The organism is Candidatus Thalassolituus haligoni, assembly GCF_041222825.1.
Taxonomy (GTDB): domain Bacteria; phylum Pseudomonadota; class Gammaproteobacteria; order Pseudomonadales; family Oceanobacteraceae; genus Oceanobacter; species Oceanobacter antarcticus.
In genome coordinates this window covers 2,404,191-2,519,533 of record NZ_CP139482.1, presented here as the reverse complement: position 1 = coordinate 2,519,533, position 115,343 = coordinate 2,404,191, and the positions used below count along the sequence as shown (strand labels likewise).

General features: G+C 54.3%; 90 protein-coding genes, 1 pseudogene and 1 CRISPR repeat array (1 of these 92 only partly in view). Of the genes and pseudogenes, 66 read left to right on the top strand and 25 right to left on the bottom strand.

All coding sequences use genetic code 11. The annotated features are described in order from the left end of the window. The first annotated feature begins 160 nt into the window (after nucleotides 1-160). Nucleotides 161-778, top strand: a complete 618-nt coding sequence (gene thrH, locus SOJ49_RS11220) for a bifunctional phosphoserine phosphatase/homoserine phosphotransferase ThrH (RefSeq protein WP_369854596.1) — start codon at nucleotides 161-163, stop codon at nucleotides 776-778. 797 nt (nucleotides 779-1,575) lie between these two features. Next, nucleotides 1,576-3,069, top strand: a complete 1,494-nt coding sequence (locus tag SOJ49_RS11215) for a hypothetical protein (RefSeq protein ID WP_369854595.1) — start codon at nucleotides 1,576-1,578, stop codon at nucleotides 3,067-3,069. Between the two features lie 67 nt (nucleotides 3,070-3,136). Here SOJ49_RS11215 and SOJ49_RS11210 read toward each other — a convergent pair whose 3' ends face one another. Next, a complete protein-coding gene (locus tag SOJ49_RS11210; protein ID WP_369854594.1) occupies nucleotides 3,137-4,522 on the bottom strand; it encodes an anthranilate synthase component I family protein in 1,386 nt (461 codons plus the stop codon). 202 nt (nucleotides 4,523-4,724) lie between these two features. Between SOJ49_RS11210 and SOJ49_RS11205 the strand changes: the two genes are divergently transcribed. Beyond that, nucleotides 4,725-5,558 (top strand): alpha/beta fold hydrolase, encoded by an 834-nt coding sequence (locus tag SOJ49_RS11205; protein WP_369854593.1) that lies wholly within the window; start codon nucleotides 4,725-4,727, stop codon nucleotides 5,556-5,558. 40 nt (nucleotides 5,559-5,598) lie between these two features. Here the strand turns inward: SOJ49_RS11205 and SOJ49_RS11200 are convergent, their stop codons facing one another. Beyond that, nucleotides 5,599-6,417, bottom strand: coding sequence for a pyruvate, water dikinase regulatory protein (locus SOJ49_RS11200; protein WP_369854592.1), 819 nt, complete (start codon nucleotides 6,415-6,417; stop codon nucleotides 5,599-5,601). Nucleotides 6,418-6,706: 289 nt separating this feature from the next. Between SOJ49_RS11200 and ppsA the strand changes: the two genes are divergently transcribed. The 8 genes from ppsA to prpF all read left to right on the top strand — a co-directional run bounded on the left by ppsA (nucleotide 6,707) and on the right by prpF (nucleotide 18,388). Further along, nucleotides 6,707-9,079: a phosphoenolpyruvate synthase gene (gene ppsA, locus SOJ49_RS11195; protein WP_369854591.1), complete on the top strand. Its 2,373-nt coding sequence runs from the start codon at nucleotides 6,707-6,709 to the stop codon at nucleotides 9,077-9,079. Nucleotides 9,080-9,155: 76 nt separating this feature from the next. Beyond that, on the top strand, nucleotides 9,156-10,190 hold the full coding sequence (locus tag SOJ49_RS11190) for an alpha/beta fold hydrolase (RefSeq protein WP_369854590.1): 1,035 nt from the start codon (nucleotides 9,156-9,158) through the stop codon (nucleotides 10,188-10,190). Between the two features lie 97 nt (nucleotides 10,191-10,287). After that, complete coding sequence (gene rraA / locus SOJ49_RS11185) at nucleotides 10,288-10,782, top strand: ribonuclease E activity regulator RraA (protein WP_369854589.1); 495 nt, start codon at nucleotides 10,288-10,290, stop codon at nucleotides 10,780-10,782. Nucleotides 10,783-11,424: 642 nt separating this feature from the next. Continuing rightward, nucleotides 11,425-12,093, top strand: a complete 669-nt coding sequence (locus tag SOJ49_RS11180) for a GntR family transcriptional regulator (RefSeq protein ID WP_369854588.1) — start codon at nucleotides 11,425-11,427, stop codon at nucleotides 12,091-12,093. Continuing rightward, on the top strand, nucleotides 12,090-12,971 hold the full coding sequence (gene prpB / locus SOJ49_RS11175; RefSeq protein WP_369854587.1) for a methylisocitrate lyase: 882 nt from the start codon (nucleotides 12,090-12,092) through the stop codon (nucleotides 12,969-12,971). Before SOJ49_RS11180 ends, prpB begins: the two co-directional genes overlap by 4 nt. A 137-nt stretch (nucleotides 12,972-13,108) precedes the next feature. Further along, complete coding sequence (prpC, locus tag SOJ49_RS11170) at nucleotides 13,109-14,242, top strand: 2-methylcitrate synthase (RefSeq protein WP_369854586.1); 1,134 nt, start codon at nucleotides 13,109-13,111, stop codon at nucleotides 14,240-14,242. Nucleotides 14,243-14,474: 232 nt separating this feature from the next. After that, a complete protein-coding gene (acnD, locus tag SOJ49_RS11165; protein ID WP_369854585.1) occupies nucleotides 14,475-17,093 on the top strand; it encodes a Fe/S-dependent 2-methylisocitrate dehydratase AcnD in 2,619 nt (872 codons plus the stop codon). Nucleotides 17,094-17,209: 116 nt separating this feature from the next. Beyond that, nucleotides 17,210-18,388 (top strand): 2-methylaconitate cis-trans isomerase PrpF, encoded by a 1,179-nt coding sequence (prpF, locus tag SOJ49_RS11160; RefSeq protein WP_369854584.1) that lies wholly within the window; start codon nucleotides 17,210-17,212, stop codon nucleotides 18,386-18,388. A 181-nt stretch (nucleotides 18,389-18,569) separates the two neighbouring features. On the opposite strand, the gene SOJ49_RS11155 is transcribed toward prpF, so the two are convergent. From SOJ49_RS11155 to rne, 3 genes are all read right to left on the bottom strand, one after another. Further along, nucleotides 18,570-21,995, bottom strand: a complete 3,426-nt coding sequence (locus tag SOJ49_RS11155; RefSeq protein ID WP_369854583.1) for a transporter substrate-binding domain-containing protein — start codon at nucleotides 21,993-21,995, stop codon at nucleotides 18,570-18,572. Between the two features lie 52 nt (nucleotides 21,996-22,047). Continuing rightward, nucleotides 22,048-23,094: an HD domain-containing phosphohydrolase gene (locus SOJ49_RS11150; protein WP_369854582.1), complete on the bottom strand. Its 1,047-nt coding sequence runs from the start codon at nucleotides 23,092-23,094 to the stop codon at nucleotides 22,048-22,050. A 306-nt stretch (nucleotides 23,095-23,400) separates the two neighbouring features. After that, a complete protein-coding gene (gene rne, locus SOJ49_RS11145) occupies nucleotides 23,401-26,949 on the bottom strand; it encodes a ribonuclease E (protein ID WP_369854581.1) in 3,549 nt (1,182 codons plus the stop codon). 251 nt (nucleotides 26,950-27,200) lie between these two features. On the opposite strand from rne, the gene SOJ49_RS11140 reads away from it, so the two are divergent. The 28 genes from SOJ49_RS11140 (at nucleotide 27,201) to cas2e (ending at nucleotide 53,484) form a co-directional block, all read left to right on the top strand. Further along, a complete protein-coding gene (locus SOJ49_RS11140; protein ID WP_369854580.1) occupies nucleotides 27,201-27,587 on the top strand; it encodes a hypothetical protein in 387 nt (128 codons plus the stop codon). A gap of 122 nt (nucleotides 27,588-27,709) precedes the next feature. Next, nucleotides 27,710-28,678 carry an RluA family pseudouridine synthase gene (locus SOJ49_RS11135; RefSeq protein ID WP_369854579.1) on the top strand — a complete coding sequence of 323 codons (969 nt, stop codon included), beginning with the start codon at nucleotides 27,710-27,712 and terminating at the stop codon, nucleotides 28,676-28,678. Next, complete coding sequence (locus SOJ49_RS11130) at nucleotides 28,668-29,321, top strand: HAD-IA family hydrolase (RefSeq protein ID WP_369854578.1); 654 nt, start codon at nucleotides 28,668-28,670, stop codon at nucleotides 29,319-29,321. Before SOJ49_RS11135 ends, SOJ49_RS11130 begins: the two co-directional genes overlap by 11 nt. Before the next feature lie 173 nt (nucleotides 29,322-29,494). Further along, a complete protein-coding gene (locus SOJ49_RS11125; RefSeq protein ID WP_369854577.1) occupies nucleotides 29,495-30,448 on the top strand; it encodes a S49 family peptidase in 954 nt (317 codons plus the stop codon). A 25-nt stretch (nucleotides 30,449-30,473) separates the two neighbouring features. Beyond that, the gene (locus SOJ49_RS11120; protein ID WP_369854576.1) at nucleotides 30,474-31,028 is read left to right on the top strand and encodes a YceD family protein; all 555 of its coding nucleotides are present in this window, start codon (nucleotides 30,474-30,476) and stop codon (nucleotides 31,026-31,028) included. A gap of 14 nt (nucleotides 31,029-31,042) precedes the next feature. Further along, on the top strand, nucleotides 31,043-31,228 hold the full coding sequence (gene rpmF, locus SOJ49_RS11115; protein WP_369854575.1) for a 50S ribosomal protein L32: 186 nt from the start codon (nucleotides 31,043-31,045) through the stop codon (nucleotides 31,226-31,228). A 1-nt stretch (nucleotide 31,229) separates the two neighbouring features. After that, entirely contained in the window at nucleotides 31,230-32,240 is a 1,011-nt protein-coding gene (plsX, locus tag SOJ49_RS11110) for a phosphate acyltransferase PlsX (RefSeq protein WP_369854574.1), read from the top strand. Between the two features lie 197 nt (nucleotides 32,241-32,437). Then, on the top strand, nucleotides 32,438-33,382 hold the full coding sequence (gene fabD, locus SOJ49_RS11105) for an ACP S-malonyltransferase (RefSeq protein WP_369854573.1): 945 nt from the start codon (nucleotides 32,438-32,440) through the stop codon (nucleotides 33,380-33,382). Next, the gene (gene fabG / locus SOJ49_RS11100) at nucleotides 33,379-34,119 is read left to right on the top strand and encodes a 3-oxoacyl-ACP reductase FabG (protein WP_369854572.1); all 741 of its coding nucleotides are present in this window, start codon (nucleotides 33,379-33,381) and stop codon (nucleotides 34,117-34,119) included. The genes fabD and fabG overlap by 4 nt, the downstream gene beginning before the upstream one ends. Before the next feature lie 42 nt (nucleotides 34,120-34,161). Continuing rightward, complete coding sequence (gene acpP, locus SOJ49_RS11095; RefSeq protein ID WP_369854571.1) at nucleotides 34,162-34,395, top strand: acyl carrier protein; 234 nt, start codon at nucleotides 34,162-34,164, stop codon at nucleotides 34,393-34,395. Between the two features lie 74 nt (nucleotides 34,396-34,469). After that, nucleotides 34,470-35,711, top strand: a complete 1,242-nt coding sequence (fabF, locus tag SOJ49_RS11090) for a beta-ketoacyl-ACP synthase II (protein WP_369854570.1) — start codon at nucleotides 34,470-34,472, stop codon at nucleotides 35,709-35,711. A 5-nt stretch (nucleotides 35,712-35,716) separates the two neighbouring features. Beyond that, nucleotides 35,717-36,547, top strand: a complete 831-nt coding sequence (gene pabC / locus SOJ49_RS11085; protein WP_369854569.1) for an aminodeoxychorismate lyase — start codon at nucleotides 35,717-35,719, stop codon at nucleotides 36,545-36,547. Further along, entirely contained in the window at nucleotides 36,544-37,599 is a 1,056-nt protein-coding gene (gene mltG, locus SOJ49_RS11080) for an endolytic transglycosylase MltG (protein WP_369854568.1), read from the top strand. Before pabC ends, mltG begins: the two co-directional genes overlap by 4 nt. Further along, nucleotides 37,596-38,246, top strand: a complete 651-nt coding sequence (gene tmk / locus SOJ49_RS11075; RefSeq protein ID WP_369854567.1) for a dTMP kinase — start codon at nucleotides 37,596-37,598, stop codon at nucleotides 38,244-38,246. Before mltG ends, tmk begins: the two co-directional genes overlap by 4 nt. Next, on the top strand, nucleotides 38,243-39,262 hold the full coding sequence (holB, locus tag SOJ49_RS11070) for a DNA polymerase III subunit delta' (RefSeq protein WP_369854566.1): 1,020 nt from the start codon (nucleotides 38,243-38,245) through the stop codon (nucleotides 39,260-39,262). Before tmk ends, holB begins: the two co-directional genes overlap by 4 nt. After that, entirely contained in the window at nucleotides 39,262-39,606 is a 345-nt protein-coding gene (locus SOJ49_RS11065) for a PilZ domain-containing protein (RefSeq protein WP_369854565.1), read from the top strand. The genes holB and SOJ49_RS11065 overlap by 1 nt, the downstream gene beginning before the upstream one ends. Before the next feature lie 189 nt (nucleotides 39,607-39,795). Further along, nucleotides 39,796-42,693 carry an insulinase family protein gene (locus SOJ49_RS11060; RefSeq protein WP_369854564.1) on the top strand — a complete coding sequence of 966 codons (2,898 nt, stop codon included), beginning with the start codon at nucleotides 39,796-39,798 and terminating at the stop codon, nucleotides 42,691-42,693. A gap of 76 nt (nucleotides 42,694-42,769) precedes the next feature. After that, nucleotides 42,770-43,156, top strand: coding sequence for a VanZ family protein (locus SOJ49_RS11055; RefSeq protein ID WP_369854563.1), 387 nt, complete (start codon nucleotides 42,770-42,772; stop codon nucleotides 43,154-43,156). Nucleotides 43,157-43,234: 78 nt separating this feature from the next. Next, nucleotides 43,235-45,985: a CRISPR-associated helicase Cas3' gene (gene cas3, locus SOJ49_RS11050; protein ID WP_369854562.1), complete on the top strand. Its 2,751-nt coding sequence runs from the start codon at nucleotides 43,235-43,237 to the stop codon at nucleotides 45,983-45,985. Nucleotides 45,986-46,050: 65 nt separating this feature from the next. Then, on the top strand, nucleotides 46,051-46,314 hold the full coding sequence (locus SOJ49_RS11045) for a DUF1778 domain-containing protein (RefSeq protein WP_369854561.1): 264 nt from the start codon (nucleotides 46,051-46,053) through the stop codon (nucleotides 46,312-46,314). Between the two features lie 194 nt (nucleotides 46,315-46,508). Next, on the top strand, nucleotides 46,509-47,009 hold the full coding sequence (locus SOJ49_RS11040; RefSeq protein ID WP_369854560.1) for a GNAT family N-acetyltransferase: 501 nt from the start codon (nucleotides 46,509-46,511) through the stop codon (nucleotides 47,007-47,009). Nucleotides 47,010-47,079: 70 nt separating this feature from the next. Beyond that, nucleotides 47,080-48,723, top strand: coding sequence for a type I-E CRISPR-associated protein Cse1/CasA (gene casA, locus SOJ49_RS11035; protein WP_369854559.1), 1,644 nt, complete (start codon nucleotides 47,080-47,082; stop codon nucleotides 48,721-48,723). After that, the gene (casB, locus tag SOJ49_RS11030; protein ID WP_369854558.1) at nucleotides 48,720-49,481 is read left to right on the top strand and encodes a type I-E CRISPR-associated protein Cse2/CasB; all 762 of its coding nucleotides are present in this window, start codon (nucleotides 48,720-48,722) and stop codon (nucleotides 49,479-49,481) included. The genes casA and casB overlap by 4 nt, the downstream gene beginning before the upstream one ends. Before the next feature lie 23 nt (nucleotides 49,482-49,504). Then, a complete protein-coding gene (gene cas7e / locus SOJ49_RS11025; RefSeq protein ID WP_369854557.1) occupies nucleotides 49,505-50,569 on the top strand; it encodes a type I-E CRISPR-associated protein Cas7/Cse4/CasC in 1,065 nt (354 codons plus the stop codon). Between the two features lie 5 nt (nucleotides 50,570-50,574). Beyond that, entirely contained in the window at nucleotides 50,575-51,354 is a 780-nt protein-coding gene (gene cas5e / locus SOJ49_RS11020; protein WP_369854556.1) for a type I-E CRISPR-associated protein Cas5/CasD, read from the top strand. Next, nucleotides 51,354-52,094, top strand: a complete 741-nt coding sequence (cas6e, locus tag SOJ49_RS11015; RefSeq protein ID WP_369854555.1) for a type I-E CRISPR-associated protein Cas6/Cse3/CasE — start codon at nucleotides 51,354-51,356, stop codon at nucleotides 52,092-52,094. The genes cas5e and cas6e overlap by 1 nt, the downstream gene beginning before the upstream one ends. Before the next feature lie 161 nt (nucleotides 52,095-52,255). Continuing rightward, complete coding sequence (gene cas1e / locus SOJ49_RS11010) at nucleotides 52,256-53,176, top strand: type I-E CRISPR-associated endonuclease Cas1e (RefSeq protein ID WP_369854554.1); 921 nt, start codon at nucleotides 52,256-52,258, stop codon at nucleotides 53,174-53,176. A gap of 2 nt (nucleotides 53,177-53,178) precedes the next feature. Further along, the gene (cas2e, locus tag SOJ49_RS11005; RefSeq protein ID WP_369854553.1) at nucleotides 53,179-53,484 is read left to right on the top strand and encodes a type I-E CRISPR-associated endoribonuclease Cas2e; all 306 of its coding nucleotides are present in this window, start codon (nucleotides 53,179-53,181) and stop codon (nucleotides 53,482-53,484) included. Nucleotides 53,485-53,577: 93 nt separating this feature from the next. Continuing rightward, nucleotides 53,578-60,931: a CRISPR direct-repeat array (repeat unit 23 nt; unit sequence GCGTTCCCCGCGTAGCCGGGGAT). 235 nt (nucleotides 60,932-61,166) lie between these two features. On the opposite strand, the gene SOJ49_RS11000 is transcribed toward cas2e, so the two are convergent. From SOJ49_RS11000 to selD, 3 genes are read right to left on the bottom strand one after another with little or no spacing between them, the layout of a single operon-like run. Beyond that, on the bottom strand, nucleotides 61,167-62,372 hold the full coding sequence (locus tag SOJ49_RS11000; RefSeq protein WP_369854552.1) for an MFS transporter: 1,206 nt from the start codon (nucleotides 62,370-62,372) through the stop codon (nucleotides 61,167-61,169). Nucleotides 62,373-62,376: 4 nt separating this feature from the next. Then, on the bottom strand, nucleotides 62,377-63,558 hold the full coding sequence (gene mnmH / locus SOJ49_RS10995; protein WP_369854551.1) for a tRNA 2-selenouridine(34) synthase MnmH: 1,182 nt from the start codon (nucleotides 63,556-63,558) through the stop codon (nucleotides 62,377-62,379). Further along, nucleotides 63,555-64,634, bottom strand: coding sequence for a selenide, water dikinase SelD (gene selD / locus SOJ49_RS10990; protein WP_369854550.1), 1,080 nt, complete (start codon nucleotides 64,632-64,634; stop codon nucleotides 63,555-63,557). Before selD ends, mnmH begins: the two co-directional genes overlap by 4 nt. A 228-nt stretch (nucleotides 64,635-64,862) precedes the next feature. On the opposite strand from selD, the gene SOJ49_RS10985 reads away from it, so the two are divergent. From SOJ49_RS10985 to SOJ49_RS10935, 11 genes are all read left to right on the top strand, one after another. Then, nucleotides 64,863-65,240 (top strand): metalloregulator ArsR/SmtB family transcription factor, encoded by a 378-nt coding sequence (locus tag SOJ49_RS10985; RefSeq protein ID WP_369858061.1) that lies wholly within the window; start codon nucleotides 64,863-64,865, stop codon nucleotides 65,238-65,240. A 26-nt stretch (nucleotides 65,241-65,266) separates the two neighbouring features. Beyond that, nucleotides 65,267-65,734, top strand: coding sequence for an arsenate reductase ArsC (locus tag SOJ49_RS10980; RefSeq protein WP_369854549.1), 468 nt, complete (start codon nucleotides 65,267-65,269; stop codon nucleotides 65,732-65,734). An 8-nt stretch (nucleotides 65,735-65,742) separates the two neighbouring features. Next, nucleotides 65,743-66,762: an ACR3 family arsenite efflux transporter gene (gene arsB / locus SOJ49_RS10975; RefSeq protein WP_369854548.1), complete on the top strand. Its 1,020-nt coding sequence runs from the start codon at nucleotides 65,743-65,745 to the stop codon at nucleotides 66,760-66,762. 34 nt (nucleotides 66,763-66,796) lie between these two features. After that, complete coding sequence (gene arsH / locus SOJ49_RS10970) at nucleotides 66,797-67,507, top strand: arsenical resistance protein ArsH (RefSeq protein ID WP_369854547.1); 711 nt, start codon at nucleotides 66,797-66,799, stop codon at nucleotides 67,505-67,507. 242 nt (nucleotides 67,508-67,749) lie between these two features. Continuing rightward, nucleotides 67,750-68,505 (top strand): DUF599 domain-containing protein, encoded by a 756-nt coding sequence (locus tag SOJ49_RS10965; protein WP_369854546.1) that lies wholly within the window; start codon nucleotides 67,750-67,752, stop codon nucleotides 68,503-68,505. A gap of 55 nt (nucleotides 68,506-68,560) precedes the next feature. Continuing rightward, nucleotides 68,561-69,037 carry an FKBP-type peptidyl-prolyl cis-trans isomerase gene (locus SOJ49_RS10960; protein WP_369854545.1) on the top strand — a complete coding sequence of 159 codons (477 nt, stop codon included), beginning with the start codon at nucleotides 68,561-68,563 and terminating at the stop codon, nucleotides 69,035-69,037. A 136-nt stretch (nucleotides 69,038-69,173) separates the two neighbouring features. Beyond that, entirely contained in the window at nucleotides 69,174-70,274 is a 1,101-nt protein-coding gene (zapE, locus tag SOJ49_RS10955; protein WP_369854544.1) for a cell division protein ZapE, read from the top strand. Between the two features lie 145 nt (nucleotides 70,275-70,419). Beyond that, nucleotides 70,420-71,505 carry an AraC family transcriptional regulator gene (locus SOJ49_RS10950; RefSeq protein WP_369854543.1) on the top strand — a complete coding sequence of 362 codons (1,086 nt, stop codon included), beginning with the start codon at nucleotides 70,420-70,422 and terminating at the stop codon, nucleotides 71,503-71,505. 136 nt (nucleotides 71,506-71,641) lie between these two features. Then, nucleotides 71,642-73,024: a type III glutamate--ammonia ligase gene (gene glnT, locus SOJ49_RS10945; protein ID WP_369854542.1), complete on the top strand. Its 1,383-nt coding sequence runs from the start codon at nucleotides 71,642-71,644 to the stop codon at nucleotides 73,022-73,024. Between the two features lie 107 nt (nucleotides 73,025-73,131). After that, a complete protein-coding gene (locus tag SOJ49_RS10940; protein WP_369854541.1) occupies nucleotides 73,132-73,983 on the top strand; it encodes a phytanoyl-CoA dioxygenase family protein in 852 nt (283 codons plus the stop codon). 189 nt (nucleotides 73,984-74,172) lie between these two features. Further along, the gene (locus tag SOJ49_RS10935; RefSeq protein ID WP_369854540.1) at nucleotides 74,173-74,901 is read left to right on the top strand and encodes a type 1 glutamine amidotransferase; all 729 of its coding nucleotides are present in this window, start codon (nucleotides 74,173-74,175) and stop codon (nucleotides 74,899-74,901) included. 58 nt (nucleotides 74,902-74,959) lie between these two features. Here the strand turns inward: SOJ49_RS10935 and SOJ49_RS10930 are convergent, their stop codons facing one another. Continuing rightward, nucleotides 74,960-75,589 carry a VUT family protein gene (locus tag SOJ49_RS10930; protein ID WP_369854539.1) on the bottom strand — a complete coding sequence of 210 codons (630 nt, stop codon included), beginning with the start codon at nucleotides 75,587-75,589 and terminating at the stop codon, nucleotides 74,960-74,962. Between the two features lie 145 nt (nucleotides 75,590-75,734). Next, nucleotides 75,735-76,241 (bottom strand): M48 family metallopeptidase, encoded by a 507-nt coding sequence (locus tag SOJ49_RS10925; RefSeq protein WP_369854538.1) that lies wholly within the window; start codon nucleotides 76,239-76,241, stop codon nucleotides 75,735-75,737. Between the two features lie 124 nt (nucleotides 76,242-76,365). Here SOJ49_RS10925 and gcvA point away from each other — a divergent pair, with 124 nt between their 5' ends. From gcvA to SOJ49_RS10905, 4 genes are all read left to right on the top strand, one after another. Next, nucleotides 76,366-77,271, top strand: coding sequence for a transcriptional regulator GcvA (gene gcvA / locus SOJ49_RS10920; protein WP_369854537.1), 906 nt, complete (start codon nucleotides 76,366-76,368; stop codon nucleotides 77,269-77,271). A 169-nt stretch (nucleotides 77,272-77,440) separates the two neighbouring features. Then, nucleotides 77,441-78,580, top strand: a complete 1,140-nt coding sequence (locus SOJ49_RS10915; protein ID WP_369854536.1) for a hypothetical protein — start codon at nucleotides 77,441-77,443, stop codon at nucleotides 78,578-78,580. A 380-nt stretch (nucleotides 78,581-78,960) separates the two neighbouring features. Continuing rightward, nucleotides 78,961-80,112 carry an alpha/beta hydrolase family protein gene (locus tag SOJ49_RS10910; RefSeq protein WP_369854535.1) on the top strand — a complete coding sequence of 384 codons (1,152 nt, stop codon included), beginning with the start codon at nucleotides 78,961-78,963 and terminating at the stop codon, nucleotides 80,110-80,112. A 145-nt stretch (nucleotides 80,113-80,257) separates the two neighbouring features. Beyond that, entirely contained in the window at nucleotides 80,258-80,989 is a 732-nt protein-coding gene (locus tag SOJ49_RS10905; RefSeq protein WP_369854534.1) for a hypothetical protein, read from the top strand. Between the two features lie 211 nt (nucleotides 80,990-81,200). Here SOJ49_RS10905 and SOJ49_RS10900 read toward each other — a convergent pair whose 3' ends face one another. The 6 genes from SOJ49_RS10900 to SOJ49_RS10875 all read right to left on the bottom strand — a co-directional run bounded on the left by SOJ49_RS10900 (nucleotide 81,201) and on the right by SOJ49_RS10875 (nucleotide 90,140). Next, a complete protein-coding gene (locus SOJ49_RS10900; protein WP_369854533.1) occupies nucleotides 81,201-84,611 on the bottom strand; it encodes a glycoside hydrolase family 9 protein in 3,411 nt (1,136 codons plus the stop codon). A 365-nt stretch (nucleotides 84,612-84,976) separates the two neighbouring features. Beyond that, nucleotides 84,977-85,654 carry a response regulator gene (locus SOJ49_RS10895; protein WP_369854532.1) on the bottom strand — a complete coding sequence of 226 codons (678 nt, stop codon included), beginning with the start codon at nucleotides 85,652-85,654 and terminating at the stop codon, nucleotides 84,977-84,979. Next, a complete protein-coding gene (locus tag SOJ49_RS10890; protein ID WP_369854531.1) occupies nucleotides 85,651-87,045 on the bottom strand; it encodes a cache domain-containing protein in 1,395 nt (464 codons plus the stop codon). Before SOJ49_RS10890 ends, SOJ49_RS10895 begins: the two co-directional genes overlap by 4 nt. 68 nt (nucleotides 87,046-87,113) lie before the next feature. Next, a complete protein-coding gene (locus SOJ49_RS10885; RefSeq protein ID WP_369854530.1) occupies nucleotides 87,114-88,406 on the bottom strand; it encodes a TRAP transporter large permease subunit in 1,293 nt (430 codons plus the stop codon). Beyond that, complete coding sequence (locus SOJ49_RS10880; protein ID WP_369854529.1) at nucleotides 88,403-88,933, bottom strand: TRAP transporter small permease subunit; 531 nt, start codon at nucleotides 88,931-88,933, stop codon at nucleotides 88,403-88,405. Before SOJ49_RS10880 ends, SOJ49_RS10885 begins: the two co-directional genes overlap by 4 nt. Before the next feature lie 124 nt (nucleotides 88,934-89,057). Continuing rightward, nucleotides 89,058-90,140: a TRAP transporter substrate-binding protein gene (locus tag SOJ49_RS10875; protein ID WP_369854528.1), complete on the bottom strand. Its 1,083-nt coding sequence runs from the start codon at nucleotides 90,138-90,140 to the stop codon at nucleotides 89,058-89,060. Nucleotides 90,141-90,632: 492 nt separating this feature from the next. Between SOJ49_RS10875 and putA the strand changes: the two genes are divergently transcribed. Next, nucleotides 90,633-94,337 (top strand): bifunctional proline dehydrogenase/L-glutamate gamma-semialdehyde dehydrogenase PutA, encoded by a 3,705-nt coding sequence (putA, locus tag SOJ49_RS10870; RefSeq protein WP_369854527.1) that lies wholly within the window; start codon nucleotides 90,633-90,635, stop codon nucleotides 94,335-94,337. Nucleotides 94,338-94,350: 13 nt separating this feature from the next. Here the strand turns inward: putA and SOJ49_RS10865 are convergent, their stop codons facing one another. Together SOJ49_RS10865 and SOJ49_RS10860 are read right to left on the bottom strand one after the other, a co-directional pair. Next, nucleotides 94,351-96,609, bottom strand: coding sequence for a DUF6351 family protein (locus tag SOJ49_RS10865; RefSeq protein WP_369854526.1), 2,259 nt, complete (start codon nucleotides 96,607-96,609; stop codon nucleotides 94,351-94,353). A 204-nt stretch (nucleotides 96,610-96,813) separates the two neighbouring features. Then, nucleotides 96,814-99,036 (bottom strand): DUF6351 family protein, encoded by a 2,223-nt coding sequence (locus tag SOJ49_RS10860; RefSeq protein ID WP_369854525.1) that lies wholly within the window; start codon nucleotides 99,034-99,036, stop codon nucleotides 96,814-96,816. Between the two features lie 405 nt (nucleotides 99,037-99,441). On the opposite strand from SOJ49_RS10860, the gene SOJ49_RS10855 reads away from it, so the two are divergent. The 4 genes from SOJ49_RS10855 (at nucleotide 99,442) to SOJ49_RS10840 (ending at nucleotide 102,802) form a co-directional block, all read left to right on the top strand. Continuing rightward, on the top strand, nucleotides 99,442-100,143 hold the full coding sequence (locus SOJ49_RS10855; RefSeq protein WP_369854524.1) for a CoA transferase subunit A: 702 nt from the start codon (nucleotides 99,442-99,444) through the stop codon (nucleotides 100,141-100,143). Between the two features lie 35 nt (nucleotides 100,144-100,178). Next, a complete protein-coding gene (locus SOJ49_RS10850; RefSeq protein WP_369854523.1) occupies nucleotides 100,179-100,835 on the top strand; it encodes a CoA transferase subunit B in 657 nt (218 codons plus the stop codon). A gap of 344 nt (nucleotides 100,836-101,179) precedes the next feature. Beyond that, nucleotides 101,180-101,638, top strand: coding sequence for a hypothetical protein (locus SOJ49_RS10845; protein ID WP_369854522.1), 459 nt, complete (start codon nucleotides 101,180-101,182; stop codon nucleotides 101,636-101,638). 147 nt (nucleotides 101,639-101,785) lie between these two features. After that, a complete protein-coding gene (locus tag SOJ49_RS10840; protein WP_369854521.1) occupies nucleotides 101,786-102,802 on the top strand; it encodes an adenosine deaminase in 1,017 nt (338 codons plus the stop codon). A gap of 85 nt (nucleotides 102,803-102,887) precedes the next feature. On the opposite strand, the gene SOJ49_RS10835 is transcribed toward SOJ49_RS10840, so the two are convergent. The 4 genes from SOJ49_RS10835 to rimO all read right to left on the bottom strand — a co-directional run bounded on the left by SOJ49_RS10835 (nucleotide 102,888) and on the right by rimO (nucleotide 106,341). Beyond that, nucleotides 102,888-103,367, bottom strand: coding sequence for a NifB/NifX family molybdenum-iron cluster-binding protein (locus tag SOJ49_RS10835; protein WP_369854520.1), 480 nt, complete (start codon nucleotides 103,365-103,367; stop codon nucleotides 102,888-102,890). 219 nt (nucleotides 103,368-103,586) lie between these two features. After that, the gene (locus SOJ49_RS10830) at nucleotides 103,587-103,805 is read right to left on the bottom strand and encodes a hypothetical protein (RefSeq protein WP_369854519.1); all 219 of its coding nucleotides are present in this window, start codon (nucleotides 103,803-103,805) and stop codon (nucleotides 103,587-103,589) included. A gap of 245 nt (nucleotides 103,806-104,050) precedes the next feature. Next, a complete protein-coding gene (locus SOJ49_RS10825) occupies nucleotides 104,051-104,614 on the bottom strand; it encodes a flavodoxin (protein WP_369854518.1) in 564 nt (187 codons plus the stop codon). A 308-nt stretch (nucleotides 104,615-104,922) separates the two neighbouring features. Further along, a complete protein-coding gene (gene rimO, locus SOJ49_RS10820; RefSeq protein WP_369854517.1) occupies nucleotides 104,923-106,341 on the bottom strand; it encodes a 30S ribosomal protein S12 methylthiotransferase RimO in 1,419 nt (472 codons plus the stop codon). A 157-nt stretch (nucleotides 106,342-106,498) separates the two neighbouring features. On the opposite strand from rimO, the gene SOJ49_RS10815 reads away from it, so the two are divergent. Both SOJ49_RS10815 and SOJ49_RS10810 read left to right on the top strand, forming a co-directional pair. Then, nucleotides 106,499-107,071, top strand: coding sequence for a DUF4124 domain-containing protein (locus SOJ49_RS10815; RefSeq protein WP_369854515.1), 573 nt, complete (start codon nucleotides 106,499-106,501; stop codon nucleotides 107,069-107,071). Between the two features lie 42 nt (nucleotides 107,072-107,113). Then, nucleotides 107,114-108,343, top strand: coding sequence for a DUF3524 domain-containing protein (locus SOJ49_RS10810; protein ID WP_369854514.1), 1,230 nt, complete (start codon nucleotides 107,114-107,116; stop codon nucleotides 108,341-108,343). A 7-nt stretch (nucleotides 108,344-108,350) separates the two neighbouring features. Here SOJ49_RS10810 and SOJ49_RS10805 read toward each other — a convergent pair whose 3' ends face one another. From SOJ49_RS10805 to SOJ49_RS10795, 3 genes are all read right to left on the bottom strand, one after another. After that, a complete protein-coding gene (locus SOJ49_RS10805; RefSeq protein ID WP_369854513.1) occupies nucleotides 108,351-108,938 on the bottom strand; it encodes a DUF2057 family protein in 588 nt (195 codons plus the stop codon). A 296-nt stretch (nucleotides 108,939-109,234) separates the two neighbouring features. Next, nucleotides 109,235-110,152 (bottom strand): porin, encoded by a 918-nt coding sequence (locus tag SOJ49_RS10800; protein WP_369854512.1) that lies wholly within the window; start codon nucleotides 110,150-110,152, stop codon nucleotides 109,235-109,237. A gap of 123 nt (nucleotides 110,153-110,275) precedes the next feature. After that, nucleotides 110,276-111,262 carry a TRAP transporter substrate-binding protein gene (locus tag SOJ49_RS10795; RefSeq protein WP_369854511.1) on the bottom strand — a complete coding sequence of 329 codons (987 nt, stop codon included), beginning with the start codon at nucleotides 111,260-111,262 and terminating at the stop codon, nucleotides 110,276-110,278. 389 nt (nucleotides 111,263-111,651) lie between these two features. On the opposite strand from SOJ49_RS10795, the gene SOJ49_RS10790 reads away from it, so the two are divergent. The 5 genes and pseudogenes from SOJ49_RS10790 to SOJ49_RS10770 form a co-directional block, all read left to right on the top strand. Next, nucleotides 111,652-113,514: an ATP-binding protein gene (locus SOJ49_RS10790; RefSeq protein ID WP_369854510.1), complete on the top strand. Its 1,863-nt coding sequence runs from the start codon at nucleotides 111,652-111,654 to the stop codon at nucleotides 113,512-113,514. Beyond that, nucleotides 113,511-114,377, top strand: a pseudogene (locus tag SOJ49_RS10785) (sigma-54-dependent transcriptional regulator); the annotation flags it as partial. The gene SOJ49_RS10790 and the pseudogene SOJ49_RS10785, both read left to right, overlap by 4 nt. Then, a complete protein-coding gene (locus SOJ49_RS10780; RefSeq protein WP_369858060.1) occupies nucleotides 114,378-114,866 on the top strand; it encodes a helix-turn-helix domain-containing protein in 489 nt (162 codons plus the stop codon). A gap of 199 nt (nucleotides 114,867-115,065) precedes the next feature. Continuing rightward, nucleotides 115,066-115,236, top strand: a complete 171-nt coding sequence (locus tag SOJ49_RS10775; RefSeq protein WP_369854509.1) for a hypothetical protein — start codon at nucleotides 115,066-115,068, stop codon at nucleotides 115,234-115,236. A gap of 11 nt (nucleotides 115,237-115,247) precedes the next feature. Next, nucleotides 115,248-115,343, top strand: partial view of a TRAP transporter small permease gene (locus SOJ49_RS10770; RefSeq protein ID WP_369854508.1) — the start only. 438 nt of this gene lie beyond the right edge of the window; the window shows 96 of its 534 coding nt (coding positions 1-96); its start codon is at nucleotides 115,248-115,250; its stop codon lies beyond the right edge, outside the window.

Below are 115,343 nucleotides of genomic sequence, written 5' to 3'. Positions count from 1 at the left end.
TGGGTTGTCTTGGGTTGGTTGATGCTGTGTCCAGTATGCGCGGGAAGCGCTACCGGCGTCGAGGTTCTCAGGCTCCGGCGGGTTGTGTTGTGATGACCAACTGGCTAGAGTACGGCGCCTTAAAATACCCTGAAAAACTTCCTAGAATCGCGGAGATATCATGGAAATCGCATGTTTGGACCTTGAAGGTGTTCTGGTTCCTGAAATCTGGATTGAATTTGCCAATAAAACCGGGATTGAAGAGTTGAAGGCCACAACTCGCGATATTCCTGATTACGACGTGTTAATGAAGCAGCGGCTTGGTTTGCTGAAACAACATGGTCTGAAAATCCAGGATATTCAGGCCGTGATTGCGACACTGTCGCCACTGGAAGGCGCTGCTGAGTTTGTTGACTGGCTGCGTGAGCGTTTTCAGGTAATTATCCTGTCGGACACTTTTTACGAATTTTCTCAGCCACTGATGCGCCAGCTCGGTTTTCCGACGCTGTTCTGCCACCGACTGATAACCGACGCCGTTGGTAACGTAGTGGATTACAAACTGCGCCAGGCTGATCCCAAGCGCCAATCCATTCGTGCCTTGCAAACGATCTACTACCGCACGATTGCAGCGGGTGATTCCTACAACGATACCACCATGCTGGCTGAAGCCGATGCGGGTATCCTGTTTCATGCGCCACAGAATGTGATCGATGAATTTCCACAATTCCCTGCAGTTCACACCTTCGAAGAGTTGAAAAAAGAGTTTATCAAAGCCAGTAATCGCGAACTGAGCCTCTGATTTGTCATTTTAGAGGGGGCGGAATTTGATGGTGGATATTCCGTTTCCCCTTTTGTTGCAATTGGTGAATATACCGTTTCGTATCTGGCGGTAGTGCCCGATCAATATCGGCAGTTATCAATAACATGACCGGTGCATCAGTCATTCTGGAAAAGCCTATTTTGTCGTGGCTTGATCTGCTGGATCGTTTTTCGGCACTGCCAATATTCTATTCGAATTTTATATATCCCTATACGGATCTCCATATGTCAATCGATGTCGGGAGATGATTGTCTGAAGCGGAGGGGTGTTTGCCTGGCATTCAGCAGTCCCGCCCATGACTGCATGGCTAAGAAGGTAGAGCGAAGCAGGCGGCCAGAGCCTGGAGCTGTACAGGATTAAGCAGGATTAAATAGATACAAATGGTGTTGCCTGATGAATTTGTCGCTAATGGGCAGTGTGGTCGTATTGATTCGTGAATATCATTTTTTGATAATTGAAAAGTGGGTGGTTTGGTAGCACAATCATCTAACACGTAACAGTCTGGCGCAAACTTGATGAATTCTGGATTGTGTCTATGCTGGGTATTTGTAGCGATGATCTCATTGTGTGAAAGCATTATAATTGCGATAAACTCTGGCGAGTACCGGTGATTTCCATTATGAGCAAGGTGTCGATTACATTTTTTGTAAATATTTGTTCTTCTTTTGCTGATGAGTGAGAAGCGGGTTTTGAATATGTATCGGCAGTGGCTGATTTTAAATAGGAATACAGAGCGATTGTCAGCGGATGTGACAAGGAAGGCGGCTGGATTTTTATTGTTGTTGGTCTGTTGTTCTCTGGCGTCGACGGTGCTGGCTGAAGTGGTGACGGTCTCCAAAAGCCAGACGCATCTGGAAGACTATCAGACCTATGATCAGCCCAATACCTACGTCGTGGATGAAAATCCAATGGCTCGCCATAAATTCAAGGCTGATCGTCTTGAAGGTAAACGTGGCCAGGAAGCGGTTCTGGTGATTCAGACAGAGAAAACGGCCAGTCCTCGGCCAACGGTTGCGCCGGTTGTGCGCAGTACACCCGTCAAGGTATCTGCGACCTCTACACCTGTTACAAGTACTGCAAAAAAAACGGTTGCAGCCAAAAAAGCGGATCCCTCGCCTGCGCCGACGGCGCTGCCGGTTATCAAACGCAAAAGCAGTTTTGAGTTACCGGTTCCTCCTCCAGAGTTATCCGGGGTCGCCACCGGAAGCGACGCGACGATGGATTCGACTCCTGCAGATGTGCCTGTCAATAGTTATGCGGCAAACGCGCCTGGTATTCAGGATTCTGCTGTTGATAGCACCGGGGTTGAGCCGCGTGTTTTCGCTGAACAATCCCCGGGGGCTGTGTCTGACGGTGCTGACAGTACCGCTGATATGATTAAGCCGCATGGTTCGGAAAATCCGGTAACGGGTGATGAATTGATGGAAATTCTCGCTGGTAGTGTGTATCAGCCGGCAGTCAGTCCGATTGCCAGCGAAACCCGTCATGAAACCAGCCAGGTTATCAAGCTGTTGCCACCCGAACAGATGAAGCAGCTACAGTCCCGGCAGTCGCTTCAGCGTCAGGAAGTGGTGGAGTTACAGGGCAGTCAATCCCTCGGGATGGTTGATGGCCAGGACATCGGTCATCAGCAAGCAGCAAAGATTTCTTATTTACCCCCCGAAGCACTGGAATCTGATCGCCAGTTTTCGGCGGTGAAAACGACCTCGGTATCAGCCAATACGCCGCGAGGTTATGCCAGCTCGGAGATCGTGGAGGTAGCACCTACCCCTTCCGGAGAGCTGGTGACAAGGGCCGGTTCCCGGACTGATAGCGGTATGAGCCGATTGCCAGTCTCTACCGTGACCAGCAGAGGAATAATTCCGACTCCGGCAAGCAGTTTGACGTTCAGCCGCAAGACGCCGGTGACGGAAACATTAACAAAGGATACGGCAACGGCAGCGAAGGTTGTGCCCTCAGTGGCGGCTCCGCCGAAGGAGGTTCCCGTTGATTTACCTCGCTGGAATCCTAATCGTGACCTGAATAATCCGGGTGCGTCTGCTGTCAAGTCACGGGATTCAGGGGTTGCCAGCAAGGCTGAGCCGGTACAAAAAACGGTGCCAGACAAGCAAGCCGTCAGTCAACCTGCACCGGTAAAGCCAGTGAAAGCTGATCCTGGTGCTTCCCGGGGCGCCGCGTTATCAAGTACAGCGATCAGTAAGCAGGATTCTGTGATGCAGATTATGACGCGAGAAGGTAGCGGCCAGGTTGTCTACCGCTCCGGTCAGTAATCTGCCAAAACCTCCCTGTTAATCTGCGCTCCATACGGACTTCGGCTGTTTAACCATCTTCACCCGTTTAACTTATGGTATCCAGAAGCTGTTGTACCTTGCTGAACAGCTCGTCGTACTCTCCGGCGGCAGTCGAGTCCTTGACCACGCCGCCGCCTGCCCAGCACTCCGCCCCTGAGGGTGTGGCTACAACAGAACGAATCAGAATGTTGAAATCGGCCACCCCCTGATCGCTGAAGTAGCCGAAAGACCCGCAATACAGCCCTCGTGAATCGGGTTCCAGCTCGCGGATAATTTCCATGGCGCGCTTTTTTGGTGCTCCGGTGATCGAGCCACCAGGAAAGGCGTTTAGCACGGCTTCCAGAGGCGAGATTTCCGGTTTTATCTCTGCTCTGATAGTGCTGACCATATGGTGCACGTTGGCGTGGGATTCGATATCAAACATCTTCTCAACCTGAACGCTGCCGGTTACCGCAGAACGTCCCAGGTCATTACGCAACAGATCTACAATCATCAGGTTCTCGGCCTGATTTTTTTTGCTGTCGGCCAGCCATTGGCGGTTGGCCAGATCCTCGCTGGCTGTCTTGCCTCGGGGTGAGGTGCCTTTTATCGGGCTGGTGACCATGTGTTGCTGGTGGATTTTGACAAACCGCTCAGGGCTGACGCTGAACAGAGTCAGGGACTGACCACGAAAGTAGCAGGAGAAAGGCGCGTCGAACTGTTCCAGTAATTTGGCGGGTGATATCGCGGTCAGGTTGTCATGACAGCGGAAGGGCATGGTCAGATTCACCTGGTAGACATCGCCCGAGACAATATAATTCTGCACCTGATTGAATGCCTGCTGGTATTCACTGGCATCCCATTGCGGTTGCCACTGATATGTGTCCGTAGTGTCGGTCGTATTGCTGTTGGTAATACAGCGCGCGCGCGCCTGGTTGAGCTGTTCGAGAATGGCGCCGCACTCTGTTTCGGTGCACGGCCTGGGACTGCGGAGCATGACGGTATCTTCGGCAAAGTCGAGTAACAGGCTATGAGGGTAATAGTGGAATTCGGCCAGCGGATGTGGCGGCTGAGATTGTGTCGACCGGTTGTCGGATGGATGGATTCCTGCGACTGTCCAGCAGCCAGCAGCGTAGGAGAAATAGCCCATCCAGCCGCTGATAAACCCTTCGTTGTCTGGCGTAGCCGGATTGGCTGACGCTGCCTTGATCTGGTCGGCTTCGAGTGCTTGTTTCAGTTGCCGCCATTGGTGGTCGTTGCTGGCGGAGAGCACTCGTGTGGGGGCATAAGCCAGCACCGCCCAGCAGGGTCGGGCAGCCTGTTGTTGACCACTGGTGCCGCTGTAGATCAGAGCGGAGCCGGGCAGCTGCTGGCAACAATGCAACAGCTCGCGGGCGGAAAATGGCAACAGGTAGGTTGTATACGACGCTGTGGCGCTGGGAGGGCTGGACATTGGCGCGAAAGTTTCCCGATCAGTCAGTGTGTAGGGGAGTAGCGGTCATTATCCGGCGCATTCCCCCTGGTTCACAACCCTGGCATTGCTCAGAAACGCTCGTTAGACTGGCGCTGTCCTTCACATGCACTGTGCTCGTTAGTCGATGTGTTGCCGGAATTATTGTTGTGTCAGTTATCAGTTATCAGTTATCAGGTCAATTGTGGAAAAGCACCCCGTTAATATTCGTACTGCCAGTGTCAATCAACATGCGTTGTTGTTGCAATGCGCGAACAATCCCGGTGGACGGCGGCTTGTTTTGCTACACGGTGCCGGTATTGCGGGTGAATTAACCTGGACTTACGTGGCCAATTATCTTGCTGGCTGGAGTGAAATCCTGATCCCGGATTTTGCCGGTATGGGCAAGTCATCCTTTCTTCACTGCGTTAAGCCGACGGTGGATGACTATGCTGGTCAGATCGACGAGCTGCTCACGGCGCTGGATTGGTGGGATGCCGATATTGCCGGTTACTCGTTTGGCGGTATGGTCACCACTGAGCTGGTGAAACAGCATGCCTTTGGTTTGTTGTACCTGCTTGAACCGGCGTTGCTGTCTGGCAACGATGCCGCCGGTTTGCTGGCTCGGGAAGCCCGTTATGCCGGGCTGGAACAACGTTTTCTGGATGGAGACGAAGGCGCCTATCTGGATTTTCTCGACGCGGTATCTCCCAATCGTCGGCGTAATCCGACGGCGGATCGTGTCGCGGTCAAACGTTTGCAGGTCAACCAGCAGGGTTTGTGTCAGGCGCTGGGGGCGGTCAGTGAATCATTGGGTCGCCAACGTGAGTATTATCTGGACTGGACTTCGCCGTTGCCGGGTATGAGTCTGGTCGGAGAGTTAAGCTCGCCGGATATGCAGCAACGACAGCAGCGGCTGGAGCAGCAAAGCCCGGACTGGATCGCCCAGGGGATTGCCGGGGCCGATCACAGTCTGGTGTTTACCCATCCGAAGCAGGTGGCCCGGCTGATGAATGATCGTCTGGCGATGCTGATATAGCCTTGCTGTTGTAGCGCTTGGTATTTTGCCACCTCTGGAATCAGGATCGTAATCGACGCTGCAGGCCGGTCTCGGCGAGAATACGGGTGGAAATTTCCTCAATCGACTTGTCGGTGGTACTGATAAACGGGATTTGTTCACGCTGATACAGGGTTTCCACTTCGTCGACCTCGTGATAACACTGTTTCAACGAGGAATAACGGCTGTTTGCCCGGCGCTCATTACGAATTACCGACAGCCGATCCGGGTCGATGGTCAGCCCGAACAGCTTGCTGCGATAGGGTTCAAGACTTTTGGGTAAGCGTAAATCGGCCATGTCCTCTTCAGTCAGCGGGTAGTTGGCCGCCTTGATACCGTATTGCATGGCCAGATAAAGACAGGTCGGGGTTTTGCCGCAACGGGATACGCCGACCAGAATGACATCAGCGGTTTTGTAATGGCGAGTACGAGCGCCGTCGTCGTTATCCAGGGCAAAGTTCACGGCGTCGATGCGTGACAGATAGCTGGTGTTTTTGGCCGAGTGGGACATGCCGACGCTGTAAGAAGACTCTACTTCAAGTGCCTGCTCCAGCGGTTTCAGAAAAGCATCAAAGATGTCGATCTTCAGTCCTTCGGCAGTGTCGATGACCTGCCGAATGGTCTTGTCGATGACGGTATCGAAAATAATTGCTGGCTGGCCGCTCTTGCGCGAGTCGGCGTTGATCAGGGCGACAGCCTGCTCTGCTTTTGTCACGCTATCAATATAGGGCAGCGTTACACGCTCGAATTCAATCTTCTCAAATTGGGCCAGCAGACTGTTGCCCAGCATTTCGGCAGTAATGCCGGTGCCATCAGAAATAAAGTAGGCGTATCGCTTCATATGGAAATTTGTTTTACCTGCACTTAGTATTACGCGCGCTTGCCCCGGCCCTGGTCCAGGTTGAGTCGCTGATTACTTAAATAACACCAGACGATGATCTGCATCAGTAGACTGCAAGGGTTTCGGCAACACCGATAACCTCGATTGCCCGGAAGCAGCATAAAAGGGTTTATCTGAACCCGTTAGGCACCGCAACCCCAAAGTGGTGTTTTTACCGTCGAAGGCACCACAAGTGTGTTCGGCGGGTTCAGCAGGCTCATAAAGCACGCGATGGTACAGGAGAACAACATTGACTGACTATGTACTTTGGTTTGATCAGGTAGGTATGGGTGACGTGGAACGCGTTGGCGGAAAAAACGCGTCGCTCGGAGAAATGATCAGCCACCTCGCCAGTTCAGGCGTTACCGTTCCGGGTGGCTTTGCTACCAGTGCCGATGCCTATCGGGAATTTCTTTCCTATCAGGGATTGGCGGATCGTATCAATGCCGCGCTGTCTGATCTGGACGTTGATGATGTCCGTGCGCTGGCGGAAACCGGTGCCGCTATTCGCAGCTGGATTCTGGAAGCACCGTTGCCACCACCGCTGGAAGCCGCCATTCGTGAATCTTACATCACCCTGCAAGCAGGCAACGAGCAGATGGCCGCCGCAGTGCGCTCATCGGCCACGGCAGAAGATCTGCCAGATGCGTCTTTTGCCGGTCAGCAGGAAACTCATCTGAATATCGTTGGCATCGGCAATGTGCTGCATGCGGTGCGGGATGTGTTTGCCTCGCTGTTTAATGACCGGGCGATTTCTTACCGGGTGCATCAGGGCTTTGACCACAGCAAAATCGCGTTGTCTGCCGGTATTCAACGTATGGTGCGCAGCGAGACCGCCTCCAGCGGTGTGATGTTCTCGATTGATACGGAATCCGGTTTCGACCAGGTAGTGTTTATTACGTCATCTTATGGTCTCGGTGAAACCGTGGTGCAGGGCGCGGTTAACCCGGATGAGTTTTATGTTCACAAGCTGAATTTACGCGAGGGGCGGCCCTCGATCCTGCGTCGTAACCTGGGTGCCAAGGCCATCAAGATGGTTTACAACGCCTTCGCCAGTGTGGGGCAGTCGGTCGAAACCTTGCGGGTAGACCGGGAGTTGCGCCAGCAATTTTCAGTGACCGATGCCGAAGTGGAAGAACTGGCGCGGATGGCACTGACCATTGAAGAGCACTATGGTCGTCCGATGGACATCGAATGGGCCAAAGACGGCGATGACGGCAAATTGTACGTGGTGCAGGCACGTCCGGAAACGGTCAAAAGCCGCACCAGTAAAACCGTGATGGAGCGTTATTTACTGAAAGAAACCGGCATCGTGCTGGCTGAAGGACGCAGTATTGGCCACCGGATTGGTTCTGGTCGGGTGCGTATTCTGAACGACATCGATGAAATGGATCAGGTTCAGGAAGGCGACGTACTGGTTGCCGACATGACAGACCCGGATTGGGAGCCGATTATGAAGCGCTCTGCGGCGATCGTCACCAATCGTGGTGGTCGCACCTGTCATGCCGCCATCATTGCTCGCGAGCTGGGCATTCCAGCCGTGGTTGGCTGCGAAGATGCCACGGAACGTCTGAAAGATGGTCAGGAAGTGACGGTGTCCTGCGCCGAGGGCGATACCGGTTACGTGTATGACGGCGCACTGGATTTTGATATTCGCACCAACAGTGTCGATTCAATGCCGGAGCTGCCGTTCAAGATCATGATGAACGTGGGTAACCCGGATCGGGCCTTCGATTTTCAGGGGCTACCGAATGCCGGTGTTGGCCTGGCGCGGCTGGAGTTTATTATCAACCGCATGATCGGAGTGCACCCAAAGGCGCTGTTGAACTTCGATAACCTGCCAGAAGATCTCAAACCTACGGTTCGGCGACGTTTTGCCGGATATCCCGGCCCGGTCGATTTTTACGTTGAGAAGCTGGTGGAGGGTATTTCTACCCTGGCCGCTGCTTTCTGGCCCAAGCGGGTGATTACCCGCTTGTCGGATTTCAAATCGAACGAATATGCCAATCTGATTGGTGGCCGCCTGTACGAGCCGGAAGAAGAAAACCCGATGCTGGGCTTCCGTGGTGCTTCCCGTTATATCTCGAAAAACTTCCGCGACTGTTTCGAGCTGGAATGCCGGGCGATGCGCAAGGTTCGTGACGAAATGGGCTTTACCAACGTCGAGATCATGGTGCCGTTTGTGCGCACACCGGGCGAAGCAGAACAGGTGGTTGGCCTGCTGAAAGACAATGGTCTGGAACGCGGCAAAAACGGTCTCAAGCTGATCATGATGTGTGAGCTGCCAGCGAACGCCATCCTGGCGGATGAATTCCTGCAGTACTTTGACGGCTTTTCTATTGGCTCCAACGATTTGACCCAGCTGACACTCGGACTGGATCGTGATTCCGGTATCATTGCCCATTTATTTGATGAACGTAATCCGGCCATCAAGGTGTTGCTGGAAAATGCCATTCAGGCCTGTAAGCGGCAGGGAAAATACGTCGGGATTTGCGGTCAAGGGCCATCCGATCACCCGGACTTTGCGCGCTGGTTGATGGAACATGGCATTGACAGCGTGTCGTTGAACCCGGATTCGGTCATGGATACCTGGTTTTTCCTCGCCGACAAGTCACAACCGTAGCGCCAGACTGACGGTTATCCTTACCGCAATATGTACCCCCGGTCGCTGGTGATCGGGGTTTTGGAGATTCCCCCGCATGAAAAGCAGCAGTGAGCTGTTTCCGGTGACGCTGGCTCGGGCTGATAACCTGGCCGGTTTTACCGATGATGTCTATCTGGTCAAACACAACCTCGACAAGGATCGCAGCGTTGAGGTAGCGGTGACGCATTTGTCGCCAGGCAGTTATGAAACATCTCCCGCCCGTGATGGCCGTCGCCCTCCCGTGGTTTTATTACACGGTTCATTTACTAACCGCAGTTTCTGGCTGACAGTGGATGGTGAGGGGCTGGCTGCCTGGCTGGTGCGGCAGGGGTTTGATGTCTGGCTGATGGAGCAGCGTGGCCACGGTTTGTCGCCGCGTAATAACGACTACACCGGTAACACCTCTCAGCAGTACGCCTGTTGCGATGTACCTGCGGTAAATGATTTTGTCTGCGAAAAAACCGGTGAATATCCCGCCTGGATCGGACATTCCCTGGGGGGCGTGGTGCTGGCAACCGCCATTGCAGCGGGTAAGTTACGCCCCGACAACTGCGCCGGGGTGATGTCCTTCGGTGCTCAGATACTGAAACGCCCATGGTATTTATGGATGCCGTTAGGGTCACTGAGTTTACGTACCCTGATGTCAATCAAGGGTGAGCTGGATGGCCGCAAGATCGGTATTGGCCCTGAAAATGAACCGGCCGGTATTGTTAACGAATACCTTGCCCGCCAGGCTATTTTTGGCAAATGGCAGCTGGAAAATATAAAGCAGCCGTTATTGCCTGCCTGGCGTCAGGCCAACGTACCGCTACGGATGTTTGCCGGGGCGGGCGATCGCATCGACCCAGCCAGCTGTTGCCGTCGATTCTATGAACACTATGGTTCAGACGCCGGTATCGAAGTGGCCAAGTCTATGACGTTACTGGGTGTCGAAAACGGCTTCAGCGAAGACTATGATCATCTCGGGATGGTTATCAGCCCGGCGGCTCGGGACGAAGTCTGGCCGTTGGTAGCAAGCTGGCTAGGAGACCTGGTAGCGCTACCAGGTGCTCCGGTGGCGACCAGTGAGCCAGAGCCCGCTGAATACTGAGCCAGCAATCAAGGCACTGATCTCCACCCAAAGTGGTCTGGACGACGGTGCCTTTCATGGTGTTTGATAACCTCCACACTTAACAGGAGACCACCGCATGACTCACTATCTGACCCCCGACCTGTGCGATGCCTACCCGGAACTGATTGAAGTGGTTGAACCCATGTTCAATAACTACGGCGGCCGCGACAGCTTTGGTGGTGAAATCGTTACTATCAAGGCCTTCGAAGATAACTCCAGGGTACGTGAGCTGGTTGCCACCGATGGCAAAGGCAAAGTACTGGTGGTGGATGGCGGCGGCTCGCTGCGTCATGCCATGCTGGGCGATATGCTGGCAGAAAAAGCCGCCAGTAACGGCTGGGAAGGCATCATCATTAATGGCTGCATCCGCGATGTGGATGTGATTATGGAAACCGACCTGGGCGTACAGGCGCTGGCCACCAACCCGTTGAAAACCGACAAGCGTGGCCTGGGCGATGTGAATGTCGAGGTTAAATTTGGCGGTGTTGTCTTCAAGCCCGGCTGCTTTGTCTATGCCGACAATAATGGCGTGATCGTTTCGCCACAGCCTCTGTCAATGCCTAATGACTGATTATTAAGCGGCCTTCGATGCATGGCCCGGTTTTACCGGGACATGCCGATCATGTTATCCCTGAATGTTTTGGAAAATAATATTGTACTCACCGTACCGCTGAATTTCGCGGCTGGAGGCAATATCCATCGAGTACACAAACTTTCCTCCTGACAGGCCGTGTCAAATAATTGAGAACGCCCCCAGGTAACAGCAACACTCGTATCAAAATGCACCTCGCAGGGTGTTTTCCAACTCGGGCACTTCTTCGAAATACATTGATCTTCATTTCCAACTGCCGGATTTTCTCATTCGTCACATCATCAAAATTCGTTTTCTTCGGGTCGGTACGCGTATCTGCTGGTAGCGGTAGATTGTTGCGTAGCTGCTGTACTTCTGGTTTTTCAGTTTCATCCGTTCGCTGATCATCTTAGGTGAATAACCAAACGACAATCCTGCTTCCATCCTGGTCAGGCTTTACGGGAGCGTTTTCTGGCCAATGATCCTTGGTTGATTGCATACGAAACCCTTTTATTTTGATGTTTTTTGGTCTTTTTTGAGCCAGAAATTATATTTTTGTATACAATATTCGCCTAAAGTCTATTGTTAATCCTCGTCCGGGGCATTATTGTGAGCACATCCAAGCAGATCGTAGACAATTTGATGGCAGACCCTCAAACACTCGCCGACAAGGTTTTTGCAGAACTCACCACTGCCATTGTGCGGGGAGAGCTGAAGCCGGGGGCGCGGGTGTCGGAGCAGATGCTGGTGGAAAAATACGGTGGCAGCCGTGCGCCGATGCGCGAGGCGATCCAGAAACTGGAGGCTAGGCGTCTGGTGGTGCGGATTCCCCATGCCGGAGCCAGGGTTGTGTCGTTGTCATTGTCAGAACTGCGCGATATCTACGAAGTCCGGGTAGAACTCGAAAGCATGGCCTGTCGTCTTGCCGCCGAGCGGATGACGGATGACGAAATTGCCGAGTTACAAACCTTGCTGGATGAACACGCTGCCTCGATCGAAGCCGAGCAAGGGCAGAGTTATTACCAGAAAGCCGGTGATCTCGATCTGCATTATCGCCTGATTCGCGGTAGCAAGAATGAGCGCCTGCACCAGATGTTGTGCGGCGAGCTGTACCATCTGGTGCGTATGTACCGCTATCAGACCAGTACCAGTACCAAGCGCCCATTGCAGGCGCTGCAGGAACACCAACGTATCGTTGAAGCCATCGCCGCGCGTGACGCCGAGCTGGCTGAACTGCTGATGCGACGTCATATCCAGACGTCGCTTCTTAATCTTGAACGACTTATGGCAGAAGAGGAGGGTCAAGCATGACTCCAGGTCAGAAATTCCGTCAGGCACTGGCGGACACCAAACCATTACAAATTGTGGGCACCATCAACGCCTATGCCGCCATGATGGCTGAACGTATCGGTCACAAGGCGATTTACCTGTCCGGTGGCGGTGTAGCGAATGCCTCTTATGGTCTGCCCGACCTGGGTATGACCTCGCTGAACGACGTCGTTGAAGACGTTCGCCGTATTACTTCGGCTTCCAGCGTGCCATTGCTGGTGGATATTGATACTGGCTGGGGCGGTGCCTTTAATATTGCCCGCACCATTCAGCAAATGGAAAAAGCCGGTGCTGCGGCGGTTCATCTGGAAGACCAGGTGGCCCAGAAGCGTTGCGGCCATCGCCCGAACAAGGAAATCGTTTCCATTGAGGAAATGACCGATCGCATTAAAGCGGCTGTTGATGCTCGCACCGATCCGGATTTTTTTATCATGGCGCGTACCGATGCCTTTGCCCAGGAAGGTCTGGAAGCTGCGCTTGAGCGTGCCAAGGCTTATGTTGCGGCGGGTGCTGACGGTATTTTTGCTGAAGCCATCAAGACCGAAGAACATTACCGCGCTTTCTCGGCCGCCCTGGGCGACGTGCCGGTGCTGGCCAACATCACTGAATTTGGTCAGACCGAATTGTGGAACCGTGAGCAGCTGGGCGAGTGGGGTGCGGCTATGGTCTTGTACCCACTGAGCGCTTTCCGTGCCATGAATAAAGCAGCCGAGACGGTATACACCAGCATTCTTGAAAATGGCGATCAGCGCACGGTGGTCGATATGATGCAAACTCGTATGGATCTGTATTCTTATCTGAACTACCACGACTTCGAGCAAAAGCTGGATCAGCTGTTTTCGGAAGGTAAAAACAAGTAAGCCTCGGCTGACTCAATAACAACACCAGATCTGCATCTGAAACGATTGCGTTGCTGTTGCCGTGACTCAGGTAGCCAACGCTATACCGTGTCAGATGCGTGATGTGGCAACTGACCAGTTTCGATGGAGCATAAAGTATGGCTGAAGCAAAAAAACTGAGTGGCGCAGGTTTGCGCGGACAATCTGCCGGTGAAACCGCGCTGTGTACGGTTGGTCAAACCGGCGCCGGTTTGACTTACCGGGGTTACGATATCAAGGAACTGGCCGACAAGGCTCAGTTTGAAGAAGTGGCGTATTTGCTGTTGTACGGCAAGCTGCCCAACCAGGCCGAGCTGGATGGCTACAAAGCCAAACTGAAGAGCCAACGCGCCTTGCCGCAAGCACTCAAAACCGTGCTGGAACAGATTCCGGTCGACGCCCATCCAATGGATGTGATGCGCACCGGTTGTTCCATGCTGGGTAACCTGGAAACCGAGGCAGACTTTGCCGAGCAATACGATAAAGTCGATCGTATGCTGGCGGTCTTCCCCGGCATGATCAACTACTGGTACAACTTCACCCACAACGACGGCCTGCGTATCGAGGTAGAAACTGACGCTGACAGCATCGGCGAACAGTTTCTCTGGACTCTGCACAACAAAAAGCCAGAACCATTACACGTTGATGTGATGCACGCTTCGCTGATTCTGTACGCCGAACACGAATTCAACGCCTCGACCTTTACCGCCCGTGTCTGTGCTTCCACATTGAGCGACATTCACAGCTGCGTGACCGCTGCGATTGGCTCGCTGCGTGGCCCGTTACATGGTGGCGCTAACGAAGCGGCCATGGCGATGATTGAACACTGGCGCTCGGCGGAAGAAGCCGAAGATGCGGTGATGGGCATGCTGGCGCGCAAGGACAAGATCATGGGTTTTGGCCATGCCATCTACCGTGAGTCGGATCCGCGTAACGCCATCATCAAGGAATGGTCGAAAAAGCTGTCTGAGCAAGCCGGTGACGAGTACCTGTACGCAGTATCCGAGCGGGTTGAGGCGGTCATGTGGCGCGAGAAAAAGCTGTTTTGTAACGCCGATTTCTTCCACGCTTCGGCGTACAGCTTTATGGGGATTCCGACCAAGTTGTTTACCCCGATATTTGTCTGCTCGCGGGCTTCTGGCTGGTGTGCTCACGTGATTGAGCAGCGCGCCAACAACCGGATTATTCGCCCATCGGCGGATTACACCGGCCCTGAAAGTGCTGCTTGGGTCGCGATTGAAGATCGGGTTTGATCCCCGGTTATCTCGGCGGCAAGTCACTTCCTGCGGTATGAACTGGCTTGCCCCGCAGCGGTTTGGATTCCCACGCAGGCATGTGGGAATCGGGCCATCCGCTTTTTCAGACTATAGATCGGCGTATCGGGTAGCGTGTGTGTATCCGTAGGATGTATTAGCGGAACGCGTAATACATCAAACCAGAATTTCAAAAAAACGGCCGTCGCTAACGACCGGAAGAGAGAACATCATGAACACTGAATTCCGTAAAAACCTGCCAGGTACCGACCTCGATTACTACGACACCCGTGCGGCGGTCGATGCCATTCAGCCCGGTGCCTATGCCAAACTGCCGTACACCTCGCGGGTGCTGGCGGAACAGCTGGTACGTCGTTGTGAACCCGCCGAATTGACGGATTCCCTGAAGCAGTTGATTGAACGCAAGCGCGATCTCGACTTTCCATGGTATCCGGCCCGTGTTGTATGTCACGACATTCTGGGGCAAACCGCATTGGTGGATCTGGCTGGCTTACGGGATGCCATTGCCGACCAGGGCGGTGACCCGGCCAAAGTGAATCCAGTGGTACCGACCCAGCTGATTGTTGACCATTCGCTGGCGGTGGAAGCCGCAGGTTTTGATCCAGACGCATTTGAGAAAAACCGGGCGATTGAAGACCGTCGTAATGCCGACCGTTTCCATTTTATTGAGTGGACCAAAACCGCATTCGAGAACGTCGATGTTATTCCGGCCGGTAACGGCATCATGCACCAGATCAACCTGGAAAAAATGTCGCCGGTAGTTCAGGTACAAACTGACGAAAGCGGTAAACAGGTGGCTTTCCCGGACACCTGTGTTGGCACCGATTCCCATACGCCACACGTGGATGCACTGGGTGTTATCGCCATTGGTGTGGGTGGTCTGGAAGCTGAAACCGTGATGCTGGGCCTGCCATCGATGATGCGCCTGCCAGACATTATTGGCGTCAGACTGATTGGCAAGCGTCAGCCCGGCATTACTGCCACCGATATCGTACTGGCGCTGACCGAGTTTTTGCGACAGCAGCGGGTAGTAGGGGGATACGTTGAATTCTTTGGGGAAGGGGCGTCCAGCCTGACCATTGGTGACCGCGCTACTATTTCCAATATGACCCCAGAATTTGGTGCTACGGCAGCGATGTTTTATATCGATTCGCAGACCATCGATTACCTGAAGTTAACCGGTCGTGAGCCGGAGCAAGTGGCGCTGGTTGAACTGTACGCCAAAGAAACAGGTTTGTGGGCAGATGCCCTGGTGGCTGCGGACTACGAACGGGTACTGCAATTCGACCTCTCGACCGTGGTGCGTAATATGGCCGGGCCGTCTAACCCGCACCGTCGTTTGCCGACCTCGGATCTGACTGAACGTGGTATTGCCGATGAAGGTAAGTTGGCGTCTGGCAAGCAAGAAGAGGCCGATGGCCTGATGCCGGATGGTGCCGTAATCATTGCTGCCATCACCTCCTGTACCAACACCTCGAATCCGCGCAACGTAGTAGCTGCCGCCTTGTTGGCGAAAAAAGCCAACGCACTGGGCCTGACCCGCAAGCCCTGGGTCAAGAGTTCATTTGCACCGGGTTCCAAGGTCGCCAAACTGTACCTGGAAGAAGCCGGTCTGCTGACGGAACTGGAAAAGCTTGGTTTTGGCATCGTCGCCTACGCCTGTACCACCTGTAACGGCATGTCAGGCGCGCTGGATCCTGTGATCCAGCAAGAAATCATCGACCGTGATCTGTACGCCACGGCAGTCCTGTCCGGTAACCGCAACTTCGATGGCCGTATTCACCCGTATGCCAAGCAGGCGTTCCTGGCCTCACCACCGCTGGTGGTTGCCTACGCGATTGCCGGTACGGTGCGTTTTGATATTGAAAAAGACGTACTGGCGGTGGTGGACGGTAAAGAGATTACGCTGAAAGACCTGTGGCCATCCGATGAAGAAATCGACGCCATTGTCGCATCGGCGGTCAAGCCCGAGCAGTTTCGGCAGATTTATATCCCGATGTTTGATCTCGGTGAAATCGAACAAGCCAAGAGTCCACTGTACGACTGGCGTCCAATGTCGACCTATATCCGCCGTCCTCCCTATTGGGAAGGTGCATTGGCCGGTGAACGCAGCATGAAGGACATGCGTCCACTGGCGGTGTTGGGAGACAACATCACGACCGATCACCTGTCGCCTTCCAATGCTATTCAGGCCAACAGCGCAGCGGGTGAATACTGCGCCAAAATGGGCCTGCCGGAAGAAGACTTCAACTCCTACGCGACACACCGGGGTGATCACCTCACCGCCCAGCGAGCCACGTTCGCCAACCCGAAACTGCTGAACGAAATGTGCCGCGATGAGAACGGCGAAGTCATTCAGGGTTCTCTGGCGCGAGTTGAGCCTGAAGGCGAACAGATGCGCATGTGGGAAGCCATTGAAACCTACATGAATCGCAAACAGCCACTGATTATTGTGGCCGGTGCCGATTATGGCCAGGGATCCTCCCGCGACTGGGCTGCCAAGGGCGTACGTCTGGCCGGTGTCGAAGTCATTGTGGCGGAAGGTTTCGAGCGCATTCACCGCACCAATCTGGTGGGGATGGGCGTATTACCGGTGGAATTCAAACCGGGTACCACGCGCCTGACGCTGAATCTGGACGGCACGGAAACCTACACCGTCAAGGGCTCCATCTCGCCAGGTTGCGAGCTGAGCATTGAAATCACTCGCCGTAATGGAGAGCTACTGGAAGTGCCCGTGACCTGTCGTCTGGATACCGCCACGGAAGTGCGTGTGTATAACGCCGGTGGGGTATTGCAGATGTTTGCCAAGGATTTTCTGCAAAGCGCCTGAGGTTTGCCGGTCACGCCAGAATCTGGGGTCGGGTGTATTCGCCGAAGGCGTTATGCCCTGCTCTGAATGTCAAAATGTTTAGCGTGCGCGGTGCGCACCCGCCCTAGGAGTCGAGCATGTCTCACGTGCCTCAAATAAAAATCCCCGCCACTTATATACGTGGCGGTACGTCAAAAGGCGTGTTTTTCCGGCGTTTGGATTTGCCCGCCGTTGCCCGGGAACCGGGTGACGCTCGGGATAAGATTCTGTTGCGGGTCATCGGCAGCCCGGATCCCTATGGCCAGCAGATCGACGGCATGGGGGGCGCAACTTCCAGCACCTCCAAGACCGTGATTGTGGATAAAAGCACTCAGCCGGGTCACGACGTTGATTATCTGTTTGGTCAGGTCGCTATCAACAAGGCGTTTGTTGACTGGTCGGGTAATTGCGGCAATCTGACCGCAGCCGTCGGTGCCTTCGCCATTATGTCCGGTTTTGTCGATGCCGAACGGGTACCGGAAAACGGTATCTGCACGGTGCGCATCTGGCAAAAGAACATCAGCAAAACCATCATCGCACATGTACCTGTCAGCCATGGTGAAGTGCAGGAAACCGGTGATTTTGAGCTGGACGGCGTGACTTTTCCGGCGGCGGAAGTGGCCATTGAATTTATGGACCCCGCCGATGGCGAAGGATCGATGTTTCCGACCGGTAATCTGGTGGATGATCTCGAAGTCCCTGGCATTGGCACCTTCAGGGCGACCATGATCAATGCCGGTATTCCGACGATTTTTGTGAACGCGGCAGATATCGGTTACGCCGGCACCGAGCTGCAAAAAGACATCAATTCCGATGCCGAAGCGCTGGCACGTTTTGAAACCATGCGGGCCTGGGGTGCGGTGAAAATGGGGCTGATTGCCGATATATCCGAAGCCGCTGCACGTCAGCACACGCCTAAAATTGCGTTTGTGGCTCCGGCAACAGCGTATGTCTCATCCAGCGGCAAGCAGATCTCTGCCGGTGACATCGACGTGTGTGTCCGTGCCTTGTCGATGGGCAAACTACACCACGCCATGATGGGAACGGCTTCTGTGGCGATTGCCACTGCAGCAGCGGTGCCAGGCACTCTGGTGAATCTGGCTGCGGGTGGGGTTGAGCGTGATTCGGTTACCTTCGGTCATCCCTCCGGTACGTTGCGGGTGGGGGCAGCGGCGGAGATCGTAAAGGGTGAATGGCGGGCTAAGAAAGCCGTTATGAGCCGTTCTGCACGGGTGTTGATGGAAGGTTTTGTACGTATTCCAGGTGATGCGTTTTAGCCGTCTGACAGGCGCTTCGGTCTTGGGCTGACGTCGATGTTGGCTGACTTAGGCGTTGGCTGACTTAGGCATTGGCTGACTTAGGCATTGGCTGACAATGAGTCCCTGTGACCTGCGTTCACGATGCTCCTCGCGGAACGCAGTTTTTTCGCCTCCGGTTTTTATTAACCGGGGGCGTTTTTTATGGCAGTTCAGTACTGGTCAGCAGGGTGTGGTATTTGCTCATCAGATTTTCGATCAGAACGATATCAAAGGTATCGATGGCGGCGAGCAGGTTGCTGGCCATTTCGGCGAGCGGATTAATCCTTTTTTTAGTTGATAGTTGTTGTAATGCGACGGCGAACTGGCCGATGTCTTTCAGGCTATGGGTTTGTCGCGCCTGTTCGTACAGCGGCATCAGCTGATCCTTGACGCTTTCCAGTACAGCCGTGTCCAGCTGATAGGGGGATGTGTTCGTTTCCGGCGCTGGACTGGCAGCGGCCGGTTCTCGCATGACCAGAAATTGTTTCAGTGTATTAATCAGCTCACGTCGCAAGACCGGTTTGTGCAGGTGGGCATCAAAAAGCTGCAAGTCTGGAGTTGATTCTCCGCCCCGGATGACTGAGGCCGTCAGTGCAATAATGCGCAGATCCGGGTAGCGTTTTTGTAAAATCCGCGTCGCTTCATACCCATCCATCACCGGCATGCGGATATCCATCAGCACCAGATCCGGCTGGATCTGTTCCACTACTTCCAGTGCTTCCTGGCCATTGGCTGCCTGTAGAATTCTGACACGGGAGTTGTCAAAAATGCGGGCGATCAGCTCGCGATTGTTGTCAATATCGTCGACGACCAGAATATTACAGGGTTCGAAGTCGTTGACGCTGAGATGATTGGCGAGCTGTCGGGAGTGCATCTGCTCTGCCGTACCGGCTGTGACCGAGGCGATATCCATTCCGATCAGTTTGATGGTAAATGTGGAGCCTTGTCCGAAAGCGCTGACAACAGAAATGCTGCCTCCCATCATTTCGATCAGTCGCCGAGAGATAGCCAGCCCCAGCCCGGTACCACCGGCATGTCTGCCGTCGGGTGATGACAGCTGTTCAAATTCGGTGAAAATGGCGTCCATATGACCGGATTCAATTCCTATGCCGGTGTCGCTGATGGATATTTCAAGGTCGACCTTGCTGAGGTGACCGTTATTTTGCAACGTGCGGGAGGTCAGGGTAACGGCACCCTGGTCGGTGAATTTGACGGCATTACCGACTAAATTGATCAGGATCTGTCGTAACCGGACATCATCCAGTAGCAGAAACAATGGCAGTTTGACGTCAGTGTTGACGATCAGGTTGAGACCCTTGGCGGTCACCGCGAGGGAAAAAAACTGGGCGATTTCGTCAATCAGGGCATTGACGTTGGTTGGCACTCTGGCCATGTCCATTTTGCCAGATTCTATTTTTGACAGATCCAGCACATCGTTGATCAGCTGCAGTAACGAACCGCTGGCCTTGTGTACCGTGTCGACGTAAGAACGCAAGCGGGGCTGATCCAGCTGTTCACTTAACAGCTCGGTAAAACCGATAATCGCATTCATAGGGGTGCGGATTTCGTGGCTCATATTGGCGAGGAATTCTGATTTTGCCCGACTGGCGACTTCGGCCTTGTCTCGGGCACGGGCAAGCTCTGCCGTCAGTCGTTTTTGCTCGGATATATCTTTCAGAACGGCGTAAATAGCCGGTTGGCCTTCATAGTTGATGCGGGTCAGGGACATGTCGAGCCAGCGTTGGGTGCCATCGACACGACGAACCACCAGTTCCAGATGAAAGGCACCGTTATTGAGGCAGGTCGAAAATGCTCGGGTAATCACTTCCTCTGATTCACGGCCATCGGGTTGGGTTGGAGGGGTTGTGTCTGCGAGTTTCATACCGGCGAGGTTGCGGCCATCGCGGTAACCCAGCAGTTGTTCCGTGGCGTGATTGTGCGCAATACACTCGCCAAACTGAAAAATCAGGTTGCCTTCGGTTGCTTCCTTGAATAGTGCTTTGAAATTGTCGCGTTCGGTTTGTAATGCCAGTTCGGTCTGCTTGCGCTGGTCGACTTCTTTACTCAGTCGTCGGTTCCAGTAAATGCTGATAATGATATAGAGAATAAAAACGCCGATCACGCGGGCGATCAATCCATAGTCGATACGTTCGGCAAACTGTACGTCCGACCATTTATTCAGAATGGCGAGTCGATCCGCATCACTGAGTTTGACGCCGGTGGCGAGAATGGCCGAGGTTAGCTCCGGTGTTTGACGGCTGACCATAATGGCTGGCTGAACGACCACGTTGGTTTTGCCGACTACCTTGATATTACGGTAATTTTCCAGCCGCAACAGATGATTGGCCTGTGTCAGGGGCATGGTGATCGCGTCGAGCTGACCAGCTTCCAGCATGTCCAGCATCTGGTTAACCGAGGCGATACGGATCAGCGACAAGCCGGGAATTTTTTCAGACAAAGTCTGGCTAAAACTGGCAGAAGCAAGGACGCCAACCCGTTGGTTATAAAGCTGCTGTTCATCGTCAATAAAGCTTTTATCTGCGGTCATCAGCACGACAATGGGCGTTGCCAGTAAGGTCACAACCGGTTGGTAGTGCGGACTGAATTCGGGGTTGTTGAGATCGCCGATAATAATGTCGGCGTTGCCACCGCTTTTGGCTGGAACAAAACGGACGCCCAGTTCCTTGCCGACGCGGTTAAAGTATTCGCCCGCGATGCCTTCGATTTGATCGCCATTGATTACGATCAGTGGTGGCAGGGAGCGGGCATCGACCTCGATTTGTGGATGCTGGTGCAGCCATTCGATTTCGTCCCGTGACAACAGCAGCTGGTTTTCGATCACCGGGTGATCGGGTAACCATTCCTGCGACAGGGTATTGATATCCGCAGCAGAGATTTCCAGCAGTGCCTTGTTGAGGATGCCTTGCAATATGGGCTGTGACTGGGGTACGGCCATATGCAGATCCATCGCACCATAGGGAATCAGCGGCTTGATGTTGATAATGCCTTGTTGGCCGAGTTTGTAATGCAGGACAGCATAGATACCAATCAACAGGTCAGCCCGGTCTTCCAGTACCATACGAATGGCTTCGTCCTGGTTAGGAACATTAATAATATTAATACCCGGATAGTGGTCGCGTACGGTTTCGTCAATGGCATAGCCACTGGGGATCACGATACGTTGCTTTAGCAGGATATCCTTGCTGGTGCCAACGAAGTCGCTGTGACCAAAAAAATACTCGTTGAGGCGGGTGTACGGTTGGGTAAAACGCAGGTATTCCGAGCGTAATGGGGTTTGGGCCAATGACGGCAGGATCATGATGTCGCCGGATCTGGCAGCACGCAGCAAGTTGGGCCAGTCATCGATACGGTAATCCGGTTTGATGCCCAGTGATGCCAGAATATTACTGATCAGGCGTTGGGAGATGCCAGCTGGGTTACCGTTATAGTCAACAAAGTCAAAAGGCGCCCATTCGCGTTCGACACCCACCGTGACGGTTGGATGGGAATCGACCCAGGCTTGTTCTTCCAGCGTGAGTGTCAGTCCGGCCGCCAACGATGAATACAGAACGGTCGCCGTCGCCACTGCGATAGTTCGGCAGTGTGTGAGGATCGTCCGGTACGTCAGCCTGAGCGGGTTAAACTTCCGCAAGGTTAATAAACTGATCAAGGTTGTCACGAAAGAGTTCAACCAGGTAGGGGTCAAAGTGGGTTCCACTATTGTTAACGATGTAGGCGACGGTGTCTTCCACTGTCCATGCCGGTTTGTAAACCCGCTTATGGGTCAATGCATCAAAGACGTCGGCAACGGCAACAATACGTCCATAGATATGGATATCATGGCCCTTCAGGCCACGAGGGTAGCCACTGCCATCCCAGTGCTCATGATGTTGCCAGGCAATGATATCAGCAGCCTTGAGAATTCTGCGCGGCGAGTTTTTAAGGAAGTCATGTGCCCTGGTGGTGTGGGTTTTCATGACATCATATTCTTCTACCGTCAATTTGCCGGGCTTGTGCAAAATAGCCTCAGGAACAAACACCTTGCCAATGTCGTGCATGGGGGAGGCATGGAATATGACGATGGCATCTTCTTCTGTCAGGCTGTTGTGTAACTGCGCCAGCAGCTGTGAATATTCGGCTACCCGTTTGATATGACGCCCGGTTTCGTCGGAGGTGAATTCCATCAGCTCGGTCAGAATGTGGATCATTTCCAGCTGGGTTTGCTCCAGCTCCGAGAGCAGGCGTCTTTCGGTCAGCTCGACTTTCTGGCGCAGGCTGATGTTGTGCTTTTGCAGTAGCGCCTTGGCGGTATGTAATTCCAGATGGGTGCGAACTCTGGCAAGCAACTCTGCCGCATGAAACGGTTTGACGATGTAGTCGACTCCGCCCAGTTCAAAACCGCGCACAACCGAATCGACATCGGCTCGGGCAGTAAGGAAAATAACCGGAACGTCGCGGTGTTTGAGATCCATGCGGATACGCTTGCACACTTCAAACCCATCGATGTCTGGCATCATGACGTCGAGTAAGATCAGGTCAAAAGACTGGGTGCGCATCAGTGCCAGGGCATCGTTACCAGACATGGCGTAGGACAGTTCATAGTTGTCTTCACGCAGAATATTCATTGCGACCTGGATGTTGTTGGCAACGTCGTCGACTACCAGAATACGCGAGAGTTGATCCACTTGTTCTTCCACCCTGTCCTTATATTGGTATGGCTTAAAATTAACACGTAGACCGGTCGGGGAGAATGTTGCTGGTGGAAATGTTTTACTCTGTTTGAATCTTTCAGCGGGATTGGCTCAATAATGGGCCAACTTTAGTGCATTGATCTGTCTGCCAACAGGTGGGTAGTGCGATGAAGCAAAAGAGGAACTGAACGATGAACCCAAAAAAAGCCTGCGCGTGGCAGGCTTTTTAGCAGACAGGCTTTCAGTCGCTTGTCTGGGAAGGGTGTCAGACTCCGGGGGAGCCTGACATGCCGCAGGGCATCAGGATGGCGTTTTCTGGTCTGCGGTTGTTTCCTTGTCAGCTTCTTCAGGGCCAGAGGTGCCTGAGTCGGCCTGGTTGTGGCTGGTTGCAGTTGCCTCTGGTGTTACTTCGTTATCGGCTTCATGCACCGCTACTTCCGTATCAGCCTGTACGGTTTCTGCAGTGGCCGGTGCTTTAACCTTGGTTGCATCACTGGTTGTATCATCCGCCGGAGTGGGGGTTTCAGCCGTCGCCTGTTCCGCTTCCATTGGTACGGCTGTGTCCAGCGCCAGGGATTGTTGTTCCGTTACTGCTTGCGGTTCAGCATTAGCGTGGTTGCGAGGGTCGTTTGGTGCCCGGTAATTTGGACGACGATTACGGCGACGGCGATTGGATGCTGTTTGCTCTTCCGTTGCTGCAGCTGCTGTTTCGGTTTCAACTGCATCGGTAGCGGTTGTTGGCTCCGTGGCTTCAGTCACTGTGACCGTTTCAACGTTTGCTACAATTTCAGTCGTCTCAATGACTTCTGCTGCTGATGTTGCTGCCACTGCTGCCGTGATGACTTCCGTTGGCACAACGACCGTTTCTGCGACAGTTTCTGCTATTGTTTCTGCGACAGTGGTAGATGCATCTGTTGCTGCCGTCGTTTCGTCAGGAGTTTCGACTGCCAGAGTGTCAGTTGCAGGCGAGCTGTCTTCTGCCGTTGCCTTATTCGCAACTTCTACCGCAACTTCTACCTCAGCCTCCGCGTTTACCCCAACGTTGGCTTCGGTGTCAGGCGTTTCTTGCGTGACCGTTGCTTCCGGAGCGGCGGATTCGGTCTGCTCGTCACGATTGGAGCGACTGCGTCCACGACGACGACGACGGGGGCGATTTTCTTCAGTCGCCTCTGCTTCTTCCGGTGCTTGGGCTGTTTCCGCTTTTGCTACGGTTTCGTCGGCAACGGCAACTGTCACTGATTCCTCAGTGGTTTCAGGCGTGTTGCTGTCGTCGATTTTTGTTTCCGCTACAACCGTCTCGGTGCTGCTCTCTGGAGTGGTGTTGTCACTAGCGGTTACTGTTTCAGTAGCCGTCGTTTCAGTCGCTTCAGCTGTAGCGACTTCTTCAGCCACGATTTCAGTTGCGGTTTCAGCAACAACTTCCGTAGCCGTGTCTGCCACTGGACGGTCTTCGTTGCGGCTGCGACGACGACGACGTGAACGACGCGGTGATTTGTCTTCACTGCTGGTCTCGCTGGCAGAATTGTCGGTTGTCGTGCTCGCTGTATCGGCATTTCGTCTGGTTGCTGCGACAGGCTGGTTTTCACCTTCTTCGGCACCGGGTTTCGGGGTTTCGCGGCGGAACTCGCTGTTGCCACCACGGCTACGATCACGACGTGGACGACGACGGTTGTTTGACGAGGAGTTGTCCGTCGTATTGTCAGAAACTTCCTGGTTGTCGCTGGTGGTTTCGGTGCTCACCTTGTCGGCGCTAACCGTATCATCCGCCACATCTTCAGGGCGCTCACGGCGACGATTACGACTGCGACTGCGGTTCACTTCCCGGTTTTGCTGTTCGCCGTCGGTGTTATCGGTAGTGTCGGTCTGACGCTCTTCACGGCGAGGGCGGCTGTTGCGCTCATCGTTACGGTTGCTGCGTGGCTTGTCCGTATCTGTCCGGGAGTCGCCGCTGTTGGTGTTGCCAGCTGTATTGTTGCGACGGCGGCGACCATTGTTATCGGAACGCTCGTCGTTACGGGACGATTCTGTGCGACGACGAGTGTTGCTACTGCTACTGCCACTGGCTGTTGGCGTCGTGGTGACGACCGGCTTGGCGGTTGGGGTCTCGGTGCTGGTGTCGCCGCCAAACAGGCCGGAGAGAAATGAAGCTACTTTTTCTATCATGCCAGGGTTGCTTGCGGTGGCAGTCGCTGTCGCTACTGGAGCTGCTACTGCTGTTACCGGTTCTGGTGCTTCTGTGGCTTCGACCGGCTTGGCATGGCTGACGCCCTTGACGGCTGCCTGCTGGGTTTTGGCGGTTTCTTTGATGTTGGTATCGATGCCGTACTCTGGCTCTACTTCGTCAAAGCGGTGCTCGTAGGAGACTTCACCCACCAGGGTGTCGTCTGGACGCAAGCGCAGCACTTCGAAGTGAGGGGTGTCCATGTTCGGATTTGGCAATACCACTACGCGGTTGCCGTGACGGCTTTCGATGGCGTCAATCAGCTTGCGTTTTTCGTTCAGCAGGAAGCTGGCGACGGATACGGGAACAATGGCGCGTACCTGACCGGTGTTTTCCTTGGCGGCTTCTTCTTCAATCAGGCGCAGAATCGACAGTCCGGTGGACTGGATATCACGGATGACACCCGTGCCATTACAGCGCGGGCAAACGTGACCACTGGTTTCTTCCAGTGAGGGCCGCAGGCGCTGACGAGACATTTCCATCAGTCCAAAACGGGAAATGCGGCCAACTTGTACGCGGGCGCGATCCATTTCAAGGGCTTTTTTCAGGCGGGTTTCGACTTCACGCTGATGCTTGTTGGAAAGCATGTCAATAAAGTCGATAACGACCAGGCCGCCCATGTCACGCAGGCGCAGCTGACGGGCGATTTCATCGGCCGCTTCCAGGTTGGTATTGAAGGCAGTGTCTTCAATGTCGGTGCCTTTGGTGGCACGTGAGGAGTTGATGTCGATCGACACCAGCGCTTCGGTCGGATCGATCACAATCGAACCGCCAGCCGGCAGTTTGACTTCGCGCTGGAAGGCACTTTCGATCTGGGTTTCGATTTGGTAACGATTGAACAGGGGCACGCTGTCGTTGTAGCGCTTGAACTTGTTCTGGTAGTGCGGCATTACCTGCTGCACAAAACCCAGGGCTTCGTCGTAGGCGGCATCGGTGTCGATCAGTACTTCACCGACGTCCTGGCGCAGGTAGTCGCGAATTGCCCGGATAATGACGTTACTTTCCTGCAGCAGCAGGGCCGGCGCCTTGACGTCGCCATAGGCGCGTTGAATGGCATCCCACAGTTGCACCAGGTAGTCGAGATCCCATTGCAGTTCCTGGCCACTGCGGCCAATACCTGCCGTACGGACGATAACGCCCATTTTGTCGGGAACGGTGACGTCTTTCATGGCTTCGCGCAGCTCGGTGCGTTCGTCACCTTCGATACGACGAGAAATGCCACCGGCACGGGGGTTGTTGGGCATCAGCACCAGATAGCGCCCTGCCAGGCTGACCTGGGTGGTCAGAGCTGCGCCTTTGTTGCCGCGTTCTTCCTTGTCGACCTGGACAATGATTTCCTGACCTTCACGCAGCACATCCTTGATGTTGATGCGGCCAGGGCCAGGATCGCGGGCAAAGTATTCCCTGGAAATTTCTTTCAGCGGCAGAAAGCCATGGCGCTCGGCACCAAAATCTACAAACGCCGCTTCAAGACTGGGCTCGATACGGGTAATCCTGCCTTTGTAGATGTTTGACTTCTTCTGTTCGCGGGCACCGGATTCAATATCCAGGTCGTAGAGTTTTTGGCCGTCTACCAGGGCTACGCGCAACTCTTCAGGTTGAGTCGCGTTAATCAGCATTCTTTTCATGCAGTACAAATTGCTCAGTAGGGCAACGTACTCTGGTGGCAATTCCAACCGTTAATCCGATTGGCCAGTACCAAAATGTTTATGGGTGCTTTGCCTCAGCCTGCCAGCGCCGTACATAGGAATGCACGGACGGTTTCAGGTTGTATGCATAGGTGCCTTTGTTCAGGCTCCGACACGTCAGGTTGCTGTCTGTTATTCACTCTGGACGCTTGGCACACTGCGGCAGAGGTATTAGCGCTGCGGGAGGTGGCTTGCTTCAGAGTGTTGCCCAGACCGGTTTCTGGTCTGGTATCGGCAACACGATCCATAATTTGATAATGCGAGATTGCCAGCAGGTCGCTGCGTGGTTTATCTCACCGGGCGGCGCCAACATGGTTGATCATGCAAAGCAAGGTTTGGCGGACGTTTTGTGTGTCCGGGGACTCTTGTGGCCGGGGCTGAAGCAAATTGCCTTCCGCTATCTCACTGACCCGTCAAGTCCGACTCTCGTTTGTACGACCTGTTATGCTGGCAAGCCTGCCGTGTTAAATCTTGCGAAGAGTTTTGTTGCTGACTCTTCTTCTTCTATACTCGCCGCTTTTGATGTTGGCGATACTTGCATCGGTCAAAATGTTTGTGTAAGACCCGAATGCCGCTGAAATATAGCAACAAAGTTTGACGTCAGCAAAGTATTAGATTTCTTACAGCTGCAATGCAGCTCCCAATTCTCTTCAAATCCGACGGCTGTAGCAGCAAAAGCGTCGGTGGTTATCCTGAATATATGGCAAAGTTTGAAATAGATACCACCAAGGTGTCGTTACTGGAAGTGACGGCTGATAACGACGGCCAGCGTGTCGATAACTTTTTGTTGTCGGTATTAGGGAGGGTGCCCAAAGCGATGGTGTATCGCATTATTCGCAAAGGCGAAGTGCGGATAAACAAAGGGCGAGTAAAGGCCGATTCGCGTGTCTCTACCGGTGACCTGGTGCGTATCCCGCCAGTGCGATTGCCACAGGAGCAGGCGGTAGGACACGCTTCGGCAGAGTTGCTGGCAGGTCTTAAAAAGGCGATTGTTTATGAAGACGATGCCTTGATTGCCATTAATAAACCTCACGGGCTGGCTGTTCATGGCGGCAGTGGTGTTAATTTGGGTTTAATCGAAGCGCTGCGACAATTGTATCCTGATCACAGCTTTCTTGAACTGGTGCACCGGCTCGACCGAGACACCTCTGGCATTATTCTGGTCGCGCGCAAACGCTCAGCGCTGGTGGCGTTGCAAAAAATGCTGGTTAATAAAGTTGGCATACGCAAACGTTATCTTGCTTTGGTGCATGGCCATTGGCCGCAGGCGGTGACTGAGGTCAAGGCACCACTGAAGAAGTCCGAACGACAGTCGGGTGAGCGTATTATGCTGGTCGATGCCGAGGGCAAGACCTGTCATACCCGCTATCGGCTATTGTCGAGCGGCCCGCACTATTCATTGTTGGAAGCGGAGCCAGTGACCGGTCGAACCCACCAGATTCGGGTGCATTGCCAGTTTCAAGGCTACGCCATTGCCGGCGACGAGAAATATCGAGACAGGGCGCAAGTGGCGATAGACCAGCAGCATGGTATACGTCGGCTGTTTTTGCACGCCTTGCGGTTGGAGTTTCGTCACCCATTGAGCGGGGAGTCCTTGTCTTTGACGGCCCCTCCGAATGCAGACTTTGAGCGGCTACTTATAAAGGAAGGCTGCAACTATGGGTTTTGACCTTATTATTTTTGACTGGGACGGCACCCTGGCGGATTCTACCGGTCGGATTGTCGACAGTATGCAGCGGGCGGGCAGGATTGTTGGCTTGCCGCTGGTAACGGATGCCCAGGTACAAAATATTATCGGCCTTGGCTTGCCTGAGGCGGTGGAAACGCTCTGGCCAGCGATCGATGAAGAACAAATGGCGGCGATGAAAGAAGGTTACGCCCGCCATTTTGTTTCCGACAGCCCGGTACCGATGGGGTTGTTTGCCGGGGCAGAAGCGATGCTGGCCCGGTTGCAGGAGCGGGGGGTGCTACTTGCTGTCGCGACGGGCAAGAGTCGTCGGGGACTGGATCGGATTCTCGATGATCTCACCCTGCGGCACCGGTTTGCCGCGACACGCTGTGCTGATGAATCCCGTTCCAAGCCAGATCCGTTGATGCTGCAAGAGTTGCTGACGCAATTAAGAATTCCAGCATCGCGGGCGTTGATGGTGGGTGACACCACGTATGATCTGGATATGGCCAATGCGGCGGGCGTGGCGGGCGTGGCAATGAGTCACGGAGCTCATGATGAGCTGGCCTTGCTGGGTTGTCGGCCACTGGCGATGTGTCATAGCATTGCTGAACTCGATGTCTGGATAGCGCAGGCCCTGTAGGGCACATCTATAAATGACTACGCTCGATATGACGGCGTTAAAAATCGACTAAAAATGCTCATTTATTATTCATGAATTGCGCTTTTTCGTCGATTATTGCCTTGTCCTTTCATTGCTTGTTACATTTTAGATGCACCCTGTAAGTTATTACTGGATAAACTGGAACCAAAGGCATGAATCGTCCCGAAGACAGCAGTAAAGAATGGAAGTTGATTGAAAAGCTGGTGATGGATCTGCAGAAAGAGCAGCGTCGCTCGCGTCGTTGGGGCATATTTTTCCGGGTGCTGACCTTCAGTTACCTGTTTCTGTTGCTGTGGATGTTCCGCATGCCGTTAGAGGATGCGGCGGGGTCTGCGGATGGTGGCCAGTTTGCTGCCGTCGTTGAGGTGACGGGTGCTATTGCTGCCGACAAGGAAGCGAATGCCGATGCCTTGATTACCGCTATCCGTAATGCGTTTGATGACCCTGATGCGCTTGGGCTGATCTTGCGGATCAACTCGCCGGGTGGCAGTCCGGTGCAGGCCGGTTATGTCTACGATGAAATCAAACGACTCAAAGCGACTCGTGCTGATTTTCCGGTGTATGCCGTGATTGTTGATCTCGGGGCTTCCGGTGCTTATTACATTGCAGCAGCGGCTGATGAAATTTATGCCGACAAGGCCAGTCTGGTCGGATCGATCGGAGTGGTTGGGTCTGGTTTCGGTTTTGTCGGAGTAATGGATAAATTCGGTGTTGAGCGCAGAAGCTATACGTCAGGAGAGCACAAGGGATTTCTTGATCCGTTCCTGCCCGAGCGTGAAGATGAACGTGAGTTTTGGGAAAGTGTTCTGGCGGTGACCCATAAGCAATTTATTGAACAGGTTCGGAATGGGCGAGGTGATCGGCTGAAAGAAACACCGGATATGTTCAGTGGGTTGATCTGGTCTGGTGAACAGGCACTGGATATGGGGCTGATTGATGGTCTGTCTTCTACCAGCCAGTTGGCGCGGGACAAGCTGGATACCGAAACACTGGTGAATTTCACCCTGCGTCCCAACCGGTTTGAAGAATTGGTCGGGCGCCTGGGTGCCAGTATGGGTCACGGTATATCCAGTGTTTTTCTGGATCAGGGCATTACGCTGCGTTGATCCAAGCGTTGGCGGTTAAATAATTTTGACAACAGGAGGCGAGATACCTATTATCTCGCGCACTATGGCAGAGGCACAAATACCCCACCGGGTTGATGCGACCAAACTTGTTGAACATAATCAGCAACTTAGGGCGGCAATCAACAGTTCCGATCTTCCTCGTCTGAACGAAGCCGTAGATCAGTGCCTGGCACCGGTCGACTGCATTGTTTCTTTCGAAAAAGATGCTGAACGTTTTCGTATGATTGTGGGTAGTTGTTCTACTCGTGTCGCCATGACTTGCCAGCGTTGCTTGGGAAGTGTGGAGATAGCGGTTGGTAGCCAGTTTTCACTGGGTTTGGTTTTTAATGACGAGCAGGCCAGAAATTTGCCGAAACGTCTGGAGCCAGTGGAGATGGACGAAAATGGTGTGATCGACTTATGGTCGGTGTTGGAGGACGAAGTGCTGTTAGCGCTGCCTGCGTTCCCGACCCATCCTGAGTCTGAATGCCAGATTCAGCAGCCCGAGCCTGAAGACATAATCAGTAACGAAAAGCGGCCCAACCCGTTTGACGTTTTGGCACAGCTCAAACAGAAATAGTGTAGGAGCCAATCATGGCTGTTCAGCAAAACAAAGTAACTCGATCCAAGCGTGGAATGCGTCGTTCACACGATGCCCTGGATACTGCTTCAGTAGCACTGTCCACTGATCCAACTACCGGTGAAATTCACCGTCGTCACCATGTGACTGCAGACGGTTTCTACCGTGGCAAAAAAGTCGTGGAGACTGGCAACAGCTAAGATGTTGACCATTGCGGTAGATGCCATGGGCGGGGACTTAGGTCCCCGCGCTGCGTTCTGTGGCTGCAAAAATCTGCTTGGCAAGCATCGACAGGTTGCAGTATTGCTCTTCGTTGAGCAAGGCTGGGTTGAAGAAGCAAGCCGCAATACAGCAGATTTTTCTGACCGTGTCAGAATTGTAGGCTGCGGTACCAGTATCGCCGCCGATGAAAAACCCTCTGTAGTACTCAAGAAACGCCAGTCTTCATCCATGGTGATGGCCTTGTGCGCCTATCGTGACGGTGAAGCGCAGGGTGTTCTGTCGGTCGGAAGTACCGGCGCATTGATGATTCTTTCTCGCCGATTACTCGGTGTCCTGCCTGGAATCGACCGTCCCGCGCTGGCCACTCAGATACCCACCCGTGGCAAACCGCTGCTATTGCTGGATCTTGGGGCTTCTCTTGGTGCAACGTCGGCGCAACTGGTGCAGTTTGCTGTACTGGGTGTTGCCTGGTGTCACTCAATGAATATCACCAAGCCTGGAGTCGGGCTGCTCAATGTGGGTCATGAATCTGGTAAAGGGACTGAAGATATTCGTGCTGCTGACGCCATACTCAGCTGTTTGTTGCCCGATAATTACGCCGGTTTTTATGAAGGGGATGACCTCTACCGTGGTGATTTGGATGTGATGGTCTGTGATGGATTCACTGGCAATATTGCGTTGAAAACCAGTGAAGGTCTGACGGAATGGTTAACCCAGATGGTGACAGAAGAATTGAAGCAGCATTGGGTTTTACGCTTGGTATCGCCTTTGTTGCGGCAGGCATTCAAGCGTATTCACAAACGGATTGCTCCGGCCCGTCATGGTGGAGCCATGTTGCTGGGTATTGACGGTGTGGTGGTGAAAACTCATGGCAAATCGGATGTATCGACTTATGAATTCGCCATGGGATATTTGGTTGAACAGGCAAGAAATCATGACCGAGAAGCACTGATTCGGCAGATTTTACCCATGCAAAAGGCGATTGCCTGAAACAAATTCATTAAAATTGTGCCGATTGGGTGTTTACTGGAGCGAGTGACAATCCTACTATGGCGCCGCTTTCGGGTTGCGGGCACGGTGTCGAGTTTTTATCCTGTGCTCTGGTTCAAGTCCGAATGCAGTTTCCAACTGGTATAAACAGACATTCGTTACCGCAACAACAGCCAACCGACTTGGTGATTGAACAGATGACAGAAGTAATCGCAATTTTCCCTGGTCAGGGTGCTCAGCAAGTGGGCATGCTGGCCGATCTGGCCGCAGAGTACAGTCTGATTGGCGAAACTTTTGCGCAAGCGTCAGAAGCCGTTGGTATGGATCTTTGGGCTTTGATCCAGGATGGCCCGGCAGAAACACTGAATCTTACCTACAACGCCCAGCCTGTTTTACTCACCTCAAGTGTTGCAATATTACGTCTGATCCAGGCCCATTGTCCGGCGTTGCAGATTGTTGCCGCAGCGGGTCATTCACTGGGTGAGTATTCAGCTCTGGTGGCTGCGGATAGCATTGATTTTGTTGATGCTGTACGCCTGGTGCGCCAGCGTGGGCAACTGATGGAGCAGGCGGTGCCTGCTGGTCAGGGCGGCATGGCTGCGATTCTCGGACTTGACGAAGCGACGATGCGCCAGGTCTGCGACGATGCCAGTGCTGCAGGTGTTGTCGAACCGGCCAACTTTAATGCGCCAGGTCAAATTGTTATCGCCGGTGCGATGGCGGGTATTGAAAAAGCCATCGAACTGGCCAAGGCTGCAGGTGCCAAGCGTGCTTTACCGCTGGCAGTGAGCGGGCCGTTTCATTCCAGTTTGATGCGTGCTGCAGCGGAAGAATTCAAGGATGCTCTGGCTGCTGTTCAATGGCGGGCTGCTGAGTTTCCGGTATACCACAATGTGGATAACGCGCCAGCCCCCTTGGCTGAAGTCCAGGAAAAACTGCTGGGCCAGCTGTACAGTCCGGTTAACTGGACCGGGGCGGTTGCGGCCGTTCGCAGTAAGGCCGATGTGGCCATCGAATTTGGCCCAGGCAAGGTATTGGCGGGTCTGAATAAACGTATTGATAAAACCTTGGCTACCTATGGCACCGGCGATCTTGCCAGCGCCCAGGCGGTCATGGCCATGATTCAAGGACAACAAGCATGACAGATAAAGCACTGGCACTGGTCACTGGCGCTTCCCGAGGTATTGGGCGAGCGGTGGCAGAAAGCCTGGCAGACAAGGGATACAAGGTAATTGGTACGGCGACCAGCGAATCGGGTGCGGTTGCGATTCGTGAGGCGCTGCAGGCTATTGATGAGGATAATGACGCGATTGTGCTGAATATCTCTGATGCCGAGCAAACCAGTACCGCCTTGAAGGCACTGGTGGCAGAGCATGGTACACCGGCAGTATTGGTTAATAACGCCGGTATTACCCGTGATAATCTGTTCTTGCGCATGAGCGACGACGAGTGGAATGCAGTGATCAACACCAACCTGACCGGCGTGTTCCGTGTTTGCAAGGCGCTGGTCAAACCGATGATCAAGGTGAAAGCCGGTGCGATTATCAATGTAAGCTCCATTATCGGTACTACCGGTAATGCGGGTCAGGCTAACTACGCAGCGGCCAAGGCCGGTCTGGAAGGCTTTACCCGTTCACTGGCACAGGAAGTGGCCAGCCGCAACATTACGGTTAACTGTGTTGCACCGGGCTTTATCAAAACAGACATGACGGACGTCTTGCCTGAAGCCCAAAAAGAAGCCATCCTGTCGTCCATTCCGAGCAAGCGCTTGGGGCGGCCAGACGAGATTGCCAGTGCTGTTGCCTTTTTGGCCAGTGACGAAGCGAAATACATTACAGGCCAGACCATTCATGTGAATGGCGGTATGAATATGGGTTAAGGTCGCACTGACCTTCGAAACACTGAAACGGTAGGAAAAACCATGAGCAATATCGAAGAACGCGTAAAAAAAATCGTCTGCGAACAGCTGGGCGTTAAAGAAGACGAAGTGAAAGCGGCTTCTTCTTTCGTAGATGATCTGGGTGCAGACTCTCTGGACACTGTTGAGCTGGTAATGGCTCTGGAAGAAGAATTCGAAACAGAAATTCCAGACGAAGATGCCGAGAAGCTGACTACCGTTCAGGAAGCAATCGACTACATCGTTGCGAATCTGTAATAATCGCGACGTCTGAAAGCCGCCTCTTCGGACGCGGCTTTTTTTGTGTCTGAGACGGGGAAACCAATACAGTGATGACGAAACGACGCGTAGTGGTAACGGGCCTGGGAACTGTTAACCCAATGGGTCTGGACGTGGCGACAACCTGGCAGGCAGTGTGTCAGGGCAAATCCGGCATCGGGCCGGTAACGCATTTTGATGCCAGCAGCTATTCGACCCGAATTGTTGGAGCAGTGAAAAATTTCGACATAACCAGTGTTATGTCGGCCAAAGAAGCACGCAAGCTCGATCCATTTTTGCAATACGCCATGGTTGCAGCAGAGCAGGCAATGCAGGATGCCGGATTCCCTGATGATATTGACTTCAACCGCTTCGGAGTTGCCGTAGGCTCAGGTATCGGTGGTCTGAATACCATTGAACAGAATTATCAGCAGCTGGTTAAGAGTGGCCCTCGCCGGGTATCCCCTTTTCTGGTGCCGGCAGCCGTGATCAATATGGCGTCGGGCAATATTGCCATTCGGCATGGCCTGAAAGGCCCCAACTTCGCCATTACCACTGCCTGCACTACGGGTACTCACAATATCGGTTATGCGGCTCGTACCATTGCGTATGGTGACGCTGATCTGATGCTGGCAGGGGGGACGGAAGGTTCATCTTCACCGCTGGGAATGGCCGGTTTTGCTGCGGCAAGAGCCATGAGCACCCGTAATGATGAGCCAGAAAAAGCCAGTCGCCCATGGGACAAGGATCGTGATGGTTTTGTCCTGAGCGATGGTGCCGCTATTCTGGTGCTGGAATCGCTGGAACATGCCCAGGCTCGCGGCGCGCGTATCTATGCCGAACTGATCGGTTTGGGGATGAGTGATGACGCCTATCACGTTACCAGCCCTCCCGCAGATGGTTCCGGCGCTTGTGCGGCCATGACCAATGCGCTGAAAGATGGAGGTGTGACGCCGGAGCAGGTGGATTACATCAATGCTCACGGTACTTCTACACAAGTGGGCGATATTGCCGAAACCAACGCCATCAAGAAACTGTTTGGTGACCATGCCTACAAGCTGGCGGTGTCTTCGACCAAATCCATGACCGGCCACTTACTGGGCGCAGCCGGAGCAATCGAAGCCATGTTCACCGTGCTGGCGATTCAGGATGGCATCATTCCGCCGACGATCAACCTCGACCACCCGGATGACGGCTGTGATCTGGATTACGTGCCGCACATTGCTCGCAAGGCGGATGTGTCGATTGCACTGTCCAATTCCTTCGGCTTTGGTGGCACCAACGGTAGCTTGCTGTTCTCACGTTTTAACGGCTGAGACGGGTGACCGTACTTTGTCGAGTGGCCGGTCAGTGGCAGGACTATTTACCTGCCACTGACCGTGGCCTGCAGTATGGCGATGGCCTGTTTGAAACCATGCGCCTGTCTGGCGGACGTGTACCGTTATGGTCGTTGCATCAGGCTCGGCTGCAGAGCGGTATCAGCGCCCTGTGTTTCCCGCCGACAACCATGGCCGATGTCTTGCTGGCGCTTGATGACGTGCCTCTCTCTGCGTCACTGGATCAGTATTCCGCCGCCAAATTGCTCGTTACCCGTGGGGCTGGGCCGCGAGGCTATCAATCTCCTGATCCGGTTCAGATCAGCATTCAGCTACACTTGTTTGATGCGCCCCGCTGGCGCTGGTCAGCGTTGCCAATGGGATGTTCCGGTTTAACCGTTGGCGTAAACGAGGTTCGCCTGGGCAGACAGCCACGGCTCGCCGGATTAAAACACCTGAACCGGCTTGAGCAGGTACTGGCAAGGGCCGAGTTTCAACCAGGTTGGGATGAAAGCCTGATGCTGGACGAACAGGGGGATGTCATCGAAGGCTGTTACTCCAACCTGTTGGTCTGCAAGGCGGGGCAGTGGCTGACGCCGATGCTGGATGCTGCGGGCGTCAATGGCGTGATTCGTCAATGGCTGCGCCAACAGCTGGTCGTAACAGAAGCCCGCTTGTCGCTGGACGATATCAAACAGGCTGACGCGTTGGTTCTGAGTAACAGCCTGATGGGCATCGTGCCGATTGTCCGTCTGGATAATGTAGAATATTCCCCGAACCATGAAACACTGGATGCCATGAAGGCGTTGCAGTCCAGGCTGGAGAGTCTTTTTTGAAAAAATTATTGGCGTTGATCGCCACCTTGCCCGTTTTGCTGCTGGCATTGGGGTTGGCGATCTGGACGTTACCGGCCAGCAATGACAGTGCTGTACGTATTCAGATCAATCCTGGCGATACCCTGACTGGCAAAGCCCGGCAATGGGAAGCGGATGGCTGGTTGCCATCGGCACTGCTGCTGCGCATACAGGCCCGCTTATTAAAAAAGCAGCACCTGCGCGCCGGGGAGTATGACGTACCGCCGCAGCTGACTGGCCCTGAATTACTCGCCTGGCTCGAAACCGCTGAGGCGGTCACCTACCGCGTTCGCCTGATTGAAGGCACACGGCTGGCAGAGGCACTAAAAAACATCGCCAGCGCACAGCAGCTGAAACAAGATATCCAACCGCTTAACCCGGAACAGGTCGGACGTTTGCTTGGCATCGACGGCAACCCGGAAGGCTGGCTGTATCCCGACACTTATGTGTATCCGAGTGGCGCTTTGGCCTCCTCTGTGATCATCCAGGCCTACCAGCGTATGCAAAGCCAGCTGCAAGACGCCTGGCGTCAGCGCGCCAAAGACCTGCCGTACAGCACGCCGTACCAAGCGCTGGTGATGGCCTCCATTGTCGAAAAGGAAACTGCCGTGGCAGCAGAGCGGCCCCAAATTGCAGGGGTATTTGTACGCCGCCTGCAGCAAGGTATGCGGCTGGAAACCGATCCGACGGTGATTTACGGCCTCGGTGACGACTTTGCCGGTAACCTGCGCAAACGCCATCTGCTCGATCGCAGCAACCCCTACAACACCTATCGCAATCGTGGCTTGCCGCCGACGCCGATCGCCCTGGCCGGACGTCAGGCGCTGGAGGCCGCGCTGCATCCAGCAGACGGGGAGAGTCTGTTTTTTGTTGCCCGTGGTGATGGCTCGCACGTATTTTCTGCCACCTTTGAACAGCACAACAAGGCGGTTCTCCAGTACCAGATACGCAACCGCAAGGCCGATTACCGGTCTACACCGGAACCTGTTCCGTCATCACCTCCGGAACTGCCAGCAGCAGGAGCACAACCATGACATCGAACCCGCGTGGCAAATTCATTACCTTTGAAGGCGGCGAGGGAGTCGGTAAATCCACCAATATTCACTGGTGCGCCGATTGGCTCACGGCACAAAACATCGACGTCATTGTGACGCGGGAGCCTGGTGGTACGCCTATCGCCGAACTGATTCGTAACAAGCTGCTGAAGGCGCATCACGCCGAACCCATGGTGCCGATGGCGGAGCTGTTACTGATGTTTGCGGCCCGTGCCCAACACCTCGAAGCGGTTATTTTACCGGCCTTGTCCCAGGGCACCTGGGTGCTGTGTGATCGTTTTACCGACTCCACCATTGCCTACCAGGGTTTTGGCCGGGGGCTGGATCTGAGCAGCATCGAAACCCTCAAAACCCTCGTCCAGGGAACACTGGAACCAGACTGCACCCTGTTGCTCGACGCCCCGATTGAAGTCGGTATGGCGCGTGCCCATGGTCGGTCGGTCGCCACGGGAGAGGCGACCGATCGTTTTGAAATCGAACAGCTGGCATTTTTTGAACGGGTGAGAGACGGATTTCAGACATTGGCGGCGACGCATTCTCGCTTTGTTACCCTGGATGCCACCCAGACACTGGATGATATTCAGGCCGAACTGGCGATTCGGCTCAACCTGCTGAGAGCCCCATGAGCGACTCTCACTGGACGCATGTTTACCCTTGGCAATCCGGACTCTGGAATGACCTGATCAAGCGCCATCAACAGCAGGGGTTGCCCCATGCGCTGATGTTTACCGGTGTCCGGGGAATTGGCAAACACGCGCTGGCGCTACAGACCGCACGCTGGTTGCTTTGCACTCGCCGGATAGAACAACAAGCCGGTGTTGCCTGCGGTGAATGCCACAGTTGTCGTTTGTGGCAAGCTGGCAACCATCCAGACTTCATGGAATGCAAACCGGAAGACGGCAGTCGGCAGATCCGTATCGATGGCGTCCGCAAGCTCAACGAGTTTCTGATGCAGACGCCACAAATCAGCGCTTGCCAGGTGGTTAATCTGCACCCGGTTGAAGTACTTAACGCCAATGCCGCCAACGCCTTGCTCAAAACCCTGGAAGAACCGCCGGGGGAGAGTTTTTTGCTACTCGAAACCGAGCGCCTCGGTTCCGTGATGCCGACCATTCGCAGCCGTTGCCAGCGTCTGGCGTTGGCGACACCACCGCATCAGCAGGCCATCGACTGGATGCTGGCCAACGGTTGTGATCCGGCAGCGGCAGCGCAGGCCTTGCGAATGAACCAGATGGCACCGATTGCAGCGCTGCAATGGGTACAGCAGCAGCGGCATGAACAACATCAAACCTGGCTACAGCAGTTGCAGCAGTGGTCAAACGGCGCACTGCCGCTCGATGCCATGGTGACGATCTGGAAAAACGACGAACTCGCCGACGTACTGGCCTGGCTTGGCCAGCTAACGGCCGATCTGATGCGTGCCCATATGGGAGCCGACACCACGCAATTGCTGGAACCTGAGGTGCTGGGCTGTTTTGACGCCGCTACTCTGCAACCGGCAAAACTGATAGCCTTGCACGACCGAATCAACAAGGCGTTAGGGCAATTACAGTCCGGAGCCAGTTTTTTTAATCGCCAGCTGTTGCTGGAATCACTGATGATCGAGTGGCAGACACTCGTGACCGAACCAGGGAGACACTGATGGCCAATATGGGGCGTAGCGGTATTCTGACGTTGACCATCAAGGACAAGGCCGTACTGTACGGTGCCTACATGCCGTTTCTCAAAGATGGCGGCCTGTTTATTCCAACCAATCGCACTTACAAGCTCGGTGACGAAGTGTTTTTGCTGTTAAAGCTGATGGATGACCCGGAAAAACTGCCGGTTGCTGGCAAAGTCGTCTGGATTACGCCTCCCGGTGCCCAGGGCAACAAAACGGCAGGCATCGGCGTGCAGTTTACCGGTGATAACACCATGGCACGGGATCGTATCGAAACTCATCTTGCCGGTGCCATGAAGTCTGACCGTCTTACCCACACCATGTGACCCTCAAGCATGTACTCAAAGATGTACTCAAAGATGTAAGAAATAGCCACACACTCCAGCGCGCTGCTTCGGTTGTTGCTGTGGAGTGACAAACCGTTTTATTCAGTAAAGAGGCCTTCCGTATCGCTATCTGCCGGAAAGTCATCAATACTGAAAACCTGCGTTGTCTGAATACTACAAGGTCCGTTTATGTCTGATTCTGCTTTTCGTCATCTGGGTGCCACTCCGGTTGAATCCCTTAATCTGGTGGTTCACCACTATGAACACAGCGGCACCGGGGCGGTTCACTACCACCTGGAGTCTGACCACGACGAAAAGGCCTTTATGGTCGCAGTTCGTACCATGCCGAAAGACTCCACCGGAGTAGCGCACATTCTTGAGCACACGGTGCTGTGCGGTTCGGAAAAATTCCCGGTACGTGATCCGTTCTTTATGATGACCCGGCGCTCGCTCAACACCTTCATGAACGCCATGACCAGCAGCGACTGGACCGCTTACCCATTTGCTTCCCAGAACGACAAGGACTTCAACAACCTGCTCGACGTTTATCTGGATGCGGTCTTTTTCTCGCGTCTGGATCCGCTCGACTTCGCCCAGGAAGGCCACCGGCTGGAACTCGAAGACCCGCAAGACCCGAACTCCAAACTGGTATTCAAAGGTGTCGTATTCAACGAAATGAAAGGGGCCATGTCATCTGCTGTGTCGCAGCTATGGCAAGGTATCAGCTCCTACCTGTTCCCGACCACCACCTATCACTTCAACAGCGGCGGCGAACCGGCAGAGATCACCCAGCTCAGCTACGACCAGCTGATGCATTTTTACAAAAGCCATTATCACCCCAGTAACGCCGTGTTCATGACGTTTGGTAACCTCAACGTTGATGAACTGCAAGCCCGGCTCGAAAGCGAAGTGCTGTCGCGCTTTGAACGCCAGACCCAGAGCTGGAGTGTTCCGGCAGAACAACGCTACGCTGCCCCCGTTGCTGTGCAGGAATATTATGGTGTTGATGGCGATGACCTCAGCGCCAAAAGTCACCATGTACTGGGCTGGTTGCTGGGCTTCTCGATCGATCTGGACGCCCAGCTGGAAGCCAACCTGCTCAGCCAGATACTGCTCGACAACAGCGCCTCGCCACTGCGTCGTGCGCTGGAACAGACCGAACTGGGTGGCTCGCCATCACCGCTGTGTGGTCTCGAAGAGTCCAATCACGAAATGAGCTTTATGTGCGGTGTGGAAGGCAGTGAACCGGAACATGCCGAAGCCGTAGAAACCCTGATCCTCGACACCCTGAAGCGGGTAGCCGAAGAGGGTGTAGAAGCCGACATCGTTGAATCCGCCTTGCATCAGCTGGAACTGCACCAGCGCGAGATCGGCGGTGACCACTATCCCTATGGCCTGCAACTGATTTTTAATGCATTACCCGCCGCAACCCATCACGGTGACCCGGTAGCAATGCTCAACCTCGACCCGGCACTGGCCCGCTTGCGTACCAACGCCAGTCAGCCAGGTTGGGTACAGGCAGCCGTCACCCGTCTGTTACTGAACAATCGCCATCGCGTACGCTACAGCCTGCTGCCGGATGCTGGCCTGAACGCCGAAGCCAAGCGACTGGAACAGCAGCGTCTGAACACTATTCGCGCCAATTTGACGACGGATCAGTTGCAAGCCATTCGCGACCAGGCGGAAGCTCTGCAACAACGTCAGGCAGCAGAAGACGATCCTGGTTTGTTGCCACAAGTGACCCTCGAAGACGTCAAGCCCGAGCTTCACCACGTCGCCCCCGACAACCGCTATACCGAAGCGCTGACGACGACCGAATACATTGCAGGCACCAACGGCATTCTGTACCAGCAACTGATTGCCGACCTGCCCGAACTGAGCGCCGAACAACTCAGCTGGCTGCCATTGTTTACCAACGCCTGGAGTGAAGTAGGTGCCGGAGGCAACGACTACCTGACCCAGCAAGTCAAACAGACCGCATTGGTGGGCAGCCTGTCGAGCTACGCTTCCATTCGTGGTGACGTCGAAGACAACCAACAGCTGCACGGCTACCTGGTGATGGGTGGAAAGGCACTGGGCACCAAAGTCAGTGAATTCAGCGCGCTGATGAAAGAGACCTGGCAAACCCCGACCTTCGATGAAAATACCCGCCTGCTCGACCTGCTGACCCAGATGAAAGCCCGCCGTGAACAGGGCGTGACCGGCAGCGGTCACAGCCTGGCGATGTCTACCGCCGCCGCCTCACTGAATCCGGTTGCCAACATCACCAACGTCATGAGCGGCATGCCCCAGCTGGTTGAACTGAAACAACGGCTGAAACTGGCTCAGCAAGACGGCGGAGCCTCTTTGTCTGCCGCGCTCAACAATCTGTACCAGTGTATCGCCAACAGCCCGGATGAAGCCTTGCTGGTTCATGATGCGCCCCATCGTGATGCCCACCTCACCGCACTGCAGCAGCAATGGCCACAGCCATCCGTGGTGACACCCACCACATTGGCCTGGACACCGGTACCAACCGCCAACTACTGGATGGTCGATTCACAAGTCAACTTTTGTGCCTGGGCACTGCCCACCGTCGCCATGGTGCACGAAGATGCCGCCGTACTGTCGGTATTGGCTGGAGTGCTGCGGAACGCCTACCTCCACACTGCCATTCGCGAAAAAGGCGGTGCTTACGGTGCCGGAGCGACGCAAGACAACGCCAGTAGCTGCTTCAAATTCTACTCCTACCGTGACCCTCGTGTTGAAGGCACCTTTGACGATTTCGCCGCCTCCATTGGCTGGGTACTGGAGCGCGCTAATGGCGACGATCTGGTAGAACAGGCTGTACTCGGACTGATCGGCGGCATGGATCGCCCTGGTTCGCCAGCAGGCGAAGCCAAACAGGCATTTCATATGGACCGGGGTGGCCGCAGCCGCGATTTGCGTCAACAGTACCGCGAGCGCCTGCTGGCGACCCGCTGGGCTGATGTCCAACGGGTAGCCGCCACCTATCTGAAAGATCAGAGCGGAAGCAAAGCCGTGATTGCCCCGCGTGGAACGCAAGACATTGCCGCCGCGCTTGGCCTGACCGCGCAAGGCTTTTAAACTCTGCACGCAGCCAGCGGGTGTTGCTCACCTGCTGGCTGTCTCCCTTGCCAACCTTATTTTTCGAGCAACCCCGATGACCACCTTGCTCTATCTCGCCCGAATCCTGCTTGTTGCTGTACTTGTTGTTGTGGTTTGGGCATCGCTCAAACAGACCGGCAACACCATTGCTGGCTCCGATAAAATCGCCCACTTCCTGGCCTACATGTCCCTGGCTGGACTGGGGCTGGTCAGCTTCCAGCTACTGCGTAACCAATGCCTGTTTATGCTGTTTTGCCTGGCACTGGGCGGCACCATGGAACTGATCCAAGGACAACTGCCACACCGGGTTATGGGCTGGGACGACATGCTCGCCAACAGCCTGGGCGTACTGACCGCCATTTTAGTCTATTGGCCACTGAGAGGGTGGATTGACCGGCTGCTGGGGCGGGGGACGACGACGGCTGCCACCAGTGGAGAATAACGCCGTTACCCCTCACCCTCACCTGTTGAGTCAGGGTGTTGTCTGATAGCGGCATCTTGTATTCAGGGAAGAATTCTTATGGTCGAGAACAATTATTATCGCTACCTGGGCAAAGCCAACGCCGGGAAAGACAATACGGCCCGCTACCATTTATTGGCTTATCACTCGCTTGATGTGGCGGCAACGGGGTATCTGTTGTTGTCTCAGCAGGATGGATTGCTGAATGATTTGTCGGATCTGCTGGAGCTTCCTCCCGAGTCATTAAAACGTCTGCTTACCTTTCTGTTGGCATTACATGATCTTGGTAAGTTTTCGGCCGCTTTTCAGCAGTTGCCCGTTTTTTCTGCTTTTTCATCCGGATTGAAACCGCCTGCGAGAAGCTATGATGCCAGCACACACCGGCATGACCGCCTGGGAAGTTATCTGGTAGAGCAGTTATTTCGTAATGGTCAGGTTGATATCCCTGGTTGGAATAACCGTCCGGTTCATGCCCGTAAAAGTGCCTTACAGTTCGGCAAGCTAATGGATGTGGTGCTTGGCCACCATGGCAAGCCGATCAATGCCCGCACTGATGAAATGCAAGCCTTCTATTGCGAAGAAAATATTGCCGATGCGTCAGCTTTTGTGGCGGATCTGTTCAATTTGCTTGACGTTGATTTGCCCGTTGAGCAACTGGTCGATAAAGAGTGGCAGGGCCGGTTCGCATTGGCCAGCTGGGTTCTGGCCGGTTGGGCGGTTATCTCAGACTGGGTTGGTTCGGATCAGCAATATTTCCACTACCGTACTGATGCGATGCCGGTCGATGAATACTGGCCAATAGCGCAACAAAACGCCCGTAGAGCGTTGGATGCAACCGATCTGATGGCCGGAATCCGGGCCAGTAATTTTCCTGGGTTTCAATCTCTGTTTGGTTTTGAGCCAACGCCGCTGCAACACTGGGCGGAACACATTGAGTTATCCGAGCAGCCGCAACTGTTTATTCTGGAGGACATTACCGGGTCGGGTAAAACTGAAGCGGCATTGACCTTGGTGCATCGATTGATGGCGGCAAAACATGCCCAAGGTTTCTATTTTGGCTTGCCGACCATGGCGACGGCCAATGCCATGTTTCATCGCTTGGCGGATCATTATCTGAAAATGTTTGATACGAGCTCTGGCCGTAAACCATCGTTGGTATTGGCTCACTCAGCTCGAGCAATGGATGAACGCTTCCGGGAGGCCGTAGGGGTTCAGGGAGCAGACGACAGTGTCTATGACCGTGATGACGAAACCGCCAGCTTGTATTGCAACCAATGGCTGGCAGATTCCCGCAAAAAAGCCTTATTGGCCCCGGTAGGGGTTGGCACGATCGATCAGGCTTTGCTCGGGGTGTTGCCTCGTAAACATCAGAGTTTGCGGGTGCTGGGTCTACATCATAAAGTGCTGGTGTTTGATGAAGTTCACAGTGCCGATGCCTATCAGCTGCAATTGCTGGAAACCCTCTTGAAGCTTCATCTTCATCAGGGGGGGAGTGCCATTTTGCTCACCGCTACCCTGAGCTTTGATGCCCGTGAGCGGTTGTGCCGAATCTGGAATGAGGTGCCGGTGTCGTCATGGGGCAAACCGTTAACCGGGCCATGGCTGACTCAGTCCAGAAGACTGGACGACTTCCCCCTGGCGACGCGTGTTGCAAGAGGAGAAACTCCGGATGAGGCCGCGGTGGGCAGCAGAGCTGCAGTTTCTCGGCGAGTCGACGTTGATTTTCTGCATGATGTTGACGTTGTGATCCAACAGCTGTTAGCTGCCGCTAAAACAGGGCGTTGTGTTGTCTGGGTGCGTAACACCGTAGGGGATGCTCAGCAAGCCTATGACACCATTAACCAGCAACTGGCCAATGTGCCATCGGACTCTGGCTTCACTTGTGAAACCCTGTTGTTTCACAGTCGCTTTACGCTGCATGATCGCAAACGTATCGAACGCCAAGTGTTGCATTGGATTGGAAAAACGAGTCAGCCAGCGCTCCGCGCTGGCAAAATCATCATTTGTACCCAGGTGTTCCAGGAAAGTCTGGATGCCGATGCGGATTTGTTAATAACCGATTTGTGTCCAATCGACGACCTGATTCAGCGAGCAGGGCGGCTGCATCGTCATCTTCGGGAGCATCGATCGGGTGAAACCCCCAAGCTGCTGGTGTATTCACCAGAGTGGCAAGAGCAACCAGCCCTTGACTGGCTGCAACAGAACTTTCGCGCGACGCAAGCGGTATATCAAAGTCCGGCATCGCTCTGGATGGCAATGAAAGTGCTGCGAGCGCAGGGCGGATACCGTATGCCGGACGATGCCAGACGGTTGATCGAATCGGTTTATGGTGAGTTGGCTCCAGCGCTACCAGAAGCTTTTGAAGGGCTCGAACTGGAATATCGAACGGCGCAGCGCCTCAAGGCCAGTACCGGCCAGATCCGTCGTATATCCATTGAACAGGGTTATAGCTGGGGTGTTGCAGATGGCGACTGGCCAGAGGATCAATCCGATCTCAGTACCCGTTACCAAGAGGTCGATCAGGATTCACTGGTTTTGGTACGCCGAGCACATGGCCAGTTAGTACCCTGGGTGAGTGATATACAATTTGCGATAGAACTCAGTACCGTCAAACTCGCGTCGAACAAGCGTAAAAAACTGACAGCCTTGCTTGATCCTTCGGATGGCAGTAGTGGCTCGCCAGACGTACTTGATTTTCTGCGGCGTTATCGTAACGCCAAATACCAGTATCTCTGGTTGGCAGAAGAAGATGAGGTGATGCGCTATTGTCTGGAATTAGGTGTGATTGCTGGTGTAATAAACAAAAGCTAATGTCTTTTAGTCATTTCGATTGATATAGTGTGTATCAGATTAATATACGGTGAAGGGGCATTGTTATGGCTAGGACAGCGCCAATCAATATGAGAGTGGAGCCAGGTCAGCAGGCACTTTTGACTAAGGCGGCTGCGTTGGTGAACAAGGACAGGACGTCATTTATTCTGGAAGTTGCCTGTCGAGAGGCTGAGAACATACTGCTCGATCAGCGACTTTTTCAGTTGGATGATAGTGCGTTCTTGGCATTTGAAGAAGCACTTGATCGCCCAGTTCCTCCGAATGCGAAACTGAAAAATCTTTTGTCTGAGGCATCCCCCTGGGATTAAGGTGTGTCTGTAAAATCCCCGCAGAGCGGGGAACAGGATCACACTACAGCTATCGTCGGTATATCTCCAAGTTACTGGAGAACGGTATGAGTTTAACGGATATGGTTTGATTGTTTAAATAAGACGATAGCTGTTGTAAATTTTTCTCAATCATTGATATTCTGGATGCAAAGCAAGGATAGGAGTCTATATTGATGGGGTCGCTGTTACAGCCCATGGCGTTGAATCATACTCATGAGTTATTGGGTTTCGATTGTGGCAACGAGTCCTTGAATGAATGGTTAATAAAACGTGCGCTCAAAAACCAGATCAGTGGGGCCAGTCGTACGTTTGTGATCTGCTCTGGTCAGAGGGTGGTTGGTTACTATGCTCTGGCAACTGGCAGTGTCGAACGTACACTGACGAATAGTAATTTCGCTCGTAATATGCCAGAACCTATTCCGGTGATTGTACTGGGACGTTTGGCGATTGACACTCGTTGGCAGGGGAAGCGATTGGGTGCTGCTTTATTAAAAGATGCACTGACAAGAGTTGTGCAGGTGTCCAACCAGGTGGGTATTCGAGGAGTGCTGGTGCAAGCAATCTCAGATACCGCAAAAGTTTTTTATCAACAGTATGGATTCCAGCCGTCGCCTACGGATGATATGTCGTTACTGATCTCGGTTAAAACGATACGGGAACATATGGTCTCGTGACTGCATCGATAGTTTCTTTACTCTGAGCAAGCATAAAACGAAGGTTTTGATAGACGACACAGGAGGTGTGATGAATCTGCTCAACGACCCATGGCTACCGGTTATTCTGACTGACGGCCAGCAAACAGACATCCGCATGGCAGAGATTGCCAGACCGGACATCCAGAATCTTGCATTTCCTCGTACCGACTTTCAAGGCGCTGCCTATCAGCTGATTATCGGCGTGTTGCAAACAGTGTTTGCGCCGGAAGACGAAGATGAATGGCTCGATCGTTTGCAAACCCCACCATCAGAATACGATTTGCAACAGGCGCTCGAACAAATAACCCATGCCTTTAATCTGACTGGCGACGGCCCGCTGTTTATGCAGGATTTTGACTCGTTAGAGAGCGCCAAATCATCATCTGTTGCGTCGCTGTTGATCGAAGCCCCCGGCGAAAACGGCATCAAGCTTAATACCGACTTTTTTATCAAGCGGCAGTTTATGCAGCAGATGTCGTTACCCATGGCGGCCTTGGCCTTGTTTACGTTACAAATCAACGCGCCTTCTGGGGGGCAGGGGCATCGTACCGGTTTGCGTGGTGGTGGGCCGCTATCGACATTGGTGTTGTCGAATCAGACTGAAGCCACTTTGTGGTCATCACTGTGGCTGAATGTCATGTGTTTGAGCTGGTTCCAGCAAGCGATCAAAGGTGAGTGGCCGGAACCGGATTTTACCGATGGTTCGGTATTTCCCTGGTTGGCCGCGACCCGTACCAGTGAGAAAAAGGGCAGTGCGGTGCTACCGATCGATGTTCATCCACTGCAGCGCTACTGGGCCATGCCCCGGCGTATTCGCTTGGATGTTGAAATGAGAGAAGGACAGTGCGACCTGTCTGGAAGGGCATCGAAACCACTGGTCAGCCACTACCGGTCACAAAATTACGGCGCTAACTATGAAGGTGACTGGTACGTTCATCCATTTACTCCGTACCGTGGAGACCCTAAAAAACCGGAAGAAGAGCGCTTGTCGATCAAGGGCCAGCCGGGTGGTATCAGCTACAAACAATGGGATGTTTTACGGCTGGCCGCAGATAGCAGCGACGATGGCAATCAGACCCCCGCATTGGTGGTAGAACATATGCACGAAATGGCCTACCGGCTGGCTGATGAGTTGCAAGAGCAGCTGCGTTTATGGGCGTTTGCCTACGATATGGACAATATGAAACCCCGTGGTTTCTATAGTATTGAAATGCCGTTTGTTGCTTTGCCACCGACGTTAGAAAAAGCCTTTTTTAGCGAGGTTAAACGGCTGCAAGGCTTGGCGACGGAGATACTCAAACAAGTACGCTCCCAGATCAAAAAGGCCTGGTTTGAACGCTCAGAAGATGCCAAGGGTGACTTCAGCTTTATTGACCTCACCTTCTGGCAGCGAACAGAAGCACATTTTTTTGCTGCCATCAGTGAGCTTGGCAAAATCGCCAAGGCGCATCCGGATTATCTGCAATTGTCGCCAGAGAGTGCCCGGCGTTGGTTAAAAGCCATGCAACGTACAGCGCTGGATATCTTTGACGAAACAGTACTGTCCAGTGAACCCGAACCACGCAAAATGAAAGACAAAATACAGGCCAGAAACGAACTGAAAGTCTGGCTGTATTACAGTAAAAAACCGATTCAACAGTTCAAAACGGACTACCAGGTTGACGTGACCGAACCACAGGAGGTGAGCCAGTGACAATCGCACCCTATTGCCAGTATTTGACGGTGGAACAAGCCCGGCAGCTACGGCGCTGGCACCAATCGATGAATGCGGCCCCGAGTGAATTGCAAGAGCAGAACATCATGCAGGCACCTTCTGGCCAGCGGGCCAGGTTATGTCGATCTGAAAATCTGCCTGCACTTTTGATGACCGATGGGTTTCGTCGGCTCTGGTTCACGATCAACCCTCCCGTGGACACTGATATTGATGAAGCTCCCGGCTCGTCAGACGCCGTTAAGTCAGCGGTCAAGCCGGCACCGAACGAGCTGGCACAACACTCGAAGCCACAAACAAAACGCAACTACCTGGATAACCACTTCGCCATGCTGGCCTGGGCCTGTGTGGCGGGTGTACTGGCGGATGTGCGTACCGATGTTACTCCACGGACAAAGACCAAAGATACCGCCAAGGGAAAATCCAAAAGTGAAGAAAACATCGACTACCGCTCGCTTGCCGCTATGGCCGGATCACCAGTAAAAAACAGTGAGCGTTCCCAGCTGAGTGAACTGAGATTTCAGCGGCTTCAGACCGCAGAGAGTGAAGAAGAGTTGTTACTGCTATTGCGCCGTCTGGTGAAACAACTGGATCGCAAGGCACCACTGGCCCGGCTGGCCGACGACATCCTTTGCTGGTTTGCGGAATATCACGACCGCGTGCCCCGAGACGTCGAAAAACGCATTGCTCTGAAATGGGCGACTGAATATTACCGCGCTGCCAGCAGCCACTCTAAATAAACTCACCGTAAAAGGAATTCATCATGAGCCAGTTTTTACAACTTCATATCCTCACCTCTTATCCGCCATCCAATCTCAATCGTGATGATATGGGCCGACCCAAAACTGCCCGTATGGGCGGCAGTGAGCGCCTGCGCATCAGCTCCCAGAGTCTGAAACGACACTGGCGCACATCCGACTTGTTTGAGGATGCTTTATCCGGCCATATCGGCACGCGTACCAAAAACATCGGCCCCAACGTTTATGCTGAACTGGTGGCTAATGGCGTGGCTGAGAAAAAAGCTAAAGAATGGGCAGCAGACATTGCCAATGTGTTTGGCAAGGTAAAAAAAGAACAGCTGGAGATTGAACAGCTGGTGCATGTAAGCCAGGCGGAGTGGAAGGGTGTCATGGCGTTGGCCAAGCAGTTGGCCGAAGAACAGCGGGCACCGGAAAAAGCAGAGTTGGAACTATTGCGTAAGGATCGTATGGACGCTGATATTGCCTTGTTTGGTCGGATGCTGGCATCCAAACCCGATAAAAATATCGAGGCCGCCTGTCAGGTTGCTCATGCCATCAGCGTTCATTCGGTCACTATTGAAGACGACTATTTCACCGCAGTGGATGACTTGAATGATGGACAAGATGATCTTGGTGCTGCGCATATTGGCGAGCGGGGTTTCGCCGCTGCCTTGTTCTACAGTTACCTTTGTATCAATGTTGACCAGCTGGTGGAGAACCTCAACGGCAATAAAGACCTCGCTGACAAAACACTCAAAGCTCTGACGGAAGCTGCTGTCAAAGTCTCACCAACCGGCTATCAAAACAGCTTCGGCAGCCGTGCTTATGCCAGTTACGTACTGGCAGAGCAAGGCGAACAGCAGCCTCGCTCCCTGTCTGTTGCCTTCCTCAAACCCGTAGACGGGCGCGAGCAGGGCATGGCGCTGGACACCATCGATGCGCTGAACAAACAAATCGAGATTTTCGACCAAGTCTATGAACCCTGTGCAGATACTCGCTATGCACTCGATGCCGTCACCGGCCAGGGAAGCTTCAAGGAGCTGTTAGCGTTTGTCAGTTTGAATAATGAGACCGGCAGCGAGGAATAACCAATATGGAATATCTGGTTTTTCGACTCTATGGGCCAATGGCCAGCTGGGGTCAAGCCGCTGTCGGCGGTGACCGGCCAACCGCAATGGCACCGGGCAAAGCCGCTATTATCGGCTTGTTAGGTGCCGCGTTGGGGGTGGAGCGCGATGATGAAGCTGGTCAACAGCGGCTGTTTGACACTATTGTCGTGGCCGTAAAACAGCTGGGTGCGGGCACCTTGCTGCGTGATTATCACACCGTACAAGCACCTTCGACGGATAAAAAATTCACTCATTACAGCCGTAAAAGTGAGCTGTCTGGCCCAAAGGAAAAACTGAATACGGTATTGTCGAGTCGTCATTATCGTCAGGATGGTGTTTGGGTAGTGGCCATTTCTCTTTCCCAACCCTCAGCAGAACTGACCTTGGAACGCTTGCAAGCAAAGCTGAAACGCCCCGTCTTTCCACTGTATCTGGGACGTAAATCTTGCCCTCCTGCCTTGCCGTTGACCCCCATGCTGGTATCGACCGACCAACTGAAACACGCTTTGGACACTGAATTCCCTGCCATCGTGGGAAGGGATGGTGTGGGCAACGATGTACATACCAGTGTTGCGACGGATCGCTATTGGTTGGGTATGGGTAAACAGGCGACTTACTACTGGCAAGGTGAGCTGGTGGATCTCGACGGTGAACGTCACGACGACACATTGACATACCACCCCTGGGATAACCCCATCAGCCGTAGCCGCTGGCAGTTTGGCCAGCGCCAGCAACACCAGCTCACCCTGATGGAGGATCGCTGATGTATTTTTCTCGAGTCACAATCAGCAACGCCCTGATCGCTTCCCAAGAGCTTGTAGAACTGGAAAAAAATGGCGCATACGCCAGTCATGCGTTGCTATGGCGACTGTTTCCTGGCTACGAAGGCAGCTGGAGCAACCTTAAAGGCAAAGCAAAAGAACAGGCCCAACGTCCGTTTCTGTTTCGCGAAGAAATCGGTACAAATGGTTTGCCGCTTTTTTATGTGCTGTCTGAACAACAACCCGTAGCGGCGCATCCTGCATTTGCCTGCCAGACCAAACCGTATCAGCCACGATTGAGTGCGGGCGATCGACTGGCTTTCAAGCTCCGGGTGAATCCTGTGGTCAGCATTCGCGATGAGCAGGGCAAATCACGACGTCACGATGTCCTTATGAACGCCAAGAAAAACACCGATGTCTCTGGCCTAAACATCCACGAAGCACAGCAGAAAAAAGCCCTGGCAGCTCACCAGGCAGCCCTTGGCTGGATCTCCGACAGTAAACGCCTGGCGGATTGGGGCATACAGTTGGAAAGTGAACCTGAGATTGATCATGACAGCTATTACCAACATCAACATTATCAACCGAAAGGAAAACGCACGATTCGCTACTCCACAGTAGATTATCAAGGGTTACTGACGATTGTTGATCCCGAGCGTTTTTTGCAGACCTTGGCCAAAGGTGTTGGCAAGGCTAAAGGCTTTGGCTGTGGGCTGTGGTTGATTCGCCGGTGTCAGGGGTGAAACCTTGGAGTTGGCCATCATCAGCATCAGCGGCCAGGCCCTGTTAGACGAATGCTTACCGCACGAGGATCAACTCATGACCGAAACCTGCGCCGAGTTTGACGTGGTCAAGTACTTGACCACTCGGGCTTAACCTATCACCCATTTGCAAGGACGCGCTTATGAGTTTTATCCCCCTTAAACCCATCCCGATCAAAGATCGTAACTCCATGATTTTTGTCGGCATGGGGCGCATTGATGTCCGTGATGGCGCTTTTGTCGTTATCGACGAAGTACACGGCGAACGCATGCATATCCCGGTTGGTTCCATCGTCTGTCTGATGTTAGAGCCGGGTACTCGCATCAGCCACGCAGCGGTCAAGCTGGCAGCGACCACCGGCACCTTACTGATTTGGGTTGGAGAAGCCGGTGTCAGGCTTTACTCTGCGGGCCAGCCCGGCGGAGCACGCTCCGACAAATTGCTCTACCAGGCACAACTGGCACTCGATGCGGATTTGCGCCTGAAGGTTGTCCGCAAAATGTTCGAAATCCGTTTTGGTGAAGAAGCGCCACAACGGCGCAGTATCGACCAGTTACGTGGTATCGAAGGCAGCCGGGTTCGTAAAATTTACCAGCAACTCGCCAAACAATATGGCGTGGACTGGCACGGCCGAGACTACGACGTAAAAGACTGGGACAAAGGAGATGCTATTAATCAATGCCTGAGTTCAGCCACCGCTTGCCTGTATGGCGTTACCGAAGCAGCCGTATTAGCCGCAGGATATGCCCCGGCTATCGGATTTTTACACTCCGGCAAACCGTTGTCGTTTGTGTACGATATCGCCGATCTGGTCAAATTTGAAACCGTCGTCCCCATTGCTTTCAAAGTAGCCGCCAAAAAGCCCCACCAGCCAGACCGGGAAGTGCGCATTGCCTGCCGTGAAATATTCCGCTCCAGCCGTTTACTAAGCCGACTGATTCCATTGATCGAAGACGTACTGGCCGCAGGAGAAATAGAACCGCCCAAACCACCAGAAGACGCCCAGCCACCCGCGATACCGGAACCACCCAGCGTGGGAGATGAAGGACACAGGAGTAAATAGCCATGAGCATGATAGTGGTTGTTACAGAAGCCGTACCGCCACGACTGCGCGGACGACTGGCGGTATGGCTGTTAGAAATCCGGGCAGGCGTTTACGTTGGCGATGTATCGCGGCGAATACGTGAAATGATCTGGCAACAAGTGGATGTACTCGCCGAAGACGGCAACGTCGTGATGGCCTGGGCAACCAATACTGAATCAGGCTTCGACTTTATTACCTATGGTCAAAATCGTCGTATGCCCATTGACGTTGATGGACTCCGACTGGTGCGTTTTCTACCCGATGAATCCGATTCAAAAGACGTATGAATGAAGTGCTGAAACGTTCTTTAACAACATCAATTTTTTGGTAGATTTTGAAGGCATAAATTTCCTTTTTAAAATCAACCATGTACATTTAGAGCGTTCCCCGCGTAGCCGGGGATAAACCGGATTCGATACCTCTGTTTCGCTTGACTGAGAAGCGTTCCCCGCGTAGCCGGGGATAAACCGTTGACGCGGCCATGTTGTGCGCGGGCCAGCGTGCGTTCCCCGCGTAGCCGGGGATAAACCGCCGCCACCGACGACAAGAAAGACCAGGACATAGCGTTCCCCGCGTAGCCGGGGATAAACCGCGATGACGTTGATCTTTTAAACGTCAAACCAAGCGTTCCCCGCGTAGCCGGGGATAAACCGCACGCCCGCAGCCAATGGGTGAAGGCTCAGAAGCGTTCCCCGCGTAGCCGGGGATAAACCGGGCTTGTGGGAAGTTACCGCTCCGACCAAAAAGCGTTCCCCGCGTAGCCGGGGATAAACCGCAGAATCTTGCAGAAGTGATGGAGACCGAAACGCGTTCCCCGCGTAGCCGGGGATAAACCGGCTCGGCCAGATTCCCGCTTTTATCCCGAAAAGCGTTCCCCGCGTAGCCGGGGATAAACCGGAACATTGCAAAATAATAATATTCAGCCATAAGCGTTCCCCGCGTAGCCGGGGATAAACCGGCATCAACTGTCTCTGTATTGTCAGTATCTGGGCGTTCCCCGCGTAGCCGGGGATAAACCGAACATAATCTATGTGTTTAGATTTTATGCGGCGCGTTCCCCGCGTAGCCGGGGATAAACCGCCAACGAGCTGAAGCTCAAATCCGACAAAAAAGCGTTCCCCGCGTAGCCGGGGATAAACCGGGGTGGCCGCACAGGTTGTCACGACTGTGTGACGCGTTCCCCGCGTAGCCGGGGATAAACCGTCGACCCATCAATGGTCGGCCACGGCACGGCGGCGTTCCCCGCGTAGCCGGGGATAAACCGAATACATCAACTCGGAATATCTTGAGCTGATGGCGTTCCCCGCGTAGCCGGGGATAAACCGATGTATTTGGCGTACCGGTTGATTTTGGTACAGCGTTCCCCGCGTAGCCGGGGATAAACCGTAATGCTGTCAGCGGCAGAGCCCAGAACATATGCGTTCCCCGCGTAGCCGGGGATAAACCGCCTGGCGCTCCGCAGATCAAGCCATCCAGCCAGCGTTCCCCGCGTAGCCGGGGATAAACCGACCTGCCACATTTTGAGTTGTCCGCCAAATAGGCGTTCCCCGCGTAGCCGGGGATAAACCGTACAACATGGCTTGGAATAGCTGGCGCAATGGGCGTTCCCCGCGTAGCCGGGGATAAACCGCTAAAGAGGTTCTACAAACTCCGACAAACTCCGCGTTCCCCGCGTAGCCGGGGATAAACCGCATTCCTATCCTTTCGGCTCCCGATACTGGCGGCGTTCCCCGCGTAGCCGGGGATAAACCGCGTGGCGTGCCTGATCTAGTGGCTACCGACGAGCGTTCCCCGCGTAGCCGGGGATAAACCGTTTTAATGTTGCGGCTGGCCATGTTATGACGACGCGTTCCCCGCGTAGCCGGGGATAAACCGCGCACCAACGAACGCGGCCCTGTTGCCACTTGGCGTTCCCCGCGTAGCCGGGGATAAACCGTTGATTAATCTTGATCGGTATCCGGCAGGTGCGCGTTCCCCGCGTAGCCGGGGATAAACCGCGGGCAAATTATTTAGCTCTGGCTGGAAGCAAGCGTTCCCCGCGTAGCCGGGGATAAACCGAATTATCCGTGTGAGGTGCAAGTGGAATTTGTGCGTTCCCCGCGTAGCCGGGGATAAACCGGAATGGTTAACCGGTTCTGTAGGTGTTCAGTAGCGTTCCCCGCGTAGCCGGGGATAAACCGCCGATACAGTGCATCGGCTGGAATTCCGGATTGCGTTCCCCGCGTAGCCGGGGATAAACCGCGTGGCGTCTATCGGGTGTTATATCGGGATCTGCGTTCCCCGCGTAGCCGGGGATAAACCGCATGTCTGAATATCTCGCTTATCCCATGTATTGCGTTCCCCGCGTAGCCGGGGATAAACCGCCATGAATTGAGCCGTTTTCGAACTCCCGAATGCGTTCCCCGCGTAGCCGGGGATAAACCGGTTCGTACAGTGTTCATGCACTGCCAACACCGGCGTTCCCCGCGTAGCCGGGGATAAACCGTCACGGTGGCGATAGGCGTACTCGACAACCGCGCGTTCCCCGCGTAGCCGGGGATAAACCGCACTCCTTCTGATGATACTCATTCTGATGGTTGCGTTCCCCGCGTAGCCGGGGATAAACCGTTTGATTTGCAAGGCTATGCAAATAGTTCGGCGCGTTCCCCGCGTAGCCGGGGATAAACCGTTCAACGATTCTGCTGCCAAGTGCGAACAGAAGCGTTCCCCGCGTAGCCGGGGATAAACCGCGCCGACGCGCTGGTGTTGTTTGATGCAGGCAGCGTTCCCCGCGTAGCCGGGGATAAACCGATGTATTTGGCGTACCGGTTGATTTTGGTACAGCGTTCCCCGCGTAGCCGGGGATAAACCGTGGGTCGTTAAAGCTGCTCAGCGCCACCTCAAGCGTTCCCCGCGTAGCCGGGGATAAACCGTTTAAACTTTCATTTCAAGCCATACGCCACGCGCGTTCCCCGCGTAGCCGGGGATAAACCGGCAGTAAATTACGCCATCGACAACCAACTGCGGCGTTCCCCGCGTAGCCGGGGATAAACCGTTTAAACTTTCATTTCAAGCCATACGCCACGCGCGTTCCCCGCGTAGCCGGGGATAAACCGGCAGTAAATTACGCCATCGACAACCAACTGCGGCGTTCCCCGCGTAGCCGGGGATAAACCGCTGCTTAACGATGTCATCCACGGTTTCATCAAGCGTTCCCCGCGTAGCCGGGGATAAACCGCCGTAGGGTTATGCAGACGCCTTCGCCTTTTTGCGTTCCCCGCGTAGCCGGGGATAAACCGATTCGTCTCGCAGTGGTAGCCAATTCGGGCGCGCGTTCCCCGCGTAGCCGGGGATAAACCGCGAATATTCCTGGGCAAAATGCCGGATCTCGGGCGTTCCCCGCGTAGCCGGGGATAAACCGCCCGAACCCACGTCGATGTGAACACCGTCTGGGCGTTCCCCGCGTAGCCGGGGATAAACCGATGTTAGCTAATAAACGTCCAGATTAGCGGAGGCGTTCCCCGCGTAGCCGGGGATAAACCGGTTATCGCGCTGGATGCTAGCCAGTTGATCACGCGTTCCCCGCGTAGCCGGGGATAAACCGCGCGCAATGGCGAGATCTGGGGCCATCTTGACGCGTTCCCCGCGTAGCCGGGGATAAACCGCCAAACTTTGGTTTCTGCTACGTCTGAGAGTTGCGTTCCCCGCGTAGCCGGGGATAAACCGTGATAGCCATCTGGGTCAGGTCGCGATCGCCAGCGTTCCCCGCGTAGCCGGGGATAAACCGACACAGCGGCGGCCGCAATCGCCGCCGTAGTAGTGTTCCCCGCGTAGCCGGGGATAAACCGCCGGGAAAATATCACCCAGCCTGAGAACGCTTGTGTTCCCCGCGTAGCCGGGGATAAACCGGCGACGCCACGGTTGTCCTCAATACAGCGTCAGTGTTCCCCGCGTAGCCGGGGATAAACCGATCCGCGCATCGAAGCGGACGAGCTGCTGTTTGTGTTCCCCGCGTAGCCGGGGATAAACCGATCTGATTCAGCTAACAGGCTGCCATCAACGGGTGTTCCCCGCGTAGCCGGGGATAAACCGTAAAACGCCTGTTCTTCCTCAAAATATTCGTTGTGTTCCCCGCGTAGCCGGGGATAAACCGCACCGATGCAATATCTGTATCGTCATTCTCGTGTGTTCCCCGCGTAGCCGGGGATAAACCGGGAGGCGCCTATTTGATCGACATGCTGCGCGAGTGTTCCCCGCGTAGCCGGGGATAAACCGGTCAGGAGTATATTGATAGTGAGGTATCTAAAGTGTTCCCCGCGTAGCCGGGGATAAACCGCCCGCTGACGGGCCACAGATACACACTGGAAGGTGTTCCCCGCGTAGCCGGGGATAAACCGATCTTCTCGACAAGGCACTGACGCCCAACAGCGTGTTCCCCGCGTAGCCGGGGATAAACCGAACCAGAGCTGAAACCGGCATTGCTGGCTGAAGTGTTCCCCGCGTAGCCGGGGATAAACCGTTTGGCGAACAGGCACGGGATCGCTACGTTGAGTGTTCCCCGCGTAGCCGGGGATAAACCGTCCGACAAGCTCTCGTTCCATGAGTCCCAATGGTGTTCCCCGCGTAGCCGGGGATAAACCGCATATTCAGCCGTTGTTTCAATACTGCCTGAAGTGTTCCCCGCGTAGCCGGGGATAAACCGGGCTGCATGTGCTTGCCCTGCTCCCTTCTCTGGTGTTCCCCGCGTAGCCGGGGATAAACCGGTCTCACGGATGTACCGATCTCGGGCAGCAATGTGTTCCCCGCGTAGCCGGGGATAAACCGCCTGGGCAGTCACATTCGGCCTGGCTGAGTACGCGTTCCCCGCGTAGCCGGGGATAAACCGGGAGTAGGTCATGGATGAATCAATCATAGAATGCGTTCCCCGCGTAGCCGGGGATAAACCGTCATTCCGCCGTGCTGGTCTGAGCTTTACCCAGCGTTCCCCGCGTAGCCGGGGATAAACCGATCGCAACACCCCCATGCAAGACGCCGAAATCGCGTTCCCCGCGTAGCCGGGGATAAACCGCGGGCAATATCAGGATTGCCTGTTGTGGTGGAGCGTTCCCCGCGTAGCCGGGGATAAACCGGATAATTCAGCTCATCTGGATTCAAGTATTCAGCGTTCCCCGCGTAGCCGGGGATAAACCGGTGGTGCGCCGCACCATGATTGGTCTGGCGTTGCGTTCCCCGCGTAGCCGGGGATAAACCGCCGTTCAGGTGCCGGGTTTTCCGGATACCGGTGCGTTCCCCGCGTAGCCGGGGATAAACCGGCCTGCGCATTGCGTTTGGGTCGGCGCTGCTGCGCGTTCCCCGCGTAGCCGGGGATAAACCGTCCAAGAGCTATTCAACCAGGCCCGCCAAGCGGCGTTCCCCGCGTAGCCGGGGATAAACCGCCGACGGCCTGACAACCGAGCAGTACGACGCCGCGTTCCCCGCGTAGCCGGGGATAAACCGAGACTCGGATTTCTGAGCTGCTTCGAGATTTAGCGTTCCCCGCGTAGCCGGGGATAAACCGTCGAACCGCATTCAGCCCGGCGACATTGATGGGCGTTCCCCGCGTAGCCGGGGATAAACCGGCATCCGCGATTTCGGCGCCGTTGTGTCGTAAGCGTTCCCCGCGTAGCCGGGGATAAACCGTTATACGAATCAGACGCTAATGATCAATATCAGCGTTCCCCGCGTAGCCGGGGATAAACCGGTTCGCCAAACCGTCACACTCGATCAACCCACGCGTTCCCCGCGTAGCCGGGGATAAACCGAGCTGGCAGCTCTGACAATGCTGGGCATTTTGGCGTTCCCCGCGTAGCCGGGGATAAACCGCTAAAAATACCGCTGGCTGGTAGTGAGCTGATGCGTTCCCCGCGTAGCCGGGGATAAACCGTCTGCCCAGGTTAAATGCCACCTCGGCAAACCGCGTTCCCCGCGTAGCCGGGGATAAACCGCATTTTTTACACAGCAGGCCAGCGACGCCGGTGCGTTCCCCGCGTAGCCGGGGATAAACCGTCCAGCAACTGGCCGATCACAGCGATATTCATGCGTTCCCCGCGTAGCCGGGGATAAACCGTTGTTCCATGATTCTATCTCCTTATGCGTATTGCGTTCCCCGCGTAGCCGGGGATAAACCGGAGCCGATATGGCCAAGGTAGCAAAGAAAGTCGCGTTCCCCGCGTAGCCGGGGATAAACCGAACAGTATCGACACTCTGTTTTTCAAATTCCGGCGTTCCCCGCGTAGCCGGGGATAAACCGGTTAGCGAAAATATATCTGAAGATGCTATCCCGCATTCCCCGCGTAGCCGGGGATAAACCGTCATCTGATCTGTTTGGTTGTTTTGCTTGCTCGCGTTCCCCGCGTAGCCGGGGATAAACCGTCGTTCCTGGCCGGTGTCGGCAATGCCCAAAAGCGTTCCCCGCGTAGCCGGGGATAAACCGGCCAAACGCAACGATTGGCGATTTTTTGGCGTGCGTTCCCCGCGTAGCCGGGGATAAACCGTCGCTGGGCATCACCACGCTGGCCAAATCCTACGCGTTCCCCGCGTAGCCGGGGATAAACCGATGAGGTGCTTAGTTATCTGCCTCACTCTGATGCGTTCCCCGCGTAGCCGGGGATAAACCGGAGGTCGGTTATGCAGTATCTCGTTTGCTCGTGCGTTCCCCGCGTAGCCGGGGATAAACCGCATTCTTGGCTTTGTTGATCATGGAATATATGGCGTTCCCCGCGTAGCCGGGGATAAACCGTGCCCGAAATTTCTGAACTGCCCGCCGTGCCTGCGTTCCCCGCGTAGCCGGGGATAAACCGCACATTGACGGATTAACAAATGATGAAATTGAGCGTTCCCCGCGTAGCCGGGGGTAAGCCGTGGTTTATGTGGTTCGTTGGTAGGTGGTGGTGGCGTTCCCCGCGTAGCCGGGGATAAACCGCGCTGTCTCTGGCAGAGCCAAACTGGTTAACGCGCGTTCCCCGCGTAGCCGGGGATAAACCGCTGGAGGTGGAGTGACCGCCATTTTTGTATCCGCGTTCCCCGCGTAGCCGGGGATAAACCGCCATGCGCTGCGGCTGGGTGTGGCAAATTAGTGCGTTCCCCGCGTAGCCGGGGATAAACCGACGACGCGCGTTCGCTGATGACCAACGACCGAGCGTTCCCCGCGTAGCCGGGGATAAACCTCACAGATCTGGTATTACAGCCACTGACCCTGAGCGTTCCCCGCGTAGCCGGGGATAAACCGATGGCCATATCAGCGCGCTGGCGGTGACCGTTGCGTTCCCCGCGTAGCCGGGGATAAACCGGCAATCAGGACGCTGGCACAGAACTGAGCATGGCGTTCCCCGCGTAGCCGGGGATAAACCGAAACCGGCGCACACGTCTCTGGCCACAACTACGCGTTCCCCGCGTAGCCGGGGATAAACCGCCAGTTTTCTTGCTGGCATCTTCACCGAACATGCGTTCCCTGCGTAGCCGGGGATAAACCGCACAACATTAGTAACAACAGTTCTACCGGATTGCGTTCCCCGCGTAGCTGGGGATAAACCGATCTGGCCGGTGTGGCGGGCTTACCGGGCACTGCGTTCCCCGCGTAGCCGGGGATAAACCGCGCCATTGGCGGGCTGAATAACGGCGAACTGGGCGTTCCCCGCGTAGCCGGGGATAAACCGCACGTCGTAGACAATCTGCCACACTTGCTGGAGCGTTCCCCGCGTAGCCGGGGATTAACCGAATCAATGATTAGTAGATGTGGCTCCAGTGCATATTGAATTGTGCTGTGATTTGACTTGGTGAGGCTTTCCTCTACTGCAAGCCTTTGTTTTTTGAGCGGGTAATTTTCAGTTATCGATATGGCATTAGGCCGCAATAACTTGTACCGGCAGTTGGGTGCACTCGGTTTATTTGGTCGCACGGAGAATAAACCGAGTGATGGTCATCGATAGTTTTGTAGCCACTAATTCTGGCGTCAGAGTAAAGGTTTTTGGCTGTTTTTTTGCCACCAGGGCAGAGCCACAAGTAACAGCAGGGTAACGGCGATCACGGGGAAGGTGATCAGGTTGAGTTCGTACCAGCCGTAGAGGTTGAATTGTCTGCCTGCGCCCAGGGAGGCTGCGGCGACGGTACCAAATACCAGTAGGTCGTTGAGGGCTTGTACCTTGGATTTTTCCGAGGGTTGGTAGGTGTGGGTGAGCAGGGTGGTGGCGCCAATAAAACCGAAGTTCCAGCCCAGTCCGAGCAGGATCAGTGATCCCCAGAAGTGTATCACTTCCATCCCGGACATGGCGGTAACGGCGGAGGTAAACAGTAGCATCAGTCCTAGCGCGGTGATCCAGCGCGCACCGAAGCGGGCGATCAGTTTGCCGGTGAAAAAACTCGGGCCAAACATGGCGAGGATGTGCCATTGAATGCCGAGGGTGGCATCTCCGGCGCTGTGGCCTTGGTGCACCATGGCGATGGGTGCGGCGGTCATGATGAAGGACATCAGGGCGTATGAGACGGTGCCTGCGAGGGCGGCGGTGATAAATCCGGGGCTTTTGGCGATCTGCCACAAGGGGCGGGCGTCGCCGTTAATATCGGCTTCATGAGATGGGGGCAGTTTGAGTGATAGCAGGATGGGGATGGCGAGCAGTGCCAGTATGGCCTGGCCAATAAAGCTGCCCGCAAAGGGGGCTGATGCCCAGGTATTTTGCGTCCAGTACACGGTTTGTGGGCCAATCACGGCGGCGGCCAGTCCACCTAGCATGATCAGGGAGATGGCGTTGGGTTTGTGGCTGGCGGGTACCAGATCGGAAGCAGCAAAACGGTAGTTTTGCACGCAGGCACCATAAAATCCGGCCAACCCGAGGGCGGCGCAAAACAGCCAGAAGGAGGCGTTGACGATGGCGGTGGTTGCCAGCAGTGCGGCCAGTACGCAGAGCAGGGTGCCGGTGAGGTAGGCGATTTTGCGTCCGGCATTTTTCATCAGCAGGGAGACTGGAATCATGGACACCGCGACACCGATGCCATACAGGCTGACCGGGAGTGTTGCCAGTGCGGGGTCGGGTGTCAGTGTCTGGCCGACCAGTCCGCCGATGGAAAGGATGATCGGCGCGGAGGAGCCGCCTAGCGCTTGGGCTGAGAACAGTTTGCCGAGGTTGCGTTGTGTGGAGCGATCCAGCGCTGCAAGCGACATGTGGTTATCCAGGTTGGGAGGGTGAAATATCAGCGGGACTTGGTTGTGCTCCGTGCTCTGTACGGCTGAGGAATTCTTTTACTTCGGTGCGGTTGCCTTGAAAGATAACCCGTTCCATTTTTTTACTCAGCTGGTATTCGTACATGGGGTCGTAGTAGTCGCGCAGTAGCACGGTAATCCAGCCTCTGTGGCCGTCGGGGTTGCCGTGACGGTGCGCGCTGAGGGCATTTTCCATCTCATTGGCCACTTCGGCGTAGCGCACGCCTCCCAGGCGTTTTTTCACCCGTTTGAGTGATTCAGTCAGGTCGTTGGCGAAAGCATCAAAGGCGGGTTCTTCATCCTCATCAGTCATTTGTTGTTGCCATTCCGCCAGTTTGGTGAGGATGTAGTTGTGAAAGGTGTGTTCAACCCGTTCTTCGAGGCTGGTGTCGAGCACCACGACCGGGCTGCGCTCCATGGCGTTGCGGAACAGGTGTGGCAAGGCGCAACGGCCAATCAGCATGCTTTCGTCTTCCAATACCAGGTGTTGGCCGGATTGAACGCTGTTGCTGTGTTCGGCTTTGAGCATGGCGACGGCGAGGGCGTTTTCGAAGTTGAGCTGGCTGGGCTGGCCGGAGGGGCGGCGACCAAAACTGGAGCCGAGGTGGTTGGCCAGGCCTTCGAGGTCGACGCTGTTGGGGAGCTGGTTGAGCAGGCCGGTTTTGTTGCAGCCGGTGGTGCCTGCCAGGATGATCATCGGCAATTCGGCGCACTGGCGCTCGAACTCTGCCAGTATCCAGCTGCGCATGGCCTTGTAGCCGCCCGTGATACGGGGGTAGTCGGTGCCGTCTTCATGCATCCATTGCTGACAAATCTGGCTGCGCAGACCGCCACGCCAGCAGTACAGATAGCCTTGCGGGTGCTGCTGGGCGAAGTTGACCCAGGCTTGCACTCGTTGCTGTTTTATCTCTCCCTGTACCAGCTGGTGACCCAGTCGAATGGCTTCTTCCTGCCCTTGTTGCTTGTAGCAGGTGCCGACCTGTTCACGCTCGCTGTTGGTCATTAACGGCAGGCTGACGCTGGTCGGGAAGGCACCTTTTTCAAATTCAACCGGGGCACGGGTGTCGATCATGGGGATGTCGTTGAGGAAAATATCCAGGAACTCTCGGGCATCCGGGCGTGTTGGCTGGCTCTGGTCAGCGCTCATAACCATCCTCCGCTGACCCAATCTCCCTGGACAGCGACGAAGGGAGTATCCGGGTTGTCTGTAGACCGGGCCGACAGTGCGCCAATGGGCTGGTGATGGACATTGGCTTGCTTTAGTACAGCTTCCAGTCGGGCTGCCTGTTCCGGGGCGACGGCGATCAACAGGCCACCACTGGTTTGCGGGTCGCACAACAGATCTTTGATGGTGTGAGGCATGTCGGCCAGTTTGTGGCCGTAGCTGTCCTGGTTGCGGCCGGTGCCGCCGGGAATACAGCCTTGGGCCAGATACTCTCGGGCTTCGCTGATGACCGGCACCTTGCTGACGTCGATGACAGCCGTGACGCCACTGCCTTCACACACTTCCAGCAAATGACCCATCAATCCAAAGCCAGTGACGTCGGTGATCGCGTGCACGCCTTCCAGTGGCGCTACCTCGGCACCGACACGGTTCATCTGGCACATGATGTCGCGGGCCAGATGGGTATGTTGGGGCAGCAGTTTTTTCTGTTTCTGGGCGGTGGTCAGAATGCCGATACCCAACGGTTTGGTCAGGTAAAGAATGTCGCCCGCCTGGGCCTGATTGTTCTGTTTGAGGTTTTTGCGGCTGGTCAGGCCGGTGACGGCCAAACCGAAAATCGGCTCCGGTGCGTCAATGCTGTGGCCTCCGGCGAGGGGAATACCGGCATCGGCACAGGCCTGGCGGCCACCATCAATGACCTGTTGGGCGACTTCGGCAGCCAGGGTGTTAATGGGCCAGCCGAGAATGGCTATTGCCATCAGTGGCTTGCCACCCATGGCGTAGATGTCGCTGATGGCGTTGGTGGCGGCGATGCGGCCAAAGTCAAACGCATCGTCGACGATGGGCATAAAAAAGTCGGTGGTACTCAATACGACCTGGTCATTGCCGATGTCGTAGGCGGCGGCGTCGTCTTTACTGCTGTTGCCCACCAACAGGTTGGGAAAATCGGGCAGCTGCAGTTGGGAGAGCAGAATGGTGTCCAGCACTTTGGGCGAAATCTTGCAGCCGCACCCGGCTCCGTGACTGTATTCGGTAAGGCGGATAGGGGTGTTTGTCATGGTGGTCACTCCGGCGTGCAGGTGCAAAAAACGGGCGGAAATAATACGAGGTTGTGGGCAGGTTGTCAGCGTGGTCTTTTTCGTACGCATGTTTTGGTTTGTATATATGCAAAATCATATATATGATTTTGCATATATTTTGAGGCCAAGTGGTTTGCCTGTGGATTGGCAAGACGCTTGTCTCGTGGATTGTCTCATGGATTGTTTCGTGGATTGGAGAGTCGCTTGATGGTTGCCGTTTTTCCTCCGGTTGAGTTGTTTAAGTTGCTGGCCGACCCGACCCGGTTTGCGGCGCTGATGCTGATTGTTAACCACAAGGAATTGTGTGTCTGCGAATTGACCGAAGCGTTGGCGTTGAGCCAGCCCAAGGTCTCACGGCATCTGGCGCTACTACGCACCAGTGGCCTGCTGGTTGGCGAAAAGCGTGGCCAGTGGGTGTATTACCGGCTGCAACCGATGCTGGATGCGGCTGCCAACGCCGTATTGGAGCAGGTTGCACAGCTTTATGCGCACGACCTTGCCGAGTGTGAAGCGCGCCTGCAAGTCTGCATTCCGACTGAGCAAGCACCCGGCTGCTGCGCGCCACGGCCAGGTGCACAATTCTGATCCCATTTTTTTTAGCTGGAGCCACTATGAAACTCTTGTTTGTCTGCACCCATAATCGTTGTCGCAGTATTGTCGCCGAGGCAGTTGCCCGTGCCGTGCTGGATGATCGTTTCGAGGTGCGCAGTGCCGGTAGCCAGCCTGCCGGTGAGGTGTATCCGGGGACGTTGGTGGCGCTACAGCGTCATGGCATATCGGCCACCGGGCTGATGAGTCAGTCGTGGGATGCGTTTGAATTGTTTGCCCCGGATTATGTGATTACGGTGTGCGACAGTGCGGCGAGTGAAGCCTGCCCACTCTGGATCGGTGCTGGCAGCAAGGTGCATTGGGGCCTCGCTGATCCGTCCAAAATAGCCGATGCAGCGGCGCAGTCCGAGGCATTTGATCAGTTGATTGATACCTTGAAACAGCGGTTTGCTCAGGTGAATGCGCTGGAGATGACGATGTCGGCCGCTGTAATACAGACGCAATTACAGTCTCTGGCGACGGAGTTTTAGGCGGCCTTATGGGAATTTTTGAGCGGTTTTTATCGGTTTGGGTGGCTACTGCCATTGTGGCAGGAATGGCTTTGGGCCTGTTGGTGCCGGAGGTGTTTACCGCTATTGCGGCCGCCGAAGTGGCGCGGGTCAATCTGGTGGTTGCGGTGCTGATCTGGTTGATGATCTATCCGATGATGATCCAGATCGATCTGGGTGCCATCCGCGACGTCGGTCGCAAGCCCAAAGGGTTGCTGCTGACGCTGGTGATTAACTGGTTGATCAAGCCGTTCTCCATGGCATTACTTGGCTGGCTGTTTTTCCGGGTGTTTTTTGCCAGCTGGGTTGATCCTCAAACCGCGAGTGAATACATCGCCGGGATGATCTTGCTGGGCGTTGCCCCCTGTACTGCGATGGTGTTTGTCTGGAGCCAACTGACCAAGGGCGACCCCAACTACACACTGGTGCAGGTGTCGGTGAATGATCTGATTATGGTATTTGCCTTTGCACCGATTACCGGTTTTTTACTGGGTGTGACCGACATCCAGGTACCCTGGAATACGCTGATGCTGTCGGTCGGTCTGTATGTGGTGTTACCGCTGCTGGCGGGCTATCTCACCCGTAAGGTATTGACGGTGGATGGCTCGGCTGAGGCACTGAATCGCTTTGTTGATGCTATCAAGCCCTGGTCAATCGTAGGTTTGATCACCACCGTGGTGATTCTGTTTGGCTTGCAGGCCAATACCATTGTTGCCCGGCCGCTGGATATCCTGTTGATTGCGATTCCGCTGACGATCCAGACCTACGGTATTTTTGCGATCGCCTACTGGGCCGCACTGCGGTTGAAGCTGGCCCATAACATTGCTGCTCCGGCCTGCATGATTGGCACCAGCAACTTTTTTGAACTGGCGGTGGCGGTGGCGATTTCGTTGTTCGGCTTGCATTCAGGAGCGGCGCTGGCAACGGTCGTCGGGGTGTTGGTGGAAGTGCCGGTGATGCTATCGCTGGTGGCGTTTGCCAATCGCACCCGACACTGGTTTCCAGCGTGATTCAAGTGGTTTTCAAAAGCATAAGGTAACGCCCGTGAGTTGTTCTGATCTGCCTAATATTGAAGAAACCCTGTTCCATGTACCGACAGCAGAAGCGGTATTTCGGCGGCCGTTTTCGAGCCATCGGCCGCGTATCTTGTTGTTGTATGGTTCAGTACGGCAACGCTCGTTCAGTCGTCTGTTAACGCAAGAAGCGGCGCGGTTACTGGAAGCAATGGGGGCTGAAACCCGGATTTTTAACCCGTCCGGCTTGCCATTGCCCGATGATACCGGTGCCGACCACCTCAAAGTGGCTGAGCTGCGAGAGCTGGTCAGCTGGAGCGAGGGCATGGTGTGGTCTTCGCCGGAACGTCACGGCGCCATGACCGGTATTATGAAAGCCCAAATCGACTGGATTCCGCTGTCGATCGGCTCGGTTCGGCCAACCCAGGGCAAAACTCTGGCGGTGATGCAGGTCAGCGGTGGCTCGCAGTCATTTAATGCCGTCAATCAGATGCGGGTGCTCGGACGCTGGATGCGGATGCTGACCATTCCGAATCAGTCATCGGTAGCCAAAGCCTGGCGGGAATTCGACGACAACGACCGGATGAAGCCGTCGAGTTATTACGACCGGGTCGTCGATGTCATGGAAGAGCTGGTGCGATTCACTTACTTGGTACGGGATCGCAGTGATTACCTGGTGGATCGTTACTCTGAGCGCAAGGAAACCGCCGCCGAGTTACATGCCCGCCTGGCGAGTGACTGAATCAGGGTAACGAGTCTGGGTTAATGGTTTCAGGTGAATGGCTTGGGGCAAAGAGTCAAGACCGCCGTTAGCCTGTTCTGAATCAACAGTGTCGTGATATATCCAGCTGGATGGCTTCCGAAGACTTTGTTTGAATACACACACTGCTTCACGCTGCAGTGGTTATATGACTTTGGCGTTGAATTCAGGCAGTAAGAAGCACTTTATTAACATTAAAATCACACTCAGACATCGAGGATACTTTGCAAAACAACCCTGAGGACGTCATCAGCTTGATGAACTGGGCCGCCCTGGCCTGGTTTCTGTTCTGCTGGATTGCCTATGGTCGCTTCGCCAGATACATGGCCAAGCACACCGCATCGTTATCATCAGTGATGCACGTGCACCGGATTAACTGGATGCGGCGCTTGCTGATGCGTGAAATCCGGGTAGGGGATGCGGCCTTGCTCGCCAACGTCGAGCGTAACGTCAATTTTTTTGCCTCTTCCTGTGTGCTGGTATTGGCTGGTTTATTGACTGCGCTGTCGGCTATTAACGAAATCCAGAATATGTTGCTGAACATCTCATTTGTTACGCCCGACAGTATCCTGGCGATGGAGCTGAAAGTGGGGGTGATGATCAGTGTGTTTATCTATGCCTTTTTTACCTTTACCTGGTCCATGCGTCAGTTCGGGTTTGCATCTGTATTGATTGGTGCCGCGCCATTTCCCGATGACAAAACCGTTACGGCTGCTGAACGTCGCAGTTTTGCCATCTACGCTGCCAAGGTGATCGATCAGGCCGGTCACAGTTACAATAACGGCTTGCGGGCATTTTATTTCTCGCTGGCGTTGCTGTTGTGGTTCGTGAATATTTGGCTGTTTCTGGCCGGTGCCGCCGCTGTGGTGGGGATTCTGTACCAACGGGAATTTTTATCCAGCTCACTGAAAGCGCTGAAAATGGTCGAAAACGTCGGCGAAAAACTCACTCGTGATGACAAGGAGTTGTCGAACTACTGATTCCTGCGCCCGAGTCGCTTATGATTCGGGCCGAATTCATGATTGGGTAGAATACATGCTGGAAATACTTCTGGTTGCCGTGATCGCCGGTTTGTTGGGTTATGCCTTGCGTCGTGCCGGTGTCGGCAGCAAAGGTGCCGCTGAAAATATCACTCTGGGGACGGCGTTTCTGACTAAAAACGGTGCCGAAGACGGTGTGGTGACGACGGCATCGGGTTTGCAATACAAGGTGTTGAAGCCAGGCAATGGCGAGCAACACCCGGTCGCCACGAGCAAGGTGACGGTTCATTACCATGGCACGCTGTTAAATGGCAAAGTATTCGACAGCTCGGTCGAACGTGGAGAAGCCATCAGCTTTCGTCTGAATCAGGTGATTGCGGGCTGGACCGAAGGCGTTCAGCTGATGACCGTCGGGCAGAAAAACATCTTCTATATTCCTTCAGCGCTGGGTTACGGCAAACAACGGGCCGGTCGAATTGAGCCGGGTAGCTTGTTGATTTTTGAAGTGGAACTGCTCGGAATCGACGATTAGGCTGCCAGCGGCGGTTAGCGGTTAGCGGTTAGCGGTTAGCGGCTGTTGTTTCAAGTTAACCGCTGGATTAATCAAACCCGAGTGTCTGTTCTTTCTACTTTCTTTGCTTGGCTGTATTTTTTAACCGATCCCTTTGATGACGATGCCTCATTCCCTGCTAGCCTGGTTTAGCGACCGCAAGATTCAACTCGATGTTGGCCAGCAGCGTGCCGCCGAGGCGCTGGAACAGCTGCAACAGCAGGCTGTGCACGGCAAGCGTAACCTGTCTTTTATTCGTCGCCAGCGGCTGGTCGGTGCCTATTTATGGGGCGAGCCGGGACGCGGTAAAACCCTGTTGATGGATGCGTTGTTTCAGCAGTTTCCACTGGCGGCCAAGCGTATCCACTATCATGCGTTTCTGCGGGATTTGCACCGGGGTATGGCGAATAGTGGCGGCAAGAATGACTATCTGGTGACACTGGCACACCAGGTTGCCAGCCAGTGCCGCCTGTTTTGTCTGGATGAATTTCATTTGCACGATATTGCCGATGTGATTCTGCTGGAACGCTTTCTTGCCGTATTGATCAAGCAGCGTGTGGTCATCGTGCTTACGTCCAACTATCCCCCTCAAGAGTTGTTACCGGATCCGGATTTGCACCATCGGGCGCTGGGTGCCATCGCCATGATTGAAAAACACTTACGGGTGTTGCATCTCGACCACGACCAGGATTATCGCTATCGCGAGGCCGCGTTGGTGCCAAATTATATCAACCTCTTGGACCAGGCGGCGGATGACTGGCTGCTGAATCGTCTGGCAGAGTGGGGGCATGCACTGCGGCTGAATGACGCCGAATCCGCTACTGTGCCATTGCGTGGCCGAGGGTTGCCAGTACGAGCGTTAGATGAATCCTGTGTCTGGTTCGATATGGCGGCGATTTGTGAAGGCCCGCGTTCGCATCTGGATTATCTGGAGCTGGCGGAGCGCTGGTCGACGGTGGTGATTAGCGATATCCAGACGCGGCATTTGTGGCGGGCGGATACCTTGCGGCGTTTTATCTGGCTGGTGGATGTCCTCTACGAACACAAACATAAGCTGCTGCTCAGTTCTGAGCGACCGATCCAGGAGATGCTTGCGGATCCAGCGCTGGCAGCGGATACCTTGCGCTCGCTGAGTCGTTTGATGGAAATGCAGTCTCCGTCATTCCAGTCCGGGATTCGGCAGCGGGCGGCGGCGGGGTTGCTCGAACCGCAGGATTGATTGCTACGAGCCTCGGGTTTTCGACTGCCAGCGGGTTATCGACTGCCAGTTATTGTTCAGTTGTTGTTGGCTCTCACTGTCTGGTGTGGCTTGGTGTGTTTGTTGCTTAAACCCCAGGAATATTTTATTCCTGGGGTTTAAGCATATGTCTATCCACACGCGGGGATTATCCACCGGCTTGTTGTCCAGTGTGCTGGGTTCCGTGACGGTTGGGCTGGAAGAATTTATCGAAGTCCAGGGTGCCAACAGTGCGGCGGTGTTGGCTCGGGCCGGATTACGACAAGGGCTTTACCAACAACCCAACCGTCATATCCCACTCAAGTTTTACTGCAACTCCATGCACGAAGCGGCGCGGGCGACTGGTAATGAGCACTTCGGGCTGTGGTTTGGGGAGCAGTTTCGTCCAGAAGGCTTGGGGTTGTTTGGCTACTACGCCATTACCTCGCCCGATGTTCGCTCGGCCATTGCCGGTATGGAACGCTACTTCCATGTTTTTCAGCGCAATAGTCTGCTGCAGTGTCATCGCTCCGGCATGGATAGGGGCATGGCTGACGGCATCGTCGAACTGGAATACCGGCTGTTGGATGGTGATATACCGGATCGCCGTCAGGATGCCGAGCTGACCATCGGCATGCTCAATAATGTACTGAAACGGGGCATGGGTCTGGGCTGGACACCGGTTGAGGTGCACTTCCAGCATCCGGCGCTGGTGGATGCAACACCGCACCGGGATGCCTTTCATTGCGACGTCCGCTTTGGCCAGCCGCGTAATGTGATCCGTTTCCGCCAGTCCTGTCTGGATCAGCCCATGCCCGATGCTAACCCGATGCTGAATAATATCTCCCTTGGCTCCATTCTCGATCTCGAAGGTCGGGCAGCGCTGCAGGCGGATCCCGGCTTGTCGCTGGTACAACGGCTGCGCAGTGAGGTGATCGAGCGCTTGCCTCATGGCGATGCCACACTGGAAGACATGGCACGGCGGCTCAACCGTTCTTCGCGTAGCCTGCAGCGCCAGCTGGCAGAGCAGGGCTGTTCGTTCAAATCAGTACTGGATAGTGTGCGTGAAGATCTGGCGGAGTATTACCTCAACTACGATCGCCTGAGTGTTTCTGAAGTGGCTTATCGGCTCGGCTATTCCGAAGTCAGTGCCTTTACCCGTGCCTTTGTGCGCTGGAAACATATCAATCCGAGCGAGTGGCGCGGTCAATCACAACCGCTAAGCCATCAATAATTTATTCTGAGGTATAGGCTGTTTGCCCGTTAGCCGGTGAATGGCGGCTAATGTCAACACCGCGGTTTTAACGGTCAACGCTATGCCGGCCGGATTTTGACAGACTGGTTTCATCAAGAACACAGAGGATGAAAGCATGTCTGCGACGACCCCAACGATCAGCACTGTATGGCAATGCCCGCAAGACAATGCGCTAGAAGCGGCGCAGCAGTTTCTGGCGGCGCATGGTGTGCAATTTATTCTTGCCCAGTTTGTGGATGTCCACGGCGGCATCAAAAGCAAGTCGGTACCAGTGCAGTGCTTGCCAGGGCTGACGACCGACGGTGCCGGGTTTGCCGGTGGTGCCATTCTCGGCTTCGATATGTCACCACAAGATCCTGAATTCATGATGGTGGCCGACCTCAACACGCTGGCCTTGATGCCCTGGATGCCGGGCTACGCCTGCATTCGTGGTGTCGGTATGGTGGGTGATCAGCCTTGTGAGATGGACCCCCGTAACGTCTTGCTGAAACAGGCAGAACGGTTGTCGAAGCGCGGACTGCGATTGATGACCGGACTGGAGCCGGAATTTTACCTGTTGAAGCAGGATGATGATGGCCATATCTCGCCGTTTGACAGTACCGATACGCTGGAGCGTCCGACCTACGATTACCGTGGCCTGACCCGTAATGCCGGATTTATCGAAGGCTTGTACGGCGCGCTGACCAAGGTTGGTCTGGAGGTGTATCAAATTGATCATGAAGACGCCAACGGCCAGTTTGAAATCAACTTCAAATACGATGAAGCGGTGAAATCGGCCGACAACATGCAGTTCTTCAAAATGGCAGCGAAAGAGATTGCCAACAACGAAGGTGCTATCTGCAGTTTTATTCCCAAACTCAGTGCTACAACCACTGGCAACGGCATGCACGTGCATTGTTCGCTGGTGAATGAGGCTGGTGATAATGTTTTTCACGATGCCTCTGACCCTTCTGGTATGGGCTTGTCGCGTACGGCCTACCAGTTTATTGCCGGGGTGATGGCCCATGCCGAAGCGCTGGCCGCCTTGCTGTGTCCTTCGGTGAACTCTTACAAACGGCTGATTACCGGCACACCGACGGCCCCCAGCTGGGCGCCGGTCTTTATTGCCTACGGCGACAATAACCGCTCCGCCATGGTGCGTATTCCCTATGGTCGTATCGAAGTTCGTATCGGTGACAGCAGCATGAATCCCTACCTGGCGACCGCTGCCATCATCGCGGCCGGTCTGGACGGCATTGACCGGGAACTGACGCCTCCTGAACCGCAATCACTGAATTTTTATGACCTGACCCTGCAGCAGGTGAGTGAGCTGGGTGTTGATCGCTTACCGGAAAACCTCGATCTGGCACTGACGGCATTGGAGCAAGACAGCTTGCTGGCAGAAGCACTGGGGGAACGCCTGATTACCAGCTTCCTCAAGCTGAAGCGACAGGAATGGCAGGATTACCACCGTTCCGTGTCTGAGTGGGAGCTGCAGCGTTACCTGACTTTTTACTGAGCGGATTCAGCGGGGAATTCCCGTAAACCATCAATCCCATTGACTGATACCACTGAATGATAAACGGCTGCCTCGGCCTTGATGCCGGGCAGTCGCTGGAGCACACCATGATTGAACTGACTCAAGAGCAGATAGCACAATTTCGCCAGGATGGTTTTTTGATCGTCGACAAGCTGGTCGAGACCGAAGACGCCGATGCCATTCTCAGCCGTTACGCGCCGATTTTTGAACAAGGGCTTTATGAGACAGGCATCAAACCTGACGAAGTGAATTTACCCACCGGAACACCGCCGTACACCCAACAGATTTGTAATGCCTGGAAGTCGGATCTGACCGTCGCCCGTCAGGTGTTGTCCGAAAATATGGGCCGCTTGTGTGCCCAGCTGGGAGGCTGGAGTGGATCACGACTGATGATTGATAACCTGCTATGGAAACCGGTAGAGGGTCGTTCGATCGGATTTCACCAAGACAGCATGTATTCACTCTGGATCGACAAGCCCGAGCTGGTCAGTTGCTGGCTGGCGCTGGATGACACCACCGCCGAAGGCGGCACTCTGGTGTACATCAAAGGCTCGCACCAGTGGGGTGAAGCCAAACCGATCATGCAGTTCCATGGCCCGGAAGATGATCTGAAAGAAGTGCGCGAATGGGCAGAAACCCATGGTCTCGAACTGGAGCTGGTGCCGGTTGTGGTGCCCAAGGGAGGCTGTGCCTTCCACGATGGCTGGACCTGGCACGGCTCACGGGTGAATCGTGCCGATGTCCCACGACGGGCGCTGGCCATGCATTTTTTCCAGTCCGATATCCAGTTTAATCCAGACAAAATGACAGTCGGAAACGGCCCTATTTACGGTAAATACAAAAAGTTTGGCTCTAACGAAGTGGATGAAAGCTACTTCCCGATTACCTGGCGGAAGGACGGCTATCGCACGCCAGGGCTGGACGATTACCTGGCCTGAGACAGCTCCGGGCAAGTTTTTTGGTGCTTCGTCAGCCCCCCAAGGGCAGCCAACCCGCACTTTTTTGGCGAAGCACTTTTTTTATTCAAAAATGAGCGTTCAGCGTTGGTATTTGACGTTGGTATTTGACGTGGATGTTCAGTTGGGATGTTTAAAGCGAGTGTTTACAACACAAGAGGAGTCGTTCGCGTGAAAATTGCAGCCATTATGGCCGGTGGGATGGATGGCGAGGTGGAATCAGGCCGTATTGGCGAAACCGTCGTTACTCGTGGTGGCACCTTGCAGTGGTTTTATCGCCGTCTGGGTGATGGCGTGCCCGCGAGCACGAACGGCTTTGATGCACTGATTGTCTTTGGTGGCGAGCAAAGCGTTCATGATCCGGAACTGAAACCCTATTTTGATGGCCTGGGGACGTGTATTCGTCGCTTTCATCAGCAAGGTAAACCGGTGCTGGGGTCTTGTCTGGGCTGTCAGGCGATTGCCTATGCGTTTGGTGCCGAGGTGAAGCCGCAGGGATTTCTTGAGTACGGTTTTACCCGTCTGAGTCTCTCTGCGGCAGCTCGTACGGATCTTTTGTTGCAAGGACTGGACGAGCAGCCGCTGCTGTTTGAAATGCACTCCGATACCTTCGACTTACCGGACGGGGCTGTGGCCTTGATGAGTGGCGATCAGGTGCCCAATCAGGCGTTCCGCATGGGAACAACCACCTGGGCATTCCAGTGCCACTTTGAAGTGACGCCTCATATCGTCGACATCTGGAACCGGCGCGAACTGATTGGCAATCCGGAGAAAAATCAGGACGATGTGAATCGTATGATCCAACAGACACAACAGGATTTTGAACAGTATCAGCAAGCCCAGACACTGTTTGCCCGCACCTTGATGAATCGCTGGCTGGATCAGGTTGAGGCTGGTTAATTGCTGTTGCTCCGCCAAATACCGGCTTGCTGGTAGAGCGACAGGCCAGTAATCCATGTTAGGGATGCGGGGGAGTATCTGGGGCGACAGCCGTTTTTTGTTCATGCGCTCTCACCATGGCACTGACCACTGCAGCTCCCAGCAGTTTGCCGAACACTGACATAATCCAGTTCGGCAAGGTCAGGAATCCGGCACCGAACAGAAACACCGTGGTATCCAGCGGCGCGGCAAACAAGCTGGACAGCATAACCCGTGTCGACAAGCGGAAGCGGGTAAAGGTAAACAGTACCCAATCCAGCAACTCGGCAATGGCAAATGCCGCCGCCGAGGCGATGGCAATGGACGGGTTGGCGTAATAAAACGACCAGGCAACACCAATCGCCATGGCGATCAGAACCCGGTGCTGCATCTCTTGCTGGGCAAAATCCCGCACCACCAGTACCAGGCCGGTGACTACCGTGACAGGGTTAAAACCAAACTCGGGGGCAAAGGGTAGTTGCCAGTTGGGCGCCCAGCCAAAACTCCAGTTGACAAACGGAATTAGCGCCACATAAATCAGGCTCCATTGCCGTCCGCCCAGCTTTATCAGCAGTACAATCGTCGCCAGGTAGCCAACCAGTACCGGCATCAGGTGGTCGGCATGACGATAAGCTACGATGGCAATTAGCTCGTCGAGCAGTGTGTCCATGGTCATTCCAGCAGGATATTTTGCTTATTGTTGGTGAAGCGTGTTGTGCAAACAAGCACAGTCGCAATTCGCGACTTTGACCGGCCAGGGTCAGCCCCTCTATGTCAGCCCCTCTATGTCAGCTTCTCTATGTCAGCCTGGTTTGTCACCACAAATCGCCGTATAAATCCCGGTGACAAAGGTACAGCCGTACATCCAGCTCCAGCTGGAAGTAGTCCGGTTCCATATGCTGGCAGAGTTTGTAAAACGCCTTGTTGTGGGCTTTTTCTTTCAGATGGGATAGCTCATGAACAATAATCATGCGCAGAAAGGCTTCGGGGCTGTTGCGAAACAGCGTCGAGATCCGAATTTCGTTTTTGGCCTTCAGTTTGCCTCCCTGCACCCGGCTGACAAAGGTATGCAGCCCCAGGGCGTGCTCAACCACATGAATTTTGTCGTCGTAAATTACTTTGCTGATCGGCGGCGACGAACGCATATAGCGGTTTTTGAGATCTTGAGCATAGTCATACAGTAACCCGGACGACAGCTGGTGGGCCTGTGGATGGCGCTGTTTGAGCAGGCTGCCGAGTTGGTTGCTATTCAGCAGCTGGCTGGCCTGGTGCTGGACGTCGCTGGAGTAGGCCGACAAATAACGTAGCGGATGGGGATTCATAAAACCGGCAGATTCAGGGTGGTTACGGAGTAGGGGGGTGATTGTAACAGAGTCGTATTGATGGTTGAAAAGACGCTGTATTACACCCATTATGCTGAAATAAACTCATCCTTCAGGAACCTTGATGCGTCGTTTGCCGCCACTGAATGCCTTGCGAGTATTTGAAGCATCGGCCAGAAAATCCAGCTTTGTTGCCGCTTCCGAGGAGTTGGCTGTGACCGCATCGGCAGTCAGTCACCAGATCAAAACACTTGAAGAATACTTGGGCGTTCAGCTGTTCAGCCGCAACAAGCGTAAAGTCGAGCTGACGTCGGCAGGAGAGCAATACCTCAACGGCATCAAACACGCGCTGGATGAAATTGAAGTCGCGACCCAGCGACTCACCAGCAGCCACGAAACCAATGTTGTCCAGATCAGCGTGGCACCCAATTTTCTGACTCGCTGGCTGATGCCGCATATGTCCCGCTTTCAGGAGTTGTACCCGGATATCGAGCTGCAAATCAATGCCTCGCAAGGTTTGATCGATTTCAACCGCGTCAGCACCGATATTGCCATTTATTACGGTAATGGCGAGTGGGATGACATCGAAACCCACTTCCTCTGCAAGGTCATGCTGGTGCCGGTGTGCAGTCCGTTGCTGATGAGCGGCAAATACCCGCTGGAAAAACCCAATGACTTACGCCGTCATACGCTGATTTACGTCAGCAAGCGCAAGTGGGAATGGGAAGACTGGATGCACCAGGCGGGTGTTGGCAACCTGGTGCCGAAGGGCAGTTTGCAGATGTCGAGCAGCCAGCTGGCCACTGCGGCTGCACAGGAAAACCTCGGTGTGGCCCTGGCAGACAGTACGCTGACCTCCCGTGAAATTGCTTCCGGGCGGCTGATCGTTCCCTTCGATATTCAGCTGGATACTCACAAGGCCTTTTATCTGGTGTATCGCAAAAATCGTCCGCTCACGGCTGGCATGAAAGCCTTCAAGGAATGGATGATGAGCGAAATGACAGGTGAGACAGACGCAGCAGCCTCATAACAGGCTGCTGAAAAGCGTGCGTTGCTTCCCTCCCATGACAAATACAGCAATGCCGTTGATCGGGTAGATAAGTGCGTGATGCTGCTCATATATTGGTGGGCGGCTGTTACAGTCGATTGTCTGGTTGGCGTAAGCAGACTGTCTTACCTTAAATTATCGGAGATCAAACATGCCGGGCGTAGGCAAAGGTTTACTCGGATTGGCGTTATTGCTGTTGGTTGTTACCCGTTCGTTTGCGGGTGTTTATGAAGATGTAAAGGTTAGCGCCGATTGCTATCGCTCTCAGGCGCTGTGCAGCAAGGAAGATCTGGTAAAGCAAAAAATTCTGAAAGCGTGCAGCAAGCGTCCGGATTTGTGCGACGTCAAAAAAAGCCGACTGATGGCCTACCGGCCAAATTATTCGCTGTTTCAGGTGACGGATAAAGACGACAATGCGATTGAAGCCCATTACTCGTTTAAATACCTGTTTACCAAACCCCATTGTATGCCACTGAAACTGTTGAATGCCGACGGCGGCAAAAAATCAGTGCCGGAAATAGACTGTCTGGAAAATTATCGCAACCGCTGGGAAGCCTTCTTTTCTTATACCGGCGAATTTGATTTTTATGCCGCTACCCGGCCATCCAGCCCGGTGATTAACCGGATCAGTAATCCGGCGCTTCATTATCGCAAATACTATCGCGATGTGTATTGGGGCGATACGGCGCTGGAATGGTTCAATATCAGTGTGGAACACCGATCCAATGGTCAGGTAATCAGCGCCAAAAAGACATATAACAATCCGGCGTCGCCCTATTATGGCCAATATATTGCCCAGGTTGAGCTGGACAGTGGCGGCTACGAATACTTCGACTCGATCAGTCGCAGTGCCAACTACTTGGCACTGGAAGGCAAGTTTAATACGGTTGGGCGTGATGCTGATGACGATGATTGCAGCAGTCGGCTGTCCTGTTTCAGTTTCTGGGTGAGCAGCAAGCTCTATTTAACCGACGACTCCAAGGTCTATTGGGGTAAGCAGGCCAACAGCGGGCTGCGTATCAATGATTACGACCGGGTGAATCTGGTCTTGAATAAACCCTTCAAAACCCCGTTTGCCGCCATTCCGGAAATGGAGCTGGGGGTGGAATGGGTGATTGGCGATCAGGGGCTGGGAACGGATTCCTACGACATTCACCTGATGCTGCCGTGGATTCCGGCTAATAACCTGGAAATTCCGTTTTTTATCAAAGCGCATTTTGGTGCCATGAATACGCTTTCGGACTATACCCGCAAGCAAAACTCCATTGGCATCGGCTTCAAGTTGCGCTGATCAAGCCGCAAGTTATCTGGACGTTCCTCTATCACGGCCTGTGGCTGCGTAATGTGGCTCAGCATCGGCTTGCTTTTTCTGTCCTGATTTGTCGATACCTCCCATGGGATCAAACGATTTCACCGATACCTGTATCCTCGTTAGCCTGTCCTTGTAACTAAAGATGCCGGCGTGCCGGTGTCTGCAACTCGCTGGTACGAGAACAATAACAATGCGCTTTATTTCCTTTTTAAGCGCCGGTTCGGATACACGCGTCTGCTGATTTAACGCAGGGCGTCATCTTTCCGTATTACCGGTGGTTGCTATTCCACTCCGGGTTGATGACGCTCAGGTCTTGGCTATTGGCTGGCAGATAACTGCTGGGCCATGAGGAGAATTCTATGTTTGAACCATTCCCGGGGAATTACGTCTGGAACCTGCAAACCAACCTGGCGTTGGTGTGTGGTGGTAACCATGGTGAGGTGGACGTTGCCATTCGTCCTATCAAGGAAGCGGCAGCGAAGGGTGAGGACGCGGGCACGGCGCTGTTGTTCGACAGCTGGATTGCGGTAGCTGATCAAGTCACTAAAAACGCCGAAGCCGATGAAGCCGCTGGTTATACCCTGTCTGCGGGCACCAAGTATGGTCGTGCCTTTGGTTATTACCTGTCGGCTGAGCGGATGCAGTCGCGGGATTACGCCCCACGCTGGGAAGCTTACGATAAAGGTCTGGAGTTGTTCCGCAAGTACGTGCAATGCCGGGGTCTGCACATCGATTTTGTTGAAATCCCCTACGGCGATACGTCTTACCCGGCAATTTTTGTCCACGATGGCAGCGGCATCAAACGTCCGGCGTTGGTGTCCTGTAATGGTCTGGATTCCATGAAAGAACAGGTTTATATGGCGGGCCATGGGGAATCGAACCTCGAACGTGGCATGTACACCCTGTTTGTGGATCAGCCAGGAACTGGCGAAGCGCTGCGCAAGCGTGGCCTGACAGCGGTTTATAACAGTGAAGCCTGGGCCACTCCGGCGTATGACTATCTGGCGTCTCGTGCCGATGTGGACGAGAACAAAATCGGTATGTTCGGTTTGTCACTGGGTGGTTATTACGCTCCTCGCGCAGCCGCCAACGAGCCGCGTTTTGCCTTGTGTGCGGTGATGGGTGCCAACCATTTATGGGGCGATTTGCAACACCGTCGCCAGCAGCGTGAAGGGGAAAATCCGGTGCCGCATTACTGGGATCACGTAATGTGGGTCTGGGGCCATGACAACATGGATTCCTTTATGAAGTACTGTGACAACATCACGCTGGATGGGCAGATCGAAAAAATCCATATGCCATTCTTGATCACTCATGGCCAGGGCGATCGTCAGGTGCCGGTATCGGACGCCTATCGCAGCCAAGAACAGGCAGTGAACGCGGCCAAGTGTGATATCCGTGTTTTCACGCCCGAAGATTTCGAAATTGAACACTGCGGTGCCGATAACGGTACGGCGATGCGTGATTTTATCGCCGACTGGTGTGCGCAAACCTTTGCAGCAATGGACTGATTCAGTCTGTCTGCAAGTTCGTGGCTGTAACCCCGAATAATACCTTTTGAATGAACCCTGACCCTTGGTGCCACCGCTGCACCGAGGGTTCAGGGTTTTTCCGGGTGTGGATTCTCCAATAAAAATAACAAACTGAGGTAGCCCCATGATTTCGATTAAATCCTGGCTGGTGGTATGGACACTGGCATTAGTGATGGCTTTGACATCGCTCTCTGTTCAGGCCCGGATCAACTCGGTAACGGAAGCCCGATTGCAGTCGTTAAATGGCCTCAGTAACTTGTTGATGTTTTATAACCCCAGTTTTGAAAACCGCGACCCTGGTTTGCAACAACAGTATTGGGAGGCATTTGAAGACGTTCGTGCATGGGCGGCCAAGCAGTCCTATGCCAATGAGCTGAGTCAGCCGATAGATAATCTGATCAAGTCGATTAAACGGTTGGAAGCAGAGCCTGAAGAATACGCTCATATGCGGCCAGTCTGGATCAATAAAGTTGTTCAAAACCATGCCCGGCTGGAACAGCTATTACAGCCTCACGACAAGGCGAATACCCCGGAAACCCGTATGGCGCTGTATTTGTCGATGCAGAATCTGGCTTATCAAACGGGCACTTTCAGTTCGATTAATATGCTGTTGATGGATGGCCGGCCAGACATTATGGAATTGCTGGATACGGAAATAGAAAAGGAATTAACCATCATCAGGCAAACGGCCCAATCAAAGGATCTGGTCACCAAGCTGGAGACTCGTTACCAGTTTATTCGTCCACGCCTGGTAGGGCATCAGGAAAAATGGGTGCCGAATCTGGTGTCTTATTATTACCACAGCATGGTCGAGCTACTGGGTCAGATTCAGTCCGAGCCGATCGTATCAGGGTAGTTGGTCAGTTACGAAGCGCGCCAGGACTTCGCTAAACGGAGTTGCTTGCAAGTACTCATGGGCACATCTATCAATAACTGCGCTTGATGCAGCACCCTCATGCTCTGCAGATTAGCCTTCGCATTGAGGAGACGATGCGTGAATCCAAAAAAGCCACCCGGTGATAACACCGGATGGCAATCGCGGGGGCTTGCTCGGCTGTGTTAGTGGTTTATTGGCAAATGTCGCCAGTGACTGTCACGCTGGGTGCGCCGCTGCTGCCTTTGTCGCCCTGAAAACCAAAGGAGACCGTCGCTCCCGGTGCAATACTGCTGTTCCAGGAGACGGGTATCGCAGTGATCGGATCGCTGCCGCTGAAGCTGGCGTTCCAACCGCTGGTCATGGTGCTGCCATCGGTAAAGCTCCAGCTGACGGCCCAGCCATCGATGTTGCTGCTGCCAGTATTGGTCAGGTCGACACGTCCGGTGTAGCCGGTATTCCACTCATCTTCAATAGTGAAGCTGCAAGCGGCTGTGCCAGTATCACCTGTCTCGGTGCCGGTATCTGTACCAGTATCCGTTCCAGTATCGGTGCCTGTCGTGCCTGATGCATCGTTACAGCCGCCGGAACTGAAGTTGCCATCATGAGCCAGCTGGAAACCGAAGCTGTAGCTTGCACCTGCTGCCAGACTGCCACCGGTTGCAATGATATCGCTGCCGCTGAGTGCCACGCTCGCTCCCCAGCTGTTGGCGATACTGGTTGCGCCATTGACGGGTAGTACGACGGTCCAGGCAGCGGCACTGTCGCCAAGGTTGGTGACGACGATATCGTTGAATACGGCACCGGTATTCCATTCGTCGATGGTGCCGATACTGCAGTCAAAACTGCCTGGTTGGGCTTCGGCTACGGTGACACTTTGTGTCGAGGTATCACTGTCTTCGCCATCGCTGACGGTCAGGGTGATGTCATAACTACCTGCAGTACTGTAGCTATAGTTGCTGGTCACACCAGAAGCGCTATTACCGTCGCCGAGATCCCATTGATAGGTCAGCGTATCGCCATCGTCATCGGTAGATGCACTGGCGTCGAGGTTGATGTTCAGGAAGCTGTTGCTGACACTGAACGCGGCAACAGGGGCACTGTTGGGCGGTGCGACGATGGCATTCAGTGTCAGTGTGGCACTGGCCCCAGTCGCTGTACCGCTTTCATCAAGACCGGTCAGGGAGACAGTAAAGCTGCCGGTGGTTGACGGGGCGGTCAGGGTCACAGCGCCACTGGCATTGGCGCTGGCCACGACGCCGCCGTTGAGTTGAATCTCGACCGAATCGACATTGGACATGTCGAAGCTGAGGACAAAATCACTGCCTTGAATGATATCGCTGCCATCCACCGGGGAGCTGATGCTGACCGCTGGCACAATAGGTTCTTCCACCGTGATGCTGACAATAGCAGGGGTTGAGCTGGCCCCCTGATCATCGACAACCACATAGGTGAAGCTGTCGCTGCCAAAGTAGCCGCTGGCGGGAGTGTAATCGGCGCTGCTTGCCGTGATGGTTACGCTGCCGTGGCTTGGCGCGGTATCGAGTTGATAGCCATTGATGCTGCCATCTTCATCACTGCCACTGAGGCTGATACTAACGGCTGTTTCATATGGTGTGGTCGTACTGGTTGCGGTCGCGGATGGAATACAGTTGATACCAGTGTCAGCACCACAGGCTGGCGTTGGTTCGGTTCCCCAAACCAGTACCCCGGCGTCGTAAAGGGCGATTTTTGGGGCGTCGATCAACGCGCTGGTGTAGTTGTCCCAAGACGGATCGTCACTGTTATCCCAGTCGCTGTCGTTGGTATTGGTCGGTAGCGACAAGCGGAATTGCACTTCCTTTTTCTCATCCGACTGGCCACCGGGGAATATATTAATACCGGCAAAGGATATGTCGACGTAGTAAATATTATCAGATGGATCACCCCATGACGTCAGCTGGCTGATAGCGCTGGCCTGGCTGTAAGCGGTCGAAACCGTGACATCTGTTGCGGCATATCCTGCGGCTATTTCGCTGCTGAGATCAACCCAGTAACGCATCGTCAGCGCATTGCTGATACGGGCAGGCCAGGCTGAACGGTTATGTACCTGGGTGGCCAGCTCGACAAAGCGGGGGCCGCTGGCGTTAACCTTGGCTTCGACAAAAAACTCGGTATCACGTACTTCTGCGGGTGGAAATTCGCTCTCGGCGATGGGACTACCACCAAAGTCGAGATAGAGGCGTGCCAGCGCCGAGGTGAAACCGGCGTTGTAGTCGGTGGCAACTTCATTGGCAACATAATCGGTACGATCATCGGTATAGCTGTCGCCGCTGGCTGGCCCACCGACCAGTGCGCCAATCAGCAGGTGGCGGCTTTGAACCGGGGTGCTGATGTTATCTGCCCAGCTGCCGTGGGCCGTACGATGGTGCGGGTTGAGTGGCCCTGACGAGGTCAGACCAATCTGGTAGGGGTGACCCATCGGGTTGTCACCCAGCAGGTATTCAAGCTGGCTGGTGGCGAAGTTGTAGTAGCTGTTGATGCGGCTGTTGGATGGCTCAATGGATTTGAGGTAGTCCGAATACACCAGTGCGACCCAGGCGGTATTGGCCGCATAGCGGTTGGCACCCCATTGATCCAGCTGTGCCAGGCCACCGGCGGTGTAAGGGACTTGCTCACCGTTGTAGCCGGTACTCCAGTAATCGAGCCAGCGCTCGGCATCGGCCCGGTACTGGCTTTCGCCGGTCAGCTGCGCCAGCAGTACATAGGAACCGTAAGACTTGTCGTCCCAGGCCTGGGTCCATTTGTAGGATTTGTTGCTGCTTTGGCCTTCAGTGCCGAGCTGGTTATAGTCGGTTTTGGCGTTAGTCAGATAGGTGTTGTTACCAGTGGCCTTGTACAGCCAGGCCGCAGACCAGACCAGTTCATCTTGATAACCGCTCCAGGAATTGTAGAACGACTGGGCGTCGGTAATGCAATCGGAATATTTGCCCTGAAAGTTTTTTGCGAAGTCGTACAGCTGTTCTGCGTGAGTCAGCAGGGTGGCTGAGTAGGTCGGATCGTCGCTGGCAAATACCATGGCGATGGCGGCGAGCGCGGCGGCGGTTTCACCAGCCAGGTCGGAGCCAGGGCAGGATTCAGTAATGGCGTAGGAGGGACGGGTTGATGCTGCTCCCGAAGTGGCATGCATTACTTCGGCAGGCCCCCACCATGCGTGGTCACTGGAGCCGGTGCCAACCTGACCGTACAACACATGGGGAGCAGGGTGGGCATTAACAAAATAATCGGCGACAAAACGCAGATTGTTCTTGATATGAACCATTTGGCCGGATTGGGTGTAAGCCGCAGGGTTTTCGATCACACCCCAAGCCAGCATGGTGGCGGAAGCGGCCATCGGCAAACCGAATTTGACGTGGTCGCCGGCATCAAACCATCCGCCGGTCAGATCAACGCCGTTGTCGGCACCGTCGTCAGGGGTAGAGTCGCCGCGCCATTCCACCCTATTCCAGGCAGGTAACTCACCGGCTTGTTGGGCTTCGTAAAAATAGATGGATTTTTGTAACGCTTCGCCGTAGTTGGGGCTGGCATGAGCTTGCGTTCCGATGGCGGCAATGGCGAGAGACAAAAGTGTTTTCCTTAACCTGACAAATTTCAACTGATCCATGAACCCTATCTCCTTTGGTCGTTAACTTTTAGGAAGTTACGACCGCAGCATAAGCGGGTGTTGATGTATGATATGTGCGTCAGTTCACGAACGTGGATTGTTGGGCAATTCACGATGTGATGGCGCTTTTTGATACCTGAAAAATAATTAGACTCTCTGCGACAGTCAGCGACTGGTGGCTGGTTATTGAATAACCGATCGTCGATATAACCGCAGAGTATATAACCGCGAGTCTATCTTGTTGACAGCAAGGATAAGAGAGGAATTGGGTGTTGACTGAACGTTCGTGAGCGTCAGGCTGCCGCTGGGCAGCCTGACGAACAGGTTTATACGGGTTTGCCAATACCGTGATCAAGGGCGTAACGAATCAGACCGGCGGAGTTGTTGATGCCCAGTTTCTGTTTGATCTTCAGCCGGTGAGCTTCTACGGTACGTACCGAAATGCTCAGCTGGCTGGCGATTTCCTTGTTACCCATGCCTTCGGTCAGTAAGGCCAGTACGTCGGTTTCGCGGGGGCTGAGTGCCTGTTGGCCATGGCTGCCTGCGGATAGCCGGGTTGGCGCTGTGCCGAACTCGCTGAACAGGGTTTTGGCCACGCTGGAACTGAAGTAGGTGCCGCCCTGAAAGACTGTCTGCACCGCCAGCAGCAGCTCTTCGGTCGGTACGTCTTTTAATACATAGCCTGCCGCACCGGCCTGTACAGCCTTGAGAATGTATTCGCGGTTATCGTGCATGGTGACAATCAGCAGGCGAATTTCTGGCAAGCGCTGGCGAAAGGACTTACAGGCTTCCAGGCCTCCCATAACCGGCATGGAAATATCCAGCAAGACCACGTCTGGCCCCAGCAAGGCCGCCTGTTCCAGTGCTTGTTGACCATTGCTGACATCGGCGATTACTTCGATAAAGTGTTCGCTCTCCAGGCTGACCTTCAGCCCTTCTCTCACCATCGGATGATCGTCCGCGATCAACAGACGAATAAGCGGACGCGCGCGGGTGGTGTTCATTTGGGTTCCTTGCTGAGTACTGGGCCCCGCGCCAGTTCCGGCTCCGGGTTGAGCAGAAAAGCTGCTTTCACAAGTGTACCTTTGGTACGTCGACTGCGAACACTAAACTTTCCTCCTAGTAGCTCGACCCGTTCACGCATGTTCATCAGGCCAATACCGCTGGCATCTTCGTCACTGGCGAAACCGCAGCCGTTGTCTCCCATGGTCAGTACCAGTTGCTGAAAACTGGCGGTCAGACTGAGGGTGACCTGGGTTGCTCTGGCGTGTTTGCGGATATTGGTAATGGCTTCCTGCACGACGCGATAGATGGTCATTTCTATGGCATCGGGCAGGCGTTCCCGTGGCAGCCGGATACGGCGGCGGGTATCGATGTGGGATTGTTCTTCAAGCTCATCCAGCAGGCCATGTAACGCGGCTTCCAGTCCCAGATCATCCAGCAACACCGGGCGCAGGTTATGGGAGATGCGGCGGATTTCCTGAATGGCGATATTCAGTTGTTCGACGGCTTTGGTTTGATGCTCCAGCGCCTGGCGGTCTGGCCATTGTTTGTCGGCAAGATTCAGCCGCAATTTGGCCGACACCAGCAGCTGGTTGATGCCATCGTGTAATTCTCGGGCAAAATGACGCCGCTGTATCACCTGGAAGGTCACAAACCGGTTGGCCAGCTGTTGCAAGTGCTGATCGGCCAGTTGGGTGGTGTGCATATTGACCAGGGTGACAATCAGCACCACGGTCGAGAGGGTGACAATCAGCAAAATGGTTGAAGCCCAGACACTGTTACGCACATTGCTGGCGACCTTTTGCTTCATCAGGGCAATTTCTTTGGCAATGTCGTCAACATACAGGCCGGTACCCATCATCCATCCCAATTCCGGGATCTGGACGACATAGCTGAGTTTGTTGACGTCGTTGCCATCGGTCGGCTTACGCCAGAGGTACTGGTAATAACCGCCGCCAGCTTTGGCGATATTGAGCAAATCACGTATGACGAACTGACCGTTTTCATCCTGCAGGCCAATCAGATCCTGTCCTTCCAGATTCGGCTGGGTGGGGTGTACCAGATTGATGCCATCGGGGGTGTAGGCAAAAAAGTAGCCATCGCTGCCATAACGCATACCACGCAGTTGATGCTTGATTTGGTATTCGGCAATCGAGTGTTCAAGGCCGCCGTCGAGTTGTTCGAGGACTGGAAAGATGGAGTTCATGGCCAGATGGACGTGGTTTTTCAGCGCCTCGCGGCGGCTGGCCATCAGATTTTCTTCAAAAATATCGACTTGTTGTTGCGCCAGCTCCTTGGCCTGTCGCTGATACATCCAGCTGATGGTCAGTGACAGCGCAATCAGTGGCAGTACGGTCAGCAACAGGATTTTGGCTTTGAGAGACAGATTCACCGGTAATGTCGATTCTTTTTATGGTTGTTTTAGCCCATACGACAAGTATGGGCTGACGGGTTTGGCTCCTAGTCAACCAGACCGTAAAACTCAGGGAACATCATAATGGAAACTACCACACCTACCTGCATCAGAATGAAGGGAATAACGCCCTTGTAGATATCCGTGGTCTGCACCTGTGGCGGTGAGACGCCTTTCAGATAAAAGAGCGCAAATCCAAACGGCGGTGTCAGAAAGCTGGTTTGCAGGTTCATCGCAATCAGAATAGCAAACCACAGCGGTGCTACTCCCAGCGAGTCGGCGACTGGTGCCAGAATCGGGACGATAATAAAGCTGATTTCAACGAAATCGATAAAGAAGCCGAGAATCAGAATCGCCACCATCGACAGGATCAGGAAGCCGATTTCACCACCCGGCAGGTTGGTCAGGATTTCTTCAACAATGTAGTCGCCACCGGTGTAGGTGAAGGCCATGCTGAAGGCGGTGGCACCGAGCAATATCGCGAATACCATAGCGGTGATCTTGACGGTTTCCTGAGCCGACTGATAAAGCATTTTCCAGCTGAACTGGCCGTACACAGTCGCCAGTAAAATCGCACCAATACCGCCCAGAGCCGAGGATTCGGTCGGCGTGGCGACACCAGCAAAGATCGATCCCAGTACCACCAGAATTAACGCCAGCGGCGGAATAATGGCGATGATCGCCTGGGTGTACATCTGGGTTCTGGTATTGCCGTCGTCTTCGATGGGGAGCGCCGGGGCGGCTTCCGGTTTGAGGAAGGAATACACCAGGATGTAGAGGATATAAATGCCAATCAGAATAAAGCCGGGCATCACTGCTGCCTGGAACAGGTCGCCGACCGGAATCCCCATCACGTCACCCAGAATAATCAGGATAATGGACGGTGGAATAATTTGCCCCAGCGTTCCAGAAGCACAAATAGTGCCGCAGGCCAGGGACTTGTCGTAGTTGTACTTCAGCATCACGGGTAAGGAGATCAGACCCATGGCCACGACAGAGGCACCGACCACGCCGGTCGAAGCCGCCAGCAGGGCACCAACCAGCACGGTTGAGATCGCCAAACCGCCACGAACCCGGCCAAACAGCTTGCCCATGGCTTCCAGTAATTGTTCCGCCAGTCGGGTGCGTTGCAGCACGATGCCCATAAAAATAAACAGTGGAACCGCCATCAGGGTGACGTTTTCCATAATGCTTTGAATACGGAACGGCATAAAGGCGAACATGTCCGGGCCTTCGGCAATAACGCCGAAAATCAGTGCCACACCGCCAAAGGTAAAGGCCACCGGGAAGCCGAACATCAGCATCAGCAGGGCCACAATAAACATCACAATACCAATCACAGTGCTGCCTCCTTATGGTGTTCGTGTTTGACGCCACGTAACTCGTTAACGGCGCTGAGAATCATGCCGACGCCGGAGATTGACGTAGCAAAAAAGGCCAACGGGATAACGGCCTTGATTACCCAGCGGGCGGGCAAGCCACCGGGATCGCCGGAGGTTTCACCCAGCTCCCAGGCTTCGTGGGCAAAACCGATGCCGTAATAACCCACCAGCAGGCAGAAGGGCAGTAACAGCAGCAGGCCGCCACCAATATCAATCCAGTTTTTCATCGCCATCGGCAAACGCTCATAAACCAGATCGACACGGACATGGCCTTCGGCTCTCAGGGTGTAGGGCACGGCCAGCATGAACATGGCGGCAAACAGGTGCCATTCCATTTCCTGGGAGCCAATAAATACGGTGTTTAGCGCATAGCGCAGGACAACGTCGATAAAGACGTTCACCAACATGATCAGAAACAGTACGGCGGATATCGTACCGAGCAGATCGGAAAAGCGATTAATCGCTCGCTCAAGCCGAACTAACATAACTTTCTCCCTTGGGGGTACTTTTTTGGGTACTTTGGGAAGCAGGGCAGATGCCTGACTCTGCCCCTGGCAGGCTGACGGTCGGGGGTGACCCTGTGGTCAGCTGCCATGAATCACCGGGGGCTTACTGGCCGACGGAGATACTGTTCAGATAGGCCTTGTCGGAAATATCCGTCCAGGCGCGGGCTTTTTTCATGTAGCTGGCCTGGGAGTCGAGAATTTCCTTGGCCAGTGGGTCTTCTGCCGCTTTTTCAGCCAGCAGTTCGTCGTTGGCCTTGCGCATGGCGGCGATCACATCGGCAGGGAAAGTTTTGATCTTGACGTTGGGGTATTCGGTGCTGATCACGTCCAGGTTAACGGCGGATTCGTGGTACGACTGAATGTACATTTCGTAGGCCGCTGCACGCATGGAAACCCGCAGGATTTCCTGCAGATCGGCGGGCAGTTTGTCCCAGGTACGCTTGTTAACCAGGAATTGCAGCTCGGTTGCTGGTTCATGCCAGCCGGTGTAGTAGTAGGGTGCAATCTTGTGGAACCCCATACGCAGATCCAGTGACGGACCGACCCATTCCAGCGCGTCAATCGTGCGACGTTCGAGGGCGGTATACAGCTCCCCTGGCGGAATATTGGTCGGGCTGACGCCCAGCTTGGCCATCACTTCTCCGGCAAAGCCCGGAATACGCATTTTCAGGCCCTTGAGATCGTCCAGCGAGTTGATTTCTTTCTGAAACCAGCCGCCCATCTGGTTACCGGTATTACCACCGGGGAAACTCATCAGACCAAACTGGCTGTAGACCTTGTCCATCAGCTGCATACCACCGCCGTAATAAAACCAGGCGTATTGCTCGGGGGCCGTCATACCAAAGGGCATGGTCGTGAAATACAGGGTGTTGGGCACCTTGCCTTTCCAGTAGTAGGAAGCAGAATGGCCCAGATCATACTGCCCGGCACGCACCATATCGAAGACCCCAAAAGGTGCCTTGTGTTTGTTGGCGGAGTCGATGGTGATTTGCAAACGGCCGTTGGACATCTTTTCTGCCATGGCGGCCATGTTACGTGGTGAGTCACCAAAAATCGGGAAGTTGGCTCCCCAGGTTTCAGCCATTTTCAGACGGTAAATCTTGTCCGCTGCCTGGGCACCAGAGGCGACAACCAGACCGCAAAGTCCGGCCAGCAGGCCGCGCTTCAGTTTTGATAATTTGAGCATCTTGTTGTTATCCTTTTTTATAACCCGTCAGAACGACGTCGAGGCGGCGATTGCCTGCACGACCATCAATCGTCTCGTGGAGTTCCTTATAGTCGTCGCAGATGGCTGCTACGGCTATTCGTTGGACTGCGGTTACGCATAGTATTTGTACGTAAATGGCTTTCCTTATCGGGTTATTTTTCTAGGTATTAATACGTACGTAGTCGATAGGTTCTTGGCCTATAAATGTCTGTATTGGCCATCAATACGGTGATTGATAGAAATTCGAAGTGATCGTGGTAGCAATAAAAAAGATAGGTAATTGACCTATGCTACTTTTGTCTAAGTTAGTGTTTGCTGGCTTGTTTGGGCATGTCCAGGGGGACAAAAAACTGCCGACCGGGTTGGAAAAACAGCCAATGGTGGATGAAAATCGGCGCTTATGGGGGATTAATATCCGATTCCCCGCAACGCCAGCAGATTGCTGACAGCCTGATAATGGAGGGCTGCGCCATGACGACTGATATCGAAACGATGCGCCGCGTACTGCGTGAACGGTCTCTTGTGGATGAAACGCAGGCGCTGCATGAGCTGGTAGCACACAGTTGTTTGGCACGGAACCCGACTCAGCGTGGCGCGATTGCCGTGACAGCTGCAGTATTGGTGCAGCGGGTACGTGCCGACAGCCGTTCGACCCTGATGGAAGATTTCCTGGCGGAATATCAGCTCAGCAGCCGTGAAGGGGTGGCTCTGATGAGTCTGGCGGAGGCGCTGTTACGGATACCCGACCGGCTCACCAGAAATGGGCTGATTGAAGACAAGCTGACGTTTGGCAACTGGCATGCACATCGGGGGCATTCGCCTTCTCGCCGGGTTAATAGCGTGACCCGGATATTGATGCTTACGAGCAAATGGCTGGCTCCCACTGTGGATCAGGACAGCGGCTATCGCTGGCGCAGCCTGCGAAAACGACTGGCTCAACCGCTGTTACGGGTCGCCATGCAAGTGGCGATGAAAGAACTCGGTCGCCAGTTTGTGTTGGGGCGAAATATCAGGCAAGCCAGTCTGCGGGCAAGGCCAATAGCAGCCCGTGGTTACACTTTCTCTTACGATATGCTGGGGGAGGCTGCATGTACCGAAAAAGACGCCCAGTTCTATCAGCAGGCCTACCGCCGGGCGATCGTTGCACTGGCACCGCAATGTACTGCAGCGACACTGGCCGACAATCCTGGTATCTCCGTCAAATTGTCCGCCTTGCATCCGCGTTATGAATTTTCCCAGCGTGAACGGGTATTGGTGGAGTTGGTGACGCGCACACGTGAGCTGGCACGTCAGGCGTGTCAGGCGGGCATGGGTTTTAATATTGATGCCGAAGAAGCCGATCGGCTGGATTTGTCGCTCGACGTAATTACTGCGGTATTGCAAGACCCGGAACTGGCGGGTTGGGATGGCTTCGGGGTGGTGGTACAGGCATTTGGCAAGCGCGCCCCTCAGCTTCTGGACTGGCTTTACGCTCTGGCTGGACAGCTGAATCGGCGCATCATGGTGCGGCTGGTAAAGGGCGCTTATTGGGATACTGAAATCAAGCGGGCTCAGGTGCTCGGCCTGGACGGCTTCCCGGTGTATACCCGCAAAGTGCACACGGATGTTGCTTACCTGTGTTGTGCGGAAAAGCTGCTCGGTATGACCGACCGTATTTACCCGCAATTTGCTACCCATAACGCCCATTCGGTTGCTGCAGTGCTGCATTTGGCAGAGCGGCTTGATAAGGACAAATACGAATTCCAGCGCTTGCATGGCATGGGTGAGTCTTTGCATGAGGCCGTGCAGGCGGAATATGGCAGCCGCTGCCGGATTTATGCCCCGGTCGGAGCCTATCGTGATCTGTTGGCGTATCTGGTGCGGCGTCTGCTGGAGAACGGTGCCAATAGCTCGTTTGTCAGTCAGATTGCCGATGCCACCATCGCTCCTGAAACCATCGTCCGGGATCCGTTTGAGCTGGCCGGCGCATTCACACCCGCCCCCAGTGAGCTGATTCTGCCACCGGCACAACTGTTTGGTGACACTCGCCAAAATTCACGTGGTTGGGATATGACCGATCCGCAGGCAGTGGCAAGCCTGCTGTCACAACGGGAGCACTTTGCCCAGATCAAATGGCAAGCCCGGCCGCTGATCGCTGGAACGGTTCAGGGAGGTATGCCGCAATTGGTGATCAATCCGGCGGATCCAGAGGATGTTGTCGGCCAGGTACTCAATGCCAGCCCTGCTGATATTGAAACCGCGATCGTGGCTGCTGTGCGGGGTGCTGCATTGTGGTCTGGCGAGCCGGTTGTTCGTCGGGTCGAGACACTGCAACGACTGGCTGATTTATATGAACAACATGCGGTCGAGCTGTATGCGCTGATCCAGCGCGAAGCCGGAAAAACCCTGGCGGATGCGATGGGCGAGCTGCGGGAAGCCGTCGACTTTGCCCGCTATTACGCCAGTCAGGCACTGTCAGTCGGTTCAGAACGGCGTGGCTGCGGTGTCTTCAGCTGTATATCACCCTGGAATTTCCCATTGGCAATCTTTACCGGCCAGGTGCTGGCCGCCGTTGTTAGCGGTAATGCGGTGCTGGCCAAACCGGCAGAGCAGACGCCATTGGTGGCAGCGAAAGCCGTTGCCCTGATGCACGAAGCAGGCATTCCTGCGGCTGTGGTGCAATTGTTACCGGGTTCCGGTGCCGAGGTGGGTGCTTCGTTGACCACGGATGCCCGCATTCAGGGCGTCTGTTTTACCGGTTCGACGGCAACGGCACAGAGCATTAACCGCGCCATGGCTGGCAGCATGACAGCCAGTGCCCCTTTGATTGCCGAGACCGGCGGACTGAATGCCATGATCGTCGATTCGACTGCTTTGCCGGAGCAAGTGGTTCGCGATGTGCTGGCATCGGCGTTTCAGAGTGCCGGTCAGCGCTGCTCGGCACTGCGGCTTTTGTATTTGCAGGAAGACATTGCCGCTACGCTGCTGGAGATGCTCTACGGTGCCATGGATGAATTGACCGTTGGGTTGCCTTGGCAATTAAAGACGGATATTGGCCCGGTGATTGATGCCGCTGCACGTAATCGGTTTGACGCCTGCGTTGCCGATTTTGCTGCCCGGGGGTGTTTGCTCAAACGTCTGGATCTGCCCCGGCAGCGGCAGGGGTTGTTTGTTGCACCGGCGGTGGTGAAAGTAGCCGGTATTGAAGATATGACGGCAGAGATCTTTGGCCCGCTGCTGCATGTGGCGACGTTCAGGGCAGCGGATCTCGATCGGGTAGTGGATGCAATCAATCGCCAGGGCTACGGCCTGACCTTCGGTCTGCAGACCCGTATGGAGAGCCGTATCGACAGAGTGTGTCGTCGTATCCGTGCGGGCAATATCTACGTTAATCGTAATCAGATTGGTGCCGTTGTTGGCTCACAACCCTTTGGCGGTGAAGGTTTATCGGGTACTGGCCCAAAAGCCGGTGGTCCATTGTATCTTTACCGTTTTCTGCGACGTGAGCCGGAGCCAACAGCGGCGGCGTTTACAGTTGTACCTGCTGGCTCCGACTTCGTCAGTCGCAGCGATCTCGACGATGCCATTCAGGCTGCTCAGGCTGTTCAGGCTGTTCAGCCGATCCCGGCGCTTGCTTTAGCTCTTGATCCGGCTATCCCGACTGTGGATATAGATGCTGCGCAAACCCTGCTACGGCGAGTGAACGATAGTTTTGCCGCGCTGGATATTCAGGTTCGTCTTGATCATCAATCGACACAGTTGTTGCCGGGGCCGACGGGAGAACTGAATCGCTGGTCTTTGTATCCGCGGGGTGTGTTGCTGTGCTGTGGCCCAGGTTTGCAGCGGGCCATGACACAGGCGGCAATGGCTCTGGCCTGTGGTAACCGGGTGGTGGTAGTGGCTCCCGGAGCGGTGGCTGCTGTCGGCCAGTTGCAAGGCAACCACTGGCCGATTCAGGCTTTGGACGGAGTGATTCCCGCTGCCTTGCTCAGCAGCCTCAATGGCTTTGATGCCGTTGTGTGTGGCAAGGCCGAGTGGTTGAGAGATTATCGCAAGGCACTGGCAGCGCGGGAGGGTGCTCTGTTGGCGCTGATCAGCGACGACAGCAACAGCCATCGTTATCTGTTGGAACGCCATGTGTGTATCGACACCGCCGCTGCCGGTGGTAATGCCAGCCTGCTTGCCCGTTCTGGCTAGGTGTGATCTCTGACTAGCCGGACGCTGGCAAGGGCTGCTCGCCCAAGCCGGGAAGGCGGAAGTCGCATACCCCATCGGGAAACACTGTCGCCAGTTGCGCTGCAAAAGTGGTGACATCCAGTGGAGTATAAAGACCGCTCCGTATCGCCTCGGCTACCGGTACTCGTTGACACATCAGGGTGGTGGCTCTGGCGTCGTCGCCAGCAGCCTGACGGCTGCTCTGGAAAAACGGCATCTGCCGGGTGCAAGTCCCATCGGGGTGGTGATTCCAGTGGCCATCCCAAACATCGTCGCCACTGGCGATCAATTCTCCTTGTTGATTAATGCAGCGATCACTGGCGTAGGCAGGGATGGTATCGCGCGCCAATTTTCCCGTGCGACGCTCACTGAGCCAGCGATCCATGGCAGCGAAGGCATCCCAGCGGGCTTTGTAGCCGGGTTCACTCATCCAGATACTTTGCCAGCGATTGAATCCGTTGCGGGCAATGATCCGGCTGCGGGACGAAACCGCCGACCAGCTGTGGTGCATGTCCGGTTTGGCGTCTTGATACGGGCGTACGTCGATCAGCGGAATATCGAGTTTGCCGCTGAATACATTGCCGGATAGCCAGGCCGCTTTGGCGGCTTTTCTGGAGCCGGTGCTGCGCGGTGCCAACGACATCAGGTGCCCTTCGTGGGTCATGTTGTGTTCGCCATAGGGGCTGAAACGACGCCAGCTGTCATCGTTGCTGGCTAGCCAGAGGTGTGGCTGCTTCATCTCCGGCTGGGGTTTCCAGCCGCCAATCTTGCGATTGAGATCGAAAAACTGGGCGGCACTGATGAGGCCGTTTTTCCAGGCATTCAGGCCATATTGAACGCCACGGTTGTCGCTGGGAAGCAGTCCATATCCCTGAGCGTCGGTGCCGTATACCTGGCGCAAGTCCTGCCAGTGATTCCAGTCGGTGGCGGCATTGACGGCAGCGCTGTAACGGGGGTAATGGGTATTGAATCTGGGGTTGTTGACGCTGGCTGAAATACCACGCCAGCTGTGGGCGCATTCGGTGGTACCAGCGGGAATGACCGGCCATTCCAGTCGCATCAGGCTGGCAGCCCAGCTCAGATAATCGACCACGCCGGGCTGAAAGTCGTCGGTGTAACTCAGTCCTTCAATCAGGCTGCGGTGCTGCGGGTTGCGCCAGAAGTCACGGTCAGTGGCGAGATGGTCGAAGTAGTATTCCAGCAACTCGCAGTCCAGCCCGTAAGTGACTTGGGTGACCATATCCGGGTAGGCGATAATCGCCACGCCGCCATCAATCAGACCGGGGCGGTTCTGTGCCAGCAGATACTGTTGCAAGCCTCCACCGGAATCACCAAAACCTATGGTGTAGTCGGGTTTGCCATAGCGGCTAATAAATTGCTGTTTGAGCCGGAGGGCGGTGTCTTCCTGGAGCCAGACGTTGTAATGAAAGTCCGTCTCGGTGCCGGTGGAATAAACGACAGCAAAGCCTTGCTCCAGCGCCGGTTTCATATCACGCAGCAAGCGTTGTAACCGCGCTTCGCCCTGTTGGAAACCAATGCCGACAGCACCCTTGAAGTTGTAGACCAGCTTGCCATTCCAACGACTTTTATCGATAGCGTCTGGTTGATCCGCATTCCCTACCGGCATCATCACGACATAGATAAACCGGTTAATGGTACCGGTTTCCATACGAATCCAGGGAGACGCCGCTGTGCTGCTGACGCCAGCGTCAGAGGTTGGCAGTTGATCGTCAAAACGTACAAAATCCGGCTTGGCGGGGTTGGCCGAGGCGGGGTCTTCAACAAAATAATGCAAGCGGGTTGGCAGCCCGCAATCCTTGCTGTAGCCGATCACTTCGTTTGTCCGTGAGCCATCGGCATTTTCTCGATATACCGCGACTCCCAGACGTTGCTGATTGTCTACCCGTGGCTGACCCAGACCGGATTCCAGCGACTGGCATAAAAACGGATACAGAGGTGGCACTTGCTGGGTGGAGCCATCGGACTGCCGTGTTGTCAGGGCAAACAAGGGCGTTATTGGCCCTTCGCTGCCGTAGGGGATTGGAAAATGGAAGGTTTCTGACGGACGAATGATTTGACTTGGCGACAATCCGGTATAGGACGGTAACGACAATACACGGCTGGCTGCTGGTATCTGCTCGACGCCAGGGAGCTCTGTTGAGTCCAGAGCATCTTTGACTAACTCTTCGACATAGAAGTAACCCGCCAACAGCAAAACAGCGACAAGCGAGATGGCGGCAAAAACCAGTTTCATAGGGATCGTCCGGTAAAGTCAGAAAATAACGGGAATATAAATTATTGGTTTGGATGACCCGAGACTGTTCGGCTGTGTGCGTCTGAATCCAGCATCGGTTTTGATTGTTGCAACGTATCTGCCCGTAGCGCCACGATATACTGTGGCGGAGGTCAGTACCATCTTCGCGCCATAATCACGCGGGCAGGAGATGGTCTGTTCGGGTTATTCGCTTGTTGGTGGTTGCTTGATGAGTTGCTTGGGAAATGCCAGATCCGCTTGCCGGTAATCACACACCCCATGACTGAAGATTTTTTGCAGCGTTGTCAGATAGGGGTGCATATTCACCGGTCGATATAATCCTTGCGCCAGTGCTTGTTCGACGGGCTGCAAGTGACAATGGAAGGTATGGCCAGCATAGTTGTCTCCAGCAACCTGCCGTGAACCTTTGAAAAACGGCATCCGTTGGCTGCAGGGACCGTCCGGTTTCCCGTTCCAATCGCCGTCCCAGACCTGCGCGCCAGTGGCGATGACTTGTTTGTCTTTGCTGAAGCAGGTATCGCGGGCCAGTGGTGGCTTGGCTTGTAAGGCCGACAAGCCCTGATTTATACCCATCAGCCATTGATCCATCACCGCAACCGCATTCCACATAGGGTTGTAGGGTTTGGCTGTGATCCAGAGCGGGCTAAGGCCAATGTTGGTGCCTGCGTCGAGCAAGCGCTGGCGAATCGACAGCGCTGCCCAGCTGTGGTGGATGTTTTGTTCGGGATCCAGATACATACGCACGTCCATGATAGGGACGTCGATCTTGCCGAGGAAGACACTGCCTGCCTGATAGGCACCTTTGGCGGCGGCAAGGCTGCCATGGAAACGCGGAGCCACGGTCATCACGTTGCCGTTGTGAGTCATGTTGTGTTCGCTGTAAGGCGTCAGCCGGTAAAGCCTTGGGTCTCCACCCAGATGCCAGAGCCGTGCAGGCTGCATGTCGTCTGCGGGTTTCCAGGCACCAATACGGGCATTCAGTTCAAGAAATTGTGTAGGTGATATGACGTGCTGGCGCAGTGCCTGCAAGCCGTATTGCACACCCAGGTTGCTCCAGGGGGAATAGGCCCGGCCACTGTCATCGGTACCATAGACGTCGCGGTTGTCTTGCCAGTGAGTCCAGTCGCTGTGCTGACGTACCGGGCGTGTAAAACGATCCCATGCGGTATGAAATTCCGGGTTATTGATCAGGGGCGTAGAACCGCGCCAGCCCGCGTTGCATTCAGAGCCGGGGGGGGTATCGCCAGGCCATTGCCCGCGTAGCAATTGAGCCAGCCCTGCCAGCCAGGCCATACGGGGCTGTTTGCCGGTGTTCTGATCGGGCGCAACACTCAGTCCCATCACTGCTTGACGATTGGCCGGGATGCGCCAAAAAAGGTGATCGCTGGCGAGATGGTCGAAGTAGTACTCCAGTAGTTCGCAATCCAGCGCGTACAGGGTTTGCGTCACCATATCCGGGTAAGCGATCAAGGCAACACCGCCATCAAGCAGCCCCGGAGCATTCTGGGCCAACAGATATTGCTGCAAACCGCCACCCGATCCGCCCAACCCCATGGTGTACAGTGGCTGCCCATAGCGGCCGATAAACTGGCGTTTTACCCGCCGTGCGGTATCTTCCTGCAGGCGAATGTTGTAAGTGTTGTTGGTCTCGTTAGCGGTGGAATAGATCACCGCATAACCTTGTTCCAGCGCTGGCCGCATTTCCTTGATGATCCGATCCAGACGCAGTTTGCCCTGTTGGAAGCCAATGCTGATACCACCCTTGAAGTAGTAAATCAGTTTGTGGTTCCAGAGTGTTGTATCGGGGTCGGCGGGCCGATCCTGATCGGTCGTTGGCATCAGCAGGGTATACATATAGCGGTTGATCGTGCCAGTTTCTGCCCGTATCAGCAGCTCTGTGTTGGTGGGCACTTTCAGGATGTCGGCATCGACCTGCTGCGGGTATTTGCGGTCGTCGTTGAGGTAATACAGATAATGCAGCTGAGAGCGCAGGCTGCAATTCTTACTGTAGCCAACAATCAAATCCGAACGTTTGCCGTTCGGGGTTTCGGCAAATACCGGCACCCCCCAGCCCTGAGTGTTATCGACCAGTGGCTGCCCCAGTCCGGATTCTTCGCTCTGACATAAAAAGGGATACTGTAACGATCCAGCATTGAGCGGTTCTATCGGCCCCTTGTCTCCCAAATCAATCGGAAAGTGGAAATATTCCTCCGGCAAGGTCTGGAAGCGGGGAAACACCCCCTGATAGGGCGGCAGATTTGTCTGGCGGGCTTGTGGCGGAATACCAACGACCCTGGGCCAGGGACTGTCGAGCCCGGCCTGCTGGCGCAGTTCCATATAATAGTGGTAGCCATAACCCGAACCTGCGGCCAGCAGCAACAGTGCTACCAGTAAACCCTTTTTCATGCGTCGAATCCCCGTTTTTTGCCAAACGGCCCTGTTTTCGTGGATAGAAGGGATAATCCTCCGTAGTCATCCGCCGTGGTGATGCTGGCGATAGGCCAAATTCGTATCGGTATGCTCTGAAATACAGCTTAGTCCACTTTGGTCATGGTGACGGGAACCCATTGCATCACTCAATATGCTCTTCGGCACTACGTATTGGTTGTGGGAATGGTGATTCGTTTGAAAAACAAATCAATATATCCGAATAATCTACTTAACGAATTAAAAGAAATCGACGAGACTGGGGGCGTCATACAGGTTATTCGGCAGGTTCCACTGGGTACAAGGAACTCGTCAGGCTCAAATAATCCTAACTAATCCAGCATTTATACTCTGTGACAGGCACCTGGTGCCAGGAGAACAAACATGGCAGGTTTTGATAAGGTCGTTGGCAGTTATGCCGAGGCAATGGAAGGGCTCGAAGACGGCATGACCGTCATCGCTGGCGGTTTTGGCCTGTGTGGTATTCCGGAAAATCTGATCGCCGAGATCAAGAACAAAGGCACTCGTGAGTTGACGATTGTATCGAACAACTGCGGTGTGGACGGTTTCGGTCTTGGTATTTTGTTGGAAGACAAGCAAGTTAAAAAAATGATTTCTTCTTACGTGGGTGAAAACGCCATGTTCGAGAAGCAATTGCTAAATGGTGAGCTGGAAGTGGAATTGACCCCGCAAGGTACCCTGGCTGAAAAAATGCGTGCTGCGGGCGCAGGTATTCCAGCTTTTTATACCGCCACTGGCGTTGGTACGCCGGTCGCGGAAGGCAAAGATACGCGTGAGTTTCATGGCCGTGAATACCTGTTGGAAGAATCCATTCAAGGAGATTTTGCGATTGTAAAAGGCTGGAAAGCCGACCGGTATGGCAATGTGATGTATCGCCATACGGCACAGAACTTCAATCCGATGGCAGCCACTGCCGGAAAAATCACCGTTGTAGAGGTAGAAGAGCTGGTGGAAGTTGGTGAACTGGAACCTTCCCAGATCCACACCCCAGGCATTTATGTCAACCGCTTGATCGTCGGTAGCTTCGAAAAGCGTATCGAAAAGCGGACAGTGTCTGACAGCTGATTCAACGACTACACAACTAACAACAGGTGACGACAATGGCTCTTACTCGTGAACAAATGGCACAGCGTGTAGCTCGCGAACTTCAGGATGGTTTCTACGTAAACCTGGGTATTGGTATTCCGACGCTGGTGGCCAACTACGTGCCCGCCGGTATGGAAGTGATGTTGCAATCAGAAAACGGCTTGTTAGGCATGGGGCAGTTCCCTACCGAAGCCGAAATCGACGCCGACATGATCAACGCTGGCAAACAGACCGTTACCGCTGTACCGGGCGCGTCTATTTTTAGCTCGGCTGAATCTTTCGCCATGATCCGCGGTGGCCACGTTGACCTGACCGTACTGGGTGCATTCGAAGTGGACGTCAACGGCAACATCGCCAGCTGGATGATCCCCGGCAAACTGATCAAAGGCATGGGTGGTGCAATGGATCTGGTGGCCGGTGCCGACAATATCATCGTCACCATGACCCACGCCTCCAAACACGGTGAATCCAAACTGTTGCCAGAATGCAGCCTGCCACTCACCGGCAAGGGCTGTATCAAAAAAGTCCTTACCGACCTGGCCTGGCTCGAAATTGAAGACGGTGCCTTCCACTTGAAAGAACGCGCACCCGGCGTATCGGTAGAAGAAATCATCGAAAAAACCGCCGGTAAACTGATCGTACCAGACGACGTACCGGAAATGACGTTCTGATCGGCTTCTAATATCTGAAAAACCAGGCTTCTAGATGCTGTTTTATTGAGCAGGACAGCACAACGGAACAGGTATCACGCTGGAATTTGACAGCAGTAACAAAAAGCCCGGCCAGAGCAATCTGGCCGGGCTTTTTGTTACACGCCATTCTGAATATTGAACCCGCCTCGTGCGCGGATTCCTGCTAAGAAGGCAGTAATCGGTCTGGCGGGAGTATTGGCAGAAAAACAGGTACTGAATTCTTTGGTACTGACGGAGTTTGCAGTCAGTTGAGAGGTTTCCCGCTGGTGTTTCGTGATCTGCTTTCGTTATATTCTGCTCCAGTGACTCCAAGGACATCGATCATGGCTCTGCTGCAACGGATCAAGAAGAACCCCAAGCATTTTTTGTTAATTGCGATCACGGCACCTGCGATTTACGGCCTGATTATTCCGGTGGTGGTTGCGGATGTGTTTGTGTCGCTGTATCAGGCCATGTGTTTTCCGGTGTATCAGATTCCCAAGGTGAATCGGCGGGAATATCTGGCGCTCGACCGTGGCAAATTGTCGTATCTGACGCTGATGCAAAAAATCAATTGCTTGTACTGCGATTATGCCAATGGTGTGTTTGCGTATGCTTGCGAAGTGGCTGGGCGCACGGAGTGGTACTGGTGTCCGATCAAACACCCGGACAACGTCAAGCGAGCTCATGATCACTACGACGCGTTTATCGATTACGATGATGGGGAGAGCTTTCCTAAAAAGCACAAAGCCAGGCGACAGGCTTGTCGTGCGTGTGAAAGCAGTTGTTCACCGAGCGAGTAGATCAAGCATTCTGATCACTTAAGATTATCTGAGGTGACTGTCAGCTTCCTGCTGGCTCTGTTTCTTTTACTGCGGCACAATACCTGACCGAGCGGTCGGGTTCGACCGACTATCCTTGTAATACGATGACTGACACCACAGGTCCGCATGAACGATTTCAAACAATGGCTGCGTGCCATGCCCAAAGCCGAACTTCATTTGCACATCGACGGCAGCTTGCAGGCCAGTCGCCTGCTTCAGCTGGCCGCTAAAAATGGCGTTGAGATTCCTTACGACAGCGTTGAGTCGGTGGAGCAGGCCTACAATTTTGACGATCTGCAAAGTTTTCTGGATTTGTATTACCTGGGTGCCTCGGTATTGCGTGACGAGGAGGACTTTTATTACCTGATGAAGGACTACCTTGATAAGTGCTGTGAGCAGAATATTGTTCATACCGAAATCATGGTGGAACCTCAAACCTATCTGCCGTATGGCGTGGCAGTTGAAACTGTGCTGGCAGGTTTCTGTAAGGCGATTGCAGCTGCCAAAGCACAAAATGGCCAATCGGCGTTGATGATCCTGAGTTTGTTGCGTCATCTGAGTGAGGAAGAAGCCCTTGCGATGCTGGATAGCGTAGAGCCATTCCGGAACGATTTTGTGGGAATTGGTTTGGCCAGTTCGGAGTTGGGTAATCCGCCAGAAAAATTTGCACGGCTGTACGCCAAGGCTAAAGAGCAGGGTTATAAGCTGATTGCTCATGCCGGGGAAGAAGGGCCACCGGAGTACATCTGGGGGGCGTTGGATGTGCTGCAGGTGGATCGTGTTGATCACGGTGTGCGTTGTGTGGAAGACGAGGCCCTGGTGAAGCGTTTGATTGCTGAGCAAGTGCCGCTGACGGTGTGTCCGTTATCTAACGTGCGTTTGTGTGTGTTTAACACCATGGCCGAGCATAATATTCTGGAGATGCTGGAGCAGGGGTTGTGCGTGACGGTGAACTCGGATGACCCCACCTATTTTGGCGGCTTTATGAACGAGAATTTTGAAGCACTGGCGGACGATCTGGGGATGACCAAAGCGCAAGCAGTGCAGTTGGCGGCCAACAGTTTCCGCGCCAGCTTTTTGAGCGATGAAGAGAAACACGCATTTATTCAGCAGTTGGAGCAGCATGCTGCGATAGCGGCGTAGCAAATATCAGGTCTGGCCGGTGTAAAACGCCTTGGCCGGTGCTTGTATCATGCGGAAACCCCGAGCAAGGCTGGCTGGCGATGATTTATCCGTCCCAGCCTTCGTCATCCATATCGTCAAAACGACTGTCGGTTTTGTTTTGCGATTTGTCTTTTAATATTTTTGCCAACCAGAATTCTGGCGTGCCATTCATTTGTTTTTGAATGTCTTCGATCAATTCTTCAACATCCGGGCCACCACTGACCTTGATGGGATTGACCCCCAGAGCAATGAGCTGACGCGTTGCCGAGCCACCAATCGAACCGCAGTAAACAACGTCGGCTCCCACAAGCCAGGCCAGCTTGGGTTTCAGTTTGTCTTCGTTACCATCTTTCTTTTCGTGGCCGAATTCCTGACTGGCCAGTAATTCAGCAGAATCAGCGCTAACGGCAAACAGGTAAAACGCCTGGGCAGAACCAAAATGCTGATCCACCATATCGCCGTCCATAGAGGCAAAGGCAACCAGAACTGCTTGTGGGTCGGCTTCTACGTCTGCAACGCAGGCGACGCTTGTCAATTCGCTCATACTCTCTCCGATGGCAACGGGTCAATGACTGTTACCGATGGTGTTGCAAACACCAGGCCATAAAAATCCCATCAAGCTTGGATTTAATTCAATAAAATCAATTGGTTAAAAAATATGTGATTGGAATGATCGCTGGAATAACCTCGATGAGGGGAGAGTAGTTATCTCCTTGTCGGCTTTCTGACAAATCTTGGTGACATTGACTCTTGGACAGCGTCACTAATTTACCTTGGGATAGCGCGCCGCCGCCCCGTCAGCGGTTGTGGCTAATATTCGAGGCCGGGCCAGCATGGCAGCTGGCGCTCCCAGGATGCGGAGCTTATCCATGGCGTTGGATGTTCCGGGAGGGTGGGCCGCCGCGCCCGCCAGGGTTGTGGCTAATATTCGAGGCCGGGCCAGCATGGCAGCTGGCGCTCCCAGGATGCGGAGCTTATCCATGGCGTTGGATGTTCCGGGAGGGTGGGCCGCCGCCGCCGTCAGCGGTTGTGGCTAATACTTTATGCGGGGCCAGCATGGCAGCTGGCGCTCCCAGGGTGCGGAGATTATCCGTGACGTTGGATGTTCCGGGAGGGCGGGCCGCCGCGCCCGCCAGGGTTGTGATTAATATTCGAGGCCGGGCCAGCATGGCAGCTGGCACTCCCAGGGGCGGAGCTTATTAAAGGCCTGTCTGAAAGGATCGCTGTTTAAGCGACAGCTTCTGTTTGTGCTAATGCCGCCAGGAGTTCTGGTTTGATCTGCTCAATCCAGCCAGCCATGCGTTTTTCTGTTTCCACTCCCTGGTTTTTATTATCCAGCGCGAGGCCGACAAAGCGGTTATCGATCACAGCTCGGGATTGCGAGTAGATATAGCCTTCGGTATCCCAGCTGCCGATGATTGTAGCGCCGAGTCCTTTAAACAGGCTGTATAGCTCGAACATGGCGTCGCAGTAACGCTCACCGTATTTTACCTGATTGCCCAGCCCATAAATGGCGACGGTTTTGCCGGTGAAATCGGCCCCTTCCAGCTGTGGCAGAAAATCCAGCCAGCTGCCGCTGCGGATATTGGTTTCTGTTCCTGGCAGCTGGCCTTCGCCATAGGTCGCTGTGCCGATAATCAACGCCGGGTATTGCATCAGATCGTCGAGTGTCGCCCGGTTGATGTTTAATGGTTTTGAGGCGATGTCGTCGCCGAGCAGTTTGGCCAGTTTTTTCCCGATCAGACGGGTGGTGCCAGTGTCGGTGCCAAAAAAGATGCCTACTTGATTCATATCATGATGCCTTTGCTAAACGCTTCGATGAGATGACCATTGCAAAATTAAAACCAGACCGGCTAATAACCGGCTACCGCGATTGTTTGGGCTTGAAGTCTGATGTCAGGCGGCCTGGATTCAGGCGGTGGTTGGGCACCGGGCCGAATGGTTGGCGTCCACCGTGGTTAAAATGTGTGGTAGCTGACCGGATTTTGTGTCGAAAACAACAATGCTGAATGACTCGGTCGTTTTGTTTGCTGCAGCTGTGCGGAATTTTCGGGGGGACGGAAGAAAGGAGCGGGCCAGCGACCACACTCCCGGCGGGCTTATTCGTCGTCGAGCTGACTTTGCGGAGCTTCCATGACTGGCGATGCCCACAGGTCGTATTCATCGGCGTGCTCAATTTCTACTTCGATGATGTCGCCCGGTGCGCATTCGTGGAATTCGTTCAGGTACACCATGCCGTCGATGTTGGGTGCGTCGCCCATGGTGCGGCCAACAGCGCCTTCGTCGTCGATTTCGTCAATAATCACCGCCATACGCTGGCCTATTTTGCGGGACAGTTTGCGCGTGCTGATGGTTTGCTGGGTTTGCATAAAGCGGTCGTAGCGTTGTTGCTGAATCTCGGGTGCAACGTGGTCTGGCAGGTCGTTGGCTTTGGCGCCGTCGACCGGGCTGTATTTGAAACAGCCGACGCGGTCGAGTTCGGCTTCTTCGAGCCAGTCGATCAGCATCTGGAAATCTTCTTCGGTTTCGCCAGGGAAGCCCACCACGAAGGTGGAGCGGATCACCAGTTCTGGCACCATCTCACGCCATTTTTTGATTCGTTCCAGAGTGTTTTCGGCGTGGGCCGGACGTTTCATCAGCTTCAGAATACGTGGGCTGGCGTGCTGGAAGGGAATATCCAGGTATGGCAGGATTTTGCCTTCGACCATGAGTGGTAATACGTCGTCCACGTTGGGGTAAGGGTAAACGTAGTGCAGACGGACCCAGGCACCCAGGTTACCGAGTTCGTTACAGAGGTCGTATAGCTTGGTTTTAACCGGTTTGCCGTTCCAGAAGTCGGTGCGGTATTTGCGATCAACGCCGTAGGCGGAAGTGTCTTGTGAGATCACCAGAATTTCACGGGTACCGGCATCTACCAGGCGTTTGGCTTCATCCAGTACATCGCCTATCGGGCGTGAGACGTGTTTGCCGCGCATGTCTGGGATGATACAGAAGGTGCAGCCGTGGTTGCAGCCTTCCGATATTTTCAGGTACGAGTAGTGGCGCGGGGTCAGCTTGACGCCTTGGGGAGGCACCAGGTCGGAGAAGGGATCGTGTTCCCTTTTTAGCGGTGGCACCCATTGGTGCACGGCGGTCATCACTTCTTCGTAGGCTTGGGGGCCGGTGATGGCAAGAATGTTGGGGTTTTGCTCGCGAATGGTGTCGGCATCTTTACCCTTGCCCATGCAGCCGGTCACAATCACCTTGCCGTTAGCCGCCATGGCTTCGCGAATGGCTTCCAGAGATTCCTGTTTGGCGTCGTCGATAAAACCACAGGTGTTGACCACGACCACGTCGGCATCGTCGTAGCTGTTGACCACGTCGTAGTTATCCATTCGCAGTTGGGTCAGAATGCGCTCGGAGTCGACCAGCGCTTTCGGGCACCCGAGGCTGACGAACCCGACTTTACCGCTGCTGCCAGCAGTGCCGGAGCCGGAAGATGGGGTTACGGAAGTCGTGATGTCGGAGTGGTCTGTCATGCGTCGCCTCTGAAAAGCCGAGAATAAGGGCCGAGAAAGGGCAGTTACTGGCCCTGGTTCGAAAAAAGTCCGTCAGTTTACCTGACCGCAACGCCGTCGTCATGGTTATGCAGCCGCCGGATGCCAGCAATGTGTTTTGCAGAAAAGAGGATGTGTCATGGAAGCGGTTATGGTGTTGGGTAAGCGGGTGTTCTGCTGTTTGCGGGCCTGTGCTACTGGGGTCGCCAGGGTTGTCATTTTGTTGCTGCTGTCTCAAGCGTTATGGGCGGGAGAATATTATGTGTGCACCGATGCCAACGGCAAAAAGCTGTTTTCGCAGACCCCTTGTCCGGCTGGTTATCCATCGTCGCAGTCGCAACATTATGAAGTCCCGGCGAATACCGGTGCATCGCTGTCGCCTGCTGCGGCAGACGCCGGGGAGCGCAGTATCAGTGTCGACAATCAGGGTTTGCAGGAGATGACCACCAACAACCGTCGTATCGAGTTGCAGCGTAAGCTGGCGCAGGCGCAGCAGGCGTTGACGCAACTGTCGCAGCGTCAGGCGGAGGTGTTAACGCCGCTGGAGCAAACCCGCGATGGTATTGCTGGTAATAATGCCAATAATCGTCGTCAGCAGGTGAATGATCAGATTATCGCTAAAAAGGCAGGGTTTGATGATGAACGGGAGGTGTTGAATAACAGCATCGCTGCTTATCGAACCGAACTGGATCAATTATCCTCTGGCCATTGACCTGGCGTTGCCTTGATTCCAGGCGAGTTGCTGGTGATGGTTATGGCACGCCCAAAAATCCTGTTGTTATCTGCTTATCGTTCTGACAGTCATGGTTACTGGTCGGACTGGTTACAGACGGATCTCGACGCTGACTGGCAAGTACTGGAGTTGCCCGGTCGTTATTTTCGTTGGCGTATTCGCGGTAATCCGTTGTCGTGGCTGGATGCCTTGTCTCGGGTGCTGGACGGCTGGCAACCAGAGCGGATTCTTGCTACCAGTATGGTAGATATCGCCACCATCAAGGGGTTGTTCCCGGCCTTGGCTGATGTTCCTTGCAGCTATTATTTCCATGAAAACCAGTTCGCCTATCCGGTAGCTGCCGGGCAGCACAGCTCGGTTGATCCCTTGATGGTGCAGCTGTATGGGGCCTTGGCCGCAGATGAATTGCTGTTTAACTCCCGTTTTAATCAGTACAGCTTTCTCGATGGCGTTGATGCCCTGATCAAGCGGCTGCCGGATCAGTTGCCGGTGGGGATTCGTGCTCGGCTGGAGGGGAAATGCCGTTGGTTACCGGTGCCAGTGAGGACTCCTGTGACAGTAACGGCAACGGCTCGGTCTCCCATTGCAGTCAAGACCGCTGACGACGCTGAGCCATCAGGACTGGTAGAGGGCGTTCCTAATACAGACAGTTTTATACCGTTATCTTATTCCGGCGTATTAACCCGTGAGCCATTACTGTTGTGGAATCATCGCTGGGAGTATGACAAGCAGCCGGAGGACTTTCTGGCGCTGCTGCTGGAATTGAATGATCTGGGAGTTGGCTTTCGGCTGGCGTTACTGGGGCCGCGACCGAAACAGATTCCGGCGGCGCTAACAGCCATTCGTCAGCGCTTTGGGGATGTCATTCGTGTCGATGGTCGTGTCAGCCGGGAGGAGTATATTGGCTGGCTGACGCAGGCGGATGTGGTGGTCAGTACGGCGATTCATGAATTTCAGGGTGTGTCGGTGCTGGAGGCTGCGGCGCTGGGAGCCATTCCGTTGGTGCCGGATGCGTTGTGTTATCGCGAGCAGTATCCGCCGTTGTGTCGGTATCCCCCCGGCGATATGGCTGCTGCGGGGCGGCGTCTGATTCCGTTGTTGGCTCAGCCGCAGCCTGAATTAACGCTGCGGCCGTGGTTGGTGGCGAATCAGCAGATGGAGGGCGATAACAGGATTCATACGCCGACATCGGCCAGCGAGCGCTGGCAACACTGGCTGTTGTCGGTGAAGTCGATGGGGCTGGGGCGGTGAAATCGCTTCAGTGTTGCTCTTGCAGCCATTGATGAAACGCGGCCTTGTCGCTATCACTGCTGGCATTCCAGATATCCTGCAGCTGTTCCAGTCGAGTAACCGTACCGGTCTTGTCTTTGACTGCGACGTAGGCGACTTTCTGTTCTTTTTCGACCACGGGCTGGCCGGTAATCTTGTGGCTACCACCAATCAGCCAAATGGGGGATTTGGTTTGCAGCTCTTCGGCCTGATCGCGGTCACGTACGGGGGCATGGGTTAATACATAACGTTGACCGGCGCGGAAATCATTGTCGATAGCGACGGGTTGCCAGCGAATCAGGTAGCCGGACTCATCCGGGGTGTTCCAGTTTTCTTCGTATTGCACCACAATTCTCTGGCTGCCTTCGGTCAATAACAGTCGGTATTGGCCAGTGTACAGGCTGGGTGAATCCACGTTCTGGCCGTTAATGGCGAGCACACGCAGGGTCGATGGCACAATCACTTCTACGTTGCCCTGACCCAGTGTGGTGAGGTCGTTTGCGGGTTGAACCGAAGAGACTGAACAGGCCCAAAGCAGGGAGGTCAGTGCAACAAATAGGGCTTGCAGGCTTTTCATCAGTACGAAATCTTTATTTCCGGGTTTAGGTAAGTTTCTGGCTATGGCTATGATTCTGTGGCCGTGTTGCTTGGCCGTGTTGCTTGACCATGATGGTTGCTGATCATCGTTGAAGTCATGATGGCAGGGCGGCAAGCCGTCAGCGTCAAAGACCAAAAAGCCCACTCCATTAGAGCGGGCCTTGGCATACTAGCATATTTTATTGGGTCATTTAGGCCCATACAACACTGGTCTTAAGTGCTCTCCGTATCCGTATTACTACTGGGAGTCGCGGGTTGTAAAGGTCTTGTGCTGACTCAGAAGTCGTAGCGTACGCCGAGTTCTGTTTTGGTCACCGCGTCGTTGGTTGTGCGGCTGGTATCCAGTTTTTCCAGGGCTACCCAAACCTGAAATTGCTTATCCAGTGCATTGACGTATTCAATTTTTCTTGAAGCCTTGTCACCGGATTGGTCACATTTATTGACGGCGAAGCGGGCATGAATTTTGTGAACACCGGTCTTGTAAGCACCGTAAACACCGTTGGTCGATGTTTTCTCGCCGCTACACAGGTTGCTGCTTTTGTAATCGAACGAGTCACTGGCGCGGTGAGTGAACGCAGACAAGGTCATTTCATCCAGAGTGTACCAGACGCGTGCGCCCAGGATTTGTCCGTTATTGTCGCCATTTTTGTCTTTAACCAGTGCAATCTGGCCCTTGAATCCGCCGATTTTGTATTCACCACCAGCCTGGACGGTGTCGATATTGTTACCGTCCTTATCTTCGGTCTGGACACCTAATCCAAGCGTGAAGCCATTACCTTTATAGTAGTATTGGGTCAGGCCGTCGTCGCGAATTGTGTACATGCGCAGGGAATCCGAACCGTTGCTGAAGTAGGCACCACGGACAAATTTGTGCCAGACGGTTGTCTGCGATCCATGGTACAGCTCGCCCAACGCACCTTTGACACCGACATAGCCTAAACGCAGGGTGGGTGCTGATTTTTGCTCGAAGTCGACGCCGTATTCAATGCCACCTACGGCGGTCAGGCCGTGACCGATGTCGCTACTGGCCTTGATGCCAAAACGAGTCAATTTGTCGTCGCTGCTCATGGCGCTGTCTTCCTTGTCCAGAGCAAGGCGCACGGAGCCGTAGACATCTACTTTGGGCTCGGCAGCGATTGCGGCTGTTGCCAGCAGGCTCAGGGAGATGGCGGTTGCAGTCCTGGTCAATGTCATTATTTTGCTCTCTTTATTGTTATTGGCCTTGTGGCCAGTCTTCGTTTTGATGGCTGTACCTAGCCCCTGGCCTTGAACGTTCAAGACCAGTAAGGGGCTTTGGAGGAGAAAAAGCGGGGAGAATTACGGGTTGTTGGCTTCCAGGGCGGCGCCAATCAGATCTGGACCAATTTCGTCGGCAAACATTTTCCAGACGGGTTTCATGGCGTTAACCCATTGCTGGCGTTCTGCTTCGGTGATGGTCAGTATTTCGGTTTTGCCGGAGTCGATAATTTTCTGGCGGTCTTCTGCACCCTTTTTCAGGGCGATACGGTTACCGTGGGCAATGGCTTCGTCCATCGCGGTTTTCAGCTTGGTACGAACGTCATCTGGCAGGCCGTACCAGAACTCGGCAGAAGTCACGACCATGTAATCCAGTACGCCATGGTTGGTTTCGGTGGCGTACTTCTGCACTTCAAAGAATTTTTTCGAATAGGTGTTGGACCAGGTGTTTTCCTGACCATCAATCGCTTTGGTTTGCAGCAGGGTAAATACTTCCGAGAATGGTTTTTTCAGCGGGATTGCCTGTACGGCTTCAAACTGTGCCTGCAAAACGTCGGAGGTCATGATGCGGTACTTCTTGCCGGAAATATCCGCAGGAACGCGAATCGGGGAGTTGTCGGTCAGTTGCTTCATGCCGTTGTGCAAGTAGCCGAGGCCAACCAGCAATTTGCTTTCCATGGATTTCAGCAATTTCTGGCCTTCCGGGCCTTGTTGAAAACGGTCGACGGCTTCGATGTCCTTGAACAGGAATGGCAGGTCGAACAGTTGCAGCTGGTCGGTGTACTTCTGGAACTTGGACAGCGCTGGGGCGGCCAATTCAACGTCACCGAGCTGCATGGCCTGCAACACGGTAGAGTCGGTGAACAGCTGGGAATTAGGGTATACCTTGACGTCGATCTGGCCGGGCAAAGCGGCTTCTGCGAGTTCTTTGAACTTCAGCGCCATCTGGCCTTTGGGGGTGTTTTCGGCGACGACGTGGGAAAACTTGATTTCGATGGGCTTGGCAGCAGCCTGGTTAAATGTCAGCAGGCTGGCGCAAGCCAGCACAGTTGCGACTAAGGTTTTCATGGTCGATCCTCACTCTTAATTTTTATTGGCGGTGCTGAATGCTCTGGAATATCGGTGTGTCCAGGACGAATTCTTCAGACGACTGGTGATTAGCAACCCGTATGCCAATCTTGAAAATGGCTGCGATCATCTGCACGCTGGAGGCTGTCGTCGACGCTCAAACAGGTTGTGGGTATGGCCTGATTAAAGACGAAAATGCCGCTGTTGCCGGGGTTCGAAAGGAAAGTCAGTCTGTTTCCTGAGACCTTGGGTCGAGCGGGATGAGTGGCCCGGATAGTAGCGTTGGGTACGGCAGGTAATTTGCTACAAAGAATGGCTGGTATGATTTCTTTATTTTAAAAGGGTGGTCTTATACGCATGAGATGTTGTCAATGGGGGGAGATACACCCATGAGCATGGTCACTGATTCCCTGACAACGGGAATTCAGCCAACGGTGGCGGATTTGGAAGCGCACCGCTCCGTTGCGCTGTCGTTGACCTTGTTGCTACTGGGGTGGCTGGTGGGCGTGGTATTGGTGGTTGCCACCGTTTGGCAGTTGCAGGAAGACGAAGCGCTGCAGGAGTTGGCGCAGGAGGCCAAGGTTATGGCGGATAGTGTCAGTAGCCATTTGCAGCAGTATCGGGGGATTGCAGATGCGGTATCCGACTTGCGTACCTTGCGGGAGGTGCTGGGTGCTCCGACGCCCGACGGGCTGGGTAAACTGAATCGTTTCCTGCAACAGACCAATCGCAGCCTCGGCAGCGATACTCTTTTTGTGCTTAACCCGGCAGGTATTGTGGTGGGTGCCAGTAACTACGCCAGTAAGAACAGTTTTGTTGGCCATGACTTTGCTTTCCGGCCTTATTTTCAGCAGGCGGTATTGGGTGAAAGTGCCGGTTATTATGCGGTGGGGTTGATTTCCCAAGGTCGAGGCTATTATTTCTCTGCCCCGATTCTGGATGATGGCAAGGTGCTGGGTGTGGCGGTGGTGAAAATATTGCTGGAACCTGTCTTTGAGCGACTGGCTGCCAGGCAGCATGATTTTCTTCTGATTGGCTATGATTCGGTTATTTTTGCCGCTTCAAACCAGGATTGGCAGCTGCGCAGTCTGAATCGTTTGCCCGAGAGCCAGCGTGTGGCTATCCGGCAGTCACATCGTTATGGCAATTCCTCTCTTGCGCCGATGGCGACCAGTCCCGAGAGTGATCAGAATCTGTTTGATGATGCGTATATTCAGCTGGTATCTGGTGGTGTGATCCAGCGCTATCTGGTCGGGCGAGCGTTGGTACGGGAGGCGGGCTGGCATTTGTTTGCGGTCATGCCACGGATGGAATTGCTGCGACGTACGCTGCAATTCAGCATCTATTTTTCGCTGGTGTACGGACTGCTGGTGTTGTTCTGGCTGTATTGGCGCAAGCGGTCGGAGGTTCAGCGCCATGTGAATAGCATGAATCTGGAGCTGGAGCGCCGGGTCGCCGGCCTGACCTCGGAATTGACGGAATCCAATGCTGAGCTGAAACAGCTGGTGGCTCACTATCAGCGTACCCAGAGCGAACTGGAAACCACCCAGAACCAGTTGATCCAGACCGCCAAGCTGGCAGTGCTGGGTGAGCTGTCGGCCGGAATCAATCATGAACTTAACCAGCCACTGTTGGCACTGCAAACCTACGCCGAAAACAGCCAAAAATTGCTGGCTCGTGAACGCTTCACTCTGGTGGCCGATAACCTGCGTGAGATCCTCCAGATTACTGGCTCCATGCATGCCATTGTGTCGCGCTTCAAGGTTTTTGCCCGTCGCTCGCCTCCCGACCCGCGCCCGGTCGATGTGAACGAAATCATCAATGCTGCCTTGATGATTATGAAACCGTTACTCAAAAAAGCCGGTGTCGGAATTGAGGTGGAATTACCCCCAAGCGGGCAAATGATTCTCTGTGAGCCGGTGCAGATACAGCAGGTGTTGATCAATTTGCTGACCAATGCATCGGAAGCGATGGAGGGCGTCGTTGATGCCAGCGTGCAGGTGCGGGTAGAGGACGGTGATGATCAAATCCGGATTCTGGTCATCGACAATGGCCCAGGGATTGCTAAAGAGCTGCAAAGCACAATCTTTGAACCCTTTTTTACCACCAAGCGTAAAGGGTTGGGGATAGGGCTGGCGTTATCGCGCCGGATTCTGGAAACCCTGTCGGGCAGTTTGACTGCGGAATCGGGTGTAAATGGCGGAACGGTCTTTGTGATGACATTGCGCAAACATAGGGGAGTGGATGAATGATCGAAGTGTTGGTCGTTGACGATGAAGAAGGGGTGCGCAAGGCACTGGCACAAACACTGGAGATCGAAGGCTTTGCAGTGATCACCGCCGCCAATGGCCAGGAGGCTCTGGCACAGGTATCGGGAGACTGGTCTGGTGTGGTGATCACCGACATCAATATGCCGGTGATGGATGGCATGGAGCTGATGCGTGCAATCCGTCTGATTGATGCCGATATGCCAGTGATCCTGCTCACCGGTCATGGCGATGTTTCGATTGCTGTCGATGCAATGCGGCAGGGTGCTTACGATTTTCTGGAAAAACCCTTTTCAACCGATCATTTGCTGGAAACCGTACAGCGCGCCCATGAAAAACGTTTGCTGACATTGGAAAACCGCCAGTTGCGGCAAGAGGTCGAAGTACAGTCGCGACCCGGCCCCCGGATTATCGGTCATCATCCTGATATGAAAAAATTACGGGATACCCTGAATCATATTAAAGACACCCCGGCGGATGTGCTGATCAATGGCGATACTGGCTGCGGCAAGGAGCTGGTCGCCCGTTATCTGCATAGCCACAGCAAGCGCAGCGACAAGGCATTTGTGGCGATTAACTGCGGTGCAATCCCGGAAAATCTGATCGAAAGCGAGTTGTTTGGCCATGAAGCGGGGGCATTTACCGGAGCGGGTAAAAAACGGATCGGCAAGTTTCAGTATGCCAACGGCGGTACGTTATTGCTTGATGAAATTGAAAGTATGCCGATGGTGTTGCAGATCAAAATGCTGCGCGTACTGGAGGAACGCAAGGTGGAGCCACTGGGTGGCAACCAGTAAATTGACCTCAATGTTCGCGTGGTTGCTGCAACCAAGGTGGATCTGAAGGCGATGAGTGACCGGGGAGCGTTTCGTCTCGACCTGTATTACCGTCTGAATATGGTTCAGGTGCATATTCCGCCGTTGCGGGATCGACGTGAAGATGTGCCGGTGTTGTTTGAGCATTTTGTCTGGGCGGCTGCCAATCGTTACGGTTCGGAAGTGAATGCGTTGAGCGCCGGACAACGGCAACAGTTACTGGCCCATGATTGGCCGGGTAACGTGCGTGAGTTGCGTAATCTGGCGGAATGTTTTGTCTTGTTGGGTGGCGAGCGGGCGTTCGATAGTTTGCTGAAGTCGGGTGGGGCCGCCGGGCGAATATCGCTGGCGGAACAGGTCAGCCGCTATGAAGAAATGCTGTTGCGAGAAGTATTGGCCCGCCATCAGGGAAGACTGAAAGAGGCTCAGGAAGAAATGGGGCTGGGGCGCAAGACCTTGTACGAAAAAATGAAAAAATTTGATCTGGACAAGGAAATGTTCAAACAGACAGGGGATGACTGACCCCCAAATGGAGGATTTGAATGGGGGTTGATCCCCCCATTTTTTTGCAAGGATCCATCCTGATCGAGACGATTTTGCTGTTCTGCTGGCGACTAATAATAAAAAACAGTCACTAGATCGAGCCGAATAATGCGGTTGGCTCACCCGCCAGGTTAACTTCCAGAGCTGCATGCAATCCGCAGGATACAGGGTTTCCGCCATGTACAGCCTGGTTGCGGTTGTTTTCCCCTGGCGCTGGTTGTTGTTTCAGCCAGAGCTGCCTTTGTCAGGTGTCACTCCTTTTTTGTTTATTGGCACAGCACTTGCTGATGCCGGGAAGATGTTCATATCGTTCGAATTTCCCGCTGGCCATCCTGGCCGAAAACAATAAAAGGAGAGCAGATGATGAAGTTTATCAATCGTCTGGAAGATATCTTGATCGGCCTGTTGCTGGTCTCTATCACCTTGCTGGTGTTTGCTGAAGTGGTTATGCGCTTT

Bases quoted from the DNA above. Each gene is read 5' to 3' on its own strand.
- thrH (WP_369854596.1), top strand. From the start codon at position 161: ATGGAAATCGCATGTTTGGACCTTGAAGGTGTTCTGGTTCCTGAAATC.
- SOJ49_RS11210 (WP_369854594.1), bottom strand. From the start codon at position 4,522: ATGTCCAGCCCTCCCAGCGCCACAGCGTCGTATACAACCTACCTGTTG.
- SOJ49_RS11200 (WP_369854592.1), bottom strand. From the start codon at position 6,417: ATGAAGCGATACGCCTACTTTATTTCTGATGGCACCGGCATTACTGCC.
- SOJ49_RS11190 (WP_369854590.1), top strand. From the start codon at position 9,156: ATGAAAAGCAGCAGTGAGCTGTTTCCGGTGACGCTGGCTCGGGCTGAT.
- rraA (WP_369854589.1), top strand. From the start codon at position 10,288: ATGACTCACTATCTGACCCCCGACCTGTGCGATGCCTACCCGGAACTG.
- SOJ49_RS11180 (WP_369854588.1), top strand. From the start codon at position 11,425: ATGGCAGACCCTCAAACACTCGCCGACAAGGTTTTTGCAGAACTCACC.
- prpB (WP_369854587.1), top strand. From the start codon at position 12,090: ATGACTCCAGGTCAGAAATTCCGTCAGGCACTGGCGGACACCAAACCA.
- prpC (WP_369854586.1), top strand. From the start codon at position 13,109: ATGGCTGAAGCAAAAAAACTGAGTGGCGCAGGTTTGCGCGGACAATCT.
- acnD (WP_369854585.1), top strand. From the start codon at position 14,475: ATGAACACTGAATTCCGTAAAAACCTGCCAGGTACCGACCTCGATTAC.
- prpF (WP_369854584.1), top strand. From the start codon at position 17,210: ATGTCTCACGTGCCTCAAATAAAAATCCCCGCCACTTATATACGTGGC.
- rne (WP_369854581.1), bottom strand. From the start codon at position 26,949: ATGAAAAGAATGCTGATTAACGCGACTCAACCTGAAGAGTTGCGCGTA.
- SOJ49_RS11135 (WP_369854579.1), top strand. From the start codon at position 27,710: ATGGCAAAGTTTGAAATAGATACCACCAAGGTGTCGTTACTGGAAGTG.
- SOJ49_RS11130 (WP_369854578.1), top strand. From the start codon at position 28,668: ATGGGTTTTGACCTTATTATTTTTGACTGGGACGGCACCCTGGCGGAT.
- SOJ49_RS11125 (WP_369854577.1), top strand. From the start codon at position 29,495: ATGAATCGTCCCGAAGACAGCAGTAAAGAATGGAAGTTGATTGAAAAG.
- rpmF (WP_369854575.1), top strand. From the start codon at position 31,043: ATGGCTGTTCAGCAAAACAAAGTAACTCGATCCAAGCGTGGAATGCGT.
- plsX (WP_369854574.1), top strand. From the start codon at position 31,230: ATGTTGACCATTGCGGTAGATGCCATGGGCGGGGACTTAGGTCCCCGC.
- fabD (WP_369854573.1), top strand. From the start codon at position 32,438: ATGACAGAAGTAATCGCAATTTTCCCTGGTCAGGGTGCTCAGCAAGTG.
- fabG (WP_369854572.1), top strand. From the start codon at position 33,379: ATGACAGATAAAGCACTGGCACTGGTCACTGGCGCTTCCCGAGGTATT.
- acpP (WP_369854571.1), top strand. From the start codon at position 34,162: ATGAGCAATATCGAAGAACGCGTAAAAAAAATCGTCTGCGAACAGCTG.
- fabF (WP_369854570.1), top strand. From the start codon at position 34,470: ATGACGAAACGACGCGTAGTGGTAACGGGCCTGGGAACTGTTAACCCA.
- tmk (WP_369854567.1), top strand. From the start codon at position 37,596: ATGACATCGAACCCGCGTGGCAAATTCATTACCTTTGAAGGCGGCGAG.
- holB (WP_369854566.1), top strand. From the start codon at position 38,243: ATGAGCGACTCTCACTGGACGCATGTTTACCCTTGGCAATCCGGACTC.
- SOJ49_RS11065 (WP_369854565.1), top strand. From the start codon at position 39,262: ATGGCCAATATGGGGCGTAGCGGTATTCTGACGTTGACCATCAAGGAC.
- SOJ49_RS11060 (WP_369854564.1), top strand. From the start codon at position 39,796: ATGTCTGATTCTGCTTTTCGTCATCTGGGTGCCACTCCGGTTGAATCC.
- SOJ49_RS11055 (WP_369854563.1), top strand. From the start codon at position 42,770: ATGACCACCTTGCTCTATCTCGCCCGAATCCTGCTTGTTGCTGTACTT.
- cas3 (WP_369854562.1), top strand. From the start codon at position 43,235: ATGGTCGAGAACAATTATTATCGCTACCTGGGCAAAGCCAACGCCGGG.
- SOJ49_RS11045 (WP_369854561.1), top strand. From the start codon at position 46,051: ATGGCTAGGACAGCGCCAATCAATATGAGAGTGGAGCCAGGTCAGCAG.
- SOJ49_RS11040 (WP_369854560.1), top strand. From the start codon at position 46,509: ATGGGGTCGCTGTTACAGCCCATGGCGTTGAATCATACTCATGAGTTA.
- casA (WP_369854559.1), top strand. From the start codon at position 47,080: ATGAATCTGCTCAACGACCCATGGCTACCGGTTATTCTGACTGACGGC.
- cas7e (WP_369854557.1), top strand. From the start codon at position 49,505: ATGAGCCAGTTTTTACAACTTCATATCCTCACCTCTTATCCGCCATCC.
- cas5e (WP_369854556.1), top strand. From the start codon at position 50,575: ATGGAATATCTGGTTTTTCGACTCTATGGGCCAATGGCCAGCTGGGGT.
- cas6e (WP_369854555.1), top strand. From the start codon at position 51,354: ATGTATTTTTCTCGAGTCACAATCAGCAACGCCCTGATCGCTTCCCAA.
- cas1e (WP_369854554.1), top strand. From the start codon at position 52,256: ATGAGTTTTATCCCCCTTAAACCCATCCCGATCAAAGATCGTAACTCC.
- cas2e (WP_369854553.1), top strand. From the start codon at position 53,179: ATGAGCATGATAGTGGTTGTTACAGAAGCCGTACCGCCACGACTGCGC.
- SOJ49_RS11000 (WP_369854552.1), bottom strand. From the start codon at position 62,372: ATGTCGCTTGCAGCGCTGGATCGCTCCACACAACGCAACCTCGGCAAA.
- mnmH (WP_369854551.1), bottom strand. From the start codon at position 63,558: ATGAGCGCTGACCAGAGCCAGCCAACACGCCCGGATGCCCGAGAGTTC.
- selD (WP_369854550.1), bottom strand. From the start codon at position 64,634: ATGACAAACACCCCTATCCGCCTTACCGAATACAGTCACGGAGCCGGG.
- SOJ49_RS10985 (WP_369858061.1), top strand. From the start codon at position 64,863: ATGGTTGCCGTTTTTCCTCCGGTTGAGTTGTTTAAGTTGCTGGCCGAC.
- SOJ49_RS10980 (WP_369854549.1), top strand. From the start codon at position 65,267: ATGAAACTCTTGTTTGTCTGCACCCATAATCGTTGTCGCAGTATTGTC.
- arsB (WP_369854548.1), top strand. From the start codon at position 65,743: ATGGGAATTTTTGAGCGGTTTTTATCGGTTTGGGTGGCTACTGCCATT.
- SOJ49_RS10960 (WP_369854545.1), top strand. From the start codon at position 68,561: ATGCTGGAAATACTTCTGGTTGCCGTGATCGCCGGTTTGTTGGGTTAT.
- zapE (WP_369854544.1), top strand. From the start codon at position 69,174: ATGACGATGCCTCATTCCCTGCTAGCCTGGTTTAGCGACCGCAAGATT.
- SOJ49_RS10950 (WP_369854543.1), top strand. From the start codon at position 70,420: ATGTCTATCCACACGCGGGGATTATCCACCGGCTTGTTGTCCAGTGTG.
- glnT (WP_369854542.1), top strand. From the start codon at position 71,642: ATGTCTGCGACGACCCCAACGATCAGCACTGTATGGCAATGCCCGCAA.
- SOJ49_RS10940 (WP_369854541.1), top strand. From the start codon at position 73,132: ATGATTGAACTGACTCAAGAGCAGATAGCACAATTTCGCCAGGATGGT.
- SOJ49_RS10930 (WP_369854539.1), bottom strand. From the start codon at position 75,589: ATGGACACACTGCTCGACGAGCTAATTGCCATCGTAGCTTATCGTCAT.
- SOJ49_RS10925 (WP_369854538.1), bottom strand. From the start codon at position 76,241: ATGAATCCCCATCCGCTACGTTATTTGTCGGCCTACTCCAGCGACGTC.
- gcvA (WP_369854537.1), top strand. From the start codon at position 76,366: ATGCGTCGTTTGCCGCCACTGAATGCCTTGCGAGTATTTGAAGCATCG.
- SOJ49_RS10915 (WP_369854536.1), top strand. From the start codon at position 77,441: ATGCCGGGCGTAGGCAAAGGTTTACTCGGATTGGCGTTATTGCTGTTG.
- SOJ49_RS10910 (WP_369854535.1), top strand. From the start codon at position 78,961: ATGTTTGAACCATTCCCGGGGAATTACGTCTGGAACCTGCAAACCAAC.
- SOJ49_RS10905 (WP_369854534.1), top strand. From the start codon at position 80,258: ATGATTTCGATTAAATCCTGGCTGGTGGTATGGACACTGGCATTAGTG.
- SOJ49_RS10895 (WP_369854532.1), bottom strand. From the start codon at position 85,654: ATGAACACCACCCGCGCGCGTCCGCTTATTCGTCTGTTGATCGCGGAC.
- SOJ49_RS10880 (WP_369854529.1), bottom strand. From the start codon at position 88,933: ATGTTAGTTCGGCTTGAGCGAGCGATTAATCGCTTTTCCGATCTGCTC.
- SOJ49_RS10875 (WP_369854528.1), bottom strand. From the start codon at position 90,140: ATGCTCAAATTATCAAAACTGAAGCGCGGCCTGCTGGCCGGACTTTGC.
- putA (WP_369854527.1), top strand. From the start codon at position 90,633: ATGACGACTGATATCGAAACGATGCGCCGCGTACTGCGTGAACGGTCT.
- SOJ49_RS10865 (WP_369854526.1), bottom strand. From the start codon at position 96,609: ATGAAACTGGTTTTTGCCGCCATCTCGCTTGTCGCTGTTTTGCTGTTG.
- SOJ49_RS10860 (WP_369854525.1), bottom strand. From the start codon at position 99,036: ATGAAAAAGGGTTTACTGGTAGCACTGTTGCTGCTGGCCGCAGGTTCG.
- SOJ49_RS10855 (WP_369854524.1), top strand. From the start codon at position 99,442: ATGGCAGGTTTTGATAAGGTCGTTGGCAGTTATGCCGAGGCAATGGAA.
- SOJ49_RS10850 (WP_369854523.1), top strand. From the start codon at position 100,179: ATGGCTCTTACTCGTGAACAAATGGCACAGCGTGTAGCTCGCGAACTT.
- SOJ49_RS10845 (WP_369854522.1), top strand. From the start codon at position 101,180: ATGGCTCTGCTGCAACGGATCAAGAAGAACCCCAAGCATTTTTTGTTA.
- SOJ49_RS10840 (WP_369854521.1), top strand. From the start codon at position 101,786: ATGAACGATTTCAAACAATGGCTGCGTGCCATGCCCAAAGCCGAACTT.
- SOJ49_RS10835 (WP_369854520.1), bottom strand. From the start codon at position 103,367: ATGAGCGAATTGACAAGCGTCGCCTGCGTTGCAGACGTAGAAGCCGAC.
- SOJ49_RS10830 (WP_369854519.1), bottom strand. From the start codon at position 103,805: ATGGATAAGCTCCGCATCCTGGGAGCGCCAGCTGCCATGCTGGCCCGG.
- SOJ49_RS10825 (WP_369854518.1), bottom strand. From the start codon at position 104,614: ATGAATCAAGTAGGCATCTTTTTTGGCACCGACACTGGCACCACCCGT.
- rimO (WP_369854517.1), bottom strand. From the start codon at position 106,341: ATGACAGACCACTCCGACATCACGACTTCCGTAACCCCATCTTCCGGC.
- SOJ49_RS10815 (WP_369854515.1), top strand. From the start codon at position 106,499: ATGGAAGCGGTTATGGTGTTGGGTAAGCGGGTGTTCTGCTGTTTGCGG.
- SOJ49_RS10810 (WP_369854514.1), top strand. From the start codon at position 107,114: ATGGCACGCCCAAAAATCCTGTTGTTATCTGCTTATCGTTCTGACAGT.
- SOJ49_RS10805 (WP_369854513.1), bottom strand. From the start codon at position 108,938: ATGAAAAGCCTGCAAGCCCTATTTGTTGCACTGACCTCCCTGCTTTGG.
- SOJ49_RS10800 (WP_369854512.1), bottom strand. From the start codon at position 110,152: ATGACATTGACCAGGACTGCAACCGCCATCTCCCTGAGCCTGCTGGCA.
- SOJ49_RS10795 (WP_369854511.1), bottom strand. From the start codon at position 111,262: ATGAAAACCTTAGTCGCAACTGTGCTGGCTTGCGCCAGCCTGCTGACA.
- SOJ49_RS10790 (WP_369854510.1), top strand. From the start codon at position 111,652: ATGAGCATGGTCACTGATTCCCTGACAACGGGAATTCAGCCAACGGTG.
- SOJ49_RS10780 (WP_369858060.1), top strand. From the start codon at position 114,378: ATGAGTGACCGGGGAGCGTTTCGTCTCGACCTGTATTACCGTCTGAAT.
- SOJ49_RS10775 (WP_369854509.1), top strand. From the start codon at position 115,066: ATGTACAGCCTGGTTGCGGTTGTTTTCCCCTGGCGCTGGTTGTTGTTT.